We start from the raw sequence: 86,159 nt of genomic DNA, 5'->3' as shown, positions 1-86,159 counted from the left end.
CCCACGTGGCAGCAAGTACTGGAGTGCGCGAGCCTCTGGGAACACTGCCTCGCCGCCTGCCACTCATACTAACACCCCCACGAGCATCGCGCTCGTGGGGTGTTTCCATTTCGAACGCACAGCGACAGCGCCCGCCTCGCGACAGTCCAAACTACTCGCTCACTGAATTCGCTGACGCCTGAACCTCTATCCACGGACGCATGGATGCGTCTCCTCGTCCGTGTAGCCGGACACCTCAGAAAGGCCCTGGTTCCACCGCTCAAGTGCGCCGTTCTCGTATAATACGTCGAACACGTCGTTAATCGCATCCAGAATATCGTCGGCGTACTGCTGGTGTCGTTCGAGGCGCTCGTTCGAAGTCTCCAGCTGGTCGACTGTGGCCTGGGGTTCGAGGTGGCGTGTTTTTGCCCGTGCGTCGTACGTCCCTATACCAAAGCCTGCGAGGCTGCCCAACCCCGTAAGCAACAGTGTATTTCCGACGATATTTGGATCCTCACTGGCAAGGATGATCGGCATCATGATGGCGAGACCGATGACGATGCCGCGAACACACCACTTGCTAATGGTCGGATAGAGTTCGGAACGGATGTCAGTGTGAGGCAACCGATAGCCGCCATACAACAAGTTGACATCCACCTCCCGGCGTAGTCCGAAAGGCTCTGTTTCCGAACGGGCATCGCCCGTAATCCGTTGAGAAGCCTCTATAGTGTTATTGTAGGAGAGCATATACGATCCCGCCTCATTCCGTGTGCCAGTCCGACCGTCGTGTATCCTTCCTGACCGACGAGGTTTAACTGGATCGGAGCGTTGGTAGGCATAATGAGTTCGCGTGCAAGCACGTCCGACGACTTCTGGGGGGATGTTGACGACGACGTTGCACTCCAACGGTTCCGGTCGCTGGTCAACACGATCGATGATGGGGTGTATCAACTCGATCCGGACGGGTACTTTGTCGCCGTGAATACCCAGATCATCCAAACGACAGGCTACTCGCGCGAGGAACTCCTCGGCGAACACGTTTCGCTCGTGCTTGCCGACGATGATGTCGAACGTATCGAACGCGAGATCAAGCGCCAACTCGAAACGGATGATCAGGATATCGCGACGTTCGAGTTCGGCGTCCAAACTGCAGACGGAGACACCGTTCCCTGCGAACTCCGGCTCAACCTGCTCATCGAAGAGGGCAAGTTTCAGGGGACGATCGGCGTCGCGCGAGACATCTCGCAGAAGAAACAGCGTATCTTGGGTCGGATTTCCGACGCGTTCTACGCGCTCGACGATGAGTTCCGATTTACGCACGTCAATGAACGGGCAGAAGAGCTCATCCAATACACTGAAACGGAACTGCTCGGCGAGAACCACTGGGAGGTCCTCTCCAGTGTTGCTGAGAACGACGCGGTTCGAGAGGCCTTCCAGACGGCGATGACCTCTCAGGAGGCGACGACGATCGAGTTCTACGACGAAACGCTCGGATTCTGGGCCGAGGCGAATCTCTACCCCTCCCAGACTGGGCTCTCGGTGTACTTTCGAGACGTCACCGAGCGCAAGGCTCGCGAGAAGAAATTAGAGCGCTACGAGCGGACGGTCGAAACCATCTGGGACGGTGTCGCGACGCTCGACGCCGACGGCCGGTTTGTGATGACCAACGAGGCGTTCTGCGAGATGACCGGCTACCAGCGAGAGGAACTGCTCGGAGAGCACGTCACGCTCCTCGTCGACGAATCGGTCAACGAGCGATCCAAGGAGTTACACGCAGAGATGCTCGGCGACGAGCAAGAATACGCCTCAATCGAGTTTGAGATCGAAACGGCCGATGGCGAGCGGGTTCCCGTCGAAAGCCGGTTCGGCCCGTACGTTCTCGAAGACGGATCGGTCGGTCGTACGGGCGTCCTCCGTGATCTCTCCGAGCGTAGAGAGCGCAAGCAGGAACTACTGAAGTACGAAACGATCATCGAGACGGTCAACGACGGGATCTACACGGTCGACGCGGACGGCCGTTTCACGATGGTCAACGACGCATACTGCGATTTAACCGGCTACTCGCGGGAGGAACTTCTCGGATCCCACGTCTCGCTGGTCGTCGACGATGAGACAGCCGACCAGGCAAAGGAACTGGAACAGGAGATCACCACGGGGACCGCCGACAGACCGATGGCCGATGCCGAGATACGCACCGCTAACGATGATCGTGTACCCGCGGAGGCGACGTTCTCGATGTTGCCCGGTGAACGGCGTGAACGAATCGGCGTCGTCCGCGACATCACGGAACGGAGGGAACGCGAACGGGCGCTGGAGGAGAGCGAACGCCGCTACCGAACGCTCGTCAATCACTTCCCGAACGGCGCGGTCGGACTCTTCGACGAGGAGTTGACGTACACCGTCGCAGGCGGCGAGATGCTCGGCGAGCTCGGGATCGACCCGGACGATGTTCTCGGCACCTCGATCTACGAACGGTATCCAGAGGACCTCATCGAGCAGATCAAACCACACTTTCAGGCAGTTTTCGACGGCGAATCGGCGAGTTTTGAAGCGGAATACCACGGCCGGAACCTGTTGGCGCACACGCTCCCGGTTCGCAATGCCGACGACGAGATTTACGCCGGGATGCTGATGATTCAGGATATCACTGAGCGTACGGAGTACCGGAAGCAACTCGAAGAATCAAACGAGCGTCTGGAGCAGTTTGCGTATGCCGCCAGTCACGATCTCCAGGAACCACTCCGGATGATCACGAGTTACCTCCAGTTGATCGAACGACGATACGGAGACGAACTCGACGAGGACGCCGAGGAGTTCATCGAGTTCGCCGTGGACGGTGCCGACCGCATGCGCGAGATGATCGACGGATTGCTCGAGTATTCGCGCGTCGAATCACAGGGCGATCCGCTCCAACCAGTCGATCTCGACAACGTTCTGGACGACGTGCGCGAGGATCTGCAGATACAACTCGAGGAGAGCAACGCCGATATCATGGCCGACGAACTCCCGCGAGTGGACGGTGACCCAAGCCAACTACGGCAGGTCTTCCAGAACCTGCTCAGTAATGCGATCGAGTACAGTGGTGACCAACCACCGTCAGTTGAGATTACTACCGAACGCGACGAGGACAAGTGGGTCATCTCGATCAAGGATGAGGGCGTGGGAATTGATCCCGAAGATCAGAAGCGGATCTTCGAGGTGTTCCAGCGGCTTCACTCTCATGACGAGCATCCAGGGACGGGTATCGGTCTGTCACTGTGTCGTCGAATCGTCGAACGGCACGGCGGTGAGATCTGGGTCGAATCAGAGCCAGGCGAAGGCACGACATTCTCGTTCACGCTGCCTGCGACGAGTAATAGCGATACGTGACCGAGAGACTGCTTCAAGTCGTCTTGGTGGTTCTCAACCTCCACTCTGAAAATTGTCTAGACCACTATCTCACAAGTCACGTAACACCTCGTGCTGCCTAGCGTCGGGTACCATAGAAGGTTGAGTCATGGATCGACCTAGATCGCTGTCGCACCGGCGGCGACGGGCAGTGCGATACCGGTGACGAACCGGGCGTCGTCGCTAGAGAGCCACATGAACGCTGCGCTGACGTCCTCTGGCTGGACGATCTCGCCGAGCACGTTGTCGGGCCCGGACTGTTCGGCGACCTCGGCCATCTCCTCGCCGATCGACTCGACGATGCCGCCGGTCATCGGCGTGTCGACCGCGGACGGACAGACAGCGTTGACGGTGATGTCGTACTGCGCCAGCTCCATCGCCAGCGTCTGCGTGAGGCCGATCACGCCGTGCTTAGCGGCCGTGTAGTGACCTAATCCTGGCGAGGCGACGAAGCCGGCGGTCGAAGACGTGTTGACGATCCGCCCGCCCTCGCCGCGCTCGATCATGTGGTTGCCGACGTGCTTGGCGCACAGCCACATCCCCTTGAGGTTCACGTCGAGCGCCTGATCCCACGTCGCCTCGTCGATCTCCATCAGCGCGCCCGGCGGCGCGACGCCGGCGTTGTTCGCCAGAATGTCGATCCGACCGAACTCGTCGATCGCCTCCCCCACCGCGCGCTCGACGGTGGCCTCCTTCGAGACGTCCATCTGGACGCCAAGCGCCTCTTGGCCACGCTCCTCGACCATCGCGACGGTCTCGGCCAGATCGTCCTCGCCGGACATGTCGTACTGGGCGTCGTCCGGCGTCTCGCAGATGTCGGTCGCCACCACGTCCGCGCCGTTCTCGGCGTAGGTGACGGCGTGTGATCGTCCCTGCCCTCTCCCTGCCCCTGTGACGAACGCAACCTGTCCGTCGAAGTCGTACTCTACCATGTTCTCTCGGGTGAGAAGTCCACGGCCGAACACAAAACCGTGACACCGCCGGCCGGGAAGCTATCGGGGACCGTCCTGTCTCGCCAAGAACAAGCGAGGGATGGTCGACTGGCGGCCCGATGATCCGGGGAACAGGTAGCTACGGCGTCGCGACGCCGCGACGCGGATGACGACGATGGTATCTGGCCACCATCACGAAGCGGCGCCTCAGTCGTCCGCCGCCGCCGTCGGGGCCGCGCGGGCGTTCTCGATCAGTTCCTGCACGTCGACCCGGCGTCCCTCCTCGGCGGCGCGGTAGGCGGCCTCCGTCAGGGCGGTGATCTCGAGTCCGACCTCGCCGGGGACGGCCGGCTCGTCGTCGCCGCGGACCGACGCCAGGAAGTTCTCGAGTTTCCGGTCGGTCAGCGTTTCGAAGTCCGTTCCCTCGGTAATCTCGGTCTCGTAGGTCGTCGCCCCCTGCTCGGCGACGCGGATGCGCTCGCCGTCGAATGTGATCCGACCTTCGGTGCCCCAGATCGCGTACGACTCGGCCGGTTCGCCGTCGATGCCGGCGCCGCTGACGGAGACGCTGGCGGTCACGGGGCGGCCGTCGCGCTCCAGCGAGAGCGCGAGGGCGGCGTCGGTATCGACACCCGGACTGTCGAACTCCATCTGCGCCGAGACGGACTGGGGTTCGGCGCCCGTCGTCCACAGCAGGGCGTCGAGCAGGTGCGACCCCGAGTCGTAGAGCTGACCGCCGCCCGACAGCGACGGGTCGGCGCGCCACGTGCCGCGCTGGAGGTCGATCCAGTCCTGCGACAGGACCGCGTTGGCGGCGTGGACTTCGCCGATGCGCCCGGACTCGACGATCCGCTCGATCTCGGCGAACGCGGGGTGGAAGCGGCGCTGGTAGCCCACCTGGAGGACGCGGTCGCGCTCGCGGGCCCGATCGATCAGGTCGACGGCGTCGCCGACGTCGGTCACCATCGGCTTCTCGACGAACACGTCGACGTCCGCTTCGAGGAACGCCGTCGCCTGCTCGTGGTGGAGCGCGTGCGGCGTCGCGATCAGCGCGGCGTCGACGTCGTACGCGGACAGTACCGAGTCGATGTCGTCGTAGCTGGGCGCGTCGAACGATTCCTCGAACGACGCTCGCGCGTCGGGCGAGACGTCGACGCCGGCGACGACGTCGGCGTCGAGGTCGGAGAGCGATCGGAGGAGGACGCGGCCGAGACCGCCGAGGCCGACGGTCGCGATAGCGGGTGGCATTCGCTGCCGACTTAGGGGGAGCCGGTAAATCCCTTCTGGCTCGCCGCCGCGATCCCCTCCGCCGGCGGATAGTTTCGGCGCGTCGAACCGTCGTTTCCCGACCGACTATACCGTCGCTCGTCGTCTCTCCGACACGGTCCGACCGATGCACGTACTCGTCGCGGCCCACGACTTCTACCCCGATCCGGGCGCCGGAGGGACCGGCCGGTACGTCTACGAGACCGCCCGCCGACTCGTCGACCGCGGACACCGGGTGTCCGTCGTCACGCGCCGGCGAGGCGACGTGCCACGCCGCGGAACCGTCGAGGGGATTCGGGTCGCACGGTACGACTGCTCGATCGCGGAAGAGTGGGCTGGTTCGATCGCCGGGCAGCTACCCCGGGCGGTGCGGGCAGTCGCGACGGCGATCGACGATCTTACCGGGGGCCGTCCAGACCTGTTCAGCGTCCAGGGCCACGTCACGGGGCTGCTCGCCGATCGGGCGGTCGACAACGACGTCCCTCGCGTCGCGACGTTCCACAGCCCGTGGCCGACTGAGTACCGAATCCGCACCCGAGAATCGGAGCTTGCGCCGTGGCGCCGCGCGCTCAACGTCGAACTGCGCCTGCTGGTCGAGCGGCGGCTCCTCTCGCGGTGCGATCGCGTCGTCACGCTCAGCGAGTACATGGGCGAGGAGTGCCGCCGCGTGTACGGCCTGCCGGCCGACGCCGATCACGCGGTGATCCCCGGCGGCGTCGACGTCGAGCGATTCCGTCCGGACGTCGGAACGTACGCGCCGATCGCCGGCGCCACCGACGATACGTCGGACGCCGACGCGACGGTTGGCGCGAACGGCGGCACGTTGAGCGGCGATAGTATCTCGTTCCTCACCGTTCGTCGGCTCAGCAAGCGAATGGGTCACGACCTCCTGTTGGCAGCGTTCGCGAAGGTACTCGATCGCTATCCCGGCGCCCGCCTGTTCGTCGCGGGCGACGGTCCGCTCCGCGACGACCTGGAGCGTCGAGCCGTTGAGCTCGGTGTCGACGACAGAACGACGTTTCTCGGGTACGTTCCCGACGAGGAGCTGCCCGCCGCCTACGCGACTGCGGACGCGTTCGTGCTTCCGACGACGGAGCTCGAAGGGTTCGGTCTGGCGACGCTCGAAGCGCTGTCGTCCGGGACGCCGGTCGTCGGGACGCCCGTGGGCGGGACCGTGGAGGTACTCGGGTCGCTCGTCGATCGCCCGTCCGTACCGGACGAGCTGCTCCTTTCGTCGGTCGACGCGTCCGAACTCGCCGGGGGGATGGGCGTGCTCGCCGATCTCGACGCCGCCGCACTGCAGTCGCTCGGTCGGACCTGTCGACGCTACGCCCGAGAGCAGTACACGTGGGATCGGACGGTCACACGGTTGGAGGCGTACTATCTCGCTGGCGGGTGACCGTGCTATCGCTCGTCGACGAGTCGGCGTCGGTCGCACATCGGGCAGTACGCCGCTTCGGACGTGACGACGAGGCGGCTCCGGTGACATTCACAAACGGGGCCGATCGAAACCCCCGCTTGCTCGGCGACGGCCTCTATCGTATTCCGTAGTTGTTCGATTTCTTCCAGAGCAGTTCCGAGTTGGTCACTCACTTCGTCCAATCGCGCGCGTACCTCTCGGTCCGAGTAACTATCAGTGGAGCCCATACGACAGCTTCACCGGGCAGAGAGAAAACCCGAACTGCCCGTTGGTGGCAGATTGGTATCTGATAGCACACCACGGCCGACGCGGCGGGGCAAGCGTATAAACTCCGCGGCGTCGCCACTGGGGCACACCGTCACCCGGCAACGCGCCGAGCGGAGGTGCAAGGACAGTGCGAGTACTGCTGATACCCGAAGTGTATCGACCGGAAGACGCGACGAGCAGCGGCACCGTTCGGGACGCGGCGTCGTGGGTCGAGACGTGGCTCGCAGCCGACGACTCGCTGCACGTCTACTGGCTGCTGCCGCCGCGAGAGCGCGCCCGCTACGACCACGAGGACGTCCTCGCCGATAACGAGCGGGTCACGCTGATCGAGGCGCGGCCGTTCATGGCCGACGACCCGGACAGCGACCCGTTCACGGAGGGTGGGTACAGCGAAGCGGAGCTCGGCGCGCTGCGCGAGGCGATCTTCGACCGGAACGGCTACGTCGACGTCGTCGTCGATCAGCGCCGCACCGGCCGCACGGAACTGTACAAGTGGCTCCTCGAACACGCCGACCAGTGGGCCGCGAGGGTCCGTCCGTTCGACGTCATCGCCAACGTCCACGACATACAGTTCCCGTTCAAGTATCGGTGGTGTTCGTACCGGAACCGCTACCAGTTCCTCGCGGAGCTGTGCGGCGCGCTGTTCGCCGACGGCGCCTGGTACACCGCGGGGATCGACGCCGCGGGGGCGCTGATGGCCGCCGATCGACTGTTCGAGCCCGACGTCGTCCGGCGGGCGTTCTCCGGGAGCGTGATCGCAGGAAGCCCGATCGAGTTCGGTCGCTACGAGGAGCGGTACGCCGACGTCCCCCGCCGCTTGCACGTCGCCGGCGCCCTCTGGGAGAAGAAACACGCCGACCTCGTGCTCGACGTCGGTCGCCGACTCCACGACGAGTTCGGTATTCGGACGATCCTCACGAGCATGGAGCAGATCCCGGCGGAGTACCGCGACCGCGCGTGGGTCGACGCGTTCCCGGAGGCGTCGCGGGACACCTACGAGCGAGCGCTCGGCGAGGGCGACCTGGCGATCTGTGCGAGCGAGTACGAGACGATGGCGCGCACGCCCTTCGAGCAGGCGGCCAACGGCCAGGTGCTACTGTTACGCGACGAGCCGTGGATCTACGACTGTGTCCCCATGGATTACGCGCTGGCCGTCGACGCGGACGACCTCGCGGCGCTCGCCGCGCTCGTCGTCGAGCGCTGGGACGAGGCGGTCGCGGAGAACCGGCGGATGGTCGAGCACTGCAGGAACGTTCGCGCGCCGACGGCGTGTGGCCGGCGAACGTACGCTGACCTCCGGCGGCGCATCCGGACCAAACGCGAGCGTTACGACGCGCCGGCAGTGACCGACGTCGTCGAGCGTGCCGCGGCCGACGTGGCCGAGGAATCGTCCGATAGTACGACCCACACGTCCGGTCCTGCCGCGATAGAACAGGTCGGCGAGGTGAGCAATCACGTGGCGATCGACGATCTACTTGCTCGAACCGCCGAGTACACCAACGGCCGCCCGCTCTCCGAGTACGAGAACGTCGCATTCGTCGACGTGATCTACGCGTTACGGTCGCTGGGATACGAGGACGTCGGCAACCCCGGAACCCCGGTGTTCCGAAAGCGCGGCGCTTGAGAGAACCAGCGATCTCGACGGACCATCCCGCATCGATCTAACGTCGAGCGGTCGAACACCAGCGTGCTTTGGCGCCACTTCTTCGTGTGCTAGTGTCCGTGGTTCTAGTGAGGATACGCCAGCCCATGTCCCCTAAAAACGCCCAGCGCGAGTCCCTCCTCGACCTGTCCAGAGAAGAGCAGTGGGTTCTCCATCACGTGATACTCGACTGTATCGAGATGGAATCGCGCGCGCCCGAAAGCACCGACTCACCGGCCCTTGCGGTATATCGGGTCTTCGAAAAGCTCGAACGCGGGACGCATCGGTTCTCACAGCGCGAATGCCAGTGTATCCGGGACGAGTTGCGTCAGTACGTTGACTCTTGAGGGACGCCCGATCGTGACAGGCCGATCGCGGAGAGTATCCTCGATCGGATCGAGCCACGCCCATCTGTGTCTCTGTAGAGACACGACCCTGAAGACAGTTGCTGTCTCCCGGTTTTTCGAGTCGGCGTTCTTGCGACGAGGTCAGACGGTCGGCGGTGTTACCGTTTCCCGACCGTTCAATCGCTCGGCGACGACCGTCCGGATCTCGTCTTTGAACCGCTCGCGTCCGAACTGCCGGCGGATCGTCTCCGGGGGGACGCGCAGATCCCGCTGTCGTGCGGACGATTCAGAGAGCACGCAGTCGATCTTCTCTACCGCGTCCGCCACTGAGTCGTACTGGAGTTCGTCGCGATCGTCGACGATCACGTGCTGGCCGCCGTTCGCCGGGACGAACGGGATCGCCCCGCCGGCGGCCAGTTCTGCGACCGCCATACCGAAGTGCTCGTACTCCTTGCCGTGGATGCCATACCGGTGCGAGCAGACCCGGTCGACGAGCTCCGACCGGTCGATCTCGCCCTCGATATCGACGTACGGGCGGTCGGCGGCCATCGCGTCGACTTCCGCGCGGTACTCCTCGTCGACCGTCGGACCGATCACGTGCAGATGGACCCCGTGGCCGCGCTCTCGGGCCCCGTCGACGATCTCGATCAGTTCGCGGATGCGCTTGCTCCGCTCGATGCGCCCGACCGTCACGAACCCGCGTTCGCGCTCGTCCCAGGTGTCGGGATCGAACTCGCTCGTGTCGACGGGCGGGTACACGACGCGGGGGCGCGTCCCGTAGGCGTCCTCGACGACGTCGGCCGTCCACTCCGAGTTCGCCAGCAGCGCGTTCGAGCGGATGTCCGCCAGATCCACGCCCGCGACGCGCGTGCACAGCCGCTCGTAGGCCGAGTCGTCTTCCACGGTCGGATGGAAGATGTGCTCGCGGTTGTCGAGACTGACGGTCCAATCGAACGGGAAGTGGATATACTGGACGGAGTTGGACTCCAGGCCGAGTTCGTTGATCGTGCTCACGAGCAGGTCGAACTCGTCGGCGTGGTTGCGGGCGTACCGCCCCAACAGCGCGTTCTGGAGGATATAGTATTTCAATCCGTACGTTTCGTGGAGTTTCGGCGCGAGGTGGCCCGCTCGCCGGATCGTCACGTCTGTGACGTCGGTGTTGAAGTAGTCGTTGAGTTCATCGATGTCAGGGTCGGTCAGCGTCAGCAGCGTCACGTCGTGATCGTCTTCGAGTGCTTCGAGCACGTTCATCGCCACCGCCTCCCCACCACCCTTCGACATCAGGTCCATGTGTACTACGGCGATCTCTGACATAGCGTTCCCTCGGCTAGACAGCCGATACGGAGCGTCAAATACGACTGTTCACCGTAACATGTTCAATCATTTTTGACGGTAACCGTCATTCCCTCGTCATTGGAAGATTGGCTCCGGTTACTAGTCACCCCGCCGCCGTCGCCGGTAATCGTCGGCGGAGATCCTCTCTTGGACCGAAGTGGTACTATCGGTGAGAGTTATGCGTCATCCGTACGAAAACATCATTCTGGAGGCTGATCGGGGAGTACGCTCATCGTTCGTACGGGGCGTCTCACGGTACACGTTGGATTGGTCGCCTTACGCTGGAGGAGAACCCGGTAACCGCTAATAAGCTCGCCTTAGGACGCCGCACGTAGCTATCGGGTGCCAACGCATAAGACGCCGATCGTTGCTCATTAATCCGTATGAGCGACGACGATCTGGAAGGAATCTCCTGGGACGAGTTCTTCGAGGCGTTCGAGGAGAACAACCTCGCGATGGTCTATCAGGAGGTGACCAGCGGCGGAGAGGAGAGTCGATTCGCGAAGCTAGTCAGTCGCGACGACGCCTGAGCACCGTGCTCGTCAGCGTCGTCCTCCCGGTGTACGGGCGCGCGCCGGTCGTCGGCGACGCCGTCGAGAGCGTCCTTAGCCAAACGTACGAGAAATTGGTGCTGATCGTCGTCGACGGCGGGTCGAGCGACGGTACCGTCGAAGTCGTCCGGTCGTTCGACGACGAACGGATCGAACTCCTCACGAGGGACGAACCCGGCGGTGTGAGCAGCGCCCGGAACGCCGGCATCGAGGCCGCCAACGGGCGGATCGTCGCGTTCGTCGACTCAGACGACCGGTGGCATCCCGACAAGCTCGAACGCCAAGTCGAGGCGTTCGAGTGCGATCCCGACCTCGGCGTCTGCTACACCGGGCTGACCAAGGACTACGGGGAACCGCTGACCCGCGGCGGTGCGTCGGGCCGGATCTCCGAGGTCGTTCGTCGCATGGTGGTTCCGACGTACACGTCGACGCTGGCGGTCCGCAGCGAGGCGTTCGAGGCGGTCGGTGGCTTCGACGAGGCGCTGCCCTGCTTCGAGGACTGGGATCTCTGTCTTCGCCTCGTACGCGACTACGAGTTCCGGTACCTCGACGAGTCACTCGTCGTCAAGGGGACCGGCGGCGACAACATCTCCGCGGAACCCGCCCGCCTCGCTACTGCGGTCAAACGGGCCGTCGATCGATTGAGAACGGCAACCGACGGGACGGCGTAGGGGCCATTTGCAGCACGACGATAGCTGAGCAACAATGAGCAAGACCGCTGCAGGATCCGCCGACCGTCACGATAGTAGCGCGCCGGAGCGGTGGGTCCTCCTCACCGGAAGCCGACTGCTGGTGTCGCTTGTCATCCTACTCGTGATCGGCTTAGTGTTCGTCACGACGGCAGTGCTCGGTCTCGCGACGGTTACTACGCCGTCGCGGGTGATGTGGTACCTCAATGGCACCGTCAACGGGTTGTTGACGCTCGTGCCGATCGCGGTGGGCGTGAACCAGATCGTTCTCACCCACGAGTTCGGTTCGATCCAGGATCTCTACCAGCGCCGCACGGACGTCACGGAGTTCCGAGAGCGGGTTGAACAGTACACTGAAGATCCTGTGACATCGTCGCACGCGTCCGACCTCTTTGCAACGCTGCTCGCCGCCGTGTCGGACACCGCAGCCGGACTTCATCGAGAGTGCGCTGACTCGTCCGGGCAAGCAGACGAACGCCCGATTGAGGGGCTGGACGAACACTTGACCGAGGAGATTGACTCGATCTCTCACTCGATCCACGAGGAGGCGACCCGTATGAACGACGAGTTGACGGGAGGTGACCCAAACATGCTCCGGACGCTGCTGATCGTTCTAGAGTACGACGATTCCCGTGATTTCGATGAAGTACGTCGACTCCGCCACGAAGTATCAGACACCGACGAGGACGTCGCAGAGCAGTTACAGCGGATCGAAGAGCTGCTGTCGGAGATCGATGCCGCGAGACAGTACCTCAAAACGGTGGTCGTCGAACGGCAGCTGGCGCAGCTATCCCGCCTGCTGATCTACACCGGGCTCTTCAGCGTGACGGTCGCCCTACTCGGTATTTTCACGTATCGCGATATCGCTGGCGTGACGGCCCCTTACGCCTTGCTCGTGGTCGCGGCGGGGCTGCTCGTCGTGACGACGCTCCTCCCGCTCGCGATCCTCAGTGCGTACATTCTCCGGGTAGCGACGATTGCGCGGCAAACCGCGGCGTTCGGTCCATTCGTTCCGGAGTCCGAGTAGTAGTTCTGCGGCGCCCCGTTTGCACGCCCTTCGAACGCTCGGTGTTTCAGACTACTTCGTCCCCTACAGTTACGGACCGGGCCGTTGGCGTCGGGCACATGGCAATGCCGCCGAACGTGCTTCTGATGGTCGTCGACGCCTGCCGCCCGGACTACCTCTCGCCGTACGCGAATATCGTCGCTGGCACTGCCGACGCTCGCACGCCGGCGATCGAATCGCTAGCCGACGAGGGAACCGTACTCCGGCGAGCGATCAGCGCTGCGCCCCGGACGTTGCCCAGCGTGACGAGCATGTTGACCGGGCTGCGGCCCGCAGAGCACGGCGCAACGTCGCGGCAGTTCGCGATGCGGTACGGCGAGACGGTGACCCGCCAGCTATCCGAGTCGGGGTACGAGTGCGTCCACCTCTCGCCGAAGACGTGGACCGGCGACTGGCTTCCTCAGGGCTAGGGATTCGACCGGTCACACAGAGGCATAGTTCCTGTATGACCGATGTCGCATAGCAACATGGGCCGTAGGCTATCTCTCTGCCGTAGCTCATGATTATCCCGGTCTTGGTTGGGAAGTTCACTACGGTCCGTTATCCGGCGCCGTGCCGTTTTCCTGAAAACCCTGCAGTTGACGTTTACCCTGTCCTCCAGTTACCAGCCTCTCCTGCAATCCTTGAGCACGGTGCTGGAGATACAACTGAAATTCATCAGCTATGGATCTGTTGAAATATTCAGTAGCCACCAGGACTGGCCCTTCAGTTTGTTAGATACAGAGGAGTTACCTTTCACAGAGAGTCCAACCTCTCAGCAAACTGCCTCGTTATACGTCATTGAGTAGACGACATCCTCGTGTTCTAATACGTTTCCTCCTCATACCCGATTTTATCAGTTATCTCTGTACTCTCATTAGCAACACCTTCGCCAGTAACATTCGTGAGATAAACTCTTTCGCTGCGTTCCGACTGATTCAGCTTGTCATACTCCGAACTTGCTTTCGAAAGGGCCGTAGCAAGGGATACAACATCGGTGAATCCCTCTGCTTCTGCATCAAGTATTGATTCCCCATCAGGAGTCTCAGGGACGAATCGGACACCCAAGTGCCCAGTTGGTGGACAACCGAGATCTTCCGATTCATTGTTCTTGCTGTCCGATCCATTACCGCTCCCGTCCGACACAGGGGGAGACTCGTTAGTATCGTCAGTAGAGGAGCAACCTGCAAGAGTCATTGAGCAAGTAAGACCAGCACTGATGAGGACTGAGCGACGGTTCATACGATCCTGTCAAAGAGGATCGGTAAATTCTTTCCTCAAGTCAAATCGTTATTCGGTCAGTTCGAAGTTGCGACTTCTCGGTAAGATCAAGAGTAGCGATGTTTATCTATCCCCGGAGTAACCCAAATCAATATAACCGCCCTATGTGAGGTCATAATGCCAACAGATGCCCTGGATCGGCCTACATGAGGACCAAAAGAAAAGCCCTCGACAAGTCCCGAAACAGACCGACGTCGAATGCCCCACATGTGGACACCGGATGCGTATTCGGAGCAAATCAAGCGACGGGAGGGCCGCCACTTTTTCCATATCGGTGCTACGGGACAAGATGGTGGTAGCGGAGGCGGCGGCACAGATTGCGAATCTGTTGCTGAATCCGATAAGCACTTGAAATGGAAATCGCTGGCTGCTGATCAGCTTGAAACCATCTTTGAGGACCCCCACCATAGATATTCCATGGAGCGTGAACTCGCCGCTCCGAAGTCAGAGAAGGACAAGCGAGTGGGCGATGTGGTTCTCCGCTTTGAGGAGCCCGATCGACAGTTCGGTAAGGGTATCGTCGCGGAGGTTCAGCATCGAAATGAGTCAAAAGATATCCACGGACGACTGCTGACTATATCGACCAGGGATATCCCGTCATTTGGTTGGATAGCACCGATTTTGGGGAAGATCGTTGCCTACTTTCAGAAGTTGATATCCGTCTTCTCGCTCGGGATGCCGTGTGGCCCGATTTTGTACCGTCCTCGCGGGAGTGGGAGTCTACGTCGAAAGCGCACGACTATACTAACATCTGGTGCTATACTAAAGTCCCGGCAACGGTGGTGAAAGACTGGGTAGTCCCTGAACAGGAAGAATATTGGGGAGAAACGGCATGGGACGAACGGTTCCCCGGAGATCACGATTACCTCGATACAATCGAACAGAGGCATGATTCTCTGACGCACAGGCTGGCATTTGGGGCCTGGATCAGCCGAGATCGGGAGGACTCACCCTACTGGAACGATTTACGAACAGCCTACGGAAATGGACTTCAGAAGCGAGAAGCCAAATTTGTGTCCACGTGTCCTCACTGTAACGAGAACGAACTTCTTGATCCACCTAGCCGAGGAGAGAGCTCACGCGCGAGGACGTGTAGTCACTGTGGCGACTGGTACACCGTATTTGACTCCGAGGATTGAGATTGACGTATCCGTTGTCAACTGTTCGTTTCCCGCAGATTCGAATCTAGAAGCCACAATCTCGGAGGATGGAATTGATGAGTGCCTTTCGTTCTCGATATTCGACTGCAAATTGCTGATAGTGTGTTCGATGGCTCGTTAATATTTCCTTCCGCTATTTTGCTCGATAACTCGCTCAATGGTGTTCCCGACGGCACATCGAACAGTTCGTCGTCGTTACGTATACCGGTTGTCCCTACGACTCGGGAAGATCGGCAACCGGATTACAGCATCTCAACGCGCATCTTGTTCGCAGTCTCAGTCAACAGTCCGAGGATGTTGTTTTTGACGTCGATTCCGGCTGCTCTTTCGGACGGGATGATGATCTCAATCGCCGCCACGGGATGGTCAGAGGGGTCAAGCACCGGTGTGGCGATCGACACCCACTCGGAGGCATCTGACAGTTGCTCTTCGAGCAACTTCCGCTCTCGAAGTTCCTCTAACTGATCCAGCAGTGGCTGTCCTTCAGTGTTGATTAGTTCGTTGCGCCGCTCCCGCGGGAGATGGGCCAGGATCGCCTTGCCGGGTGGACTCGCGGTCAGCAGTTCCTGTTCTCCTCGGTGCCTGGGGTACCTCTCTCGGTCCTCCGAGAGCACGGTGTAGACGCAGTGACACGTGTTATCGTCGTTGATCCACAGGTTTGCCGGCGCGTCGAGGGACTGCGCCACCTGATCGATTTTCTCGGTCTGCTCGGGGACGAACCCGGAGTCCGCAGTGTCGAGACCATACTCGGTGAGCTTCGGTCCCAGAACGTAGATCCCGTCGCGATTGATCAGGGCGTCGACGGCGACCAGCGTCCTGAGATGCTTGTAAACGCCTGCCCGGGAGAGGTCGACTTCCTCCACTAGTTCCGCCGCCGTGGCGCCCTGGGCGTCGTTGACAGCGTCCAGTATATCGAATGCGGTCTCGGTTGCCGTAATGCGGTTCTTCCGGGACACACGTCGCCGTCACGGGATCTACCGCAATAAGTGAACTGTTAGTACACACGCGGTCGTGACGGAGACGCGGACTCGACGACTGGCACATCCACGGGCGTTTGCTGTGGGCCTACCACTCAACGAGGCTCCCGTCGTCGTGCCGCCGGTTGGGCGTCATCCAGTCACTCGTCTGTCCGGCGTGGTCCCTGACTCCCTCCTCGTTGACGTCGATCCCGAGTCCGGGCTTGTCGGGGAGGGAGACGTAGCCGTTCTCGCTCCTGAGATCGTTGACGTTGTCGATGTACGCGTCGATGTAGCGCTCGCTCACCGCCGGCTGCTGGACGGCGTTCGAGAGGTGGTGGCTGAGCTGCGTGCCCGCAGCGTAGGCGATCGGCCCGACGGAGTAGTTCATCATCAGCTTCGCGCCGTACGTCTCGGCTAGCGTGGCGATGTTTTTGATTTCGGTGATCCCGCCGGCGTGCGAGATGTCGGGCTGTGCGATGTCCAGTTGTCCCCGTTCGAGGTATGGCTTGAAGTCCCACCGCGAATATAACCGCTCGCCGAACGCGATCGGGAACGCGTACTGGGACGACGGATCGATCGTATCGAGGTGCTCGGGGCGGATCGGTTCCTCGACGAACATCGGGTCGTACTCCTCGAGGCGCGAGAATAGCCGCGGCGCCGTGGCTGCGGAGATGTGTCCGTGCAGGTCGACGGCGATATCGACCTCTCGACCGGCCGCCTCTCTCGCCACCTCGAGGTATTCGCAGATTGCGTCCAGATCCGCGGTCGACTCGATCGCCGACGTCTGGTACGCGGTGATGAGCTTGACGGTACCGTATCCATCGTCGACCGCGTCCGTTACCAGGTCCGCGAGTTCGTCGAGCTCGTCGGTCACCACCTTCTTGTACACTTTCACCCGGTGGCGGGTCTGACCGCCGAGAAGGTCGTACACGGGTTCGCCCGCGTACTTCCCTTTGATGTCCCACAGCGCCTGGTCGATGCCGGCGATCGCACTCATGAGGACGGGGCCGCCGCGGTAGAACCCGCCGCGGTACATCCGCTGCCAGTGGTCCTCAATCCGATTCGATTCCTCGCCCAGCAGGTACCCGTCCATCAGTTCCTCGACCGCCGTCCGGACGGTCTTGGCACGCCCCTCGAGAATCGGCTCGCCCCAGCCGACCGTCCCGTCGCTCGTCTCGATCTTCAGGAAGAGCCATCGCGGCGGAACCTTGAATAGTTCGTAGTCGACGATCTGGGCCATACCTACCAGTCGAAGTCGCCTGTGTTAAGATTTGTTTAACCCGTCCTGTCGGAGTGCGGTGGGAGCGGGCGGATTCACGGTGGAACGTCCGGGGTGTGTACAGTGATGGGGCGCAGACACGACCGAGAAATCGACATCGCTGGAGCCGGTGAGCGCAGGACAGCCGCCATATATAACAGTATAATATAATGAATGTAAAGTTGGTAGGTTTCACCGCCAGGTGATGTTGCTGGTGTGCGGAAAGAGCGCGAGATCGCAGCCGTTTCCTCTCCGGCGGGTGCAGGAATCCGGATTTACAGCGGTCATAAATCGAATTTTAGGTTATATTTCTGTGTTATCCGGCCGTCCGGAGCCCCGTTCGGTTAGGGAGCGTTCTGAACCAGATAGAAAGCGGAAAACTACGTACGATGGCGCGTTATCGGGATCTAGTCGTTCCCAACGTTGTAGAAATAGTGGAGGCTACCGTCCCGTCTGCATTAAATGATTGGATAAATATAATTCTCTAAAAATCTTGGCTCTATTATGTTATTACCCCGGCAGCAAAAGTCGACGGAGCGGCGACGCCGATCGGCGCCCGGGCGCGGCGCTCACTCGTCGACGAGTACTCGCGAGTAGAACTGCGCTCCACCCGTGGTGTCGGGCTCGTACCGGAAGAGCGAGCCGTCCAGTTCGCCTCCGGTCGGGCGCTCGTCCCCGCCTGCCGTCGTGACGTAGAGGGTGTCGAACGACGGGCCGCCGAACGTCGCGCACGACACCTTTTCGACCGGAACGTCGACCCGCTCCCGCTCGACGCCCTCGGGGGAGTACCGAACGACCGCGTTCCCGCCCCAGCGCGCCGACCAGAGGTCGCCGCGCTCGTCGATCGCCAGCCCGTCGGGGACGCCGGCCTCGTCGCTCGTGTCGACGAGCACTGACCGATCCGATATCGACCCGGACTCGATGTCATAGTCGAACGCGTAGATCGCGTTCTCGTCCGAGGCCGTGAAGTAGAACGTCTCGCGGTCCGCGGAGAACGCCATCCCGTTGGGAATGTCGACCTCGTCGAGGATCCGCGTGAACGTCCCGTCGCGATCGAGCCGGAAAAGGGTGCCGAGCTGATCGTCCGTCGGCATCGTTCCGCAGAAGACGCGGCCCCTGGGATCGGCAATGACGTCGTTGAACCGCGTGTGGGCGGCCGTGTCGAGCGTCGCGACCGTCTCGGTCTCGGCTCCGGCCCACCGGTAGACCGCGCCGCCGGCGCCGAACAGCAACAGCGAGCCGTCCGACTGGATCGTCCCGCCGCTCACGACGGTATCGCTCAGAACCGTCCCGTGGGTGTCGGTCGCGGGATCGTAGCGGTACAGCGTCCCGTTCGGAATGTCGGCCCAGTAGAGTCGCTCCTCGTCCGGATGCCAGACAGGTCCCTCCCCGATCTCGCACGCGTAGTCGGCTACGAGTTCTGCGGTCATACCTGCACGTCCGCCGCGGTGGTCTACTGTCTTTCGGATCGTGCGAACAGTTGGGACGCCGACCGCTGCGACAGAAAGGTCGGAGAACGGCTCCAGCGGCCGTACCCGCCCGCAGAGCGGGGCAGTCGGGAGAACTATCTATCGGAATCGCGGTCTCGACCCGCACGGCGGCCCGGCGCCGCGCGCTCGCCGAACTCGACCGCCGTCCCATCGACGGCGGCGCTGAGACTGACGCTTCCGCGTACGGTCTCGCCCGCCTTGAGCGTCGGATCCTGATCCAGAAGCGGCTGGCGGTCGAGCCAGCCGTCCGCGTTCGTCCCCGAGATCGATCGTTCGAGGACGATCAGGTCGACGCCATCCGACCGGACCTGCGCCCGGACGTGCTGGTCGGCGTCCGAATCGACGCGGACGCCGGTGCCCGATTCGTCGGTGAGCGCTGCCGACCTGACGTTTCGCTTCGTGCTTCGGAAGTCGTTTGAGCCGTGGACGGTCGCGTCGTCCTTCCAGGGCTGTCCGGACTGGATTTCGATCCCTTCGTTCTCGGAGCGGGTCCCGTCCGGGAACGCCGACGCGGTCCCCTCCAGTCTGCCGACGTGATCCTCGGGATACGTGCTCCAGAGGCCGTCGCGCGACCACGAGAGCGTCGTGAGCTCGGCGTCTGCGGGGAACGTGATCCCGGCCTCGCGGGCGTCGACCGACTCGAGAAGCTCGAACTCGTAGTCGACGTCGAGACCGCTCTCGCCGGACTCGACGGTGATCGATCCCTCCGCGACGTCGTACTCGATGTCGACGGTGACGGTTCCGTCGCCGTCCCGCCGAACGTCGGTCACGGTCCGCCCCGACAACCGGTGATCGATCGCGGAGGCGTAATCGCGGCCCGTCGACTGCTGGGTCGGTGTGACGGCGAACTCCGGGTTCCGGGCGAGGAGCGTCCCGTCGGGGCCGTAGATCGACACGTCGCCGGCGTCCTCGTCGACCTGCAGCGACAGCGAGTCGCTTTCGGCGTCAACCCGTCCGCGCCCGCGGTTCTTCGTCCGCTCCTTCGCGCGCGATCGCCGGTTCGCTCCGGGCACCTCCGGCGAGGCGACGAACTCGTTGTTCACGTGCCCGTCGGGATGGATCACTTCGAGTTCGAGTTTGTCGCCCGGGACGGCGAAGGACAGCTCGGCGGTTTCGCCGGGCGGGAGATCGACCGAGCGCTCGCCGGACCGCTTGCCGTCGTCCCACGCGATCGTCCGCTCGCGCAGGTTGACGAACTCGTGGCGGTTCTCGACGGTCACCGTCGCGCGGCGGCCGTGCCACTCGACGTCGGTGAACTGCACCGGCGCGTACACCTTGCGCAGGTGCCAGAACTCCGGGCGGCGGCGCCCGTTCCGGTCGACGGCGCCCCAGAGGTACTCGCCCCACTGTTCGAGGTGGTCGCCGCCCGCCCACAGAGCCGCGCCAGCGACCGACTTCGTCGACCGACACTGCTCCCAGATCGTCCGGAACACGCGGCCCCACTCGTCGCGGAGTCCCGGATCGGTGACCAGCTCACGGTCGTTGTAGCAGTACGTGTGGGCGTACTCGTCGAACAGCAGCGGCGCGTCCATGCCGGCGTGGTCGGAGACGGTCGAGTCCGACCGCAGCGCGGGGTAGTGATCCGCGCGGAGGTCGTAGTCGCCGTGCCATGGATCGGCCGCGTCGTAGTCGTCGTGATTGAAGATCGTCGGGCGCGTCGGGTCGACCTCCTTCGCCAGTCGGGCGGCCGCGTCGAAGCAGTCGTACCAGTCGGATTCGTTGGCGATCGACCAGATGCAGACCGATGGCCTGTTCTTGTCCCGCTCGACCATCTCCAGGGTCTGCCGGACGACGAGCTCCGGATACGGTTCGCCGCGGTGGCGCCCGATGAACATGTGCGGTGCCTCAACCTCGACGACGATCCCGAGCTCGTCGCAGGCGTCGAGGAACGCCTCCGACGTCGGGTGGTGGGCGGTGCGGACGAAGTTCACGTTCGCCTCCTTGAGGCGCTCGGCGTCTCGCCGCGTGACGTCCGGCGGCACGGCGTGGCCGTGTTCCGCCAGGTGGATCTCCTCCCAGTTGACGCCGCGGAGCGTCACCGACTCGCCGTTGAGCAGCAGTTCGTTGCCGTCGACCTCGATCTCCCTGATGCCGACGTGCTCCGTGACACGTTCCGTCGTCCCGCCGGCGTCGAGTTCGACGTCGAGCGCGTACAGCCTCGGTTGCTCCGGGTTCCAGGGTTGCGGGTCGTCGACGTCGATCTCGAACTCGACGTCTCGGGACGCTCCGTCCGCGACCGATGAAAGCTCCGCGCGTTTCGACGCCACGGCTTCCCCGTCCGGATCGGTCAGTGTCGCTTCGACGACGGCCGATTCGAGCGCCGTCTCGCCGACGTTCGCGACGGTCGCGTCGATGGCGACGGACGCCGTCCCGGTGTCGAGCGTCGTTCTGACGTCGCAGTCGGCGAGGTGGGCGTCGGGGATCGACAGGAGGGTGACGTCGCGGGTGATCCCGCCGGTCACGTTCTGCCATCCCATGTCGTCGGCCTTCGACCGCTGGGCGACCCCGACTGCGAGCGTGTTCGAGCCCTCGGGGTCGACGACGTCAGTGATGTCGGCCTCGAACGGCGTGTACCCCCCGACGTGATCGGCGACTTCCGTGCCGTTCACGAAGACCCGTCCGCGGCTGTACACGCCGTCGAACCGGAGCTTTAGCCGTCCCTCGTCCCATCCTTCGGGAACCTCGAACTCGCGGCGGTACCAGCCCAGCTGTCCCTCCTGGGGGTACCAGTCCGACGCGCCGTCGGGGACGAAGTACTCGTCGTACGCCCACTGGCCGGGGACCGACTCGTCGCGCCATTCGACGCTCCGATCCTCGACGACGTTGTACGGCAGCCAGAGCACGGCGCTGTCGGGTACTCCGGTGAACCCGCTTGCGACCTCGCCGTCCGAGAGAGCGGCGTCGAACGCCGCCGTCGATTTCACCGCGACGTCGAGGTCGTCGCCGCCGACCACGAACGCCGCGTCGCTGCTCGCGAGGCCGTCGGCGTCGTGCGAGACCGCCCCTCGCCGATCGCCGTCGACGTACAGCCGGTTCTCGGCGTCGTCGACGACGACCGTGATCCGGTGCCACCCGCCGGTCGAGATGTCGGTCTGGACGCTTTGCGGATAGCTCCCGTCTGCACTTTGCATGTAGAACGAGACGGTCCCGTCGTAGATGCCGAGACCGAACTGCTCGGTCCCGCCGGAGACGCCGCTGCTTCCTTTGTCGAGGACGAGGCCGCTCCCGCCGTCGTACCGTACCATGGCCTGCAGCGCGAACCCAGTCGACGCGAAGTTCAGGCTGTCGTCCGGTGCTACTGTGACGTACCCCGGTCCGGCGAGATCCAGTCCACGCCCGTCCCGCCCGCTGACGAACGGCGGGTCGTTGACGAGTGAGGCGTCGTTGCCGGCGGACGATTCGTCCTGACTTGTTCCGCTTTCGGACTCGTCGAACGGGAGCCACGCGACTGCGCTATCGGGGATCGAGTCGAACCCCGCGCTCACGTCGCTGTCGGTGAGCACGGTGTCGAAGACGCACAGCGAGTCGACTGCGGGTGTGCCCTGCGTGTCGGTCCCCGAGTTGTAGCCCAAGTGGAGCGGCGAGTCGGTACTGGGAAGCGACGAGAAGCCGTGCGAGGCTGTCCCGACCCGTTCGCCCTCGACGTAGATGCGGATCTCGTCGTCGTCCACCGCGAAGGTGGCTCTGTACCAGTCGCCAGGTGAGAGGTCGCCGCCGCCGACCGATGGCCAGCCGCCTTCTCCCTTGGTCCAGAATGACAGTTCGCCGCCGTACACCCCGGCCGAGTACTGATTTCCGCCCTTGGAGAACAGCACTGTGTCCTCCGTGTACTTGAACGTCAGCTGGACGGTGAAGCCGGGAGACGTGAAGTCGAGGCTGTTCGCGTCGCCGACGGCGACGTACCCGTCGCCGGCGAGGTCGACCGCACGCTCGTCGGGATCCGTGATGATCGGCGGATCGTCGTGCAGCATGGCGTCGTTCTCGAGGGTGGTGCGATCCGGAGTGACAACCCTGGACGCCGAGTCGGCGGCGGGCGGCGTCTCGCTGCCCGCCAGTGTGAAGTCCCAGGTTCCGTTCAGCGATCTCGTCCCGCCGACGTCGGCCTGGTCCGGTCGAGGCGTCAACTCGACCGACGATTTCGCCGCCTCGTACTCTTCGGTTGCCTGTGCAGCACTGGCCCCGATCGGGAGCGCCGTCCCGAGCGCGACGCCAGACACCGCCGATAGCACGGATCGGCGGGTGGTCGGTGCTTTCGCTCCGGACTGTGGATTGGTCTCTTGTGCCATTGTCGCTAACCAAACCAAAGTTCAGCATCCTTCATATATAATACTGTCTCTAACCCCCAATATACTTGAATATATAATCGTATGATACCGGGAAGCTATCGATCGGTGGCCGGTAAGTAACGGAGCGGTGCGGACGGCGGTCGTCGACGCTGCAAATCGGATCGGAGTCGACGATCCCCTCGATCAGTAGTCGGGTAGCGAGAATGAATTCGTCGCGGCGGAACGGTCGGCGTACCTGCCAGAACGGTTGAGACGGGTCCGGTCGACGCCGCTACCTGCTCTGGACGTGCTGACGGTAGTCGACGTCGATATCGCTGGTCTTGGTTTTGATGGCCTGCTCGGTCCGCAGGTCGAACAGGTAGAGGTCCTCCTCGTCAAAGTGGAATTCGACGTCGGCGCCCTCGCGCGGGTTCATCTTGCTGTCGACGCGCGTGGTGAGGTTGATCTCGCCCATCTCTGAGTAGAGGAAGTTCTCGTTGCCCATGTTCTCGACGACGGTCACCACGCTGGGCACGCTCCCGTCCTCGACGAGTTGCATGTCCTCCGGACGGATGCCGACGCGCACCTCGTCACGATCGGCGACCGGCGACGTGTCGTCTAGTTCGTACCTGAAACCGCCGGGGCCGGTCAGGGTGGCTCCGTCAACCTCCGCGGTGAACAGGTTGATGCTCGGACTCCCGATGAAGCCAGCGACGAACTCGTTCGTCGGCTCGCGGTAGACCTCGTTGGCGGTTCCGACCTGCTGGAGACGACCGTTGTTGAGAATCGCGATTCGGTCGCCCATTGCCATCGCCTCGGTCTGGTCGTGCGTGACGTAGGCCGTGGTGACGCCAAGATCCTTCTGGAGCTCCTGAAGCTCCGTGCGCATTTTTGAGCGGAGCTTAGCGTCGAGGTTTGAGAGCGGTTCGTCCATGAGGAACACTTCCGGATCTCGGATGATCGCCCGCCCGAGCGCAACGCGCTGTTGCTGGCCGCCCGAGAGCTCCTTGGGCTTGTCGCCCAGCAGCTCCTCGATGCCGAGCATCTCCGCGACGTCCTTGACTTCCTCGTTGATCTCGTCTGTCGACTGCTTCGTCGACAGCCGGAGCGGAAACCCGATATTCTTCCGGACAGACATGTGAGGGTACAGCGCGTAGTTCTGGAACACCATTGCGACGTCCCGTTCGCGCGCTCGTTGGTCGGTGACGTCGTCGTCGTCGAACTCGATGGTCCCGTCGGTGATGTCTTCGAGCCCCGCGATGCACCGGAGCGTCGTCGTCTTGCCGCAGCCCGAGGGGCCGACGAACACCATGAACTCGCCGTCCTCGATGGTGAGGTCGACGTCCTCGACCGCGACGATCTGTTCGTCTCCGTCGCCGAATTCCTTGCGAAGTTGCGTGATTTCGATTGTAGCCATTGTTATCTTATTGTTTGACTGAGCCCGAGAGGATTCCCTTGATGAAGTACTGCTGCAGGAAGATGAACACCAGGAACAGAGGGATGATCGACAGCGATGTCGCGACCATCACCTGATCGAAGTAGACGCGCTGTTGCCCGACGAGCTGGGCCAGCGCGATCGGGATAGTGAACATCTCCTCCTCCTGGAGGATGACCAGAGGGTAGAGGAACGCCTGCCACTGGTTGATGAACAGGATGATCGCGAGCGCCGCGAGCGAGGGGAGCATCGTCGGCAGCGCAATCTTGTAGTACAGCTGGAACTCCGTCGCGCCGTCCATCCGTGCCGATTCGAGCAGTGCGTCGGGGATCGCCTTCATGTTCTGGCGCATCAGGAAGATCCCGAGCGGGTTGGCCGCCCACGGTAAGATCACGGCGATGAACGAGTTCGTCCAGCCGATCTGGGTCATCAGCAGGAACAGCGGGATGATCAGCAACTGGATCGGGAGCACCAGCGTCGCCAGGATGAAGTAGAACAGCGGTTCCTTGAACCGGAACTCGTACTTCGCGAAGGCGAAGCCCGCCATCGAACACAGCACCAGCGACAGCGCCGTGTACCCGACGGAGACGATGAGGCTGTTGAGGATGCTCCGCGCGAAGCTGACGTTCTCTTGTAGCGCCTGGAAGTTCTCCAGATAGTGGGTGCCGGGGATGAGTCGCGGCGGCCAACTGAAGAACTCCTGCTGGGGAATCGTCGCCGCGACGACCATCCAGTAGATGGGGATCAACACGAGCGCCGTGATGACCAACAGGAAGAGGTAGCTCCCGAACTTCCAGAGCGCCTCCCTCTTGTCTGCTTGCCGCATTATTCGGTCCCTCCATATTTGATCTGTACGATCGACATGACGCTCACGAGCGCGACGAGCACGACCGACACGGCGCTCGCGTAGCCGAGGTTCAGCTGGATGAACGCCTGTCTGTAGATGTATTGTACCATCGTGATTGTGGCGTTAGACGGGCCGCCGCCGGTGATGACGAACGGTTCGGCGAAAATCTGGAACGTCCCGATCGTCGAGGAGACGACGACGAACAGCAGCACCGGCCGGAGCTGGGGGAGCGTGACGTAGCGGAACTTCTCCCAGCGCTTCGCGCCGTCGATCTCGGCGGCCTCGTAGAGCTGTTCGGGGATCGTCTGGAGCCCCGCCAGCAGGATGATCATGTTGTAGCCGAGCCATCGCCAGGTGACCGCGATGACCAGCGTGATCCGCGCCCACCACGAGTCGCTGAGCCACGGGATCGCGCTCGCGCCCAGCGACTGGAGCACGTAGTTGATCATCCCGATGTCGTCGTTGAACAACAGCAGGAATATTGTGGAGTACGCGACTAGTCCCGTCGCGACCGGCAGGGCGATGAGCGTCCGAAACAGCCCCTTCGCCCGGATGAACTTTGCGTCAAGGACGAGCGCTGTCGCGAGCCCGAGGATCACCATCAGCGGCACCTGCACCAGGAAGATGAAAGAGGTGTTGAACAGGGACTGACGGAACAGCGAGTCCTCGAAGAGTAATCGCTGATAGTGATCCAGCCCGATGAACTCGAGCTGGGCGATCTGCGGTATCGTCACCTTCAGAAGGGGTATCGTCAGGAGCGCCTCGTTTGAGGCCCCCTGATAGCTGAAAAAGGACAGGTAAAGCGTGTAGGCGGTCGGGAACAGCAGGAAGATCCCGAACAGGACGAAGAACGGGGAGATGTAGAGGTATGGAAGCCCCGGCACCTCCGGCACGGCGTCGGAAACGCCCTGCCGGCGGTATCTGAGCTGGTCGCTCACACGCTGGTAAGCGGGAAGCGACCGGACCTTAGATTGGATGGCACTCAACACCATCTGACGGGTTTCACCTCGTTACCTCCGGCCGTGACGACCAGACGTTTCCGCGGGCCGCCCTGGACCGACAAGCGCTCGACCTGCCGGTGCGCAGCGGCGGTTTGGAAACTGGTGGTGTGGTTTGTCGACTCATGTGGATTCTTGATCGGATTGCTTTGGGTTAATGATAAAGGTTCCGCTCTGCATCCTGAACTGCTCGCGATTTTACGCCAGATCGCGGTCGCTGCGGTCCGCGACGGTCTCTGCGGCGTCTTGGACGGCCTGCTCAGGGGACTTGTTCCCCTCAAGCATCCGGCCGAGTTCGGTGGTGATGGCGTTGTTGACCTCCGGTGTGTCGGTCGTGTAGCTGTACGGCTCAATCTCTTGGGCGACCTCTGCGAACAGTCGGAAGACCGGCTGCCCGTCGTAGAAGTCCAGCTCCTCGTCGTAGATGTCAGCGTCGTACGCCGTCGTCAGCGACGGGAAGAGGCCGTACTCCTCAAGCATCATGTTCTGTATTTCGGGGGTCGTCATCGCGTACTCAATGTAATCGTACGTGGTGTCGACGACCTCTTCGTCGCTGATCTGAGCTGGGATCGCCATGTTGGAACCGCCGCGGTTTGACGCGCGGTTGCCGCCCGGCTCGAACGCCGGCAGTTTGTAGACGCCCCAGTTCCCGGCCGTGTCGCTGAGTTCAGCCCGGAGCGTTCCGTCCATCCAGGCCGCAGAGGGTAGCGACGCGATGGTCCCCTCGGCGAACGAGGTGAACCACCCACCAGACCACAGTCCGATGCGCTGGGTGATGCCGGCATCCTTCATGTCCATCAGGAGCTGGGCAACGCGGACGCTCTCTTCGCTGTGGATGTTCACCGCGCCGTCCTCGGTGAACGACTGACCGCCGAGCTGACGGAAAAGCATTCGCCACAGCTGGGAAATCTCTTCTTTCGGGATGTTTACCATCGCGACGTCATCGGGGAGCTGTTTCCCGGCTTCGATGAAGTCGTCCCACGTCTCGATGGAATCCGGATCGATGCCGGCTTCGTCGTAGCGATCCCGCTTGTAGAAGATGCCCGTCGGGCCGATGTCCCACGGGAACGCCATGTCAGCGCCGTCGACGTTGACCGTCTCCCACTTCCCGTCAATGATGTCATCGCGGACGCTATCGTCGATCCGGTCAGAGAGGTCGGTGAGACCGTTCTTGCTTCCGTACGACGTGACGTCGTAGTTCTGGACGGCAGTGAACTCGGGGGCGCCGGTCCCGCTGGTGATCGCCGTCTGGAGGCGCTGTTCATGCGTGTTGCGGCCGAGCTCGTCAACTGCGATGTTGGTGTCATTTTCCTCGTTGTACGTGTCGGCGGCATCGCTGAGCGCCTTGGCGGCGACGTTCCACGCCCATCCCTCGATTTCGGAGTCGCCACCGCCGCTGCTACCGCCGATGCAACCTGCCAGGCTGCCTGCACCGGCGAGACCGAGTGCTTGGATGACTTGCCGACGCCGTAGACTAGGATCTGCAGGGTCCTTCATGGTTTACCCATTCAATAGCTTGAAACCTTCACATATATAATTAACGGTTGTGTGTGAATGAGATGCACGGTGCATCAGAGTTTCCACAGCGGCCGACCACGGTTGCGGGCGCCACATTCCGAGGCCGACAAAACCGCGGAGCCGGCGGCTCTCACTCGATCTGCGTCCGGTACTGCCTATACAGCTCGTCCTGCATCACCTGACTGCGCCCGCCGTCGATGAGAACGCTCTCGCCGGTGACGAACGTCGCGTCGTCGCTCGCGAGGAACGCTGCCAGCCCCGCGACGTCAGCGGGCGTGCCGAGCCGGCCGACCGGGTGGATCTCCTGGGTGTACTCGTAGTCGTCGCCGAGTTCCTCCTGGGTCCGCTCGATCTCGATCCAGCCGGGGTTGATCGTGTTGACGGTGATCCCCAACGGGCCGAGTTCCAGGGCGAGCGCTCGCGTCATGCCGTTGATACCGGCCTTGATCGCGTTGTAGGGGAATAGTCCGGGCATCGTGAGATACGCGTGGTTCGAGGACATGTTGAGGATCGTTCCGCCCTGGGCCATGTGCTCGACGGCGTGTTTCGCGCAGAGCCAGAACGATCGGAAGTCCGTCTCGACGACGAACACCCAGTCGTCGATTTCAGCCTCCGCGGCGGTGGTTTCGGTCTGGACGCCCGCGTTGTTCACGAGCACGTCGACGCGGCCGTACTCGTCGACGGTGTGCTCGACGAGCGCCTCGATCTCGGCCGGGTCGCGCATGTCCGCCCGCACGAACGTCGCCTCGCCGCCCTCCTCGCGAATCGTCGACGCGACCGCCTCTCCGCGCTCGCGCGTTCGGCCCGTCACGACGACCGAGGCTCCTTCGGCGGCGAAGCGACGGGCGACGCCCTTGCCGATGCCCCGCGTCGATCCGGTGACGATGGCGACGCGCTCGTCGTGTCTGTTCGCGACTGCGCCGTCTGTTGGATCCCTCGACATACTCGGGTCATTCGCCCCGACGAAAAAGTAGGTACCGATAGCGACTCCGGCCGCTGGCAGGCGAAGCTACCACTCGGCGACGCTGCCGTCGTCGTGGCGCCAGACAGGATTGGTCCAATCAACGTCCTGCTGAGACTGCTCACGGACGTACTCCTCGTCGATGTCGATGCCGAGCCCGGGATCGTCGGGGATCGACACGTACCCCTCTTCGTACTCGAACACGGAAGGATCAGTAAGGTAGTCCAGTACGTCCGTCGTCTCGTTGTAGTGGATGTTCAGGCTCTGCTCCTGGATCAGCGCGTTCGGCGAACAGGCGTCGACCTGCACGCACGAGGCCAGCGCGATCGGACCAAGCGGACAGTGCGGTGCCATCGCCACGTCGTAGGCTTCTGCCATCGCGGCAATCTTCTTTACCTCGGTGATCCCGCCGGCGTGGGAGAGGTCGGGCTGGATTAGGTCAACGACGCCCTGCTCGAACAGCTCCTTGTAGTCCCAGCGGGAGAACATTCGCTCGCCGGTCGCGATCGACGTCGTCGTGTGCTGGGCGATCTCCGGCAGCGCGTCGTTGTGCTCGGGCAGCACGGGCTCCTCGACGAAGAACGGATCGTGGGGTTCGAGCGCCTCGACGAGCCGTTTCGCCATCGGCTTCGAGACGCGCCCGTGGAAGTCGACCCCGATGTCAATCTCGTCGCCGACGGCCTCCCGTACCTGCTGCAGCCGATTCGCGGCGGCCGTCACGGTCGCCGGATCATCGATCCGCTCGATCTCCGGCGTCGCGTTCATCTTCAGGGCGGTGAAGCCGGCGTCGACCTGCTCCCGGGCCTGCTCGGCCACGTCGGACGGTCGGTCGCCGCCGATCCACTGGTAGACGCGGATGCGATCCCGTGCTGCACCGCCCAGCAGGTCGTGGATCGGGGCGCCGTACTGCTTGCCCTTGATGTCCCAGAGCGCCTGGTCGATGCCGGCAATCGCGCTCATCAGGATCGGACCCCCGCGGTAGAACCCGCCGCGGTACATCGCCTGCCAGTGGTCCTCGATCCGCTGGGGATCTTCGCCCAGCAGGTAGTTGTCCATCAGTTCCTCCACCGCCGTCAGTACCGTCCGGGAGCGCCCTTCGATCACCGGTTCTCCCCAGCCGACGGTGCCGTCGGCTGTCTCGATCCGCAGAAACACCCAGCGTGGCGGTACTTCGAACAGTTCGTAGTCTACGATTTCGCTCATGGGTACACTTGATCACCGTCGTTCTCGCCGGACTGATCCGACCTACGGACGCGTCGGCGGCGACCGTCCCGGCGACGCTGTTCGATCGCTCTGTCGGGCGCGTCGACCGGTCCACCCTGCCGGGTGCGTCGTCTTGTCTCGGCGACGGCGGTCGGATCAACTGTCCGGTAGCGTTCTGCACCTGTCGCTTCCACGCAGGCCGTCAAAATGTTTGCGCACTGTAGAAGGCGACCACGTCACCCGCACGAACACCGTGTTTACTGATAGTGTACAACCCGCGGAGCCTCGCCCAAGAAATTACATAGGTACTATTGTAAAAGAACTTTGCAGGATGTACTATTAGTGGATCTAGAGCGATCGCAGCGGAAGTCCCGGTGCGGACACGGCTTGCGCCCGCACCCCGAACCCGGTCAGCTACCGCGCTTTTTTTATATGATGACCGTAGATATGCTACGAGTACCCGTGTCCAGAAAGCCAGACCAACTTGCGGCGGTAGCAGATTATATCGAAAATCCGTCACAGCTCGGGGAGAACGTCGAAGCCGTGCATGCGCCGACCGTTCCGTACGCGTCGACGGCGGCGGCGCGGAACGCCGGAAACAGACTGTCGGAACCGGAGTCCAGATGGAGCGAGTCGGAGTACTTCGAACTTCTGAACGGCGAATGGTCGTTCTGCTGGGCGGAGGCCCCGTCCGACGTTCCCGAGCGGCTCGGCGCGGACGCGAACTGGGATTCGATCCCGGTTCCGAGCGTCTGGCAGCTCGAGGGCTATGACAGACCAATCTACCGCAACCACGCCCTGACGTGGGAACGGATTCCCGAGATCGAGACCGAACCCGAGCCGCCGAACGTTCCCGAGGAGTTCAACCCCGTCGGGACGTATCGCCGCACCGTCGACGTCCCGGACGACTGGGACGGCGCCCGCAGCAACTATCTTCACTTCGAGGGCGTCAAGTCCGCGTTTTTCGTCTGGATGGACGGCGAGTACGTCGGCTACGACCAGGGGTCGATGACGCCCTCGGAGTTCGACGTGACCGAGAAGCTCGATCCAGGCGGCGAGCACACGATCACCGTTCAGGTGTTCCGCTTCTCCGACGGAAGCTACCTCGAAACACAGGATATGATCCGGTTCAGCGGGATCTTCCGGAGCGTCTACCTCTACTCGAAGCCGGCGGTGCACCTCCGAGACTACTTCGTCCGGACGTCGTTCGACGGCGCTTACGAGGACGCTACACTGACCGTGGACGCCGAACTCTCCGCCGACGAGGCCCGCGTTGACGCCGAGCGCGACGACGGGTGGACGCTCATCGGGCGACTGTTCGACGACGCCGGAGACGAGGTGACGACGCTCCGCGAGTCTGTCGACCTGGCCGACGGCGTCGAGACACGCCTGCAAACGACCGTCGAGCGACCGGCCCAGTGGTCGGCCGAACATCCGAATCTCTATGATCTCGTCCTGGAACTGCGCGGGCCGGACGGAACGGTCCGCGAAGCGATCCCACAGCGGGTCGGGTTCCGGGAGTTCGAGATCGAGGACGGACAGGTACTCGTGAACGGGGAACCGGTGACGTTCCGCGGAATGAACCGCCACGAGCACGATCCCGAGACGGGACGAACCGTCCCGTATGAGCGCTCCCTCGAGGAGTTCCGCATGCTGAAGCGGAACAACATCAACGCCGTCCGAACCTCTCACTACCCGAACGACCTCGAGATCTACGAACTCGCCGACGAGCTGGGGATGTACGTCGTCGACGAGGCGAACGTCGAGACGCACTTCGACATGGACTTCGTCCACAAGGCCCCGACGTTCCACGACTCGTACTTCCAGCGGTTCGAGCGGATGGTCGAACACCACAAGAACTTCGCGTCAATCGTCGCCTGGAGTACGAGCAACGAGGCTGGCGAGGGCCCCCCCCACGAGAAGATGGCGTCGTACGCCCGCGATCGAGACGGCACCCGATTTGTCTACCACCAGGGATCGGGCCCTGCGCCGTACGACAAGTACCACGAGAACATGACCGGAACGGCGCCGTTCACCGATGTCTCCGGTCCACGATATCCGGTTCCGCACACGCTCGTCCAGCACGACGCCGTCGACGACCGGCCGCTCGTGATGGGCGAGTACGGCCATGCGCTCTGTAACAGTCTCGGGCTTCAGGACGCGTACTGGGAGCTGATCCGGGAGATCAGCGGCCTCCAGGGCGGGTTCATCTGGGAGTGGTGCAACCAGACGCTCGCCGGCGATGCCGTCCCCGTCGCCGACGGCGAGGAGTGGTGGATCGACGACGATCCGTTCCTGCTCGACGGGACGGTGTTCGCGGACCTGACACCCCAGCCTGAACTGCGTCAGGTGAAAAAGACCCAGCAGCCGTTCACCGCCGACGCCGTTTCGCTCGAGGAGGGGATCCTCACGGTCACGAACCACTACGATTTCACCAACCTGAGCGCGTTCGATGCGACCTGGGAGCTCGCGGTCGACGGCGCCGTCGTACAGTCGGGCGTGCTCGACCTCGACGTTCCCCCGGGCCACGAGCGGGGCGTCATCGTTCCGCTCAATCACCCGGACGTGGACGTCGGCTCCGTGTGTCATCTGACGATCCGACTCGAACTTGCCGAGGATACCGATTGGGCGACAGCGGGCCACGAGATCGGGTTTGAGCAGTTCGAGGTGCCCTTCGATATGCCCGAGCCCTCACCCGAATCCCCCGCGGAACAGCCCCCGATCGCAGTCTCGGAAACCGGATCGACGATCGAACTCCGCGGCGATCGGTTTGCGTACCGCTTCGACGCGGATCGCGGGGTGTTCTGCGAGTTCGAGTACGACGGCGACGTCGTAGCGATCGACGGGCCACTGTTCGGTGCGTTTCGGGCCCCGCTGGCGAACGAGCAGCACCTCGACAGCGACACCGAGTGGGGGTACGACAACGCCTCGGAGTGGCGGGCGCTCGGGCTGGACGACCTCCGGCACGAACTGCTCGACTACTCCGTTAAACGCCCAGTTCCGGGGGCCGTTCGCCTGATTGCCGAGTCGGTGGCCCTGAATCCCGACGGCGACGCGCTGTTCGATCTGCGCTACCGGCACGAGGTGTTCGGGAACGGCGCCGTCACGACGACAGTCGACGTCGATCCCACGGATACGCTCCGAAATACGCTCGAGTCGTGGCTGCCAAGACTCGGCGTCCAGTTCGATCTTCCGGCGTCGTTCTCGTCGATCGAGTGGTTCGGGCGCGGACCCGAGGAAACCTACCCCGACCGCAAGACCGGCAGCGAGATCGGACGCTACGCCGGCGGGATTGACGACCAGTTCGTCCCGTACCGCGTTCCCTCGGATAACGGTAACAAGACCGACGTGCGCTGGGTCAGCGTGACGAGCGAGGATGTCGGCGTCGTGGTATCCGGCGACCAGCCGCTTAACGTTCGACTCGACCAGTACGAGAACCTCGCGTCGGCGAGTCGCCTCGAGGAACTGGTTGAGAAGGACGGGACGACGCTGTTCGCCGACGTCGCCGTCTCCGGCGTCGGTGGGACGCCGGTCAAGCCGCTCCCGGAGTACCGCGTTCAGCCCGAGCCGGTCTCGTTCTCGTTCGACTTCCATCCGTTTGACGCCGCCGCTGACCCGTCCGCACTCGCGCGCGAGCAGTTGCCCCGCGAGCTGGACGCCAATACCGCAGACGGCGACACCCCCATCGAACCGCCCCAGACAGACTGAGACGAGATCACATCGAGACAGCGCTGACGCACGGATCACGGACACTGTCTGCACGCGTTCGGCGTATCCGGGTACGCGTCCGCTCTCCGGTCGACGTGCTTGTCCGATTGCAGTAGGAGACCTGCGAGGCGCTCCTGACCGCAGACTGCAGTCCAAGACGATTTAACTCCCCTAGCAAAATCGACCGATTTGTGTAAACTAATAGTAAATGGGGGTCGGAACCGATCGACTGAATTACAGGGATATGGGCGTAAACCCGACGCCCCCATCCACTATTAGTCCACACCAACTGCAACCTCTGCGAACGAACTGGGCGGCGGTTACGTCAGATTCAGGATCTCCGCGACCGCCTCGTCCGGGTCACCGGTCGGCGAGAACTCGCAGCCGACGTAGCCCTCGTAGCCGGCGTCGTTGATCGCGGCCAGCACGTTCTCGTAGTTCAGTTCGCCCGTTCCGGGCTCCGCGCGGCCGGGAACGTCCGCGATGTGGACGTGCCCGACATCCTCGACGTTCTCGGTGAGCGTCGCGATGACGTTCCCCTCGGTCACCTGCTGATGGTAGACATCGTACAGGAGGTTCACGTGCGACGATCCGACCGCATCGACGATGTCGAACCCCTCGGCGGCGGTCGAGAGATAGTATCCGGGGTGGTCGACGGCCGTGTTCAGCGGTTCGAGGGCCAGCGTCACGCCGGCAGACACGGCAGCCGGCGCGACGGCGGAGAGCACGTCGACGATGTTCTCCCGCTGCGTCGCGCGATCCAGTCCCGCCTGATCGGGACCGGTCGTCACGATGAGCGTCGGACAGCCGATCGACGCCGCGGTGTCGATCGATTCGCGGATCGTCCCGACGGCGGCGTCGGTGGCGTCGGGATCCGTCAGGACGCCGCCCGCCGTGCAGCCGACGATGTCGACGCCGGCGTCGGCGGCCGCGGCTTCGACAGCATCGAGGTCCTTCTCGCGCCAGTCCCAGAACTCGATCGCGTCAACGCCGGCGTTGGCCGCGCGCTGAATCCGTTCGGGAAACGGGCCGTCGTACACCATCTCGACACAGACGGACAGGTCGGTCATCAGTCATCACCCGCCGGTTCCGGCGTCAACTCCCCGGTATCGATCATCTCTCGGAGCGGATTCCCGTCGATCTCGAGCGGCAGATCCACCCGCCCCCGTCGGCGCGACGACTCCCACGCGCCGAAGATCAGCTCGGTCGCGCTCAGAGCGTTTTCGGCGGCGAGTTCAGGCGTCTCGCCGCGCTGCAGACAGCGGACGTTCTCGGCGACCGCGCGGTCGATGAACTCCCAGCCGTGGAGCCCGTCTTCGGTCTTGATCGGTTTCCAGTCCTCGCCATTGCGTCGGATTCGAAGGGGTGGAAGATCCTCGTCTCCGTCCTCGCTCTCGGGGCCGACTTCGATGACACCATCGGAGCCGACCAGTCGGTTGTGACAGGAGATCCCGGCCGCGGGGCCGCCAGTTCCGGTACTGTCGGACGCGCCGACGCCGTGGACGCCGTTCTCGTACTCCCAGTGGACGATGGCTTGGTTCTCGTTGTGAGTCCCGAACAGGACGTTCTCCTCATCATAATGGATCTGTCCCATGACCCACTCCGCGGATCGCTCGTCGTTGAAGTAATTACAGAGATCGAACGAGTGGGAGCCGTAGTCGAGGAGCCCGACCGGCGCGGCGAACTCGACGCGCTCTAGGCCGCCGATCTCGCCCGAGTCAAGCAAATCCTTCGCCGTCCGCACCGCGTCGCTGAACCGCCGCTGGTGGTTGAACGTCAGCTGGACCCCCCTATCGGCGGCCGCTTCTGTCATGCGCCGCGCGCCGCCGTATGAGTCGGCCATCGGCTTCTCGCAGTGGACGGCGTCGACGACGCCGCTCTTGATGCAATCGATCGCGATCTCGGCGTGGAGCGTCGGCGGCACGCAGACCGAGACGATGTCCGGTTCGACGGCCGTGAGCATTTCGCCGTAATCCTCGAAGATCGCGTCGTCGCGGATTCCGAACTCGCCGGCGAACGCCCGCGCGTTCTCGGGGACGATGTCCGCACACGCGACGAGCTCACAGTCGGCGTGTTTCTCGTAGCCGCCCCCGTGGTGGTACGCCATCGCATACCCGTCTCCACCAGGGTCGTCCGGTTCCGCACCCGTGCCTATGACCGCAACTGAGTACGTCATCCGGATATCTGGTCGGGAGATCGCGTCAAAGTCCTTTGGGTTCGAGAGAGGGCGGTGTTCAGATAAGATCTGAAGAACGAGGCGGTGTGATTTCTAGGTGTCCATGCCAGAAATCGCCCGCCTCATCGAAGATACCGACTGCTTCGAGTTAGATTTTGTGGAGCGAGAGGCGACACCCGAGCCAGCGATGGAGTTCGGTATCCGACTTCATTTGGCGGGACTATCACTGTCGGATACCATCTCTATTCTCGATAAGCTGGGTGTCGAACGGTGTTGAGCGACCGTGCACAACTGGGTGCAGAAAGCAGAGTTACAGCTCCGTGACGGCGCCGAGCCGGATCACGTCGCAGTTGACGTGACCGTGATCCAACTGAATGACGAGCAGTTCTGGCTGTACGCTGCGGTCGATCCTGAAACGAACCGATTGCTGCACGTGAAGCTTGTTCCGACGAGAAATCAAGCGATTACCGAGATGTTCCTTGCGGAACTCCGCGAGAAACATCTCGTCGATGACGCACTCTTTCTCGTCGATTCTGGGCCGTGGCTGCATGCAGTACTTCACCGCCACGGCCTCCGATTCCAGTACGAACGCCACGGGAATCGGAACAGCGTCGAACGTGTCTTTCCAGAACTAAAATGCCGAACCAACCAGTTCTCAAACTGTTTCAGCAACGCCGAAGTAACCACCTCCGAAAAGTGACTCCAAGCGTTCGCCTTCGCATGGAATCAACTAATCTGAACACTACCGAGAGGACAGCGTTTGTGAAATCTCGTAGTTGGTGGAACTAGGTACTCTATATCGATTTGGAGCGTTTTTCCATCGCTGAAGCTTCGAGACACCGCCATAAGGATTCGCCGAAATAGTACCGAATACTTCAGACATCAGAATTTTGTATATCATTATTGGGTTTATAGGCTGTTTCTGGGACTCATATGTGTGTTAGAGGCCCCGAGTCTGACGATATCGGGAGAAATCTACTAATAGCCACTTACTTTCGCTTAGTCCAGTAAACCTAAGTAGTTTTTAGTGTGTCGACGCTGTCGGGTACGCATAGAACATGGAACTTGGAACTGCAGACGCTAACCCTGGGGATGACGGCGAGAAAACCCCACTCGACGCGCCGCTTGACGAGTTCCTCGGCGACAAAGCAAAAACCGAGGATCCAGAGACCGGCGAGCGCTCGGGCGCGTACGCGAGCCAGCTCGCGACGACTGTTCCGAAGTGGATCGACTGGACGCGCGATCACGGCGTCGAGTATCTGGAGGATCTGGACTCACAGACGATCGGTCGGTGGGCACAGTACCTCAATCGGCGCGTCAAGGCTCACGACGCCGACAGCGGCATCACCCGCGCGTCGGCGTGGACGTACTACAATCTCGTCTCGGCGTACCTCACGTACTGTCGCGAGTGGGAGTTCCTCGACGAGAATCCGGCCAAAGCGGCGGTCGTCAAGAACGCGATGCCCGACCGACCAAGTGGCGGGTCGAAGGACCAACAGTTCTGGTCGCCGTCTCAGCGCCAGACGCTACTACAGTACGTCGACGAGCGGGCCCACGCGGCGATCGACGAGAACGGTAGCGACGCCACCACAGAGGTCCGAGATCGGGCGTTGTGCTACCTGCTTGGCTACTCCGGCATTCGCGGTGCCGAGGTCCTGTCGCACCCGGCCACCGACCGCGACGGCCGAAACGGGGCGCCGTGGAGCGCGCTCGATCTTGAGGCGGCAACGATCTCCATCTACGGCAAAAGCCAGGAGTGGGAACAGGCGCCGCTGACCGACAAGCCGATCCCGGCCCTCGAACGCTGGCGCGACGTACTTGACCCCGCTACCGACGCGTGGCCGCTGTTTCCGACCTCGCATCGACCGTCATTGTGGAACGCGCTTCGCGACCAGCTCGAACAGCGCGGCCACGACGATATCGACAAGCTACTTGATCCCTACGACGACGTGCTAAACGCCTACTGCGAGTATGATTGCGTGCCGCCAGCACTAACCACACCCGGTGGGCGAACCCTCCTCAAGCGGTTAAGCAAGTCGGCTGATGTCGACACCAGCGACGACTCGAAAGACTATCTCACGCTGCATGGCGCCCGTCGTGGCGCCGGTGAGATGTACTACCGCGAGGAAGGAGCGTCCGCTGCCCAGCGGGCGCTACGGCACGCCGATCCGTCGACGACGAGCGAGATGTACAGCCACATCGAAGCGAGCGAACTCTCCGAGGTTGGGAGCGACGTGTTTAGTAACGAGTAGTCCGCGAGCGTCTGTTGAGTCACCCTCAGATCATGGAGTTTACGCCTTCTGATTGAGTTCGCCAACACGATCTCGGAGAATATGATAATTCTGTATTTCCGTAGCTGAGGATTGCGTCACGTAGAAGTGGCCGCGCTCCACGTCAGCCCGCTCGTCTTTGAAGGACGATTCCGGGCTACACGTACTACTAGGCAAGATAACTAGTCCAGTAGCTAGGAAAAATTATGGCATAAGCTGTGAATCGGTGGCGGATGAGAGTCCGCCCACGGATCACAGTCCGCGTATTACTCCGTCAGGTATGCCTGGTAAGACTCCAACTGACGCATCATATTATTTAATGCGCTCATATAAATATCTTTCCTTGGCTCCAGATGTAATGGTCGCCACTAACACCTGCTGTTTTGTTGAGGGTATTTCCTTCTGGCTCTCTTTGATCCACGTTCTAAGACTGGTTGACCATAGTCACAACCAAAACACTACTCAAGGGGATTAACGAGGGGGGCAATTTCTGTAACCCCCTCTTCGATCGATTCTGTAATCTCCTCGTTGTTCTACGCAGGCCCGGGCTAGCCTAATTTACTCGACGATGATCGCGTCGATATCGTAGTACCCCCAACCTTTCTCTATAGTGATCTCATTATATCCCGCGTCGAAGTGGTGGGCACCAATGGTTGTCTGCTGGAACGAGGTTGTGTACGGGAGCGATATCTGTCCAGCTGACTGACCGTTAATGTACAGATTGCTCTTTTTGTCGTCGTACGGAGCAGCATACCGGATCTTGACGGTTCGTTCCCCGCTGGTCGCTGCGTCAAAATTCATCGTGACGGAGTCCCCTGAGCTATCGAAGCCTGTGACGTACGCATCGCCCCAGTAACCCGCCCGACTAGTCGACGTCGAAACGCCGTCAAGCGAATAATACTCGGCGTTCAGATAGTGAGTCGTCGTCTCCCCACCACCACCGGTACTTCCACTACCGAGCTTATCGTACACCGTATCGAAATATGAGGTCTTCGAGTAGGACGTTGTACTGCAATTGTCTCCCCAGAATGGCGAAGTCATGTTCATGGGATCGGACTCGCCGTCGCCATTCCAGGCCCAGCCGAGTACCGGCCAGCCCAGAGACTTTGCGTGATCAACGACGGCTGACCAGTCGGTCCGGTCGTCTGGCCCAAGCGGGCCGAATTCTCCGATCAGACATGGATATGGCTGGTTCGTATCGAGATAATCCAGGTGCGACTCCTGCAGCGGCGCCCCAGCATACTCGTTCCACGCCTTTGCGTACACGTGCACGGAGAACGCGATGTCGTCGTCACTAATGTAGTCGACGCTGTCGGCGGCGATCTGCGGTTCCTGCCCATACCCGGGGACGTCGCAGATTACGGTTCCGTCGTAGGCGCTGTCTCGGAGCCTATTGAGCGCACTGTCGTACGCATTGCCGTACTCGGACGCCGATACGCTGTGAGTCCCCCACTCGTTGTGAAGGTTGATGATGAACGACGAGTTTTGCGAGAGATAGTTGTAGTTCTCGACCCACCAGTCTGCCGCGTCCTGCAAGTCCTGTGGGTCTCCAGATCCGTTATTCGGCCAGTGATGATAGGTCGCGATGACCTGATATCCGTTGTTGTTCGCCTCGTCGATCCACCGCCGGATATCGGACAGGTCCGCGCTCGTCTCGCCACCGCTCGGCGGTTCGATCTCGATTCGAACGGTTTCGATGTCCGGGTGATCGGTCATCAGATCCCAGCCTAAGTTCTGATCGCCGCTGCAGTAGTAGGCGGGCTGGAGATTCACGCCGTCACCGAACGATGCGCCTGTCGCGGTCGTCGTCGAACTGCTTGCTAGTACGCCGATACCAAGCGTCGTCCCTATCGCGGAGGACTTGAGTACGTCACGTCGTTTGTACATTGTTTCCAGACTCCGATTGATAATGGATGAATATTACTATTAAAGCTTGGGGATGAGATTCCAGAATAAATATCGAGGGCCGATCTATGGACGGCTGCCCGTTGTGCTACCTTAGAACCGTGCCGTCAATCATGCCTCGTGCGGCGTCGCTTCTGGTCCGCGTGAAGCGGGCGCCCGGACTTGGCGTCCATCCGGTTAGCAAATCGCTCTATCCGTCGTGTTGTTCGGTCGTCGTCAGGAAACACGTAGAACCCGTCGTCGTACTGAGCACGCTTCTTGAGGGTGAGCTGCCAGACGACGCCACCGTCGGCGTCCAGGTCGTCGAGCCGATCGTACCAAGTATCGTAGATCTCGTTCCGACGGGCGATCTGCTCCGCATCGCTCGCATCTCGATCAACCTGGATGCCGAACTCGCCTAAGTAGGCTGGTTTCCCGACCCGTTGGCGGGCGTCCCTGACGTGGTCTTCGATCCATTCGGTGCCGTACTCGGGGGTAACGCCCCAATGATCGGGGTAGAGGTGGAACGAACACGCGTCGATGGTGTCGATCCGGTGGTGATCGACGTACGCAGTTCCCTGAGAACCGTCGCGAAGCCAGTCGTCACCATCGCTGTTGTAGAAGCCTTCCATTCCAGTGGACACAAGGTGGTTTGGATCGAGGTCTTTGATGTACCCTGATATCTCTTTGATCCAGTCTCCGAGTACGTCGACGCCCTTCTGCTGGGCGCGCGGTTCATTCCCGAGTTCCCACATCGCGACAGTCGGATCCTCGGTGTACTGGATCCCCGAGATGGAGTTCGTGCGTGTCACGACCTTCTTAACGAAGTCGCGGTACAGCTGTCGCGCCTCGGGGTCGGTGTAGAAGTCATCGTGCTCCTCGGCTGTGTCGGACCACTCAACATACTTCTCCATACCTCCGTAAGCGCCCCAATTGTTCGCAAGCGGAAGGATCAAGCGGATACCTCGTTTTGCCGCGGCTTCGATTACATAGTCGAGGTGTTCAAAGGCAGCCTCATTGTATTCTCCCTTAGTCGGCTGGAAGCAGTGCCCCTCGCGTCCAGCGCAGAACGCCCAAGTCCGGACCGTGTTTAGCCCCAGCGCAGCGGCCTGATCAAGTGCAGCATCGACCTCATCTCGAGTTGTCCATACATCTGCGAGCCAGAAGTTGTTCGTCCCAGATAGATAGTGGGACCTCCTACCAATCGAAAACGATGTCCCGTTTGTCTCGAGGAAGTCGTCCGGTCGGCTCGCTGCTGTGTCAGAAGATGCCGACGCAAACCCAGGAAGTGCTAGGCTGCCGGCGATTGTACTACCGTTGCGTAGGATCGTGCGTCTTCGTACCATGGGATGGTGCGTCTCGGAATCATCGACCTTAATAATAAACTTTAGCAAACCGGAACGGAAGCCCCATCTCGACAGGATCGGACGCGACGACAGGACAAGAACTAAGCTACCGGAGGAAGCCTCTTTCGTCAGAGGATTTGAATGCAACTTTCCCTCGTCCTCCCGCCGACTCCTGACGAACGGTGGGATAAGGCTAAGCAGATCGGTGTCGAAAACGCGGTGTATCACTCACTCGAACTCGGCAATGGCCGCCGCCCGTCGAAGTACGACGAACTACTCCGCATTGTCAACCGGTACCGCGATCATGGGATCGAACCCGCCGCGTTCGAGGGAAGTGTACCGTTGACCGATACTACGCGACTTGCGAAGGAGGGTCGAGACGCCGAGATTGACGAATTCTGTCGATTCCTGCGGAACCTCGGCGAACTTGATGTCAATGTTGTGTGTTACGACTGGATGGCGGGGCTACGGTGGGCTCGGACTTCCATCACGACGCCAAGTCGAGGCAATTCGCTTACTACCTCGTACAGCGACAAACAGATGCGGCGTGGACCCCCACCTGCTGTAGCACGCTCGACAACGGCAGACGACCTCTGGGAGAACTTAGAATACTTTCTCGAACGCGTCGTTCCAGTCGCCGAAGAGGCAGGCGTAAAACTCGGACTGCATCCCGACGACCCGCCAACTGGAGACGTTCGCGGGATGCCGCGCATTATCAACTCACCAGAGGCGTACAAGCGTGTACTCAATATCGTCGATTCACAGTACAACGGTATCACATTCTGCCAAGGCAATTTTTCGGCGATGGGTGCTGACATCCCATCGACGATCCGCCAGTTTGCTGACCGGATCAATTTCGTCCACTTCCGCGACGTCGAGGGAGATCCCGACAGCTTCACCGAGATGTGGCACGATGACGGGCCGACTGACATGGCTGCCGCCATTGAGGCGTATCGCGATATCGGCTTCGACGGTCCAATCCGACCGGACCACGTTCCGACGATGGCCGGTGAAGACAATTCAACTCCTGGATACCACCTCTCCGGGAAGTTATTCGCCAGCGGATACATTCGAGGCCTGCTAGACGCGACCGACCCGTCTGCCGACGAGCGGAGCCCAGTTGCCGAAAGCAAATAGCTCTACAACACGTAATCAAAGTAGCAGTTGTCCACGGTTAGTCCCTCTCAAGAATGAAGACGGACGGCAACGCCGTGACGATTTCGTCCCGTCTGTTGTCGGAGTAGCGCCCGTTAGTACGTTTTGCGGAGGTGGTTTACCGATAGACTCTCAGTGAGTCTCTGTTCGAGCTCTTCGATGGATTCTGTGGGGTCGAACGTAATCGTCCGCTCCTCGTCAGGTGTCAGGTGGAAGTAGTTGTCCGAGAACCGGCCGTCAATCGGAACGTCGAATTCGACGAACAGTGCCGCGGCATCCGTCTGGATCGTCACCTCGTTCTTATCGACGTCGATGTCGATATCCGGCTCCGGTAGCTCGAGATGTTTGTACTCCTCAAAGAACTCGAACGCAGGGTACGTCTCGTCACTCCCGTCAAACTTGACGCTGAGGAACGCTTCTTCTCGAGAGACGCCGTCGATCAACTGATCTACATTGACAGTTGTGACGCAGTCACTTTCGAGCGCTTCAACAGAGACGCTCTTGCCAACCTCGTCTACGAGTTCTCCGTCGAAGGTGTAGGCCTCAACGGTGACTTCCCCAGAGAGGGATTCTCGTTCGTCGTTCGTAAGCCAAATCTCGACACCATCGTCGCCCGTCCTCGTCGAGAGCAAGACCGGTGCGTAGATGCGCCGACTGACGTGCTGGAGCGCTTTCCAATTGCCGCCGTACTCGATAGACGACCACGACGCACAGGGCCAGAGGTCGTTCAACTGCCAGTACAGCGTCCCCATACACTCTGGCTTTAGCCGTCGCCAGTGTTCAATAGCGACCTTCATCGCGAGACCCTGCTGTACCTGACTGAGATAAACGAAGTTCTCGAAGCTAAACGGGATTCGGAACGATGCGGCCATCCTCTGGAGAATCGTCCGATTTCCACCTTCATTGCGCTGGTGGTGCTCCATCAACGGCGCAGTTGGGTTGAGCTCGTCGTCAGGGAGCACCGACGAGAGAGCGTCGACTGAGGGGAACGACTGGTAGCCGAATTCCGACACAAACCGCGGGTCGACCGTCTCGTACTCTTCGAAATCTGCGCCGTCGTGCCAGACATCCCAGTAATGAATATCTCCCTTATTCGTCTGATAGGGATCTTGCATTCCGGTGCCGCTCGACGGCGACCCGGGCCAGTACGTCCGGGTATCGTCCTCTTCGGCGACGGCACCGCCGATTACGTCGTAGAACAGCGTCTCGTAACCCTGCTTCAATCGCTCCAGTTCGTCGGCATCGTCAAACCAGCTTTCGAGGCCCATCTCAACCTCGTTGTTTCCGCACCAGAGCGCGATCGAGGGATGGTCAGCTAGTCGACGGACTTGATCCCTGACCTCTGACTCGACGGATTCTAGATACTCCTCGTCACTGGGATACAGCGCACACGCGAACATGAAGTCTTGCCAAACGAGCAATCCGCGCTCGTCGCAGGCCTCGTAGAAACCGTCGCGCTCGTAGTACCCGCCGCCCCAGACGCGAATCATATTCATGTTGGCATCGACAGCGCTGTCAAGCAAGGAATCATATCGATCGCGCGTAATCCGCCCGTACAGCGCATCAGCCGGGATCCAGTTGGCGCCTTTCGCGAATATCGGGACCCCGTTGACCTCAAACGTGAACGACTCGCCGTCATCCCCCTGATCCGGTTCGCGGACGAGTTCGAGATCTCGGAAACCGATTCGGGTAGAGCGTTCGTGTGATGGATCCTCCGGAATCGACGATTTGGCCCCCGTCACGCCGCCGTCTGCTGTCACTGTGTCCGTGTCGCTCGGTTTCAGCACGGATTCCGCATCGACGGCTACGGTGAGATCGTAGAGCGGTTGGTCGCCGTACCCGTTCGGCCACCAGAGATCGGGGTCTGAAACCTCCAGGGCTACCGTGACCTCGTTGTGGCCCTCAACGACGTCGACGACTTCACGCGTCGCCGCATCTGCAACCTCAGCTGCTATCAACACTTCGTCGCCAGACGGTGCGTCGAGGCCGACGGTCACGTCGAGTTCAACGTTGTTGGTTTCGTGGTTCTGTGCTGTCTTCGTATACTCGATCCGCGGTTCGGAGTATGCAAGAAGTTCGATATCCCGCCAGATGCCGACAGTCGGGAGGCATGGTCCCCAGTCCCAGCCGTAGTGGCACTGAGCTTTCCGGATGAAGTTTCGCCCTGGCTGGTCGACCGGATATCGGAGTGTTGGGACCTGATATTCGTAATTCTCTGAGTGGCGAGTACTATATTCGACAGGGGAGTGGAATGTGATCTCCACTTGATTCTCCCCAGATGTGAGGGCGTTCTCGACATCAAACTCGTACTCACGGTGCATATTCGCGGATTCACCTACGACTTCACCGTTAATGCGTACCGTCGCAACGGTGTCAAGGCCTGCACAGCGTAAGCGTATACGATCCTCGTTAAGGAAGCCCTCGTCGATTGTCACGGTGCGTCTATACACCCAGTCAGACTTCCCGACCCACTGAATATCGAGTTCATTATCAGCGTAGTACGGATCAGGGATTTCGCCCGCATTTAGGAGATCTGTGTATACTCCTCCGGGAACCGATGCGTCGAACCAATCATCGGTCTCCGACTGGCGTAACTTCCAACTGCCGTTTAACGACTCTACCCGCATAACTGGACTGTATCAGCAGAGCATAATAACGCTACCGGTCCCTGAGATATAGATCTACGTAATTCTTGCAGGATTACTCTGATAGCGGCTGGTTGTCGTTGTGGCTCGCTTGTCCGTACGAGTATACTTGATCAGCGGATCAGTCGAGAGCCACTGTCACCGGGCCGGGAAACTCAAGAAGAAGTTGTTGCGTACTATCTCCGAAAATCGCTTTTCCAGTTGGAGAGCGTTGATTACCGCAGGTGAATAGATGATCGCACTCAGTATTTTGTGCAGTTTTGAGGACCTCTTTTACGAGCTCGTCTTGCGATGCTACACTGACACGGTACGTTATTTCCAAATTCCCGTCATCAATGCTATCGGCGACTATAGACTGAACGGAGTTTCTCTCAGCATCCAATACGTTGTTCTCGTCATAATGCGTGTCCTCAACGTCGCCGATCGCTTCCAGAGTCTCGACATCAGCTGCAAAGGACTCTGGATGGATGATGGATAGGACAACTAGCCCGCAATCGCTACCACGAGCGGCCGCAGCTGCTTCATTTAGTAGTTTTCTACCCTTCTGGCTATCTTCTGCGATGACTAATCCACGCTGCATAGACAAGCCCACGAACTGGTTCTACAAGAATCTACTGTCGTGATATGGATGAGATGCCTGAAGGAGAGCAGCATAGGTATTTGATACAGTAGAACATGTCTTGTTCATCACTCCTGGGTTTTTTCGGCAGGAACACACCTCAAGGGGGCCAGTTTACGTAGGAATTGGTTCTGGGCAGTCTAGCGAACTGTTTGGACCATGCTTGGAAGTAGTAGTATTTTCCATGAGCCGATCTCATCGCTCTCTTTTGTTCTCTATGGTCAAATAGGCGGGATCTAACGTCATTACGTTCGACAGCATTGGCAAGATGCTCTGCCAGGAATATAGCGCGTCTTTTACAGGCGTACTATTGTATTCGTATTTTACAGACATACTCCTGTAAGTGAGAGGTCGGAGAATTCAGATGATTTCAGAGCACATCCGTCCACTCGGAGTACGTCGTGTTGATCTCGACAACACCAGCAACGTTCTGGAGTTGGTTTGGTACAGCGGTACGGAACCTCTCTTTGTCCATCCGCTCAACCGGTGCAGAGACACTAAGGGCGCCGAACAGTTCCCTTGCCTCCGTGCTGATAGCAGAAGCTACGCATCGGTATCCTTCATACCGTTCTTCATCGTCAAACGCAACTCCTCGGTCCCTGATTTCTTCTATTTCTCTTCGTAGTTCGTCGGCATCAGTAATCGTACTCTCGGTGTAGGGCGTGAAAGAGACTTCCTCAAGGTACGAATCAAGCTCGTCATCAGAGAGTTCGGCCAAGAACACTTTACCTGCTGCCGTACAGTAGAGCTCCTCAATACTGCCCACGTGCGTTATCGGCTCCGTGACGCGGTCTCCGGTCGCCTGATAGAGCGTAATGCCGGATCCGTTGCGTTCGACGATGAGGCGGGCTTGTTCCCCTGTTTCCTGTGCGAGCTCTTCGACATCGTCTTTTCCGAGGTGATACAACCGCTCGCGTTCGCGAACCTGTCCGCCGAGCGTGAGAAACCGCAGACTGAGCTGATACTCCCCTTCGACCTTGTCTAGATAGTCATGTTTGACGAGTGTCGTCACATAGTGGTGGACTGTACTCTTGGAGCGATCGAGTTCGTTCGCTATCTCAGTAACGCCTGCCCGCTCCTTCTGGCGGATGACCTCAACAACCTCCAGTGCTGACTCGACAGACTGGATCGTCTTTCCGCGATCCCCGGTGGTTTCTTCTGGCATACTCACTATCAGTATCTACGGATAGTTAAACATGCTCACCAGCCGGCCGAACAATAATAGTGAATACGGTGAGAAATCGCAGCGAGTCAACGAAGGGATGACTATCGACTCGCTTGGTAGATTCGGTCGATAGCACGTTGCACATCAAGCGCCTGCTCTACGTTCGTCATATCCGGGCGCTCACTAGAGCGAACTCCGCCGAGAAACGTCTCCAGCTCATCGCGATACGGATCGTTAGATGAAACAATGACCTCACTATTGACGAAATGGTCACGACGCCCAGACCGCGCCTCGTACAGTTGCAGATCATTCCGTTGATCGACTTCCGGTTGGACTTCCTGAAGTGTATTCGTAATATCTACTGTCATACCCGCTTCCGTTCCCTGAATACGATAACTGTGCGACGACTCCATGTTCGCTGCCCACGCAACCTGAATATTCGCGGTCATTCCGGAGTCGAATTCGCAAAATGCCGTAACTGAATCCTCTACGTCGTACATCTTCCCCCGGTCGTCCTCGCCCCACATGTGGAGGTACGAGTAGTCATCATGTTGGCCGAAGTCAGATCGTGCTGTCGCCATCACGTCAGTAATCGTCGGCCAGTCAGTCCAGAAAAGAAGCAGGTCGAGTAGATGTGCACCGACATCGATGAGTGCGCCGCCCCCTGCGATCTCCTGTGATGTGTACCACGTCCCACGACCGGGAACTCCGCGTCGCCGGACAAACTGAGCATCAATGTGCGTAATTTCCCCTAGATAGCCATCCTCAACGTAGGATTTGGCGACTTGACAGATGTTTCGGTAGCGGTGGTGGTACCCTACCATACAGATGTTGCCAGTTTGGTTCGCTACGTCGGCGATATTCTCTGCACTCTCCAAATTATGCGCGAGCGGTTTTTCTAATAGGACGTCGTGGTCCGCCTGGAGCGCGTCTATGGCAGCTGTCTCGTGGAACTTGTTCGGTGTCGATATGATGACCGCATCCAGATCCTGCTCATACAACTCCTCAAGACTCTCGAAGGTCGTTGCATCGTACTGTTCCTGAAATGCCTCCCTTGCTGCTGTGTCTGCATCTACTCCGAGGACCTCGTGACCGAGATCCTCGAGTATCTTTACGTGATTCGCTCCGTGGGTCCCTAACCCAACCAGCCCGACCGTCAGATTCGTGTTTTCCATGTTTGCTAAACTGTCTCACTCCCATTCGATAAATGTCTTGCGATAGAATACTTTACAGGATTAATTCGAACTGAGTTGTTCGGTTTGCATTCTATGGGAGATTACAGGAGTAGTGATGTAAAAAGATATTCTATATAACACTAACTGTTCGACATGGTCAAATCAAAAGCTTTCTACAAAGCTCCTGAGTGGGGGTGATGAGGTCATAGCGTGTGGGAGTATGCCGTATAACGAGCTGCTATCGGCCATACACATATCAGGCCATCATCTGGGGATTTTCTCGACATGAATCAATTGGTAGACAATCACAGAGACGTTTGATCTGGTGAAACGATGCCAGCATGGGTGACCTTGCTTTTCGGGCACGCGTACGCACCACCGCGGGTATAGAACTACCAAGCGAATACCCCTGAACTCAGTTGAGGAGGTGACGGCTATCGGCAGTACCAGAGCGGAGTCCCCACATCTGCAGTCGATCGGAGTACACCACAGGAACTCGTGTACGCTGGTGCGCCCTCGATAGGGCTGGAGAATGCCTCCCATACTTTTATTACCTTTGAGCGCAACCCTCAGGATGGACAATGTCGAATAATAACCGTGACTATAGTAGTCATATTGATCGCCGTGCTTTCCTGCAGATCGCAGGTGCCTCCGGGGCAGCTGCACTGGCGGGCTGCACGGGTGGAAACGGGGCTGGAGACGGCACTCACATCAGCTACACGAATCAGGTGCCGACGAAAATTCAGTACAACCCCAGTAATCCGACTAGCTACTCCCAGATCTCGCACTACCTCCTCTTCGACCGATTCGCAAATTTCAACTTTGCGAGAGGGGAGTTCCAGCCCTACCTCATTCAGGACTGGCAGTTTAACGGTGATACGTACGAACTGTCCCTCCGTGATGGCGTCACCTGGGAGGACGGTGACGACGTTACTGCCGGTGACGTCGCGACGCAACTTCGGATCGCGATGCTGAGCGGCGGAGCAATCGCCGGGTTTACAGATAGTATCGATGTGGCCGACGAGCAAACGGTGGTTCTCAACCTCACCGGCGATGTCAACCCCCAGATCGTCGAGTACAATGTGCTGGGTCAGCGGTTCATGACACAGAAAGAGAGCGAATTCGGGGAGTACGTCGAGATGTTTGAGGAGAACCCCGACCAGGCTCAGAGCGAGATCCAAGAGTTTGCTTACAAGGATGTCATCGCAAACGGGCCGTTCACTATCGCAGATCGGGGTAATCAACAAATCCTCCTTGAGAAGCGCGACGAGCATCCTGATTCCGATAACATCAACTTCGACGAGGTAGCGTTCCGATACCTCGACGGCAATACGGCTGTACACAACTCGATCGGCGCAAACGAACTCGATTCGGTTTACTCCGTATTCGCGCCACCGAACGTTGTTGACAACTTCCCGGATCACATCCAGATGGAAACTATCCCTGGGAAGACCGGCTACAGTCTGATTCCGCAGCACGACCACGAACATGCGGGAGACCGAGCTGTTCGTCAAGCGATCGCACACGTACTCGATCGGGAAACAATCGTCAAAAACGTCGGCGACACACTCAAGCAGGTTCCACCGATCCCGGTGGGAATTGCATCTGACGACCAAGAACGGTGGATCGGTGAGATCTCTGACTCGTTCGATGACTATGGTGTAGATGCTCAGCAAACCGACGAAGCCGCCCAGATTCTTCGCGAGGCGGGCTATTCGCAGGATGGTGGTACGTGGATCGACAGTAACGGGAATACAGTCGAACTTCCCGTGACGGTTCCTTCCGGATGGAGTGACTGGGTCACTGCAACGCAGACGATCGTCGATCAGCTCAATGACTTCGGATTCGAGGCCCAGGTCGACTCTCGAAACTTCAGTGCTCTAAACGGTACGACGTGGCCGAACGGCGACTTCGTACTGTCGGCCGGCGGGTGGCTCCCTGGAGGTGGCCGTGCAGCCTATCCGTACTTCTCGCTCCACCACATGATGCTCGAGCACTACCGGAACTTCACATACAACTACGGTCCGGCAAACCCGAACCGTGGCGGAAGCAACGGTGACGTTACTGTCCCCTCCCGAACTGGCTCGGGAACGATGACCGTCAATCCGAGTGACCGACTCTCAGAGCTCTCCGAAACGGCTGACGAGGAGCTAGTCCAGGAGGTCATTAATGAGCAGGCATGGGTGACCAACGTGGACCTGCCTATGATCCCTGTCATGGAGAAGCAAGAACAAACCTTCCTTGCTACTGACGAGTGGAACGTTCCTGAGCAGGGTGCCGAAATTTCGCAGGTTCGGTGGGCCAACTCGTGGCTAATCCGCCAGGGCGAACTCCAGTACGACGGATAATAACTGGACTGCGAGACGACTGCACGAAACTCCAATCAAAGCATTTATTTAGCACAGTAGCACATCACCATTCATGAACAATTACTTTATCAAGCGCACCGGGCGTGCAGTGCTCACCCTGTGGGTTACTGTGACACTCACGTTTGGGCTGATCCGGGCTATCCCCGGCGGTCCATTAGAAATGCTAAGAGCGAGACTAGTCCGACAGGGCGTTGACCCAACTCGGATCGACGCTATAATCCAGTCTCGTCAGGAGGAGAGCCAACCGATCTACGTGGAGTACTATGAGTATATGTCGTCGCTCCTATCCGGGAATCTGGGGGAGTCGTTCTACTTCAGAGAACCGGTCTCCAGCATCATCACCGACGCGCTCCCGTGGACGGTCTTCGTCATGGTAACCGCGACGATCATCCTGTTCGCGATCGCAATTGTCTGGGGGGCGATCATCGCTTACAAAGAGGGATCCACGTTCGACACGGTCTCAAGCGGACTGTCCATCCTGATGTCGTCCGTTCCGTTCTACGTACTCGGCATTCTGTTCGTTGTCGTGTTATCGTATCGATTCGGCATCTTCCCAGCTCGGTATCGAACGAGCCCGGGTGTGACCGCTAGTTTGTCGATACAGTTCGTTGGAAACGCACTATACCATGCAGCGCTACCGATTGCATCCATCGTGATCACGCAGGTCGGCCTCCAGACACTGGCGATGCGGGGCAATAGTATCCAGGTGCTTGGCGAGGACTTCGTCCGAGTCGCACGATTGAGAGGACTGTCCGACCGCCGGATCGCCGTCAGGTACGTTGGGCGAAACGCAATTCTCCCGATGTACACCGGATTCCTGACTCTAATTGGCTTCAACCTCGGCGGATCCGTGATCTTGGAAGAGATCTTCACGTACACCGGAATCGGATACTACATGTTCGAGGCGCTCATCAATAGGGATTACGCGCTCATGATGGGAATCTTCCTCGTCATTACGACTGCGCTCGTGTTGTCGGTGTACATCGCCGATCTGACGTACGGTCTCGTCGATCCTCGCGTTAAATCGGGTGATTCCAGTGAAGCATACTGAATCGGAAACCGGAACGGAAGAGGAGTTCTCGTTCGGTGCTGCCCAGTCTGAGGTTGAAGTCTCGACAGCGGACCGACTGCGCGACATCTACCGTGAGTTCATCTACAAACCGGGACTCGTCGCGTGGGAAGACAACCGGACGCGCATCGGCGCGTCGATCCTTGCCGTGTACGTCTTTATCGGTACTGTCGGCACGTGGTTCTACCGAGCACCGACGACGAACCAATCGGAACGTAGCCTTCAGCCGTTCCAAACCTGGGAGGCCCCGCTCGGAACGACCAGCTCCGGTGAAGACGTCTTGGCTATGGCGATCCACGCGACGCCGGAGATGCTCATTATGATCCTATCAGGTGGCATCTTCGCAACTGTGCTCGCGGTTTTGATCGGCACGGTTGCAGGATACAAGGGCGGGACGACAGACCGCGTCCTGACGACGTTTTCAGACGTCGCGATGTCGATCCCGGGACTCCCACTCATCATGGTGCTAGCGGTCGTCATATCGCCGGAGCGAGCTACTGTAATCGGCATCCTCATCACGATCAACTACTGGGCGGGGCTCGCCCGTTCCATACGGTCACAGGTGCTGACGATCCGCGAACACTCCTATGTGGAGGCGTCGCGGACGATGGGTGTCAGTACACCACGGATCATATTCAAGGATGTCATCCCGAATATTATGCCGTATGTACTCGTCAACTTCGCCAACGCCGCACGGTATGTCGTCTTCGCATCGGTCGGACTATACTATCTTGGAATCCTCCCAACATCTGTCGCCAACTGGGGGATCCAACTAAACAACGCCTACAGCCGAGCAGGCGCTCTCAGCGGCGGTGGGACGATGTATCAGCTCGTGGTTCCCATGATCGCAATCATGTTCCTCGCTCTCGGTCTCATCCTGCTCGCGCAGGGGATGGACCGAGTGTTCAATCCCCGCGTCCGGACCCGTCTCGCCGGTGAGTCCGAATCGGAGACTGAAGATGACGAAGACGCTGCTGCGCCCACGGAGGTGATGACCTGATGTCAATGGACCAGACGACTGAAGAACAGGTGTACAGAACTGACGATCCGATCGTCAAGATCCGCGATGCGGCCGTTACCTACGACGAAGGCGAGTCGTACGTTCTTGATCATGTCTCGCTCGATCTTGACCGTGGCGAGATCCTCGGTGTTGTCGGAGAAAGCGGCAGCGGTAAGTCGATGCTTGCATCGTCATTACTTGACGCGGTCCCCTCGCCCGGTCGTCTGACTGGAGAGATCACTTATCGCCCAGAGGGTGAGGAACCGGTCGACGTCCTCGAACTAGAGAAAGAGGAGCTACGGTCACTCCGTTGGGAGGAAATTTCGATGGTGTTCCAGGGTGCAATGAACTCGTTCAACCCGACGATGGACCTTCGGACGCACTTCGAGGAGACGTTACAGGCCCACGACGCCGACATCAAGGAGGGTATCGGACGAGCAGAGGAACTGCTCGAGGATCTGTATCTCGAACCGGATCGCGTCCTAGACTCTTACCCGCACGAGCTGAGCGGTGGAATGCAACAGCGAGCACTAATCGCACTAAGCCTCGTCCTCGAGCCGGACGTGCTGGTAATGGACGAGCCAACGGCAGCGCTCGACCTCCTGATGCAGCGGTCCATCCTGATGCTGCTGTCGAACCTACAGGAGAAGTATAACCTCACGATGGTGTTTATCACGCACGACCTGCCACTCGTCGCCGCGTTGGCCGATCGGATGGCCATTATGTACGCATTCAGGCTCGTCGAGTTTGGCGAAACGCGCGACATCGTGGAGAACGCAGCTCATCCCTATACGCGCGCGCTACTCAATTCAACCCCGAACCTCGATGCACCGTTGTCAGAGATGAAACCGATTGAGGGACAGAGCCCTGCTCCGATCAATATGCCGTCCGGCTGTGCGTATCATCCACGCTGTCCACTCGCAACGGAAGAGTGTCGGACAGACGTCCCCGACTACCATGACGTCGGTCCCGAACACGGATCCGCCTGCTATCACTGGCAAGAATCCTACGACGAGGTTCCGCTTGTCTATGCGGACTCACTGGGTGATACTGCAGGAGGTGAAAGCCGATGAGTTCCGACTCGCTCATTTCGCTCGAAGACGTTGAGGTCCACTTCACCAACGAGAGCCTGCTGGACTTTGGCGATACCAAGACGGTCCGTGCGGTCGACGGCGTGTCGCTTGACGTCGAGGAGAACGATGTCGTATCGCTAGTTGGCGAAAGCGGTTGTGGGAAGACGACGCTCGGAAAGACGGCGATCGGCCTCCAGCGACCTACTGGCGGCTCAGTAAAGTACCGAGGCGAGGATATCTGGGCAATCCGCGACGGCGACGCGGATACAGACACGGAGTGGGAAGACATTCGCACATCGCTTCAGATCATCCACCAGGATCCCGGCGCCTCGCTTAATCCCAATCGGCGGATCATTTCTATCCTGTCAGAACCGTTACGGCAGGTCAACCCGGAACTCAGTCGCGGGGAAAAGCGAAGCCGGATTTACTCGCTACTAGAGAGAGTCGGCATGAATCCGCCGGGAGACTTCGCGGAACGCTATCCTCACCAGCTGTCCGGCGGCGAAAAGCAACGCGTCGCGCTGTGTCGCGCACTCCTGATGAATCCGGACGTCATCCTCGCCGACGAGGCGATCAGCGCCCTGGACGTCTCCTTGCGTGTCGAGATGATGGACCTGATGCTTGACCTTCAGGACGAGTTCGACACGTCCTACATCTTCATCTCACACGACCTCTCTAACGCACGGTACTTCTCCGCCCATGGCGGTGGGAAGATCGGTGTGATGTACCTCGGTGAACTCGTTGAGGTCGGACCAGCGGAGGACATGATCAACGATCCTCAGCACCCATACACGAACGTGCTACGCTGGGCGACGCCAGATCTGGCGCTGCGTGAGACAGGCGACCCACCGATGCGGAAGATCGACGTTCCCGATCCGGTGAATCCGCCGAGTGGCTGCCGATTCCACACGCGCTGTCCAAAGGCGACCGAGGCGTGCAGACAGGAGACACCTTCTGACTACCAACACGGCGAGCAGACGGTCGCGTGCTTCCGCGAAGACGAGAACCACGAGTACTGGGATAGCCCCGAACTTACTGACTAACCCCGGATTTGTCTCCCTTTTCTATCGCTGTTGGTATAGCTTGCGCTCCATCCCTCTGCGGAACACCTATAGTGTGGTGAAAAAGCTTATTCGGGTAACGGACCCAGTTGAGTCACATGTCCTGGAAAAAATCGTTCTGGTCGCTCGTTCGCGACTACCAGACGCAATTAGGAATGCTCTGGATGTTTCTCGTGTTCATGCTGGTGTTGACTGCCATCACCCTCTTGTTCGGGGAGCCAGGAACTGAGTCGTATACGCTCGCGGTTGTCAATCTCATCATCGTACTCGGATTTGGATCGATCGTTAGCGCCGTATTCTGGATGAGTATCCGCCGAGGGAGATCTCGCTAAGAAGGGTTACTACGGCTGTTCGAGCCAAGAAATCGTATCGGCTGCGAGATCTCGTAGCTCCTGTGATGCATTTTCATCAGTAGCGACGCCACGAAGAGGTGCGATAGCACTTTCCTCGCCGAGAACGCCGAGAGCCCGTGTAGCGCGGGCTCGGACCATGTCGTTTTGACTATCGAGAAGGGAACAAAGCGGATCTACTGCGGAGGTTGCCGCCTCAGGATTCGTCCGAGCGACATTAGCGATGATGTCGGCACACGCTCCGACGACGACATCGTCGTCATGATCAAGGTGGTCAACGATCCGCGGGATGTGGTCTTGGAGAGCACCGCTGTTCGTATCGCTGACCTCGATCAGTACGTTGGCTGCGACGGATCTCGCCGCGAACTGGCGACGTCTTTCTCCGGCGCTGATCGATCGCTGTTCTTCGAACAGATGGGGTTCTTCGAGCGGTTCTAACTTAGTGCCCTGCGTCGGGTCAACTATTTCCTCCTCAATCACGTCGAGTAGTGCCTCTACGTGGGGTACGAACCACTTCGTCCGCTCGATTGTTAGCGAGCCAATCGGCTTTGCTGCAGCGGCTCGGACTATCGGGATATCGTGGGTGAGTAGGTCCACGAGCGGACCGATGGATCCCTCCAGTAATCCAGGTCGCGACTCGGCGACGAACGCGAGCGCAGTTGCAGAGTCTCTGAGGACGGCTACCCGCTCATCATCCAGTCGGTCGACGATGACGGGAATAAGTGGTGCAACGTTGTCGATATTCTCTTCAGCAAGGGTCAAACAGGTCGCCGCAGCCCGGATGCGGGTCTGATTATCCTCCGCCTTCAGTGCTTCGCGAAGGGTGTCAGTCTCCGCGTTTTTCAGCGAAGTTGTGTCTAGTCGCTCGGCTGTCCCCTCGTTAGTATCTACCATGTCATCGAGAGCGACGCCAATTCAGTTATACGTGACGGATCAGTCGGCGTTTTCGGACACCGGTCAGAGCCGCAACCTTTCTTACGCCTGGGACACTCACATGGCGTATGTCGTTCGAACCTAAACACGTGCGCGTCGACGACAGGGAACTCTATCTTGTTGGAGAGGACGGATACCGCGAACTCGGATCGCTGGAGGATGTGTACCATCTTGTTGATGGGGAAGAGTACACGATTGAGTATGACGAGGACGCCGCAACGGCCGGTTGGCTACAAGTAGCCGATGATGGAACACACACATTCGATGTCCGCGATGCCATCGACGAGATGCCTTTCGGTCGGCCATATGCAGATCGAGTCATAGAGGAACCGATGGAGGAGAATAACGAAGGGTTTCCTCGGCGCACAGTCGCTTTCACCGACATCCTGACGCAGATCTGGGAGTCCAAAGGTAACGCAAAGAAGCTCTCAGAGTTCCACGACAGCTCGTCAGAGACCGGGCGTGAGGACAGTATTGGCCGATAGCCCGTGTTACCAGTGGGCTTCGACGATGTCTGCGGCGTGCTTGAGTGTCTCGTAGGAGTCGGGTTGCTCTTCGGCCTCGTAGATGAGCCAATCGAACTCTAGCTCCCTGACCAAATCTACAGTCTTCCCGATATCTAGATCTCCCTCGCCGACCTCGACAGTCTTGCCCGTGGCGGCGTCGTAATCTTTCAGGTGTACGAGGTCGATCCGATCTGCGTGCGCTTCTACGAAGGAGAGTGGTTCGTACCCCGCTGCGCCGGCCCACCCGAGATCCAACTGGAGGCCGACATCATCGGTCACTTCGAGCAGATGTTCCAACGCGGGACTTCCGTCTAATTCAGTGAACTCCTGATCGTGGTTATGGTAGTGTAGATCAAGCCCGTAGTTCGCCAGTGATGTAGCAGCGTCGTTGAGCCGCTCGCCCGTCTCCTTGACGGCCTCCCGAGAGTTGAAGTGCTCCGGGTCAAGCCACGGCACAGCAACGGCTTCGCAGCCAAGATTGCGATATGTTTCGGCAACATCTTCGATGTCGGCCTCGATCTCGTCGAGGCCGACGTGGGCGCCCGCAGTGGCCAATCCACTTCGATCTAATGCGGTATTCACTGACTCGATGTCAGCGTCGTCGAGACCGGCAAACTCGACACCCTCGAATCCTGTTTCGCCGACGCGTTTGATTACGGTCGGGAGCTGATCGTCGACTGCGTGCAAGCTGTACAGCTGGAATCCAAACGACGTCATGCACTTTTCATTCCGATGTTGGTACTGTAAGTGTGAACCAACAGTCAAAGGTTGCCTCTTCCTCTCTGTAACGCCGTTTTGTGACTCCTCTCCTACATGGTCATGTTTCAGAATGCACTATACGGGAATGCACCCGCCAGAATTATCTAGGTAACTACCTAATTAGACGCGTATTCGTATGACCGGTGACGCATTTCCATCTGTCAGTCTTCACAACGTCGCAGCCACGAAGGCAGCCGACTGGGCGGATGACGGGCGTCAGCTCCACCGTATTCCCGAGTCGGTTGCCACCGCCGTCAACGTCGAGGCCCGCGATCGATTCTGTCATCCATCTGGGTGCGAACTTCGGTTTGTTCCCAAGGGAGATGAAGCGACAGTGTCGGTAACACTGTCGGCAGCATCCGAAACCGTCGTTCGTCCGTTTTGGGGTGGCTTCCAAGGAGCGGATACATACGAACTGGGTCCAGCTCCCAGAACGTTAGAGTTCTCGACGCCTGATTCTATCGAGCATCTCAAGTCAGATATCACTGCGATGGGCGCGTTCGATCCCCGCGTATGTCGTCTTCGGTTCGACGCATGGGCGCCGGTTGCAGTCCACGATGTCTCCGGACGCTGTCGCCCGCCGGACGAAACCGAATTGCCGACGCTCCGATATCTGGCGTACGGAACATCGATCACCGAGGGTGCATCGGCGACGGGCTGTCACCTCACGTACGTCTCACAGACAGCGCGTAAATTGGGTGCCGACGCAGTGAATCTCGGCGTTGCTGGGTCGGCGTTCTGTGAACCTGCGGTCGCCGATCACATCGCTCATAGGGATGACTGGGATGTCGCCACACTGTCGCTGTCGGTCAATATGGCAAACAGGGGATTCACGGCGGAACAGTTCAGAGAGCGCGTGACAGAGTTTGTGAACGCCGTTGCGGCCTCAGTAACTGACCGTCCGATTGCGTGCGTCACGCTTTTTCCTTACCATGCAGACGCGCTCCAAGACGGCGACGCCAGGAGGGCCGAAGACTTTCGAGCAGCCGTTCGGAAAACTACCGAAAGCACACCTGACAACGTAATACTGGTCGAAGGGGCCAACCTCATGGATGCCACCGGTCTAACCACTGATCTGCTTCATCCCGGTGACGCGGGAATGAGTTCGATCGCGGGTGGAATCGCCGAAAAATTAGCGATGAGATTGAGTGACCAGGAACTGCAGAACCATTGAGTTGGTATCCGTCAGTCGTCTACTCCTCGTCGACTGCCGGCGGTGACGGAGAAAGTGCCCCCGAGTCAACCATCGACTCCAGCGGATTGTCTGTGACGTCAAGCGGGAGATCGATGCGCCCACGGCGCCGGACGGACTCATAGCCGGCAAACAGTATTTCGGCCGTGGTCAGTCCGATTCGCGCGCTGATAGACGGCTCCTCTCCCGACTCCACTCCATCGATTACCGCACTGACCGCACGATCATGAAAGTGTGACCCATAGCGATCGTCACTTTCGTCGTTCGTTGCGTGCATGGTCTCCCCGTTCACGTCAACCGATCGCCGATCACCGCCGTGCTCAAGTTCCAGCATCGGGCCGTCCGTCTTGTCGATACGAATGATTCCTTCCGTCCCGCGGAGTACAATAGCCGCGTCGGTGAAATCACTCCCTTCACCGGTCGAAATAACGCCGTATACGCCGTTCTCGTATCGCCACTGTGCCCATATCTGATTCTCTTGGTGAGCGCCGAACCGGCGATCCTCCTCGCGGTAATCAAGTCCCGCAAGCACCCACTCTGCGGCGTGGTCATCGTTAAACATCCCAGCGAGGTCAACTGTGTGGGCACCGGTATCAAAGAAGTCGCCCCATCCGATCTCTACTCGCTGGAGCGAGCCGATCTTCCCCTCCTCGAGCAGGCGTTTGGCCTCGGTGAACGGTCGCCCGAACCGACGCTGGCGGTTCAGCGTCAACTGCACATCGTGTCGCCAACATTCTTGGGCCATTTGCCGAGCGTCTTCCCATGTGTTCGCCATCGGCTTCTCACAGTGGATGGCGTCGACGACGCCGCTTTTGGCACACTCTACGACGATAGCTCTGTGGATTGCCGGCGGAACCGCGACACTCACGATATCCGGTTCGAGCGCGGAGAGCATCGCCTCGTAATCCTCGAAGGCGTTCTCCGTCGACAGTCCGAACGTATCGGCGAACGCGAGACGGTTCTCTTTGACGATGTCCGCGCAACCGATGAGCTCGCAGCGATCGTCGAATTCGAAAGCTTCGGCGTGACGATAGCCCATTGCAAATCCATCCACGGTCGGGTTGTCTGGATCGGGACCGGTTCCGATGACTGCGACTGTATGACTACTCATGTTCGTCACTCTTTTTTGAATCATACCACGTATATGCATTTCCCTCCGAATCCGTGTTTCGTGTCTCGCGAACCCTGCCTGACCTGCCACCATCTTCACAGCGAGAATCGTCCGCTACCGGTAATATTATCCATCGCGTAGACAATCGTTTATCCGCAATGCCAGATGTAGCCACGCTTAAAGACGAGTATCTTTCGTCACTCGAAAAGACGCTGACGGACAACGTCCTCGATTTCTGGTTCCCCCGCAGTATCGACGAAGAACACGGTGGGTTCATCACCAGTTACGACGAGGTCGGCGAGTTTGCAGGTAACGGAAATAAGCAGGTCGTCACGCAGGCGCGTATGGTCTGGTTGACGGCGCGGCTCGCCCGCGAAGGGTACGGCGAGGAGTACCGCGAGATCGCCGATCACGGCTTCGCGTTTCTGATCAACGAGATGTGGGATGACACCAACGGAGGATTCGTGTGGGAAGTCCGGCGCGACGGGACTACATCCAAACCCAACAAACACCTGTACGGTCAGTCGTTTGGACTCTATGCCCTCTCCGAGTACTACCGTGCAACTAGTGATGACAAGGCTGCTGACTACGCCCACAAACTCGTCGATCTGATGGATGAACACGCCAAAGACGGTGATCACGGGGGGTATGTCGAGTACTTCACGCCCGACTGGAAGCCGATTACAGAGGGGCAGACGTATCTTGAAAACATCGAGCCGGACTGGTCACCGAAGGAATCGGGCGACAGCGTCCTTGATCCGACGCTGAAGCTGATGAACACACACCTCCATCTCATGGAGGCGTTCACCACGTACTATGAGGCCTTCGACAACGAGCGCGGGCGTAAGCGCTTGCACGAACTGCTCGACATTCTCACCAACACGGTCTACCGAAAGAAGCGCGGCTTCTGTACTGACAAGTACGATCCCGACTGGGCCCCGAAACTTGACGACGAAGAGTTCCAGATCGTTTCGTACGGACACGATCTGGAGAATGTCTGGCTCGTCATGGAGGCTGCCGACGCACTCGACCACTCACAGGACTTGTACCGCGAATTCTTCGAGACGCTGTGGGACTACTCACTCGAATATGGGTACGACGAGGAGCACGGCGGGTTTTACTTCTACGGCGGCTTCGACGAGCCCGCGAGCTTCCGCGTCAAAGCTTGGTGGGTGCAGGCAGAGTGTATGACCAGCGCTCTACGAACCTATGAATGCACCGGGGATGACCGGTATCTCGATGTCTTCGCTGATACGTGGGATTTCCTTGACGAGTACCAGATTGACCGCGAACACGGCGAGTGGCACTCTGGCGTCGACGAGAACCTTGAACCCGTCGGCCGTAAAGGAGCAGTCTACAAGGCGGCGTACCACAACGGTCGGGCGCTTCTCGAGTGTATAGCGGCCCTAAAACGGCTGTAGAAGGTTACGAATACTCGATCGAGTGTAGTGCGAGGCGGCAAAGAACCACAGTATAGGGATCAGCCAGCTACGAGTGCATTGATGCGCGCGGAACCTCGTATTCCGCTACGAATCGATCTCGCACCGACTGACAACGATTTTACGTGAAGTACTGCGATCAGAGGCCGTACTGTCTAGAACCGAATAGAGGACCTAGGTCATCATGATCGTTATTATCAGGTCAGTCCTCCTTTTTGTCCGATTGCCTCGATTTAGTGGGCGACTCAGCGAACGAGAACGCGTCGTGCTCTTCAGCTGACTGTCGAGTCTCACCTTCCACGTCAGCGGAAGTGCTATCTGTACGATTTTCCGTATTGTCCCGATTGAGCGTTACCTTCTCCTCTGTCTGTTTGGAGGTGAGTTGCTGGGACGGCTTTCTGTCGTGAGCGTCGGTATCGAAGCGATCAAGCGCTTCAGAGAGCTGGGACGCCTGAGTAGCCAAGTCGGATGCAGAGCGCGACACTTCGGTGAGTGCCGTGGTCTGTTCTTCAGCGGCGGCGGCGACGTTCTCAGCTTCGGTCGTGGTCTCTTCGCTGATCGTCGCGGCTTCGTCAACCATCGCCACGACTTGTTGAGTGGCAGCAGCTTGCTGTTGGGTTGCTGCGCTAATTTCCTGAACGCCGGTATTGGTCTCCTGAGCGTAACCAGCAATCTCCTCAAGTGCGTCTGCTGCTTCGAGTACCGAGTCTGTATGTTCGGCAATCTCGTTGGACGTCTTGCGCACCTCCGTTGTGGTGGTATCGGTCTGGTTCTTGATCTGTTCGAGCCGGGCTTCGATGTCCTCAGCAGCGTCTTTCGTGTCAGTGGCCAGTTCCTTGACTTCCTCTGCGACTGCGCCGAATCCGCTGTCTTCACCGTTAGCGGAACGCGACGCTTCGATATTGGCGTTGAGTGCCAGCATGTTCGTCTGGTTAGCCATCTCAGTGATGAACTCTAGGAGTTCGTCGATCTGGGCGACCTCTTCTTGGAGCTGTTCGATTTCGGTAACAGTACCTTCGCTCTCGGCCTTAATCGAGTTCATCCCCTCGATCGCCTGCTGGGCGGCCTCGCGACCTTCCTGTCCCGTTTGGGCAGTCCGCTCGGCGAGGTCAGCGACTTCGTTCGAAGAGGCGGCGATCTGTTCGGTCGTCGTCGAGAGCCCGTCCATCTCACTGGATACCGTCAGGAGTGAATCGTTCTGGCGCTCTGCGCCGTCCGAGATTTCTTGGATCGACTCGGTCACCTGCTCGCTGGCCGACCGGACCTCCTCGCTGGAGGCAGTTACCTGCTCGGAGGCTGTTGCGACCTCCCCGGCAAAGTTCTTGAGCTGTTCGGTGGTGGCTTCAATCTCGCCGAGCATCTCGTTGAACGTGCGACCGATCTGGCTCATCGCATCGTTCTTGCTCTCTGGGTCCATCCGCACGGTCAGATCTCCGGCTGCAGCGTCATCCATGATGGAGCGATACTCGTTAGCTTTCGTTTCGAGATGTTCATTCATCTGTTCCGTTTCGGCTCGTGCTGCTTCGGCATCCTCGCGAGCCTTACGGGCCTCACTGATTTGCTCTCGCAACGCATCGCGCATATTCTTGAACCCTGCAAATAGATGGCCGATTTCGTCGTCTCTGTCTGTTGCAAGATCGATATCGAGGTTCCCGTTCTCCATCTCTGCCGTTTTTCGCTGTAGTCGCTGAATCGGAACTACAGTGTGCCGACCCAGGACAACGCCAGTTAGTGCTAACCCGAGCAGCGCCACCGCGAGCATCGCGAGTATGTTCAGGCCCACTTCGTTTCGAACGGCGAAGGCCTGAGATGTTGGTGTACTCGTGATTACGGTCCAGTCAGTTCCAGGCACCTCGGTGTATGCAATGACCTCGTCGTTACGTCGTTCGAATTGAGCGGTTGTTTCGTCACCATCTGATTCGACAGATGTGTATGCCTGATCTGCAGATCCATTACTGAGAACCTGTTCGTTATTACCGTTGATGATCACCGTCTCTCCGCCCTCAATCGGCTGGTAAAGCCCCTGGACACGCTGTTCTGCTCGTCCCACCGTAACGATGTACCCGTCTTCTTGACTACGGACTGGACTGGCGAATGCGATGACACGACCGCTAAACGCGCCAGAGTAGTATGACGAATTTGTGATCGCTACCGAGCTGTGCCTTGATAATTGGTCGTAAAATGATTGTTGACCCCACGGCGCCGAAACATTCGATAACTCTCTACCATCATATCCCTCGCGTGTACTGGCCACTACGGAGCCATCGCTGGCGTCGACGTAGTGTATATTTTTCATCTCCAAAGATACAGAACTTTTCTTTGTCGAAACATATGCGTCGATCGATTCAGCGTTGCCATCCTGAACCGCCTCTCCTTCCGACAAGAGAATGGTTTGACGACGCATCCCTTCAACCCACTCACCCATTGAGTCGGCTTGGAGTTTCGCGGTTGAGGTGAGTTGGTTTTCGGTATTCTGCTCAACGGTTCCCTGCGTTTGGCTGTATCCGATAGCGCCGACGCATCCAATTATGAGCATGACAAATGCGAACGCTACGGCGAATTTCAGCACGTACCGTTTCCGTATGAAATCCGGAACAATTCTGGCTGCAATCCCTGAGCTCTGAGTAGAGCTACCGCTTTTCGTGTCGCTGGGCGGACTATCTGCTGTCATACGTTCTCTTCAGAATGATCACTATGTCCACAATACATAAATCTACATGATAGTATAGTGTAACTGCTGTTCGAACGAGACTCCAAGTACCACCGTTCCTTTACTGGGGCCATCTCTTAAACCCAGTCGCCAAGGTTATGGATATTAGTGGTACTGCAATGCAGTACGTATGCCTAAGTGAAATGCGCTCACATAATTAAGTATACAAAAATCAGGTCCCAGATATGGATCGACTTAAGTATATACGTGGGATATCATAGTGTACAATGACGGTGTCAACCTTCTCGACAGACCGTATAGATACTTCTGAGAGCCTGCTTATTATTATATTAGAGGCTTTGGAAGCACATGGTGTTAAAAGCGAGGAGTACCAGCTTTACGACGAGATCGATGTTGAGGCGCTCGAAAGAGTTATTCTCTCCTCTTCAACTAGTATCAAAATATCGTTTACGGTCTGTGATCTCCGTCTGGCGATAAAGATGGAAAACTCGGAAATTTACATCGAGAAAATTGGCTGCAAGGACTCGTAAGAGCAGAGTTTATGCCAGTGGACGGAATCTGCAATTATACCACATCCCTGAGATATATTAGTTTACTATCTCAGATCAATCGCCTCAACATTGGAGAACACTGCTTTGCATGGTTCCCCCGGAACGACGCTATTCACCATGATTCCCACAAATACTGGATCGTCAAAAGCGATCCTACGCTGGTCAAGTGGTTTCCAGTCATCCCCACTCACTGAGACTGAGCACGTAAGCGTCTCCCCGATTCTATCCAGCCGGAACCACTGATACGGCTGTTCGTGATTGAGGAAGGTTTGATATGGTTCGTTGTCAGGGTTGTGACGGTAGAGTAATTCAACCCCTTGACCGACAGTGTGGCCCACGAAGCCGAATGAGTCGTCCATCTTGAGTCCGCCTCTTATCATGAGACCAGCGTTACTGAAGTCATTAACGTGCTCAACTGACTGAATTCTCGCTTGTATCCGTACTGGGCCAGAAACCTCTGTGTACGCAAATGAGAAGCCTCGGCCTTGCTGCTCGATGTCTCTACCACTCGTCAGAGTCCAATTTGATCCGTCTCGTTCGATACCACCTGTGATCTCGGCATCTGGCACGGATGTGAACTCGTCAAGTTCAATGGACTCGCCAGGAGTGTACTGGATGACGGGATCAGGAACTACGAGTGCGTCGTGAATCTCGAAGCGAGCACCTCCCTCTTCACTCTCAGTAATGTTCAGCGTCCAGCCATTTCGCTCTACGATCTCTGAGACAATTGCTAACCCAGTACCGGACCCGTCTTCGGCAGTCGTATAGCCACGTTGGAGGACCTTCTTCCGCTTACTAGGTGGAATTCCTACACCATCATCGGAAACGTAGAATCCGTCGTCAAGTGTACCGACTCGCACAGTGACCTGATCCCCACCGTGAACTATGGCGTTGCGAATTAAATTCTCAAGAAGCGGTCGCAGTTCCTCGACGGAAGTCTGAGCTCTCGCTGTCTCAGGCATCTCAATCTCAATCTCGGCCTCACGGGTCGAGATGAACGAACAGATCCGTCTGATAATGATCGGAATTTCTACTGATTCCGCCCCCCCGTTTTCTGGTGGCTGCCGTGCGAGGTAGTCCAAATCATTGAGCATCTCTTCGATACGGTTAAGCGCCTCCTCTACAGTATCAAGCGCCTCCGTATCGCCTTCCTTCGCAATCTGGGTGTAACCGCTAGCAACGTTGAGCGGGTTCTGGAGATCGTGACTGACATAGCTCGCAAATTGTTCGAGGCGATCTTCCAATTGGTCGGCTCGTTTGGCCCTCTTCTTTAGGTCAGTAATGTCAACCGAAATCCCGAGTAATCCTTTGTTCGAACCATCCTTGTCGGGCCAGGGAACTTTGCTGGCTCTAGCATAGTGTTTGCTTCCCTGAGGACCCGATGACTCGTCTTTTTGCCGAATTGCGATATCGTCGTTGATGACGCGCATATCGTCTGCATAGAACTCTTCAGCCGCTTCATAGTCATAGCTGTACACTTCAAGGTCCGTTTTGCCAATCACAACGTCTTCGTCGACCCCACCAGGTACGTTCGTCATTCGGAGATGACGGCCCTCTGAGTCCTTGACAAAAATTGGCACATTCATCTCCGACATCATCGTCTGAAGCATATCGCTCTCTTCAGCGGTAATTCGATCCTTGTGGTACGTAGTGAGCGACTCATCAACGATCTCGCGAAGCGACTTGTCGTTGGATAGTGTTGAAAGGATCGTAGTCGGTCCATTTCGTGTCAATTCCCGCATCAGATTCTCTTTAGAGGTTGACGAACAGAAAATGAAGGGAAGGTATCTATCAGTATCAGCTAGCGCGGCTCGAAATGACGTAATGTCGGCCACTGTTTCGTCAGCGATGACGCAACCGACCGACTCCTCGTCGGTGATGAAAGTAAGCGCCTCATCAGCTGAGGATTCATGAACTACTTTCCCGGTAGTACTCTTGGAGAGCGCCTCTCTGATCTGGTTGACGTAGTTGGTATTCGTCGAGACCACGAGTACAGTTGCTGGTTGTTGGAGTATGACGTTCATTGGTAGTTGACTCGGTAATTAGATATCTAATAGCTTCTCTTCAGTATCGTGAGTATATTCCTGAATATAATGGCGATGCCGACCAATTACACTTTTGAAATAAGGATAACCACCTATTGGCGGTAGCAATGATCAATTTTCATCAGGATCAAACCAACATGGTGGTAGATACGCTGAGGTATTTCCATAATTGAGGGAATGGCAAGGTTTTTTATACCCGACCATGAACTATCTATTCGCGGTAGTTTGATACTGCCGCTGGTCAATCCATTGGCCTATTCGAGGGTAATACACGGGAAATCTCCTGTGGGCGGGTGGGTGCCCGCCACTCGTAGCTGCTCATGAGGAAATATTATTTCACAATTATGGCCAAGAGATCACAAGAACTATAGTTAGATATCCAACATCTATTAATATGTCATCCTCTCGTCGGTCAGTACTCCAGAGCGTCTTCTTTATAGGACTTCTCTCCACCGGTGGCTGTACAGACCTAGCAGATAACGGTGTACCAGGTCTGTCAAAGCAGACTAAAGATCAGCAGCGTTCATCAAGAGAGGAGTCAAAGTCGGATTCTATCACGGAGAGCAAATGTTCTTCAGACATTCGTTTAAGACTTGATTCAGTACTTAAGTCAGACGTTGATGAAGATTCGACCAATCCGATCCAGTACAGCAATCTCTCCACCAACGAGAAGCAGCTCGTCGAGTCAGCGACTAATCTTGAGAAGTGTGTGCATCCGAATAGGCGTCCAGAGATCAGTTTACTCGAAAGTCGGATTAAGCAGCGGAATGATGAAGGTTCTGTGTATCTCAGATGGGAGGGGTTCTATTATCGTGTCTATTATGAAAACGGAAGTAAAGAACTTGCTAGCTAGTCCTTCCCCCATCAGAGATGCAATAATATCTCAGTAGCAGAACTTCGTGAGTGGTCCTCCAGACTATTTCTGCCGGTAGTAGCAGTTCTCCCTTGAACTGCGCGAGGATAATCTCAGGGGTCTGTTGTATCCTCTTCATTCGAACATTGGACGTTTCTTCTCATACACTGATGTCTGCAGGATCACTATATATGGAATGGACAGACCGAAGAGCTAGGGGTTTATGCCCCTCAGCGGTCTGAAGAGAGAATTTTGCAACAGATGATCTTGAGGTATTGGCAGCGTGAGCGGGGTGCTGCTTCATTAAGTGTGAAAAGTAAGGAAGTATGATTTTGTGGTTCTCTGTGCTAAAAATCCGCCGCCTCAGTGAATGTAGCGACCGGATCGATCTGAGTTTCGTGGAGCAAGAGCTGACACCACGTCAGCTGATGGAGCTAAGTATCCGGCTCCATATTGCAGGTCCCTCGCTTTCGGATACTATTAGATTATTTTGGGGGAATAGGTGTCAAACGGAGTCACAAGGCAGTCCACGATTAGGTTTATAAGTACGATCTACAGCCGGCAGAAAATAAGAAGCCGAATCACGTTACGCTTGACGAGACAGTTATCGTTATTGGCGTGTACACTATTGACGATCCGGAAATGAACAAAGCCCTCTATATCCGTCTGTATTCGACGACTACAACCGCGTTGACAGAACAATTTTCACAGAAACTCACTAAGAAACCTGACCTCGATGCCGTGTTTCTCGTCGATGGTACAAAGCATCTCCAGACTGCACTCCCTCGATCTGCGCTCGGATTTCGATACGAAAAACATGGAAATCAGAACGCTGCTGAACGTATCTTTCGTCAGATAAAACGATGTACCTCTTCGTTTTTAAACTCTTTTAGTCACCCAAAACCATCAACAGCAGATTCATGGCTCCAAGCCTTTGCTGTCTGGCACAATGCTACAAACTAAACATGACCGTGAGCGGACGCCGACGCCCGTCAGGGCGTTCAGCGTCCACTCACCTCTATCGGCTTATCGATCAGGGAAACACCCGCCATGTTACGGCCCCTCGGCATTGATCGCTTGCACGGAGCGGTCTGGTAGTGGATTCACCGTCTGGCCGACAGTCTGACGGATCTACTAACGGCATAGCCGTCGCAGGTCGCTGTCGATGAGTTGGCTGTCAGGATCAACGTAGAGAGACCAGTCTCGGAGGGATAGAGATTTACCTTGGCCCAGAATCCGAGCGTCTCGTCGTAGAATTCGAGAGGCGTCGCTTCCCTAGAGTTCATCGCCGTCTGGAAGGCGTCCCGGACCCCATCGTTCTTGGCGACACTAGAGAGTACTTCCTATGGTTCTCCCGAGTAACTCCGCTTCAGTATGCTGGATGAACTCTTCGGCACGATTGTTGACGTGCATAAACCGGAACTCGTAATCGAGCGTGTAGAACGCATCGGAGGCCTGCCCAGTATGTACTAGAGTTCGCTTTCGAGTTTCTGTTCGCGTTGTCGCCGATTAGTCATGTCACGAAGGGGCTTCAGAAATACGAGGGACGATAATTACATATTCCTCGATACTAGTATTCAGGGACAAAATATCGAACAGAAGGCATATATGATACTGGTGGTCAGCATACTTGCTGTCTCAAAACCATCTAACGAGTTGCCGAATGATACAGGATATAAAGACTAGAGTGAAAATCAGCCGATCAGTTCAAAAGTCCTCCAACAGGGAACCGCAACGAACTCATTTAGACTCCTGCGTACTGCAGTGGTTACAAAGATCGATCACAATAGCGTCTCGAAGCGGTCTAGATGGAGCAGCAACTGGAGGAGATGATCGTTCAATCATCACTCCAAGAACCGAACTGCAAATTGAGCAGATAAACGGATTCGGGGCCCAGCTAAGCGTCCCTTGAAATCACAGTATGAGCACTACACCATCTACCCCTACGATTGATAATTCGTCAACTGAACCTAGCTCCATTGACGAAACTGCGAATTCGATGACAAAAGAACGGACCAAAGCAGCACTTGCACGCGTACCACCTCAGGTACTCTCACTTACATCGGGGCTCGCGTTCCTCGTTGTCGCTGTCGGCCCTGCAGCTGCACAGAGCCAAGTCGGCGACGTGTACTGCGATACCGGCGTCGCAACTGGGATCGACCTCGTGTTTGGCGCCGTCGCTGGACTCGGACTCCCTGCAACCAGTTTCTATACGGGGAAAGCTGGGCTCTCGTATATGCGAGCCGGCGGCAATCCCGAGAAGAAGAATGAGGCGAAGGAGAGACTCGTCATGGCCGGCATCGGCTTCGGGATCGTCACCCTTGCGCTCGTATCGCCCGAACTCATCGACAAGATTGGTAGTCAGATGGGCTTTGGCTTCTCAGATTGCGTGAAGCCATTCTAAGCAGAGCTCCTCAAGGCACAAATCTACCCAGTATACAATGCCCTCCCGCCGTATAATAGCCGCCATGGTTGCCATTCTGCTCGTGAGTGGCAGTATGCTTGGCATCGTCGCGGGAAGTATCAGCGAGAGTGAGCCGTCTATCAACACGAGTGCAGTCCCCAGTGATGGCCCGGACTACGGCGTGAACAACAGCACGTTCCAGCGGCTCTGGTCAGAGGACAACGACAAGGAGAATCAATTGGACGAGAACGGTATTAGCGAGAACAGATCCTCGCGAGCCAAGTTCGCAAGTCGGTTAGCTCGATCGACAGACATCCCGTTTAGTGAACCGCCGCAAGCAACGGAGAAATGGAATCAAGGTGACTTCGGTGATTACACTCACGGCAGCGACGATGCCTCGGTCCATCCCGAAGCTGCAACGCTCGAAGATGGCGTGTACATCAGGGACGCGTACGTCAGCATCTTCGCTGTTCAGCCATCCACGATACTCCATCAAGGGAACGAAACGACGCAGTACGTTGCTCCGGACGGTGAAGTCCTCGCACTCAGTGATTACCGAGTCGCCGTTCCGCAGGATGATCGAACTGGATCACACCGAGAACGATGGTCAGTCTCCCAAACGAGTATCGAGTCCGTCGAGCTCTCCGTCGATAGTCGCACTGTCGACGTCGAAGATGGCCATCAGGCAGCCCTCACGTATGGCAGTCTCTCGGAGACATCGCGGTTAACCGTCGAAGCGAAGATCGTTGTCGAACTCCGTCGACTTACACTAGAATGCCCTGAGTGGGATAATTCCACATCCAGTTGTAACGGAGACTGGGATCGAGAGAGCGAAACTACCGACGCATCAAAGACAGTCTCGACATCGAGAGACGTAGTCGTAAACCGCATTTCGGACACCGCTGGACAGCAAGTCCGGTTCGACGCAGATCAGAACCGAGTCGGGGCAGTCGTTCATCCAAACACTGAATGGTCGACGATCGCCGTCGACGGCGATGTTCGCGTCCGGAGCAACTGGTGGTTCTATACTGCCGGGCGGTCGGGCTGGCAGACGATGGTCACTAGCACTGCCAGAGATACGTCACATACCGAGTCGTCCGTCCGCCCCGTTCAGGTTCACGCCTTCCCGAGTCAGGAGGAAGCGTATATCCCAACCGAACTGACGGAGGGCGGCGAGCGACCACTCGCCATCGAGGAGGCGTGGGGAACAGAACACTCGGGACCAGCACTGCCACCGAACATCGACATAGCGGCCGCCAATCGATACGGAAACGCAGACTCGATCGCTCTGAGTTCATCTCACCTCGATGGTAGTGCATTCCGCGATGTCACAGTCCAGGGTATCGTCAGGGGGCAGACACAGACGGTCTCGCTTTCCGACCAGCAGACCGTCCGCGAAACGAATCTCGATATGACCGTCGTCGAAGCCAACGCTACCCACGCGGTCATCCGTGCAAGTGTCACCGAGAACGCGTCTGGAAAGGCTGTCACGACAGGCCGAGTGGCCATCGGGAATCAGACGGTGGCTCTCAACACCAGCGGGATTGGCGTCACTACCATCTCGACCCCGTCGACGGTCATTCGAGGTGAGTATACGTCGGCACCGTGGTGGCTTACCGACCAGCCCTACGCAGCGTCGAACGACGTCACGGAGTTGCCTGCGAACTTCCCTGCTTTCCAGACGCTCATCCGACTCATCGTCGTGACGATTCTCTGGTTCGTCCCGGTCGCTGCGCTGGTCTTCGGCTTCGACTATATGTCCGGCGGCACGCTACTCGGTCTCTCTAATCGAACATGAACGACGATACGAACTCAAAGACGAACGATAGACGCATTGATCGGCGAACAGTCCTCGGAGGACTCAGCGCTAGCTTTGTGGCGCTTTCTGGATGTTCCACATTGACATCGAGAAATGATGCTCCTAACTCTACGTCATCGGGCCCGCCCGAAGGCAAGAAAGATTCGCTCACGAGCGTTGAAATGGTCGAGACGGAACTCGTCGTCAAACTTCCTAGTGACGCTGACATCGATTCGGTGAATCTTCTCAATCCAGACGGAGAGACGAACGCCATTCGGCGAATCCAAGATGGGACGACACAGGTCGCATTTCAACTACTCGGAGAAACGGAGGACGGGTACGTGCCCGGGGAGTATCGCATCGTCGCTATCACCGGGGATGAGACGGTTGACGAGACAACAATCACCCTTGATCCAAAAATCGATATTACAGATGTCAAGCGTGCACAGGATTATCCGGATCTGAACTGGGACAAGGAGCAGCCGTCGTGGGAACAGTTCGCCGCGGTTACGGTGGAGAATACGGGAAATGCACCGTCATATCTCACAGCGCTTCGGTGGGAAAACTCTCCACATACGAAGGTATCTCCGTCGGAGGCTCTGACACACTATCTACGTAGGATCATACCGCCTGGTGAGACGACGATTTATACAACTGCTCCAGTCTATCGGACGCAAGATCCAACTGGCGCCTACGAGGCTGTTGATTGTGGCTCTCTTGAGAGGGATACACTCACCGTCACTGGAAACGTCCAGACCGGCAAGAATCCCACATTCTCACAGACTGTTGAGTACGGCGGGAAGAAATACTCGTGCGATCTTACCATCGTCGACAGCGGTTCGACTAGCTCACTCAAGACGAACGAGAGTGATACCTGATGGGGTGGATGGAAAAACAGGTAGAGAACGCGATCGAGAACGTCCTTACGGACATCAAGGAGGCACTCCTTGGATTCTCGAACGATATCTTCGAGGCCTTTCTTACACCGATTGTCGGCGTTCCGACGCCAACATCCGACTCTCGATACATCGTTGTCGGAACGCCAGATAATGATCCCTGGCAGAGCCTGTACGCGGATTTCTATCTTCAGTATATCCTGCCGTTGACGATCATGCTACTGCTCATCGGCCTGTCCTACATTGGACTCCGAGCAGGGTCGATCAGTAGCTACCGCCGCAAACGACTCCTTCGGCGCATCGGGCTTGTCCTCATGGGTACCTTTGTCTGGTTCCCACTCGTGTCGATCCCTCTCCAGTTCGTCGATGCGCTCGGCCTAACGCTCGCGCCAATCGACGATATGTCGGCTGGCTTCGGAGGGCTCATCGAATCCGCAGTCGGTGGCCTCTTCGTCATCTTGGCGATGGCGATCATCTCGAATGCTCTCTTAGTCGTCGCGGCCCTCGTTTACAGTCTCCGTTGGCTTGGTATCCTCGTTCTAACGCTGCTGATGCCGTTACTTGGCGTCTTCTGGGCGCTCGACGTGTGGCCGCTTAGTTCGGCCTCGGAGATCGCTCGTCGAGCAGGAGGAATCTATCCTGGGCTCATTCTCGCAGGACTTCCTGCCGCTGTCCTCTTCCGGATCGGATGGCAGATGGAGCTCACGGCGAGCGCAAGCGGGATTTTTTCGCTTTTCCTTGGCCTCGTGCTCATTCCAGCAGCCTGTCTCACGTCGATCATGACCGTCTACTGGTCTGCCCCTGCGATGCAGACGATCGCACGGAAGGGGACACGTCGCACGAATCCAGCGGCTGCCGCCACGGCTGCAAAGAAAGGTACTGGAAAATCTATTCGCGGTGCCCGAAACGTCCACCGAGGATACTCACAGAATAGCCACGGGCCAGTGACAAAGAACGGGCAGGCGCAGCTCGGTAACGGTGATTCGAACGCCTACAAAGTCGGGTCGTCCGCCCAGTCGGCAAAGGTCCACGCGAAGCAGTACAACAATCTCCGGAAGTCGAAGACGGGCCGGATGCGAGACAAGGCCGCAGAAGACGCGAGTCGGGCGACGCAGGCGGCGAAAGCCCGCTCGAATCAGGCGTTCAGACAGACGAAGAACAAGGTTTCGCGGTGGTGACGATCTATGAGTACCAACACTGACGATCACGAGTACAGCGCGCGACGAATTCATCACTCCCTCGGAGGGACGACCGCGTTCTTTCAGGGGTACACGATCGGCGAACTCATGCTGTTCATCGGCGTGGCGTTCGTCACACTCATCGGGGCAGCACTCGTCCCGGCGACGTTCACGATCCCAGTCCTCGGGTTCGGCGTTATGCTCGGCCTCGTGCTGGGACTACTCCACAAGGTCAAGCCCTCTTACCTCTGGCTCACCGAGTGGCTGGCCGCACGCCTCAGCTGGGCAGTCAGGAACAAGGAGTACACTCACGGCAAGGACGACAGTGACGTCCGCTATCTGACTCGCGTTGGGCAGGTGTTCCCCCACGCCATCGAACGGTCGGACGGTGCGCTGGTCGGCGCGATCAAAGTCGATCCGGCGAACATGGCGCTTGAGGACGACGAGGCGTGGGCGAAAGCCGTCGAGTCGCTCTCCGAGTTCGTTAACGCGACCGTCGACTTCCCCGTGAAATTCTACATCACCAGTCGAGAGATCGACCAGGACGACGTCGTCCGTAGTCACCAGCGGCGCCTCGGTGACGCCGACGTTCGATCACGTCCGGTCCTCAAGCGATTGCTCGAGGAGTACATCACCGATAACACGGACGCCAACGGCGCCGTCGATTCCGAGAGTACGACGATTCGGGAATACTACATCATCACTGCAGTCGACGATGCCGATGTCGAGCAGTTCGACGAGACCGGCGACAGCGTACTCGCCTATCTCGCCGATGTCCCCGTCCTCGGGCGCGTGTTTGGTCGGTTCCAGTCCGACGAACTCTCAGAAGCCGAACGCGACCGGCTCAAAGAGGACAAACTGGAGTCCCGCCTGGCACAGCTCCGCCGAGGCGGATCGTCGCTCTACCGGTGTTCGGTCAGTCCGGTCGACGCCTACGAACTCGCTCGCGTGACGAAGGAATACTGGACCGGTCGCACCGAAACGTACGGCGACATCACCGACGCACTCGGGACATTCCCGGTCGTAACTCACGGAATCAGCGATGACGTCCCTTCGACGCCCGATCCAACCGACGTCATCGACGCGATGGACGATCCAGCCGATACGCGTGGCACTGCGACGGCCAGACGCGGCCACGAGAACGACGAAGGGACCGATGCCACCGACGGCCTCGACGCCGAGGGCAAAGACGCGTCAGAAACAGTCGACGAGATGGAGGGGGCCACACAAGCTACGCTCGCGGATGCGTCGACGATGCACCAGTCGGTCATCGCACCCTCGACGGTCGACTGGGAGCCGACCCACGCGGTCATCGACGACGAGACGTACGTCCGGACGTTCTGGATCGAGCAGTTTCCCGAAGAGCCTGCCGATGGGATGTTCGAACGCCTGTTGCTAGAGACGGAACTTCAGACGGACATCAGCATCCACCTGGATCCGTTCGACAATCAGTCTGCCGAGGACATGATGGCCGACTGGATTTCGGACCTGAAGGTCAGCCAGCACGACTCGAACAGTCTCAAAGCGGAAGACCTCCAGGAGGACATCGACCGCGGGAAGTATATGCGGTCGCTCGTCCGCGCGAACAAGGCATCGTTCTATCGTGGCGGCGTCTTCATCCGACTCTCCGCCGAGAGCAAGCAGGAACTCGATAACCACACCACACGGCTGCGCTCGATCGTCAAAGACGCCCCTGCGAACTGTACGCTCAAAATCGCGAGCCGCTGGCAAGAGAAAGGTCTCGCGACGGTGTCACCGCTGGGGCGGAACGAACTCGGTCACGATCGGATGTCGACACTGACGAACCAGGCGATCGGCGCGATGTTCCCGTTCTCGTCAAACTACATGATGATGGACGAGGGCGTCGAGTACGGCTACCACGGTCACAACGAGTCGCCCGTCCGGATCGATCCGTGGTCGCTCGAAACCGGTCACAGCGAACTCGTCGTCGGGATGCCCGGCGCCGGGAAGACGTTCGGCGATATCATGCGCCACGCTCGGATGATGAAGCGTCGGCAGGACACGATGCTCGTGTTGATCGACCCCGTCGGCGGATTCAAGGGTATCGCCGACGCGCTCGACGCGAAGACGATCTCCGTGGGCGGCGACACGCGACTGAACCCGCTCGAAATCCGCGAGACACCCCAGGAAGTACTCAACTCTGCTGACGGCATCTCGCCGCTGTCGGCGAAAAAGGACGAGGTGTACGCCGTTCTCGAGAACTTCTTAAGGGCCCGCGATATCGACCTCGGAACCGAGACGGGCGTGCTCTCGTACGTCATCGACGAAGTGTATCGGCAGGCGGGCGTCGTCGAAGACGACGTCAGCACGCACACGCCCGAGAACTCGCCGACGATGACGGACGTCCATCGCGTCCTCGCTGATGTCGCCGAGAACCCCAGCGAACACAACATCGCTACGTCGGAGTCCGCTCGCGAACGGGCCGCCCAGTACGCCGACGAACTGGCCATCGCACTTCAGCCGTTCCGCGACGGTGGGGCATACGAAAACCTCTCCCGACGGTCGGAGGTCGACATTCTGGAGGGCGATAACAAAGTCGTCTACATCGATTTAGGCCAGATCGAGGGGAGCGCATCGGGGATCGACCGCCAGACGTTCCTGATGCAGTTGCTCCTGTCGACGGTCTACCAGCAGGCCAAGAAGACGGACCGAAACGTCGAGCTCGCGATTGACGAGGCCCACTACCTGTTCGAGGACCAGGCGAATCTCGACTTCCTCGAAACGGCGTTCCGCCACCAGCGACACGCCGGCCTTCGGATGGTCTTACTCTCCCAGACTGCCCAAGAGTTCTACGAGACCGATCAGGCCGAGAAGATCCTCGGGATGTGTCCGATCAAGGTGTTCCACAAACTCCCAGGCCTCGACGACGAGACCGCGGACAAGATCGGGCTCACGCGCGAGCAGCGTACGTACGTTCGCGGCGCCGACGCCGGCAAGGAAGATCTCGGGTATAGCCAGGCGCTCGTTCGCGTCGAAGAACACGGGACGTACCCGCTCCACGTCGTCGCCGACGAGTTCGAAAAGCGGGTCATCGACTACGAACCGGACGACCGGGCGTTCATCCAGCAAGCGATTAGCAACACTCCCGACGATCTCCTCGAGTTCGAGGAGGTCGTCGAGCGCGAAGCCCGAGTGAACGCGCTGACAAACCGCTACGGTCTCTCACGGTCGACTGCAGAGCGACTGCTGAACGACGATCTCTCGGCGGAAGCGCTTCTCGAGAACCTACTATCGGAGAAGCAGAATAGCCAGCCGACAGTAGCTGACGGGGGTACAGCCGATGCAGGCGCCGACCCAGGCGAGGAGAGGAGCCAATAAGATGCGACGGGAATACCTGCGAGTAACACCGACCTCGGAGGAGTACGCTGCAAGCTCCGTCCCCGAGACGATCGCCAGCCTCCACAAACTCCAGACCGCTGAATCACAGAGTCTCGGCGAGCGATTGAATCCACTCTACAGTACGCCACCGCCGACGTTCGAGTTTCTTGCGTTGAGCCAGGGCGACGGCGAGCCTGTCGAGTTTTACTACGGGGTAACTGGAGGCCAGTTAGACACGTTCGAGAAACGACTTCGGACGATCTACCCTCCCTCGTTCGACATCTCTCGCGTCACACTCGATCCTATCGCCAAGTTAGTATCGCCAGCCGAGTACACCCACGAGGAGTTCCGTGAGCGGGTCGAACACGACCAGCTCTACCGCGACTGCGAACTCGAAGAGAGCAATCAGCGCCCAGCCGCTACAGACGGCGGGGCCACCAACGAAGCCAGCAGCAGGTACGTCGACTGTGAAGGCGGTGTGATTGAACTCGCTTCGCCGGACGAGATCCCGAAGGAGCAGCCGTGGACGAAACTCGACCGACCGACTGCGACACCGGACGGTCGTGTGTTAGCCCGTCCACCGATCGATGACGTCTCGCCCGTCGGCGTCCGCTGGCAGGGCGAGGGCGAACGGAAACGTGACTGGATGACGCCGCTCACCGCGTTCACGACATCGGCGACGCAATCCGGATCCGCTGACGAATCCGACCAAGGGCGTGCGCCGCTCGCACCGCTGATCGATCTGCTCACGGAGGTAGACCAGCCGACTGCCTTCCAAGTCGTTTTTCGCCGAAAACCGGACTGGACCTCCAGCGCTGTCGACCGTCAGGCCGACCTCCTCGCTGGGCGCGACACACTCGGTCAGAAGGTCCTGGGCTTTCTTCTCGACGATAACTGGGAGCGGACGGCGGCTGACCTGCGAGGCGATGCAAAGCGACGGTACGACCGTATCGAGGACAACTCGCCAGAGCGGACGTTCACTACCAATCTCCGTGTGGTTTCCGTCCCCTCGGAGGATTCTGTTCCACCGTCGCTCGAATCGAGTCTCGAGACGATGTGCTCTGCGCTCGATTCGCTCGACGGGCGCTTCTACGGCGTTGACGGCCAGCGATTACGCGAGGGGGGACTCCGACAGAAGACGAAAGAAAAACGCGCTCAGCGGGAACTCTCGCGCTTGCGGGACCGTGAGATCACTACCGGCTCTGGAGCGACTCGGCCCGATCTCGTGTTGAACGGAGATGAGCTCGCGAACTTCATCTTGACGCCGTCGTCGGGCGATCTCACCGTCGAGGGAACGAGAGGCACGCGAGCCGAACAGCAGAGCCGCAATCCGCTTCCTCGCCCGCACCAGGACCTCATGCGCGAGTTCCGTGACGGGATGGCGATCGGCTACGCGCTCGACGAGAACGGTGTTCCGGAAGGTATTCCGACACACGTGCCACCAGGACTCCTTCCGACGCACTACGGACGATTCGGGACGACTGGCTCGGGGAAGTCGAAAGCGCTCATCAACGATATGCTCTCGTTGTATGCTAATACGGAGGGACCAGTCGTCCTCATCGATCCGAAGGGCGACGGTATGACGGAGAACTATATGCGCGCCCACGGGCGGCGCTTCGGACTGTCCGACCTCGAGGAGAACGTGATCCACTTCCCGGTACCAGACGTCCTTCCGGGATTCTCGTTTTTCAACTTGGAGCCCTCGCTGGAGAACGGACGGCGGCGTGAGGACGCCGTCCAACGGAAAGCAGATCACTACGAAGAGCTTCTGAAGCTCGTCATGGGCGAGGAGCGCTACGAGCGAGCGACCGTCGCCCCCACCGTTATCCAGTCGCTGATCAAGACGCTGTTCGACGAAGAGTACGGCCGGGAGAACGGGCGATACCGAGAGTCGGAGAACTACTTCGCGCATCAGCAACTGGAACACGCCGTCGATCAACTGTGGGACGCTGGCCCGCCCCAGCCCGATATGGCGGAAGTTCCTCAGACGAGTGACGAGGAGATCGAGCGGACGATCCGCCGGCAGCTGCAGCTGGACTCCAGTACGTTCTCGAATGTGATGGGTGGCGTCGGGAACCGGCTCGCCTACATCTCGCAGGACACCCACCTCAGGAAGATCTTCAACAACACCGAGCGCCGGTTCGACTTCCGGGACGTCCTCGACGAGAACAAGGTCATCCTGTTCGACCTAGGTGACCTCCGCGACGATGCTGCGACGATCATGACGGGGGTGATCCTGACGAATCTCGACGACGCCCTCAAAGAGCGCAAGCGAAATCTCGATCGCCAGCCCGACGAGTACGTCGCGAATCTGCTGATCGACGAAGCGGCGTCCGTCGTAGTCTCCGACATCATGAACGACCTGCTCGAGAAAGGACGGGGCTTTCGCCTGTCGGTCGGACTGTCGATGCAGTTTCCCGAACAGATCGAAGCTGAAGGCGGACGGAAGGTGTACCTGAACGCCCTGAACAACATCGGGACGTCGCTGGTCGGGAAGATCAACGTCGACCAGGAGATGGCCCAGGCGATGGCACACGAGGAGATGGATCCCGTCGACTTCGCGAACAGAATTCGATCGCTACCGCGGGGCGAATGGATTGCGAGTCTGCCGAGTCCGACGTTCGGTAAAACCGGTCCGTACCCGTTCAGCGTCGAACCACTTCCGATTCCGGAGGGACACCCCGAAAGCACCCAGCCGTTGACCGACGAAGAGGAAGAGCGTTTCCAGGAGACGCTGACGGCAATTCAAAACCGCGTGAGCGATGGGTTTGGCGTCTCGGAGGAAGCTGCAACGCCGGACGCGAGTACGCCCGACGAACTTCGCGAGGTCCTCAGCGTTACCACCGACGACCTCGACGTCGCGATCGCGAAGACGATCCGAAGCGTCCAGCTGCAACGCGGCGTGCGTGAAGAGAACGAGTGGGTACCGGTCGAAACGGTCGACGGTAAACTCCGGCAACTGTACCAGGACGTCGATGCCGACCCGCCGTCGGTGAACGAACTCACGGACATTCGGCAGCGCTCTCGCCTCGTCGATACGACGGTCGATATCGAGGCTGACGATGTCGTCGTTCAACTCACGGAGGCGGGTGAACAGGTCGCCACTCCTGACACCGGAAACGTGCGAGCTGCGGGCAGTAGCGATCACGACGATGCGCTGTTGGAGATCGAATCGGAACTCACGTCTCTGGGGTTCACTGTCTCGATCCTCTCACAGGACGGGAGCGAGAAACCCGACGCGAGAGCGACACACCCCGATCTCGATCCGACGTTCGCTATCGAGGTCGAAACGACGACGCCGGAGAATCCCTCGAAGGTACTGACGAACCTCCGGAAAGCGCAGGAGGCCGAGGAGATACCGCTGTTCGTCGTCCGCACCGACGATTCGCAGACGTACTGGGCCGAGCGCGTCGAAGGAATCCTGTCACCGCCCGTTCGCGTGCTCCAGAGCGGAGAGCAGCGGTTCTACACGTCGGATTCGTCGATCACGTTCAACGGCGGTGCGACCGAGCAGGGCGGCGTCACTGCCGTCCGTCCGGTTGCGATAAAAAGCGATACTGACCAGAGCGTTTGGACGCATGACGAAGGCGATATCGTCCTGCGTGACGGTCAGGCCGACGAACATATCCGCCTCCGATCGCTCGACGAACTGACCAAGGATCGCGTTCCGGCCGTCTACAGCTACGATCCGGCGGCTGACGAGTACGTCGTCGACGAACACGGCGAACGTCACGTCTACGAGGAAAAGTCGGCGTTCGAGTCGGAGTGGTCGCGGATCAAGCGCCCGTTCGTCCCGGAAGACACACTTCCCGTTCCCGAGTACGATCAACGGAGTTACGCGATCATCGTCCTCGAAGACGGTGACCAACAGCCGTTTGTCTACCGTAACGGCGATGCTCACCCATTGTCGGAGCTTCTCGAGACGTCGTTCACAGTCGGGAACCCCGAGCCATCTGTCGGAGAGGAGAAGTCCGTTCATACTAAGACAGAGACCGAGCCGGCGAGATCGGATCCTGGTTCTTCCCCCGAAGCTGATTCTGATTTGGACGACGGGGAGTCAGATACGGCATCGACGTCGACACCCGGCGAAACGAAGGCAGAGTGGAAAGACGATCCAGATGCGGCCGTTGCCAAGTTCGCCGAGGATTGTTTGCGGGAATCCGAAAGCGGGGCGACCACTTCCGCAGCAGTGTATGCGACGTACGAAAGCTGGGCTGAGCAGCACGGCATCTCCCCAGACTCGAAGAACTGGTTCGCACGCCGGCTCAGCAATCACGTCGACTTCGAACGGACAGTCGGATACCGCGACGGGTCGTCTGTTCGGTGTTACGAAGGAGTCGAACTCGCGGAGGGCTGGACGTCATGATCCGGGAGTGGTATCGAGACTGTCGCGGAGACGGTACCTTGACGATCGGGACAGATCAGACAGCATCACTCGCTGAGGAACTAGCCGAGAGGCGCACGCCAGAACGGTCTTACGGCACTTACAGTAGCGACGGTACTACGGCATCGACGGCTTACGGTAATATCCCTGCCGTAAGCCGGGCTACTGTAGCGAATATGCCCGATCACGACCGTCGCTACGGCAAAAACCAACTAAGAAAGAAGGGGGGCACACCGTTGGAACTGATGCGTGCCACCCAGGTGAGAACGATCGGTCTATGTCGCTGATGTCTCGAGACGATTGTGCATCCCCGATGACCCGTGTCGGGTCGCCAACCAGTGACCGAGAACAAGAGCAGCGTAGTGAGATTTTGTATCGGCCCAAGAGGAGTGGGCCGTTCGAAATATCACCATGAGTGAAACAACGATCATCGACAGCGACGCATTGCCAGCCGGGATTCGAACCCGAGAGCAGTGGGTGTGCTGGCGCGAAGAGCACCGCGACGGGAAGCCAACGAAAATACCAGTAACGCCGAGCACCGGTTCGTTCGCATCATCAACAGACCCGGACACGTGGGCCAAGTTCGCGACAGCCCTCGAGTACGCCGAAACTGGGGACGCCGACGGCGTCGGCTTCGTGTTTACAGAAGACGATCCGTACGTCGGCGTCGATCTCGACGACTGCCGCGACCCGGAAAGCGAAGACGTGGACAACACGGCTCGAGACATCATCAAACGACTCGACTCCTTCACCGAGATCTCGCCGTCCGGAACTGGCTACCACGTGCTGACCAAAGGTGACCTGCCCGACGGACGAAACCGCAAAGGAAGCGTCGAACTGTACGACAACGCGCGCTTCTTCACAGTTACTGGTGATCACGTCGACGGGACGCCCTCGCGTATCGCTCATCGACAAGACGCACTCGTGGCGATTCACAGCGAGTACATACAGGACACCAACGGCGAAGCGTCTGAGTCCGGTCACAGTAGGACCGATATCGAAGACGCTGAGACAGACAAGGGCAGCGACGTCAGTACCGACCTCACGGACGAGGAACTCATAGAGAAAGCAACGAACGCCTCAAACGGGGCGAAGTTCGAGCGCCTCTGGAACGGACATACAGGCAGCTACGAAAGTCAGTCTGAAGCCGATATGGCACTATGCTGTATGCTGGCGTTCTGGACCGGTGGCGAGCAGACACAGATGGACCGGCTGTTTCGACAGTCCGGACTCATCCGACCGAAATGGGACGAAGTCCACTACGCCGACGGGTCGACGTACGGTGAAAAGACCATCGAGCGGGCGATTGCGAATACCTCCGAGTTCTACGATCCAGACGCCACCGACGAGTCAAATCGCCCCAACAGTAGTACAGAGAAGCCGGCTGCTGACGAAGGCAGCGATAGCTCGGAGCGCACCTGGGTGTATTTAACAGAGAAAAATCGGCTGCTGGCTGATCGTGTCGACGAGCTCGAGGCACGGCTCGAACAGAAAAACGAGCGTATTGACCAACTCGAAGCAGAAATCGAGCGGCTTACGCCAGAACGTACTGATCGTGACCGAGAGCGGCAGCAGGTGCACGAAGACCAGTCGACTTCCACAAGAGAGGACAATAGCGGGTCAGAAACAGCGTCCATCTGGCGACGGACAAAGCAGTTGTTTGAGAGTGACTGAAGGAGTGCTAAACTCTGGCTATTTCAGTAGCGCACAGCTGAATTGGCTGTTATGTGAGGATGCATATTGATGATTTCCGAGCAGTCGTCCTCCTTATCCGTATAGGGGCCGTCACTCTATTAGCGAGCCACGAACTACGGTCCCAACCATAATTCGGCGGCTCGCACTTCTACAGACAATGATATACCCCAATTACACCCTCCGACACTTCCAGAGGGTCTAATCTTGCCAGATCATATTCGCTGCACCGCCTGTGGTGCGCTCGTGTTTGGCTTCACATCCCTACTCGAACCCATACTCCAAGACTACTGTCCTGATTGTGATCAGGATACGTTCGAACTCGTTTCGTAGGTGTCCCCTCCTGATTGAACAGGTTATAGCAGAAGCAGGGATTTGAGGGGACGGGAGTACCCCCAAATCCCCTGGTTGGTCACCTACTACCAGACCCAGGCTTTGGAATTATGCGACGCCAAGCTTTGGGCCCGGGTTTCTGTCGGGGATGCCCCGACAAGTCATGTGTCGAAAGTACACCTAATAAGTGTAACACCTGTTTCTACCGGATCAACAGCGGGACGATCCAATGCGACAAGCCTGGATCAGCCAAACGATTAGATCCGCATATTTACAGCACTGGCTACTCATCACTCTGAGAACGTTTGATAGTGTCCGCACCACATGTCGGACAGAACCCCCTACCATCCATAACTACTTTTTCACAGCCCCTACAGTAGCGACCTGATATAGCTTCCTGAGGTTCATCTTCCACGACTCTGAGAAGTTTCCAGATCATTCTCGAAATAGTATATGCCTCTATAGATCCGGTTCCCCGTCCCTCTGATTGGGAACTACAACGCTACCACAGTTAGGACAGTTCTCCATAGGTTCGTCAAACCGTGTATTACAGCCAATACAGTAACTTCCATTAGTTTCAGTGGAGCTGTCACTCCTCCACCTTGAGAGTATTTTTTGGATCATATGAATGACATAGGCGAGTCCGGAGATAAACATTTCAGCAGAATACAAAACTATTCCAAGCTAGTCGCAAAATTATACTTTTTGTTGTACGTCAATTACGTGCGATCTCCTCCAGCAGTCACTGAATGAATGCGTCTCTTAGCCGTGTTTCTGGAGTTGAATAACCGTACTCAGACTGTCTGTTGGGCACCAGCTAAGTGTTCTTGCTCCCACTTGTGACGTTGATGGAGACAAGAGCGGCCTTGCTGAGTAAGAGAATAGCAATTTGTTCGGCAATCACGGCTCTCTTTGTTGATGAACCCTCTCTCAGTAAGAGTATTGAGATTCGGATAGATGTTCCCACGATTTACGGTAGCTGTCGTTTCCTCCTCAAATTGGTCTTTAAGCTCCTGCCCGGATGGCTCGTCTACCATGGCAATGATGAACAACAGGTCGCGCTGAAACGCCGTGAGCTCGAAGAGGCTCATAGACATCTATCTCGGGGGTACCTCATATTGTTATGTGATGGTTTAGGCTGGGTATTAACTGGTTATCAGGCGGAAACACCTCGACAGGTTGACCGGGTAATGTACCCCCTATATCTACCCCTCCGTCTCCCGAAGAGAGAGCTCTCAAAAGAGCAACTCTTCGATATATTATTCAGGATCGACAACTTCCGAACAGTTGGGGCACTCAGCCCAGATCCCGTCTCCCTGGTCCGCCTCGTATTCGATGAGTATGTGACTGGATCGGATCTCTGACCCACAATACGAACAGTTTCCAATCGGAGAGTGCTGCGGAGTCATGCGATGGAGGGGGTTCGCTATCGACAAACGTGAGTTAGTGGGCATCCGTGAAATAGGTGTTCCAAGAATCCAGAGCGACGATGAGCAACCACAGGATTACGCTGGGAGGTCTACCTCTGCCTCGTTGAGGTACTGCTGTTCCCACTCCCGCCGTGCTTCCAGTTCGCGCTGGCCACGTTGCGTCAGCTCGTAGTAGTTCGTCCGCCGGTCATGTTCTCCCTTCTCAACGAGTTCCTTCTCGACCAGAGAATCGAGATTCGGGTACAATCGGCCGTGTTGAATTTCCTGCTCATAGTACTCCTCGAGTTCGTCCTTGACGGCAAGACCATGTGGTTTGTCCTGGCCCGCGATCACGTACAGCAGGTCGCGTTGGAATCCGGTCAAATCGTGCATACTACCCTATCTGTCTAGCGGTATCAATAGACGGGCACATAATTCCCCAGTAGATATCCCACAGGACAGGCGGTAGACACTATCTGTAGGTGGTTTTTATAATAAAATACTGCGGGATCAGCTAGCTTTTACTAAACTTCAGGAACAGCAAGAGCCAGTCATCAGGGCCGTCTCACCACACCTGAAAGACCGATTCTCGCGGGAAGAGTTTATTTGCACCTCAATGGGTGAGGAGCCCGCTCAAAAGGGAACCTCAGAACTTCGGTGAGACAAATGGCGACTAGTGATATCTACGCGACGACGTTCGACGAAGACGTACAGCAGGAGGTAACAACGAACCAGTGTTCGGAGTGTGGTGGACGAGTCACAACGAACGCGAGAGAGACGGTCTGTGAGAACTGTGGCCTCGTCATCGACGAACAACAGATCGATCGCGGACCTGAGTGGCGGTCATTCGAGCAAGAGGAACGAGAGCGAACGGGCGCACCACTCACTGTCGCTCGACACGATCGTGGGCTCTCGACGAAGATTGGGCGCGGGACCGATGCGAACGGGAACGTACTTTCTGGTCGAAAGCGACAGCAACTCGACCGGCTACGGCGCGAACAGACCCGAGGGAAGTGGCAATCGAAAGCGGACCGCAATCTCTCCCACGGCCTGGGCGAAGTACGACGGATCACCAGCGCACTCGGCCTGTCCGAGACGATTCGTGACCAGGCGTGTGCCCTCTTCCGAAGCGCTCAGTCGTCGGACCTCCTCCTCGGGCGATCGATCGAGGGGATGGCCGCAGCGAGCGTCCACGGGGCGTGTCGGTGTAACGGACGTACTCGGACGATTGACGACGTCACCGAGGTCGCACAGGTCAGAGAGTCGCGAGTGACGAACTGCTACAAGACGATAAACGCGGAACTCGGGCTCCCGGCGAAGCCGATGACACCGAGCATGTTCGTTCCACGGCTCGCCTCCGAGCTGG

At 58.7% G+C, this 86,159-nt stretch carries 60 protein-coding genes and 2 pseudogenes (1 of these 62 running past the window's edge); 31 read left to right on the top strand and 31 right to left on the bottom strand.

What is annotated here, in order from left to right:
* Positions 1–186: 186 nt before the first annotated feature.
* Complete coding sequence (locus tag ABDZ81_RS18095) at positions 187–726, bottom strand: hypothetical protein (protein ID WP_343776029.1); 540 nt, start codon at positions 724–726, stop codon at positions 187–189.
* A gap of 93 nt (positions 727–819) precedes the next feature.
* Between ABDZ81_RS18095 and ABDZ81_RS18090 the strand changes: the two genes are divergently transcribed.
* Positions 820–3,348: a PAS domain S-box protein gene (locus tag ABDZ81_RS18090; RefSeq protein ID WP_343776026.1), complete on the top strand. Its 2,529-nt coding sequence runs from the start codon at positions 820–822 to the stop codon at positions 3,346–3,348.
* A gap of 137 nt (positions 3,349–3,485) precedes the next feature.
* Here the strand turns inward: ABDZ81_RS18090 and ABDZ81_RS18085 are convergent, their stop codons facing one another.
* Positions 3,486–4,298 (bottom strand): mycofactocin-coupled SDR family oxidoreductase, encoded by an 813-nt coding sequence (locus ABDZ81_RS18085; protein WP_343776023.1) that lies wholly within the window; start codon positions 4,296–4,298, stop codon positions 3,486–3,488.
* Positions 4,299–4,505: 207 nt separating this feature from the next.
* The gene (locus ABDZ81_RS18080; protein ID WP_343776020.1) at positions 4,506–5,546 is read right to left on the bottom strand and encodes a Gfo/Idh/MocA family protein; all 1,041 of its coding nucleotides are present in this window, start codon (positions 5,544–5,546) and stop codon (positions 4,506–4,508) included.
* Positions 5,547–5,691: 145 nt separating this feature from the next.
* Between ABDZ81_RS18080 and ABDZ81_RS18075 the strand changes: the two genes are divergently transcribed.
* The 3 genes from ABDZ81_RS18075 to ABDZ81_RS18205 all read left to right on the top strand — a co-directional run bounded on the left by ABDZ81_RS18075 (position 5,692) and on the right by ABDZ81_RS18205 (position 9,240).
* On the top strand, positions 5,692–6,963 hold the full coding sequence (locus tag ABDZ81_RS18075; RefSeq protein WP_343776017.1) for a glycosyltransferase family 4 protein: 1,272 nt from the start codon (positions 5,692–5,694) through the stop codon (positions 6,961–6,963).
* Between the two features lie 415 nt (positions 6,964–7,378).
* On the top strand, positions 7,379–8,875 hold the full coding sequence (locus tag ABDZ81_RS18070) for a glycosyltransferase family 1 protein (RefSeq protein WP_343776014.1): 1,497 nt from the start codon (positions 7,379–7,381) through the stop codon (positions 8,873–8,875).
* A 125-nt stretch (positions 8,876–9,000) separates the two neighbouring features.
* A complete protein-coding gene (locus ABDZ81_RS18205; protein ID WP_464489241.1) occupies positions 9,001–9,240 on the top strand; it encodes a DUF7853 family protein in 240 nt (79 codons plus the stop codon).
* 141 nt (positions 9,241–9,381) lie between these two features.
* On the opposite strand, the gene ABDZ81_RS18065 is transcribed toward ABDZ81_RS18205, so the two are convergent.
* Positions 9,382–10,554: a glycosyltransferase family 4 protein gene (locus ABDZ81_RS18065; protein ID WP_343776011.1), complete on the bottom strand. Its 1,173-nt coding sequence runs from the start codon at positions 10,552–10,554 to the stop codon at positions 9,382–9,384.
* 404 nt (positions 10,555–10,958) lie between these two features.
* Between ABDZ81_RS18065 and ABDZ81_RS18060 the strand changes: the two genes are divergently transcribed.
* The 4 genes from ABDZ81_RS18060 (at position 10,959) to ABDZ81_RS18045 (ending at position 13,291) form a co-directional block, all read left to right on the top strand.
* The gene (locus tag ABDZ81_RS18060; RefSeq protein WP_343776008.1) at positions 10,959–11,105 is read left to right on the top strand and encodes a hypothetical protein; all 147 of its coding nucleotides are present in this window, start codon (positions 10,959–10,961) and stop codon (positions 11,103–11,105) included.
* Between the two features lie 5 nt (positions 11,106–11,110).
* A complete protein-coding gene (locus tag ABDZ81_RS18055; RefSeq protein WP_343776005.1) occupies positions 11,111–11,797 on the top strand; it encodes a glycosyltransferase family 2 protein in 687 nt (228 codons plus the stop codon).
* 34 nt (positions 11,798–11,831) lie between these two features.
* On the top strand, positions 11,832–12,842 hold the full coding sequence (locus ABDZ81_RS18050; protein ID WP_343776002.1) for a DUF7972 family membrane protein: 1,011 nt from the start codon (positions 11,832–11,834) through the stop codon (positions 12,840–12,842).
* 98 nt (positions 12,843–12,940) lie between these two features.
* A complete protein-coding gene (locus tag ABDZ81_RS18045; protein ID WP_343775999.1) occupies positions 12,941–13,291 on the top strand; it encodes a sulfatase-like hydrolase/transferase in 351 nt (116 codons plus the stop codon).
* 394 nt (positions 13,292–13,685) lie between these two features.
* Here the strand turns inward: ABDZ81_RS18045 and ABDZ81_RS18040 are convergent, their stop codons facing one another.
* The 11 genes from ABDZ81_RS18040 to dgoD (ABDZ81_RS17990) form a co-directional block, all read right to left on the bottom strand.
* The gene (locus ABDZ81_RS18040) at positions 13,686–14,102 is read right to left on the bottom strand and encodes a hypothetical protein (protein WP_343775996.1); all 417 of its coding nucleotides are present in this window, start codon (positions 14,100–14,102) and stop codon (positions 13,686–13,688) included.
* Positions 14,103–15,543: 1,441 nt separating this feature from the next.
* Positions 15,544–16,257 carry an IclR family transcriptional regulator gene (locus ABDZ81_RS18035; RefSeq protein WP_343775993.1) on the bottom strand — a complete coding sequence of 238 codons (714 nt, stop codon included), beginning with the start codon at positions 16,255–16,257 and terminating at the stop codon, positions 15,544–15,546.
* 109 nt (positions 16,258–16,366) lie between these two features.
* Positions 16,367–17,500 (bottom strand): galactonate dehydratase, encoded by a 1,134-nt coding sequence (gene dgoD, locus ABDZ81_RS18030; protein ID WP_343775990.1) that lies wholly within the window; start codon positions 17,498–17,500, stop codon positions 16,367–16,369.
* A gap of 587 nt (positions 17,501–18,087) precedes the next feature.
* Positions 18,088–18,948 carry an SMP-30/gluconolactonase/LRE family protein gene (locus tag ABDZ81_RS18025; RefSeq protein WP_343775987.1) on the bottom strand — a complete coding sequence of 287 codons (861 nt, stop codon included), beginning with the start codon at positions 18,946–18,948 and terminating at the stop codon, positions 18,088–18,090.
* Between the two features lie 134 nt (positions 18,949–19,082).
* Positions 19,083–23,294, bottom strand: coding sequence for a glycoside hydrolase family 2 TIM barrel-domain containing protein (locus ABDZ81_RS18020; protein ID WP_343775985.1), 4,212 nt, complete (start codon positions 23,292–23,294; stop codon positions 19,083–19,085).
* Positions 23,295–23,565: 271 nt separating this feature from the next.
* Positions 23,566–24,690, bottom strand: a complete 1,125-nt coding sequence (locus tag ABDZ81_RS18015; protein ID WP_343775983.1) for an ABC transporter ATP-binding protein — start codon at positions 24,688–24,690, stop codon at positions 23,566–23,568.
* Between the two features lie 7 nt (positions 24,691–24,697).
* A complete protein-coding gene (locus ABDZ81_RS18010; RefSeq protein WP_343775981.1) occupies positions 24,698–25,534 on the bottom strand; it encodes a carbohydrate ABC transporter permease in 837 nt (278 codons plus the stop codon).
* Positions 25,534–26,493 (bottom strand): carbohydrate ABC transporter permease, encoded by a 960-nt coding sequence (locus ABDZ81_RS18005; protein ID WP_343775979.1) that lies wholly within the window; start codon positions 26,491–26,493, stop codon positions 25,534–25,536. Before ABDZ81_RS18005 ends, ABDZ81_RS18010 begins: the two co-directional genes overlap by 1 nt.
* A gap of 258 nt (positions 26,494–26,751) precedes the next feature.
* Complete coding sequence (locus ABDZ81_RS18000) at positions 26,752–28,050, bottom strand: extracellular solute-binding protein (protein WP_343775976.1); 1,299 nt, start codon at positions 28,048–28,050, stop codon at positions 26,752–26,754.
* A gap of 151 nt (positions 28,051–28,201) precedes the next feature.
* On the bottom strand, positions 28,202–29,014 hold the full coding sequence (locus ABDZ81_RS17995; RefSeq protein WP_343775974.1) for an SDR family NAD(P)-dependent oxidoreductase: 813 nt from the start codon (positions 29,012–29,014) through the stop codon (positions 28,202–28,204).
* Positions 29,015–29,080: 66 nt separating this feature from the next.
* Entirely contained in the window at positions 29,081–30,235 is a 1,155-nt protein-coding gene (gene dgoD, locus ABDZ81_RS17990; protein ID WP_343775971.1) for a galactonate dehydratase, read from the bottom strand.
* 543 nt (positions 30,236–30,778) lie between these two features.
* On the opposite strand from dgoD (ABDZ81_RS17990), the gene ABDZ81_RS17985 reads away from it, so the two are divergent.
* Positions 30,779–33,943, top strand: coding sequence for a glycoside hydrolase family 2 TIM barrel-domain containing protein (locus tag ABDZ81_RS17985; RefSeq protein ID WP_343775968.1), 3,165 nt, complete (start codon positions 30,779–30,781; stop codon positions 33,941–33,943).
* Positions 33,944–34,263: 320 nt separating this feature from the next.
* Here the strand turns inward: ABDZ81_RS17985 and ABDZ81_RS17980 are convergent, their stop codons facing one another.
* Both ABDZ81_RS17980 and ABDZ81_RS17975 read right to left on the bottom strand, forming a co-directional pair.
* On the bottom strand, positions 34,264–35,013 hold the full coding sequence (locus ABDZ81_RS17980) for a hydroxypyruvate isomerase family protein (RefSeq protein WP_343775965.1): 750 nt from the start codon (positions 35,011–35,013) through the stop codon (positions 34,264–34,266).
* Positions 35,013–36,119, bottom strand: coding sequence for a Gfo/Idh/MocA family protein (locus tag ABDZ81_RS17975; RefSeq protein ID WP_343775962.1), 1,107 nt, complete (start codon positions 36,117–36,119; stop codon positions 35,013–35,015). Before ABDZ81_RS17975 ends, ABDZ81_RS17980 begins: the two co-directional genes overlap by 1 nt.
* Before the next feature lie 103 nt (positions 36,120–36,222).
* On the opposite strand from ABDZ81_RS17975, the pseudogene ABDZ81_RS17970 reads away from it, so the two are divergent.
* Together ABDZ81_RS17970 and ABDZ81_RS17965 are read left to right on the top strand one after the other, a co-directional pair.
* Positions 36,223–36,819, top strand: a pseudogene (locus ABDZ81_RS17970) (IS6 family transposase).
* A gap of 358 nt (positions 36,820–37,177) precedes the next feature.
* Complete coding sequence (locus tag ABDZ81_RS17965; protein ID WP_343775960.1) at positions 37,178–38,371, top strand: tyrosine-type recombinase/integrase; 1,194 nt, start codon at positions 37,178–37,180, stop codon at positions 38,369–38,371.
* A gap of 576 nt (positions 38,372–38,947) precedes the next feature.
* Here the strand turns inward: ABDZ81_RS17965 and ABDZ81_RS17960 are convergent.
* Positions 38,948–40,276 (bottom strand): CBM35 domain-containing protein, encoded by a 1,329-nt coding sequence (locus ABDZ81_RS17960; protein ID WP_343775958.1) that lies wholly within the window; start codon positions 40,274–40,276, stop codon positions 38,948–38,950.
* 125 nt (positions 40,277–40,401) lie between these two features.
* Entirely contained in the window at positions 40,402–41,619 is a 1,218-nt protein-coding gene (locus ABDZ81_RS17955; protein ID WP_343775956.1) for a glycoside hydrolase 5 family protein, read from the bottom strand.
* Positions 41,620–41,760: 141 nt separating this feature from the next.
* Between ABDZ81_RS17955 and ABDZ81_RS17950 the strand changes: the two genes are divergently transcribed.
* Entirely contained in the window at positions 41,761–42,756 is a 996-nt protein-coding gene (locus ABDZ81_RS17950; protein WP_343775953.1) for a mannonate dehydratase, read from the top strand.
* Between the two features lie 113 nt (positions 42,757–42,869).
* Here ABDZ81_RS17950 and ABDZ81_RS17945 read toward each other — a convergent pair whose 3' ends face one another.
* The 4 genes from ABDZ81_RS17945 to ABDZ81_RS17930 all read right to left on the bottom strand — a co-directional run bounded on the left by ABDZ81_RS17945 (position 42,870) and on the right by ABDZ81_RS17930 (position 48,378).
* Positions 42,870–45,401, bottom strand: a complete 2,532-nt coding sequence (locus ABDZ81_RS17945) for a beta-mannosidase (RefSeq protein ID WP_343775950.1) — start codon at positions 45,399–45,401, stop codon at positions 42,870–42,872.
* 139 nt (positions 45,402–45,540) lie between these two features.
* Positions 45,541–45,999 (bottom strand): universal stress protein, encoded by a 459-nt coding sequence (locus tag ABDZ81_RS17940; RefSeq protein ID WP_343775947.1) that lies wholly within the window; start codon positions 45,997–45,999, stop codon positions 45,541–45,543.
* A gap of 409 nt (positions 46,000–46,408) precedes the next feature.
* Positions 46,409–47,203, bottom strand: coding sequence for an IclR family transcriptional regulator (locus ABDZ81_RS17935; RefSeq protein ID WP_343775945.1), 795 nt, complete (start codon positions 47,201–47,203; stop codon positions 46,409–46,411).
* A 101-nt stretch (positions 47,204–47,304) separates the two neighbouring features.
* Positions 47,305–48,378 carry a Gfo/Idh/MocA family protein gene (locus ABDZ81_RS17930; RefSeq protein ID WP_343775942.1) on the bottom strand — a complete coding sequence of 358 codons (1,074 nt, stop codon included), beginning with the start codon at positions 48,376–48,378 and terminating at the stop codon, positions 47,305–47,307.
* Positions 48,379–48,959: 581 nt separating this feature from the next.
* Here ABDZ81_RS17930 and ABDZ81_RS17925 point away from each other — a divergent pair.
* The 6 genes from ABDZ81_RS17925 to ABDZ81_RS17900 all read left to right on the top strand — a co-directional run bounded on the left by ABDZ81_RS17925 (position 48,960) and on the right by ABDZ81_RS17900 (position 55,282).
* Positions 48,960–50,726 carry an ABC transporter substrate-binding protein gene (locus tag ABDZ81_RS17925; protein ID WP_343775939.1) on the top strand — a complete coding sequence of 589 codons (1,767 nt, stop codon included), beginning with the start codon at positions 48,960–48,962 and terminating at the stop codon, positions 50,724–50,726.
* Positions 50,727–50,799: 73 nt separating this feature from the next.
* Entirely contained in the window at positions 50,800–51,798 is a 999-nt protein-coding gene (locus ABDZ81_RS17920) for an ABC transporter permease (protein WP_343775936.1), read from the top strand.
* Positions 51,785–52,816: an ABC transporter permease gene (locus ABDZ81_RS17915; protein ID WP_343775933.1), complete on the top strand. Its 1,032-nt coding sequence runs from the start codon at positions 51,785–51,787 to the stop codon at positions 52,814–52,816. Before ABDZ81_RS17920 ends, ABDZ81_RS17915 begins: the two co-directional genes overlap by 14 nt.
* On the top strand, positions 52,816–53,889 hold the full coding sequence (locus tag ABDZ81_RS17910; RefSeq protein ID WP_343775931.1) for an ABC transporter ATP-binding protein: 1,074 nt from the start codon (positions 52,816–52,818) through the stop codon (positions 53,887–53,889). The genes ABDZ81_RS17915 and ABDZ81_RS17910 overlap by 1 nt, the downstream gene beginning before the upstream one ends.
* Positions 53,886–54,932 carry an ABC transporter ATP-binding protein gene (locus tag ABDZ81_RS17905; RefSeq protein ID WP_343775928.1) on the top strand — a complete coding sequence of 349 codons (1,047 nt, stop codon included), beginning with the start codon at positions 53,886–53,888 and terminating at the stop codon, positions 54,930–54,932. Before ABDZ81_RS17910 ends, ABDZ81_RS17905 begins: the two co-directional genes overlap by 4 nt.
* 116 nt (positions 54,933–55,048) lie before the next feature.
* Positions 55,049–55,282 (top strand): hypothetical protein, encoded by a 234-nt coding sequence (locus ABDZ81_RS17900; protein ID WP_343775925.1) that lies wholly within the window; start codon positions 55,049–55,051, stop codon positions 55,280–55,282.
* 9 nt (positions 55,283–55,291) lie between these two features.
* Here the strand turns inward: ABDZ81_RS17900 and ABDZ81_RS17895 are convergent, their stop codons facing one another.
* Positions 55,292–56,194: a HEAT repeat domain-containing protein gene (locus ABDZ81_RS17895; RefSeq protein ID WP_343775923.1), complete on the bottom strand. Its 903-nt coding sequence runs from the start codon at positions 56,192–56,194 to the stop codon at positions 55,292–55,294.
* A 107-nt stretch (positions 56,195–56,301) separates the two neighbouring features.
* On the opposite strand from ABDZ81_RS17895, the gene ABDZ81_RS17890 reads away from it, so the two are divergent.
* The gene (locus tag ABDZ81_RS17890) at positions 56,302–56,718 is read left to right on the top strand and encodes a hypothetical protein (protein ID WP_343775921.1); all 417 of its coding nucleotides are present in this window, start codon (positions 56,302–56,304) and stop codon (positions 56,716–56,718) included.
* A gap of 6 nt (positions 56,719–56,724) precedes the next feature.
* Here the strand turns inward: ABDZ81_RS17890 and ABDZ81_RS17885 are convergent, their stop codons facing one another.
* Positions 56,725–57,456 carry a sugar phosphate isomerase/epimerase family protein gene (locus ABDZ81_RS17885; protein ID WP_343775919.1) on the bottom strand — a complete coding sequence of 244 codons (732 nt, stop codon included), beginning with the start codon at positions 57,454–57,456 and terminating at the stop codon, positions 56,725–56,727.
* 178 nt (positions 57,457–57,634) lie between these two features.
* On the opposite strand from ABDZ81_RS17885, the gene ABDZ81_RS17880 reads away from it, so the two are divergent.
* Positions 57,635–58,672 carry a GDSL-type esterase/lipase family protein gene (locus ABDZ81_RS17880; protein WP_343775916.1) on the top strand — a complete coding sequence of 346 codons (1,038 nt, stop codon included), beginning with the start codon at positions 57,635–57,637 and terminating at the stop codon, positions 58,670–58,672.
* A 19-nt stretch (positions 58,673–58,691) separates the two neighbouring features.
* On the opposite strand, the gene ABDZ81_RS17875 is transcribed toward ABDZ81_RS17880, so the two are convergent.
* Entirely contained in the window at positions 58,692–59,801 is a 1,110-nt protein-coding gene (locus ABDZ81_RS17875; protein ID WP_343775914.1) for a Gfo/Idh/MocA family protein, read from the bottom strand.
* A 158-nt stretch (positions 59,802–59,959) separates the two neighbouring features.
* On the opposite strand from ABDZ81_RS17875, the gene ABDZ81_RS17870 reads away from it, so the two are divergent.
* Positions 59,960–61,222 carry an AGE family epimerase/isomerase gene (locus ABDZ81_RS17870; protein WP_343775910.1) on the top strand — a complete coding sequence of 421 codons (1,263 nt, stop codon included), beginning with the start codon at positions 59,960–59,962 and terminating at the stop codon, positions 61,220–61,222.
* Positions 61,223–61,442: 220 nt separating this feature from the next.
* On the opposite strand, the gene ABDZ81_RS17865 is transcribed toward ABDZ81_RS17870, so the two are convergent.
* Positions 61,443–63,911, bottom strand: a complete 2,469-nt coding sequence (locus ABDZ81_RS17865) for a methyl-accepting chemotaxis protein (RefSeq protein WP_343775907.1) — start codon at positions 63,909–63,911, stop codon at positions 61,443–61,445.
* A 272-nt stretch (positions 63,912–64,183) separates the two neighbouring features.
* Here ABDZ81_RS17865 and ABDZ81_RS17860 point away from each other — a divergent pair, with 272 nt between their 5' ends.
* Complete coding sequence (locus tag ABDZ81_RS17860; protein ID WP_343775902.1) at positions 64,184–64,441, top strand: hypothetical protein; 258 nt, start codon at positions 64,184–64,186, stop codon at positions 64,439–64,441.
* A 65-nt stretch (positions 64,442–64,506) separates the two neighbouring features.
* Here the strand turns inward: ABDZ81_RS17860 and ABDZ81_RS17855 are convergent, their stop codons facing one another.
* A complete protein-coding gene (locus ABDZ81_RS17855) occupies positions 64,507–66,486 on the bottom strand; it encodes an ATP-binding protein (RefSeq protein ID WP_343775899.1) in 1,980 nt (659 codons plus the stop codon).
* Between the two features lie 1,218 nt (positions 66,487–67,704).
* Here ABDZ81_RS17855 and ABDZ81_RS17850 point away from each other — a divergent pair.
* The 8 genes and pseudogenes from ABDZ81_RS17850 (at position 67,705) to ABDZ81_RS17815 (ending at position 83,033) form a co-directional block, all read left to right on the top strand.
* Positions 67,705–68,323 (top strand): annotated as a pseudogene (locus tag ABDZ81_RS17850) (transposase domain-containing protein).
* A gap of 958 nt (positions 68,324–69,281) precedes the next feature.
* Positions 69,282–69,764: a pilin gene (locus ABDZ81_RS17845; protein ID WP_343775897.1), complete on the top strand. Its 483-nt coding sequence runs from the start codon at positions 69,282–69,284 to the stop codon at positions 69,762–69,764.
* 64 nt (positions 69,765–69,828) lie between these two features.
* A complete protein-coding gene (locus ABDZ81_RS17840) occupies positions 69,829–71,562 on the top strand; it encodes a DUF8186 domain-containing protein (RefSeq protein ID WP_343775895.1) in 1,734 nt (577 codons plus the stop codon).
* Entirely contained in the window at positions 71,559–72,440 is an 882-nt protein-coding gene (locus tag ABDZ81_RS17835; RefSeq protein WP_343775893.1) for a hypothetical protein, read from the top strand. Before ABDZ81_RS17840 ends, ABDZ81_RS17835 begins: the two co-directional genes overlap by 4 nt.
* Positions 72,440–73,636 carry a TrbL/VirB6 family protein gene (locus ABDZ81_RS17830; protein ID WP_343775891.1) on the top strand — a complete coding sequence of 399 codons (1,197 nt, stop codon included), beginning with the start codon at positions 72,440–72,442 and terminating at the stop codon, positions 73,634–73,636. The genes ABDZ81_RS17835 and ABDZ81_RS17830 overlap by 1 nt, the downstream gene beginning before the upstream one ends.
* Positions 73,637–73,642: 6 nt before the next feature.
* The gene (locus ABDZ81_RS17825; RefSeq protein WP_343775889.1) at positions 73,643–76,975 is read left to right on the top strand and encodes a VirB4 family type IV secretion system protein; all 3,333 of its coding nucleotides are present in this window, start codon (positions 73,643–73,645) and stop codon (positions 76,973–76,975) included.
* Between the two features lies 1 nt (position 76,976).
* Positions 76,977–81,341 carry a primase-like DNA-binding domain-containing protein gene (locus ABDZ81_RS17820; RefSeq protein ID WP_343775887.1) on the top strand — a complete coding sequence of 1,455 codons (4,365 nt, stop codon included), beginning with the start codon at positions 76,977–76,979 and terminating at the stop codon, positions 81,339–81,341.
* Between the two features lie 429 nt (positions 81,342–81,770).
* A complete protein-coding gene (locus ABDZ81_RS17815) occupies positions 81,771–83,033 on the top strand; it encodes a phage NrS-1 polymerase family protein (RefSeq protein WP_343775885.1) in 1,263 nt (420 codons plus the stop codon).
* A 1,145-nt stretch (positions 83,034–84,178) separates the two neighbouring features.
* On the opposite strand, the gene ABDZ81_RS17810 is transcribed toward ABDZ81_RS17815, so the two are convergent.
* The 3 genes from ABDZ81_RS17810 to ABDZ81_RS17805 form a co-directional block, all read right to left on the bottom strand.
* Positions 84,179–84,421: a PadR family transcriptional regulator gene (locus ABDZ81_RS17810; protein ID WP_343776042.1), complete on the bottom strand. Its 243-nt coding sequence runs from the start codon at positions 84,419–84,421 to the stop codon at positions 84,179–84,181.
* A 222-nt stretch (positions 84,422–84,643) separates the two neighbouring features.
* Entirely contained in the window at positions 84,644–84,793 is a 150-nt protein-coding gene (locus tag ABDZ81_RS18200) for a DUF7837 family putative zinc-binding protein (RefSeq protein WP_465263411.1), read from the bottom strand.
* A 96-nt stretch (positions 84,794–84,889) separates the two neighbouring features.
* Entirely contained in the window at positions 84,890–85,186 is a 297-nt protein-coding gene (locus ABDZ81_RS17805; protein WP_343775882.1) for a PadR family transcriptional regulator, read from the bottom strand.
* Between the two features lie 273 nt (positions 85,187–85,459).
* Here ABDZ81_RS17805 and ABDZ81_RS17800 point away from each other — a divergent pair, with 273 nt between their 5' ends.
* Positions 85,460–86,159 carry the 5' portion of a transcription initiation factor IIB gene (locus tag ABDZ81_RS17800; protein WP_343775879.1) on the top strand. Its footprint extends 224 nt past the window's final position, so only the first 700 of its 924 coding nucleotides appear in the window; the start codon lies at positions 85,460–85,462; the stop codon falls past the right edge of the window.

This window comes from Natronoarchaeum mannanilyticum (assembly GCF_039522665.1).
Taxonomy (GTDB): domain Archaea; phylum Halobacteriota; class Halobacteria; order Halobacteriales; family Natronoarchaeaceae; genus Natronoarchaeum; species Natronoarchaeum mannanilyticum.
Note: the sequence above shows the minus strand (reverse complement) of the source record. Positions and strands in the feature narration are given on the sequence as shown.

Coding starts and splice junctions, on each gene's coding strand:
- ABDZ81_RS18000 (WP_343775976.1), bottom strand. CDS start 28,050: ATGAAGGACCCTGCAGATCCTAGTCTACGGCGTCGGCAAGTCATCCAA.
- ABDZ81_RS17835 (WP_343775893.1), top strand. CDS start 71,559: ATGAACGACGATACGAACTCAAAGACGAACGATAGACGCATTGATCGG.
- ABDZ81_RS18085 (WP_343776023.1), bottom strand. CDS start 4,298: ATGGTAGAGTACGACTTCGACGGACAGGTTGCGTTCGTCACAGGGGCA.
- ABDZ81_RS17875 (WP_343775914.1), bottom strand. CDS start 59,801: ATGAGTAGTCATACAGTCGCAGTCATCGGAACCGGTCCCGATCCAGAC.
- ABDZ81_RS17805 (WP_343775882.1), bottom strand. CDS start 85,186: ATGCACGATTTGACCGGATTCCAACGCGACCTGCTGTACGTGATCGCG.
- ABDZ81_RS17870 (WP_343775910.1), top strand. CDS start 59,960: ATGCCAGATGTAGCCACGCTTAAAGACGAGTATCTTTCGTCACTCGAA.
- ABDZ81_RS18020 (WP_343775985.1), bottom strand. CDS start 23,294: ATGGCACAAGAGACCAATCCACAGTCCGGAGCGAAAGCACCGACCACC.
- ABDZ81_RS17950 (WP_343775953.1), top strand. CDS start 41,761: ATGCAACTTTCCCTCGTCCTCCCGCCGACTCCTGACGAACGGTGGGAT.
- ABDZ81_RS17905 (WP_343775928.1), top strand. CDS start 53,886: ATGAGTTCCGACTCGCTCATTTCGCTCGAAGACGTTGAGGTCCACTTC.
- ABDZ81_RS18050 (WP_343776002.1), top strand. CDS start 11,832: ATGAGCAAGACCGCTGCAGGATCCGCCGACCGTCACGATAGTAGCGCG.
- ABDZ81_RS18045 (WP_343775999.1), top strand. CDS start 12,941: ATGGCAATGCCGCCGAACGTGCTTCTGATGGTCGTCGACGCCTGCCGC.
- dgoD (WP_343775971.1), bottom strand. CDS start 30,235: ATGAGCGAAATCGTAGACTACGAACTGTTCGAAGTACCGCCACGCTGG.
- ABDZ81_RS17975 (WP_343775962.1), bottom strand. CDS start 36,119: ATGACGTACTCAGTTGCGGTCATAGGCACGGGTGCGGAACCGGACGAC.
- ABDZ81_RS17865 (WP_343775907.1), bottom strand. CDS start 63,911: ATGACAGCAGATAGTCCGCCCAGCGACACGAAAAGCGGTAGCTCTACT.
- ABDZ81_RS17810 (WP_343776042.1), bottom strand. CDS start 84,421: ATGGTAGACGAGCCATCCGGGCAGGAGCTTAAAGACCAATTTGAGGAG.
- ABDZ81_RS18065 (WP_343776011.1), bottom strand. CDS start 10,554: ATGTCAGAGATCGCCGTAGTACACATGGACCTGATGTCGAAGGGTGGT.
- ABDZ81_RS17925 (WP_343775939.1), top strand. CDS start 48,960: ATGTCGAATAATAACCGTGACTATAGTAGTCATATTGATCGCCGTGCT.
- ABDZ81_RS17945 (WP_343775950.1), bottom strand. CDS start 45,401: ATGCGGGTAGAGTCGTTAAACGGCAGTTGGAAGTTACGCCAGTCGGAG.
- ABDZ81_RS17885 (WP_343775919.1), bottom strand. CDS start 57,456: ATGACGTCGTTTGGATTCCAGCTGTACAGCTTGCACGCAGTCGACGAT.
- ABDZ81_RS17820 (WP_343775887.1), top strand. CDS start 76,977: ATGCGACGGGAATACCTGCGAGTAACACCGACCTCGGAGGAGTACGCT.
- ABDZ81_RS17935 (WP_343775945.1), bottom strand. CDS start 47,203: ATGCCAGAAGAAACCACCGGGGATCGCGGAAAGACGATCCAGTCTGTC.
- ABDZ81_RS17960 (WP_343775958.1), bottom strand. CDS start 40,276: ATGTACAAACGACGTGACGTACTCAAGTCCTCCGCGATAGGGACGACG.
- ABDZ81_RS17880 (WP_343775916.1), top strand. CDS start 57,635: ATGACCGGTGACGCATTTCCATCTGTCAGTCTTCACAACGTCGCAGCC.
- ABDZ81_RS17815 (WP_343775885.1), top strand. CDS start 81,771: ATGAGTGAAACAACGATCATCGACAGCGACGCATTGCCAGCCGGGATT.
- ABDZ81_RS17980 (WP_343775965.1), bottom strand. CDS start 35,013: ATGACCGACCTGTCCGTCTGTGTCGAGATGGTGTACGACGGCCCGTTT.
- ABDZ81_RS17900 (WP_343775925.1), top strand. CDS start 55,049: ATGTCCTGGAAAAAATCGTTCTGGTCGCTCGTTCGCGACTACCAGACG.
- ABDZ81_RS17965 (WP_343775960.1), top strand. CDS start 37,178: ATGGAACTTGGAACTGCAGACGCTAACCCTGGGGATGACGGCGAGAAA.
- ABDZ81_RS18060 (WP_343776008.1), top strand. CDS start 10,959: ATGAGCGACGACGATCTGGAAGGAATCTCCTGGGACGAGTTCTTCGAG.
- ABDZ81_RS17955 (WP_343775956.1), bottom strand. CDS start 41,619: ATGGTACGAAGACGCACGATCCTACGCAACGGTAGTACAATCGCCGGC.
- ABDZ81_RS17920 (WP_343775936.1), top strand. CDS start 50,800: ATGAACAATTACTTTATCAAGCGCACCGGGCGTGCAGTGCTCACCCTG.
- ABDZ81_RS18200 (WP_465263411.1), bottom strand. CDS start 84,793: ATGACTCCGCAGCACTCTCCGATTGGAAACTGTTCGTATTGTGGGTCA.
- ABDZ81_RS18080 (WP_343776020.1), bottom strand. CDS start 5,546: ATGCCACCCGCTATCGCGACCGTCGGCCTCGGCGGTCTCGGCCGCGTC.
- ABDZ81_RS17840 (WP_343775895.1), top strand. CDS start 69,829: ATGGTTGCCATTCTGCTCGTGAGTGGCAGTATGCTTGGCATCGTCGCG.
- ABDZ81_RS17995 (WP_343775974.1), bottom strand. CDS start 29,014: ATGTCGAGGGATCCAACAGACGGCGCAGTCGCGAACAGACACGACGAG.
- ABDZ81_RS18090 (WP_343776026.1), top strand. CDS start 820: ATGAGTTCGCGTGCAAGCACGTCCGACGACTTCTGGGGGGATGTTGAC.
- ABDZ81_RS17845 (WP_343775897.1), top strand. CDS start 69,282: ATGAGCACTACACCATCTACCCCTACGATTGATAATTCGTCAACTGAA.
- ABDZ81_RS17930 (WP_343775942.1), bottom strand. CDS start 48,378: ATGGAAAACACGAATCTGACGGTCGGGCTGGTTGGGTTAGGGACCCAC.
- ABDZ81_RS17895 (WP_343775923.1), bottom strand. CDS start 56,194: ATGGTAGATACTAACGAGGGGACAGCCGAGCGACTAGACACAACTTCG.
- ABDZ81_RS18015 (WP_343775983.1), bottom strand. CDS start 24,690: ATGGCTACAATCGAAATCACGCAACTTCGCAAGGAATTCGGCGACGGA.
- ABDZ81_RS17890 (WP_343775921.1), top strand. CDS start 56,302: ATGTCGTTCGAACCTAAACACGTGCGCGTCGACGACAGGGAACTCTAT.
- ABDZ81_RS18205 (WP_464489241.1), top strand. CDS start 9,001: ATGTCCCCTAAAAACGCCCAGCGCGAGTCCCTCCTCGACCTGTCCAGA.
- ABDZ81_RS18095 (WP_343776029.1), bottom strand. CDS start 726: ATGCTCTCCTACAATAACACTATAGAGGCTTCTCAACGGATTACGGGC.
- ABDZ81_RS18010 (WP_343775981.1), bottom strand. CDS start 25,534: ATGCGGCAAGCAGACAAGAGGGAGGCGCTCTGGAAGTTCGGGAGCTAC.
- ABDZ81_RS17825 (WP_343775889.1), top strand. CDS start 73,643: ATGAGTACCAACACTGACGATCACGAGTACAGCGCGCGACGAATTCAT.
- ABDZ81_RS17940 (WP_343775947.1), bottom strand. CDS start 45,999: ATGCAGCGTGGATTAGTCATCGCAGAAGATAGCCAGAAGGGTAGAAAA.
- ABDZ81_RS17910 (WP_343775931.1), top strand. CDS start 52,816: ATGTCAATGGACCAGACGACTGAAGAACAGGTGTACAGAACTGACGAT.
- ABDZ81_RS18075 (WP_343776017.1), top strand. CDS start 5,692: ATGCACGTACTCGTCGCGGCCCACGACTTCTACCCCGATCCGGGCGCC.
- ABDZ81_RS18040 (WP_343775996.1), bottom strand. CDS start 14,102: ATGAACCGTCGCTCAGTCCTCATCAGTGCTGGTCTTACTTGCTCAATG.
- ABDZ81_RS17830 (WP_343775891.1), top strand. CDS start 72,440: ATGGGGTGGATGGAAAAACAGGTAGAGAACGCGATCGAGAACGTCCTT.
- dgoD (WP_343775990.1), bottom strand. CDS start 17,500: ATGGCCCAGATCGTCGACTACGAACTATTCAAGGTTCCGCCGCGATGG.
- ABDZ81_RS17855 (WP_343775899.1), bottom strand. CDS start 66,486: ATGAACGTCATACTCCAACAACCAGCAACTGTACTCGTGGTCTCGACG.
- ABDZ81_RS18025 (WP_343775987.1), bottom strand. CDS start 18,948: ATGACCGCAGAACTCGTAGCCGACTACGCGTGCGAGATCGGGGAGGGA.